The following is a 115,343-nucleotide window of genomic DNA, read 5'->3' as shown; positions in this document are numbered from 1 at the left end:
CCCAGGTCACCGGGCCACCGTCGGCCAGGTCCAGGACGTCACCGAGCAGTTGCAGCAGCTCGTCCTCGTTGTTCGGTATCCGGCGCGAGAGCACCTTGGTTCCGTCCGTGTCGATCACAGTGCAGTGGTGTTCGGCCTTTCCCGCGTCCGTCCCCGCCCACAGTTCGGGCACCGGAGCCTCCTTCGTCGTTCTCCTGTGCTGTCCCAGCAGACGACCTCGCTGTCACGTCCATACGAGCGATTCGGTTTCGCGCATCCCAATCAGCAGTCGAGTCGTCGCGGGATGCCGGGCGGCCAATCCTTCCAAGCCACGAACGCGGCACCCGCATGACAGCCACACCCGGCATCCCTGGGTGTCCCGATCTTACGAATGACCGCGATCAACCCACGAAGAAAGGTATGGACACGCATGTCAGCAACATTGGATGGAAAGGTCGCTCTCGTCGCAGGGGCGACGCGGGGAGCCGGCAGGGCGATCGCGGTGGAACTCGGCGCTGCCGGGGCAACCGTCTACGTAACCGGCCGTAGCACACGGGTGCAGCGCTCGGAGTACAACCGCCCCGAGACCATCGAGGACACCGCTGATCTCGTGACCGAGGCGGGAGGGCACGGCGTCGCGGTCCCGACCGACCACTTGGTTTCCTCCCAGGTCCGAAGCCTGGTCGATCGCATTGCATCCGAACAGGGCCGGCTCGACATCCTGGTCAACGACATCTGGGGCGGCGAACTCCTCTTCGAATGGGACGCCCCCGTGTGGGAGCACGATCTCGACAAGGGACTGCGGCTGCTCCGGCTCGCGGTGGAGACGCACGCAATCACCAGCCACCACGCTCTTCCCCTCCTCCTGCGGAATGACGGCGGACTGGTGGTCGAGATGACCGACGGCACCGCCGAGTACAACCGGGACACCTACCGGGTCTCGTTCTTCTACGATCTCGCCAAGGCCGCGGTGCTTCGCATGGCCTTCGCGCTGGGCCACGAACTCGGACCACGTGGCGGCACAGCGGTGGCACTGACGCCCGGGTGGATGCGTTCGGAGATCATGCTCGACCACTTCGGTGTGACCGAGGAATCGTGGCATGACGCGCTGGAGCGTGAGCCGCACTTCTGCATCTCGGAGACCCCGTTCTACGTGGGGCGAGCCGTCGCTGCCCTGGCCGCCGATCCCCGGGTGAGCCGTTGGAACGGGCAGTCGTTGTCCGGCGGTCAGCTCGCCCAGGTTTACGGCTTCACCGACGTCGACGGCAGCCGGCCAGATGCCTGGCGGTACATCGTCGAGGTTCAGGACGCGGGCAAGCCCGCCGACGCCACTGGATACCGCTGAATGGAATCGACGCGGAGGAGGTGGGCTGGATGATCCGTGCATACAAGTTCCTCATGCGGCCCACCGCCCGGCAGGAACAAGCGCTCGGTGAGATGCTCCGCGATCACGGTTCCCTCTATAACGGGGCATTGCAGGAACGCCGCGACGCCTACCGGCATGTCTCGAAGACGACGGTCCGGTACGGGCAGCAGTCCGTGCAGCTCAAGGAGATCCGGGCATGCGACCCGGAGCGTCAGGGCCGCTGGTCGTTCTCCTCGCAGCAGGCCACCCTGCGCCGGCTGGACAAGGCGTTCGCCGCGTTCTTCCGGCGCATCAAGGCCGGGGACAAGCCGGGCTGTCCGCGCTTTAGGGGGATCGGCCGCTTCGACACGGTGGACTTCCCCAAGGACGGTGACGGCTGCCGGTGGGACTCCACCGCGCATGACCCGGTCACCCGCGTCCGCTTTCAGGGCATCGGGCACGTCAGGGTGCACCGGCATCGGACGGTGGTCGGCAAGGTCAAGACCGTCTCCGTCAAGCGCGAGGGCCGTAAGTGGTTCGTCGTGGTGACCGCCGAGCAGCCCGCGCCGGAGCAACCGCCCGCGACCGGCAGCGTGGTCGGCATCGACCTGGGCATCGCCAACTTCCTCGCCGACTCGGGCGGCGGATTCGTGGCCAACCCGCGTCACGGCCGGAAGGCTGCCGCGAAGCTCGAAGAAGCTCAGCGAGCGCTCAGCCGGTGCAAGCGCGGCTCCGAGCGCCGCCGCAAGACCGTGGCGAAGGTCGCTACCCTGCACCGCAAGGTGCGCCGCCAACGGCTCGACCACGCACACAAGACCGCGCTCGACCTCGTACGCGAACACGACTTCATCGCGCACGAAGACCTCAAGATCCGCAACATGAGCCGGGCACCCGCCCCCGACCCCGACCAGCCCGGCCGCTTCCTGCCCAACGGAGCCGCGGCCAAGGCCGGACTGAACCGCTCGATATCGGATGCCGGATGGGGGTGTTCCTCGCGATCCTGAATGCAAAGGCTGAGAGCGCCGGGTGGGAAGTGATGGCCGTGGATCCCCGCAACACCTCCCGGCGGTGCCCCGAATGTGGGCATACCGCCAAGGAGAATCGGCCCACCCAGGAGAAGTTCCACTGCGTCGCCTGTGGCCACACCGCGCACGCGGACACAGTCGGAGCACTCAACGTTCTACGGGCCGGGCTGGTCCGTCGCGAAGCCCAACCGGCATAGCGAGAAGCCACCCCCCTTCAGGGGGTGGAGGAGTCAGTACGCCCGACATGGGCAGCAGCTAAAGGGTGAAAGTCCCGACGAGAAGAGGTGAGACTAACTCGCTAGCCGAACGGCAAGGGCGTCATCGCGAGGTGGGGTCCGAAGGAAGCCGGAGGCAAAACCGGGTGCCGATGTACAAGAACCGCATTTGAGGCTAGGCGTCTTGGGCAAGGTGGCTGACTGCATCGAAGCCCGTTCTCACCAAGAAAGACGCAGAGTATATGCGGCGGCGATCCGGGGAAAGTTGCTGTTCTTATTCGGGGAGGTCTGCCCGGGTGTCACCTGTAACGGTGTGTCGGCCGCGATTGTGACGACCGATGCCAGCAATGGCACTGGTTTGCCGGACAGAAGTCAGCAGAGGTCATAGTACCGAGACGGGAAGGCAGTAGGCCGACAAGGACTCGGGAAGGGCCGAACGTTTAGCGGATTGGAAGAAGGGTGTCTGCTCGCGCAGGTCACGATGACCGCCGTAAATCTTCCCCGGCAGACCCTGGGGTGACGGGGTCGGTGCATACGACCGCCCAGCCCAAGGGGCGCAGTGACCAGCCGGCGCTACACGCGGACAACAATCACCGCGAGGTCTCCCTCTGGGAGACGGTGTTCTCGAAGGAGAACCTTCTCGCGGCGCTCAGGCGCGTCGAAGCAAACCGGGGTGCCCCCGGCGTTGATGGGATGACGACGGATGAACTCCGGCCATGGATCGCCCAGAACTGGCCCAAGGTATGGGCTGAGCTCGATGCGGGGACATATAAGCCCGCTCCTGTCCGTCGGGTGACCATCCCTAAGCCGAATGGTGGGGAGCGGATGCTAGGTGTCCCACGGGTGCTGGATCGCTTGATCCAGCAGGCAATTGCGCAGGCCCTCGTGCCCGTCTTCGATCCCCACTTCTCTGGGGCGTCGTTCGGGTTCCGACCAGGGCGTTCGGCCCACCAAGCCGTAAGGGTTGGTCGCCGGGCCGTCCAGGACAGAAACCGTTGGGCCGTGGACCTGGACCTCGACAAGTTCTTCGACCGAATGAATCACGATGCGCTTATGGCGCGGGTGGCTCGCCGGGTGAGGGACAGAAAGGTCCTGAAGTTGATTCGGCGGTACCTGGAAGCCGGGATTATGAGCGACGGCGTGATGGTGAGGAACGAGGAAGGGACCCCGCAGGGTTCCCCTTTGTCCCCGTTGCTGTCGAACATCATGCTGGACGACCTTGACCGCGAACTCTTCAAACGCGGACACCGGTTCGTGAGGTACGCGGACGATGTGATGATTTTCGTCCGGTCCGAGCGAGCGGCGCAGCGGACCCTCGCCTCGGTCACGGCCTTCATTGAGAAGACCTTGAAACTGAGGGTGAATCGTGAGAAGTCGAAGGCGTGCCCCATCTGGTGGACGTCACTCCTGGGATTCGGGTACTACCTCGCCAAAGGGCAGGTGAAGATCCGGGTGGACCGGAAGGCCGTGAGACGGCTAAAGTCCACCGTTCGGCGAGTCACCTCCCGGACGTGGGGCGTATCGATGGCCCACAGGATGGACAAACTCAACCGTTTCTCGGTCGGCTGGGTGGCCTACTTCAGTCTCTCCGACAGCCTTCGGGTTTTCGAGGAGATTGATCACTGGACCCGCCGCAGGCTACGGCAGGCCCAGTGGGTGCAGTGGAAGACCAGTCAGCGCAAGAACTCCATGCTCCAGAAGCTCGGTTACGAATTTGGAGACCAGGAGCAAGGCGTTGCAGTGCAACGCAAGCGATACTGGCGGGCCTCCCACCTGAAACCACTGGAAATCGCTATGAATAAAGCCTATTGGGATGCGCAGGGCTACAAGTCGTTCAAGGGCTCGTGGTCCCGCCTGAAGCTCGCCTGAGATCAGCTGGACGAACCGCCGGATGCGGGCCCGCATGTCCGGTGGTGTGGGGGGCGGGCCGGGCAAACCGGCCCGCCTACCCGATCGACAGCTGTGCAGCCGTACTCATGACATCGTCGACGCCCTTGCCCGCGCCGACATCCCGCTTTGGGCCGACAGGGGAATACCGGAGTGCAGGCGGCACGGTCCGCGTTCCCTCCCGCGGGCGTTGGGGCAGCCTGTCAGCCGGACAGCAGATCCACAACAGCTCCCACGTGAAGGTCCGCGCGTGTGGAGAACAGGCCAGGGCCACTCTCAGGACCTGGTGCTTCGCGCGAAGCTGCGATACAGCACCACCCACATCACCGACCTGGTCATAGCCGTCCTCACCCTCCACCTCATACCGGCAACATGGGTGGGCAGAGGCTCACGGACGCATGATCGGTTGTACACAACGTGGCGAGACAGCCGCCGCAGAAGACGCCACGCTGACACCGAGGGCCAACGGCAGCAATAGCGTCAGCCAACTCGTAATCTGCTGCTCCAGCCGTTGCCGGGTTTCCTCAAGAGCATCCCGCAGAATGATCAATGGAGTGATGGGGTCCCGCTCGGTGTCAGGTTCATCAGGTCGCGGGGGTACTGGAATGGCGCGGGGCGAAGAGGTGGAAAGGCAGCGACGACCTGTGGGACGTGACCGAGTCGCTCCTGCCGAAAATCGAGCGCCCTACGCGCCACCCAGATCGCATACGTCTGAACGATCGGCGGAGTTGCAGGAGATTCTGTCCGTGCCGCACACGGCGATTGTCTGGGAGTATCTGCCACAGGAGTGGGGCTCCCGCTCGGGGATAACCTGCTGATGACGTCCACCTTCACCAAAGAGCAGCCCGGAATCTGCCCAGAGTGCTACGCCGCCCGCACTGGATGGCACCGTTCTCGGGCTTCACCCCACCCTTTGGCCTCACCGCGCCCGCCGGCACCCCTTGATCCCCCGGGCGCGGCTGCCCCCTCACCGACCCGAGCGGCCGCACCGTCGTCGTCACCGTCCACCAGGAGTAGCCCCATGACCACCGAGCAGGAAGCCCGCGACGCCATCCACCACGCCTTCGGCGAGACGGCACACGTCGACATCGAGACCTTTCCGGCCGGGAACCTCTCCATCACCATCACCAAGGGAAAGCACGCCGCAACCATCGACGGGCATCCTGAAAGCGGCTGGGGCTGGACCGTCGACCCGGGCGAGGATGACGGCTTCAGCGGTCACGAGAACGTTGCGACCACCCTCGACGAGGCGCTCGTCAACGTGCGTGCCGCACTGATCTGATCTGAACGAAGGGCTCGAGCAGCAAGATCTGAAGGCCAACTGGCCCCGCCTCAAAGAAATGGCCGGGCTAGAGGCTCAGTACGATGGCGGCGCCGATGCCACCGAGACACAGAGCGAAACCTGCTTCGCGCCAGCCGCCCTTTCCCCAGCGGAAGGGGTGGTCCAGGGCGAGCCGACCGGGGCCGGTGGCGGCAATGCCAAGTGCAACGACCGCGATGCACACGTTGTACTCCACGCCGCCTTGGTAATCCCACAAACCGTGTGATGCGGTAACGGTCACCATGGCATTGATCATCACACCGATCAGGGCAGCCGCTGCCAGTGGCGTGAACAGTCCCAGAGCCAGGCCGATGCCTCCCAGAAACTCGGAGCCACCGCCGATGACGGCGTAGACGTTTCCGGGGTGATATCCCAGCGCGGCGAACCCCTTGCCCGTGGCGGTGAGGCCGTCGCCACCGAATAGGCCGAAGAGCTTCTGGGAGCCGTGCCCTGCCATCAGCAGGCCGAACGTGATCCTGATAAGCAGCAGACCGCAGTCGCCGGCGGACACTGCCGACCGCGCCGGAACGTGGGTCGCAGGTTCGGGGGAGGCGCGCAGCCGCTCAGCGATGTAGTTCACCGGGAACTCTCCTCTGCCCCGATACCGCGGGGCGGTGCCGACGGACCACCACGGAAGCAGCAGGGCGGGTTGTCCAGTCACCATGACGCCTGAGGCATGCCATGCGTGGAAGACCGCGACGCTGCCGGGACACAGCCAGAACTGGAAGACAGCGGGATCATCGCCGCGTTCGCGCGTCATTCCGGTCAGGCCGGCGGTCGTTCTCGATATGAGTATGTGACATCGGCTTTTTCCATGATGACCCCTTTCCCTCTTCCGCGCCGACCCTGCGTTTGGGAGGGAGGAGGCATGCTTTGCCTACGGCGTGCTGTACTGCCGGCCGGGCCGGTGCCACTGTGCCGGACGCCAGGAGTGGCGCCGTCCCGGCAGGCTCTGCATCACGGGCGCTGCCGACAGAACACGCACCGTGGAGTCCGCATCGGCTTGCGCGGTCCTCCTGCGGGACGCCCACCGACAGTCCTGACCCGCATACGCCCGCAGGGCCGTTTGACCTCATGGAGTGACACATGTCGAGCAATAAATCGAACACCTGATCTAATGTGGTGATGGAGTCCATCACTTTCCCCCACGAACTGGTGCAAGCTCAGCGCGACTGGAACTCCACGTACCAAGCGCTCGCTGCGCCCTGCCTGCGCAACCGCACTGTGCTGCGCCGTCGACTGCTGCACCTGTCCGCCCGGATCCAGTGGCATCCCTTCTGGGCCTCCGATTCTGGCCGGAGCACCGCGGCCAGGGTGGAACTCCGTCGCCAGGCCCGTACGGACAGTCGAACAGCGGCGCGAGCGGGATGAACGGCACACCGACCCCCCTAGGCCAATCCAGATCCTGGCCGTGGTCCGGGGATCGTGCGGCTCGGACGGCGCCCCCTCGATCCCCCCGCACACCGGTAAACAAGGCGAAGTCGGTCCCGACTCGGCTTGTGCCGACTCGCGGTGCGCGAGCGCGGTCGTGGTGAGCACGAGGAACGCGCGGCGGTTGGGTGGAGCCACCGTTTCCTCCGTTTCCTCCGTGAAGGCAGCGCGACTACCGCTGCGGTCGCCGTCATGAGGTGCGTCGAACGTCGAACGCAGGCATCCACCGGGGCAGACTGGCGTGATCGGCCTCGCCCTGCTCGAAATGGTGGAAACTCTCCAAGGTCGCCTGATCATTACTGTTCCCGACGAGGTGACCGCCCGGGTCCGCACGGTCCGAGACTTGCAGGACGCGGTGAGCACTCCGGTGGCCGCCGCGCCCCTGGACATCTCGACCGGCAAGGACAACTCCTCATGACCGAACGCATCGTCAGTTCCCGCTCCCGCGGATTCCTCTTCCTCGACTCACACCCTGCCGGCTGCACCCGGCTCGTCCAGGACATGTGGCAGGCCGTCCCCGAACCGGCAGAGGAGGGTCGTCCGGACGCGGACGAGGCGCCCGTCGCGCTCGTGATCGGCTCGTCCGCCGGGTACGGGCTGGCCGCCACCATCGCAGGACTCGCCAGGGCCGGTATCCGGGGCGTCGGCGTGTCCTTCGAGAAGGCGCCCGGCCGCCGAACCGGAACGGCCGGCTGGTACCGGACTGCCGCAACGGCCGAGCTGGCCGCGAAGCACAGGCGGGACTTCGTGTTCCTCAACGGCGACGCCTTCTCCGACACCCTGAAGGACCAGGTCGCCGACCTCCTCGACGAGCAGTTCGGCGGGAAGCTCGACTACCTCGTCTACTCCGTCGCGGCCCCCCGCCGCACCGACCCCGACACCGGCGTCACGTACGCGTCCGTGCTCAAGCCGGTCGGTGAGGCGTACCGCACCAAGACCCTCGTCTTCGACGGCGACAGGGCACCCGAGGTCACGACAGTCGAGACCGGGCCGGCGGAGGGCGACGACATTGAGCAGACCGTCGCTGTCATGGGTGGCACGGACTGGGCCCGTTGGATCGACCACCTCGCCGGGCGCGACCTGTTGGCACAGGGGTTCGCCACTGTCGCCCTGTCCTACATCGGGTCGCCGCTGACCGCCTCGATCTACCGACAGGGCACCATTGGTGCGGCCAAGGCCCACCTGGAACAGACCGCCCGGGACCTGAACGACCGGCTCGTCAAGGACGTCGACGGCCGAGCCCTGACCTCAGTCAACGGGGCTGCCGTTACGCAGTCGAGCACGGCGATTCCCGGCATCGCGCTCTATGTCGGGCTGCTGCGCGGCGTCCTCGAAGACGCCATGGTCCCGCCGATTGCCCAGCTCACCCAGCTCTGGGACCAGCTCACCGGCACCGCGTCCCTCGACGTCGACGACGAGGACCGCATCCGCCTCGACACCTGGGAGCTGACCCCCGCCGTCCAGGAGGCCGTCGCCGAGCGCTGGAAGACCGCCACCACCGAGAACATCCCGGCCCTCGCCGCCCTCGACTGGTTCGCCGTCCAGGTGCAGCAGCTCTACGGCTTCGCCGTTCCCGGCATCGACTACGCCGCTCCTGTCGAGACCGACGTCCCTTGGCCCCAGCCCACCACCTGACACCCAGGGAGTAACGCCATGCACCCGCGATGGTGAGTCGTTTGCGGCGGGAGCGGGGGAGCGGCCCACGGAGGTTGAAGGAGACCAGTTCATCGCCCGTGCGGGGCGACCTGGCGCTGGTCGGGACGCAGAAATGAGCGCTCTCCAAGTCACCTGCGTACGACCATGGTTGGGCGTCTCGGCTGTCCCGCCCGCAGCGCCGGAGAGTTGCCCCTGCTCCTGCCCGGTGCCGATACTGGGCGGCCGAGGAGATCACACTGGTTGCGTCATCAGACTGCGCCAGGCTGCCGAAGCTGGACGGAACCGGTGGGCAGCGATGGGGGCCTGCGAAACTGCACCCCGACGAGCGATGCAGCAGACGGCATCCTGGTGGTCTAACCGTCCTGCCGCAACGACACCTGGAAGATCCCCGGCGGCGGGCTGGGCGCGGGAGAGGAGCCGCTGCACACAGCCCGGCGCGAGGTCAAGGACGAGCTGGGCATCGACCTCGCGCCGGACCGACTGCTGGTCGTCGTCTGAGTACCGGAGCAGGCCGATGACCGCCCGCCGCTGGTCAACCACCTCTTCGACGGTGGTCTGATGTCCCAGGACGAGGACGAGAACCGACTCCACCTGGGGCGGGACGAGCTCGCCGAATGGAGGCCGGCGACCCTCGCCGAGTGGGACACCCTGCTCGCCCCGCACATGGCCCGCCGCCTGCACGCCTGCTCCCGCGCCCTGGCCGAGGGCAGCACCGTCTACCTGAAGCACGGCTTCGACCCCACCCGTCCCGAGAACTGACACCGTCGCCCCCCTTCCGGTCGGTGCGGGCGCTGACCGGAAGGAACTCGCTGACCGTGTACTGCTGTGGGAGACGTTTCGCTCCTCCCACCGGCAGGGGCGAGGTACTTGCACGCTGTGGGCCCACTCGGCGACCGGTCCGCCGCCTCCGTACGAACGCGTGGGAATGACGATGCGGCGCAGCTCCAGGGTCTAGGGAACGGCCCCCAACGCGAGATAGCGGGCATGCCCTCGAGATGGTGGTTGCTCCGGTGGAACCCGAAGTGTCAGATCTTGGATTCTGGCTGGAGTTCTCCGGAAAACGGCTGTGATGATGAGGCCCGGCTTGGAGGTGACCGACGCATCGAAGGCAAGTCGTACCAGGGCGTCAGCTCCCACGTCCGGGTGCCGTCCGAGGGCGTCGGCTCAAGCGATGGAAGCGGCGGCGGCAACAGCACGCATGCCGAAATCAACTGTTCCGACGTCCAGCCCATCGCCGTCATGAAGGCCTGCTGACTGCTGCGATACCTCCGGTGCAGCATCCATCGGATCACCGGCATGGTGAAGACCATCGTTGTCCCTCCCCGCACCTCACCCTGATGTGGGAAGGACTCACCCTCGGCCCTTGGGGGGAGCTGGCAGGTGTGTCGAAACGCTCGCCTGACTGCACTAACCCGGCGCGCGCAGCGAACCTCCTATGGCAAAGCTATTGGCCATACGCGCTCCCGCCGTCCCCTCGGCGAAAGACTAAAGAAGGTTTTCCCTGTGCGTTTGTACCGGATAGCACTCTGGGTCACGATTCCTATGGCAGTTCCTCTCATGGCGGCACCGGTCGGGGTGACGACGGCCGGTGCCGTCGGAAGGACGATGCCGGGAGGCCCTCTTTCGGTGTGGCGGGCCGAAGCAGTCCCGGAGCCGGCTATCGAATCCGGGCGGCCGTTCCCAGCCCTCGGAGCGACTGCAGTGGCATTTCCCCATTCCGCGCCTCGGCCCGCCATCGTGTCGCGGACCCAATGGCGGGCCGACGAGACCCAGCGCGACCCCCATGCCCACTACGCGGAAGGGGTGGCGGCGGTTTTCATCCATCACACCGACACCCCCAACGACTACGCCTGCGCGGACGTCCCGCGTACCCTGCGCAATCTGTATACGGGCCAGACCCGTGACCAGCGATGGGGAGACCTCGGCTACAACTTCCTCGTCGACAAATGCGGCACCATTTACGAAGGCCGTGCCGGCGGTGCCGACCGCCCCGTCATCGGCTCCCACACCATCGGGTTCAACCAGGGCACTGCGGGGATCGCGGCGATTGGCACCTTCGGAAGAGGGACGCCAGTGCCCGCAGCCATGGAACATGCGATCGCGGCCCTCGCCGCCTGGAAACTCAGCTTGCGCGGCATTGACCCCACCAGCAAGGTGCGGCTCACGTCCACGAATGACAAGAGCCGCTACACGAAAGGCACTTCGGCCGAATTCGATGCCATTTCCGGCCACCGCGACGGCTATGCCACGGACTGCCCGGGGGAGGCGCTTTTCGCTCGACTCCCTGCGATCCGTGCCATGGCTGCCGGCCTCCAGGGCAGGCCTCCACGAGCATCCTCTGGCGCCGAACTCCCCACGGCCTTGCAGAGCCTCCACCGCGGCAGCCAGTGACGGTTCATCAGAACCCGGTACACATGAAATGTGCAGACCGCAGGCTTCGTAGGCACCTAACGGCAGACTGTCCGGTGCGGTCATCGTGCTGTTCTCCTTCAAGAGCTTGGTCGTTCTCGAAGGATCAGCCGGTGGCCGTCTTACGTTCGGGCTTCTCACTCAACTACGGGATCAAACCACCGATTTAAGTGGAAACCTGTACACCACTTCCCTGGACGTAACCGCGGGAGGTGGCCGAGCGGGTGGCGAGTGCGGTGCCTGTCAATTCCGGTGAGACACGTCAGGCTGCGGGTTCTTCCTGATGCTCCTCCTTGGCGGGTTGGTTGATCCAGGCCGCCTTCGGGAGGCGGGGTGGCGTCGGTCTTCGGCGGAACCGGTGCGGGTTGGTGGCGTAGGCGTCGGCCAGGACGTCGGCCCGCCGGGCTCGGATCATCACTGCGGTGCCGTCGTGGACGGATGCGGGGGTGTGCAGTCCGATGCCGGAGTGCCGGTGGACGTTGTTGTAGTAGGTGAAAAACCGCTGGCAGAAGGCGCGGGCGTCGGCCAGTGAGCCGAACCGGTCGGGGAAGGCGGGGCAGTACTTCAAGGTCTTGAAGTTTGCTTCCGAGTACGGATTGTCGTTGGACACGCGTGGCCGCGAGTGCGAGCGGACGATGTTCAGGTCAACGAGCAGCTGGGCGACTGGCTTGGAGGTCATCGAGGTACCCCGGTCGGCGTGGACCACGTCCGGGACGACGCCGCCGTTGGCGCGGAAGGCGTCTTCGATGAACTCCTTGGCCAGTGCGGCGGATTCGCGCGGCACCACGAGCCAGTGGACCGCTTTGCGGGAGTAGATGTCGAGCATCACGAACAGGTCGTAGTACATCCCGCGGTCCGGGCCCTTGAGCTTGGTGGCATCCCAGGTCCACACCTGGCTCGGGCCGTTGGCCACCAGCTCGGGCCTGGCCCGGGGCGGGTGGGTGGCCTGCGCGCGGCGCTCGCGGACCTCACCGTGCTCGCGCAGCAGCCGGTACATCGTGGAGATCGAGCACAGGTAGGTTCCCTCGTCCAGCAGGGTGGCCCAGATCTGCGCCGGCGACTTGTCCACGAACCGCTGCGAGCGCAGCACACTCAGCACCCGTGCCTGTTCCAGCTCGGACAGGGCCGCCGGGTGCGCTGCCGGCGCCCGGCGCGGCCCGGCCACGCGGGGCTTGGGGTGGCGCTGCCGGTAGACGGTGGCCCGCGAGCGGCCGGTCAGCTCGCAGGCCGGCTTGATCCCGACGACCGGCTCCAGGGCGGCGAACGCCTCGGTGATCACTTCGTCCGCTTGGGCTCGGAGTCCTCGCTCCCGGAGAGCAGTTCCAAGAGCTCGTGTGCTTTTCCCAGGATGGCCAGCGCCCTCTGGGACTTGGCCAGCTCGGCGGCCAGCTTCTCGTTCTCTGCCCGCAGCCGCTCGGCCTCCTTCTCGGCTGCGCTCTTGCCCGTCGGTCCGGACGGCTTGGCGGTCAGCGCATCCAGCGCGCCGGCGTCCCGGGCGGTCCGCCAGTCGATGATGTGCGAGTGGTACAGCCCCTCCCGGCGCAGCAGCGCGCCCTTCGCGCCCGGTTCGGTCAGCCGCTCGTACTCCTCCACGATCCGAAGCTTGTACTCCGGGGTGAAGGACCGCCGCTTCGGCCCGCCCGCGCGAGGACCGCGCTTCTTCTTGCCCACGACCTCATCATCGGCCACACCGGCCTCAAGGTCGGCACTGCTCAGCGTCACGTTCGAAAGATCCTGTTCTCGCCCTGCTAACAACAGAAGACTCGATTGTCCTCATGTCTCACGAGAGTCTGACAGGGAGGGGTGGCGCGACCGTGTCAAGTGATGGGTGGGCCCCCGCGCCAGCGGCTTCTACAGGGCACATGGCACTGACTGCGGCGCTATCTCGGCTCCGCTGCCGCCTTTTGCACAGTGGTCGAGGCTGAGCGCACGGACGAGGACTTTGGTGTTGATCGCGATGGTCGAGCGACCGGAGACTGCAGCGAGGTGGGGTGCCTTCACTCGCTTCACAGTGGCGAGTGGCGACGTGCAAGGGAGCATGTACGCGGTCTGCGTGTCCGCCCCCGTACTCGTCGAATGCGACAGCGGCCATGCCTGCCTTGGCTCGGCCGCGAAGCCTCGGCAGCACCCAGGCGTGCGGATCCGCTTCCTTGAGGTGGTACAGCGACGGTTGATGTGTTGCCACGTCAGCACTGTGTCGGAGCGTCCTGATCTTCGAAGGCCGAGTCCCCCGCCGCAGGACGGGGGCTCGCTTTCTCAGGTCACTCGTCGTCGGTGATGAGCGGGTCTTTCAGGCCGGACTTCCCAGGAATGTTCTTCCGGGTGTCGTCCAATGCTTCCTTGGCCCGGCCCTTGGCTTGGTCGGCTTTTCCTTCGGCTACCTTGGCGCGGTCGCCGGTCATCTTGCCCATTGTTTCCTTGGCTTTGCCCTTGATCTTGTCCTTGCCGCTACCGCCAGTCACTGCGTGCTCCTCGCGTGGATGTGCCTTTGCTCTGTCAAGCTAGGTCACGGCTGAACGAGTCGCACGGCGGTGGGGGACCGGCGTCCGCGGTTACGCACGAGTGCCCCGCGCTTTTCTTAACGGCTCCTGGCCCGGACTCGACCGCCCATGGATGCAGCAATGGCTCCAGCCCGGAAGCTGAGGCCGTTCGCGGCTCTCGGCTACGACCAGGTCGCCGCACCCCGTCTCGCCACTGCATCTCGAGCCGATCCGTCCCTGGCGACCACTCACGGTGACGACGAACGCCGCTCAAGGTGTGACCACGAAACGCGCGGCGCGGGCCGGGGCTGCCGCACTCGGCCAGGCGGAAGGCAGTGATGCGCTGCCTGCTGCCGTCCGTTTCCGTGCGCCCGAAGCGCCTGATCCAAGGCTGTCCGGTAACCCCTGGTGGGTCAGCGCGCGGCGTCGGACGCGGTGCATCGCAAGTCGCAGTGGCGTCCTCATCCTGGGCGTATTCGGGCGTTCGACAGCGCGGCGAGGTGCCGTACCTGTCGTCGTGCGCCCGCCGGGGATCACGGAACCTCAGTCCGGGGGCCACCGGTGCGCTGGGCTGCCTTGCCACTCCACCCACCGAGGATCGTCAAGCACTTCTTCCGGGTCGGACAGGCCGGCGCCCTCAAGGAACGCGACCAGATCGCGATCGGAGTGGGCCAGCCCGAGGACCTCTTCCCTACCGGTTCGATGCACACTTACTATCCGCCCGCCCGTGGGGGACGGCGTATGCACGGTGATCAACGCCGCGGTCATGCAACCAGAATGCCGCTGTTCTCCCCGCGCCGCAGGTCGGCATGGTCGAAGTACCACGCGTGCTCCTTGATCAAGTCGATCAAGAGACGCTGCACGCGGGTGCTGATCGGGGCTTTTCGGCGGTTGAGCTTCCACCCACGGCCACCGCGCGCGTGCGGTCCGCTCCACCGCATCCTCGGCGGAAGGACCCGTCGGCCCTGCTGAAAAGAGTGGGCGATCAGGACGCCGAACCCGTCGAAGAGCACCAGGCGCGCATGAATGGGCAGAGGGCGGCATGTGCTCGTGGCATTCGTCGACCGTGCGGGCCGCCTTGCGCGGTGCAGGCGGGGCGGTATGTGGCGCCGACCGAAGGGGTCGACACCCACGAGGCGAGGCGGCGCATGGACGATGTGGTGTACACGTTCTGCTGTGCCGCGGGCGCACGGGACATCGATGGTGCACTGGCGGTGTGCCGGTTGCCGGGGGCCCACCCTCGGGACGACTCCTTGCGCCCAGCTTCGTGAACCTGCCGCCGGGCACCATCACAGGCATCCCGAGATTGCGTACACCATCGGGGCGGTGCACCCGGTCAGCGGTGGGTGTTTGCCGGGACTGCGAGCCAATGCGGAGGAGCACGGCCATGAGCGATCATTCGCTTCTCGGGCCGACGACGAAGAGCGGGACGCGGAGAAGACGAGCCCGGGGTTCGCGCGGCGCGCCGCCTGCACCGATGCGGTGCATGGCGTGCAGCGTGAGCCTCCTCGCAGGCATAGGGAGCTTGGGAGGAGGACGGGCAGAACCGGCAGTCGGGGGCGTAACGCCACGGCTGAGGATCCGTCCCTTCCGACAGACGAATCTCCACCGGCTCCGTCAGCCATCGGGCTCCAGGGTTTGTCGAGACATTCACGGCTGAAGGCAACCGGAGATCGACGAACAGACCACCCTGTCCGGCCGCTCAGCGGCTCCGCACGGCCTCCGACTGTGTACGGGGCCGCGGCGTGTGAAACGTCGGCAGGTGACGTGAAAACCATGGTGGAGGCTTGCCGCTGAATGTCCTTCACAACGCCGGTCATGGTCCTTTCACACAGGGAGCGTCCTTTATGCTGCACGCTCCTGAGCGTGGGGGAGTCCCTGGAACTGGTTGGACTCCCTCCAGCTGGGCTACCGGATGTCCGCGACCCGGGCTCCGTCGACGTCGGCCCCGAAGCCGATCTGCATGCTGACCGGCGTTCCCCCGACAGCGGCAGGCCGTCAGGCGGAATGGACGGGCGTCGGAAGGGCGCAGGACTCATAGCTGAGGCGATGTGGGGCCGTGGCACAGGACGGAATGGGAGAGCGCGTGACGACACCGCGGATCGACTACCAGGCGCTGTTCGCCGCCACGCCCAGCCCTTATCTGGTGCTCGGTCCCGACCTGGTGATCATTGACGTCAACCGGGCGTATCTGACAGCGACCGGCCGCACTCGCGAGGAACTGGTCGGGGAGTACCTCTTCGACGCCTTCCCTGACAACCCTGCAGATCCGAACGCCGACGGGGTGCGGAATCTGAACGCATCCCTGCGCTCCCGGGAGTCGGACACGATGGTTCCCGCTATGACGATCGCGTATGAGTGGCGAGGTGACTTCGAGAACTCAGACCTCAATGAGTTGCATGCCGAAGGGTTCGATCACCCGGCCGGGCAGACTGATTGGCACGCAAGACTGCAACGTCACAGCCTTGGTTGGGTCTGCGCATGGGAGGACGACCGCTTGATCGGCTTCGTCAATGTTGTCTGGGACGGCGGTGTTCATGCCTTCGTCCTGGACACGGTCGTGGCTCAGCGCAGCCGCTCGCAGGGGATTGGCGCTGCGCTGGTTGCAACGGCCGCTGAAGGAGCTCGTGCCGCCAAATGCGAGTGGCTGCATGTTGACTTCGAAGAACACTTGCGATCGTTCTACTTCGATGTCTGCGGTTTCAAGGGGACAGCAGCAGGGCTGATCGCCCTCTGATTCTTGCGTCTCCCGGCCCATGCCGGTGCGTAACCTACAGGTCCCGGCACCCTCAGGGCCCCTCGTCCTGCGGTTCGATCGGCAGACATACCTGAAAGCGAGTGTCGCCCGGCTGCGAGGAGACCCGGATGTCCCCATGATGCTTGTTGACCACGATGCGGTAGGAGATGTCCAGCCCCAGTCCAGTGCCCTCACCGACCGGTTTGGTGGTGAAGAACGGTTCGAAGATCCGGGGCCTGATGTCCGACGGAATCCCTGCGCCGGTGTCGGCCACCTCCACGAGCAGGTTGGCGTCCTCCCGCCACGTCCGAATCGTCAGTGTGCCCCCTGTAGGCATGGCGTCAACGGCGTTGATGACCAGGTTGGTCCATACCTGGTTGAGCTCGGCTCCGAAGGCCGAAATCGGCGGTAGCTCATGGTCGTAGTCCTTGACCACCAGAACGTTGGACGGGATCTTCGCCCGAAGCATGGTCAGCGTGGCATCGAGCAACGTGTGCACATCCACGGTCTGTTGCGGCGCCCGGTCCAACTGCGCGTACTGCTTTGCCGCGCCGACCAGGCCCGAGATGCGGGTCACGGCGTCATCGATCTCGCCCATCAGAAGTTCCGCATCGATGGTGTACGCCAGCCACCGCACCGTGGAGCCCAGATTGTCCTCGCCGATGGTGTCGGCAACCGAGGTCAGCCACGGCACGCCGATGTCCGCGGCGACCAGAGTCGGTGCCAGATCCCACGCCTCCGTGACCCCATGCTCCTCGAGCCAGTCGCCGACGGCGTCCTCCGCATCCGCAGCAGCCAGCGCGGGCAGACCGGAAGCCGCAGCTGCTTGTTGAACCGCATCGTCCTGCAGCTCCACGAGACGATGCAGCTCGGTTCCGTCCAGCCGGCCGTCAGCGATCATGGCGAGCTTGTGGCGCATACCGGCCACTCGCTCCCGCAGAGCCGCGGTGGCCCGTACAGCGGCCGCCGCAGGATTGTTCAGCTCATGCGTAAGACCTGCCGACAGCGACGCCAGGGCCAGCAGCCGCTCGCGCTCATTGACGATGGCATTGGCCGCACGCGTACCGAAGAACAAGCCCTCCAGCAGGTGGAGTGCCATCGGGAACCACGTGCGGACCGCGTACGCGAAATCGGCGGCGGGCAACACGAAGAACTCGGTGTCAGTGACCGCCCGCAGGGTGTGGGGGTACCGCTGCTCGATGCGGTCCCCGATGTACGAGCGAGTCGCCCCGCTGTACACACCGCGCTGATCGGTGCGGGTGACCTCCACATCGTCACCGTGGAGTACCCGGCTGAGCGCAATCACCCCGCCGAGCAGCACGAAGAAGCACGTGGCCGACTCGCCCTCCTTGTACACGACGCTTCCGGCAGGCCGTCGCTCTGCGCGGCCGCGTTCTGCCAGCCAGCCGAGCTGCTCCTCGCTGAGCTCCTCGAACAGGAACAGGGTCCGCAACTGCTCAGGTGACAGATGTGCTGACGTGGTCACTGCGCCTCCAGATAGCGGTGCACCAGCGCTACGGCCATGGCTCCCTCGCCGACGGCCGACGCGACACGTTTGACCGAGGAGGAACGTACATCTCCCGCAGCGAAGACGCCGGGCACGCTCGACTCCAGGTGGTACGGATCTCTCGGCAACCGCCACCCGGGTGGACGCTTTCCTTCTGTCACCAAGTCGGGGCCGGTCACCACGAATCCGCGCTCATCGCGGGTGACCACCCCCGACAACCACTCCGTATGCGGCTCGGCCCCGATGAAGATGAACAGCCACGACGCGTCAATGGTGCGCACGGCACCGGACCGGCTCTCGCGGAGGGTCAGCTGCTGCAGGTGCCCTTCGCCCGCACCGCCGAGCACCTCGGTCCACGGGTGGATCTCGATGTTGGCGATGCCGTTGATCTGGTCGACCAGATAGCTGGACATCGAACGAGTCAGATCACCCTGGCGGATGAGGACGTGAACACGCCGTGCGTAGCGTGAGAAATACACCGCTGCCTGACCCGCGGAGTTGGCACCGCCGACGATGTATACATCCTCCCCGGAGCAGCTGGGTGCCTCGGTGACGGCAGACCCGTAGAAGACGCCCGCCCCCGTGAATTCCTGCAGGCCGGAGGCGGCCAGGCGCCGATAGGACACCCCGGTGGCCAGGACGATGGTGTGCGCGGCAATGGAGTTCTCCGGCCCCAGATGCAGTACCCGGCCGGATCCTGCCACCTCCAGTGCGACAGCCCGCTGCGCGCTGAGAATCTCCGCCCCGAATTTCAGCGCCTGGCGGCGCGCTCGCTCGGTCAGCTGGGAACCGGAGACGCCGTCGGGAAAGCCGAGGTAGTTCTCGATACGGCTGCTCTGCCCGGCCTGCCCGCCGGTCGCCTGCTGTTCCACCAGGACCGTACGCAGTCCCTCCGAGGCCCCGTAGACGGCAGCTCCCAGACCGGCAGGCCCCCCACCGACCACCACCAGGTCGTAGAAATCCGAGGCCGGGACGGTGCTGAGTCCGACGTGCGTGGCGAGCTCTCGCTCGGTGGGAGAGACCAGAGGTTTTCCGTCCGCGGTGATGACCAGCGGTACGTCGGCCGCGGACAGCCCTGCGGCTGCCAGTAGGCGCTCCCCCTCCGGCTCGTCGGACAGCAGCCAGCGATAGGGCACGAGGTTACGGGTGAGGAAGTCGCGGACGGCGAAGGAGGGTGCGGACCAACGGTGCCCGACCACGCGCGTCTCCGTGTCTCCCGGATCCGGTGTGGCGTGCCAGAGGTCCAGCAGTGTGTCGATCACTGGATAGAGGTGCTGTTCCGGCGGGCTCCAGGGCTTGAGGAGGTAGTGGTCGAGGTCCACGACGTTGATGGCGTCGATGGCCGCTTCCGTGTCCGAGTAGGCGGTCAGCAGCACGCGACGGGCGAGCGGAAAGAGATCCATGGCTTCCTCAAGGAACTCGATGCCGTTCATCTGGGGCATGCGGTAGTCGGCGAGCATGAGCGCGAGCTGATCGCCACGGAGCTTGAGCTCACGCAGTGCTTCGAGGGCATCGCGGCCGGAGAGCGCGCGCACGATGCGGTAGCGATCGCCGTACTGTCGCCGGATGTCGCGGGCGACCGCCCGGGAGACTGCCGGGTCGTCGTCGACAGTCAGGATCGTCGGGTTCGCCATGGCTCCATCATTCCCGCAAAGACCGGGAAATGACGGCCGTCCGTCGGTGTGGTGTCCGTGGCATCCGTGGCCCGCGGAGGGCCGTCGCGGCGCCTGGCAGGCCGGGATCGGCGGCAGCGGTTCGCGCAGGGCCCACTCGGCGGCGGTGGTGTCGGAGTGGCAGGGGCTGCGGTGACAGCGGGGAACGGGGAACGTCGGGCACGGCGGACTCGGCGAGGACCGCGGTCCTCGGGAGTTGCGCCGGCACGAGCGGGGGTCTCGATGCCGTCTGGACTTCAGCTGCGTGTGTGGTGGCGCAGCCGGGCGGCTTTCGTGGTCAGGTAGCGCTGTTCCGGGGTGCTGGTGGTACGCGCCGCTGCGGCGCGGTAGTGGACGAGTGCGGCAGCGGGGCCGTCGACCATCGCAAGTGCGACTGCCCGGTTGAGGATGACCACGGGACTGCCCGCTACGTGTTCGAGGAGTCCGTACAGGCCGAGGATGCGCCGTCCTGACTTCCAGGCGTGTCAGGATTCCCGCAGGAGTGGAGCCGGGATGTCGGATCCGTGCATCGGCTGTGCGGTCCAGATGCACTTGCCAGTCGCGGTGTAGCGAGTGCCCCACCGCTGGGAGAGCGCGGCGACAAGCTGCAGTCCCCGGCCGCCTTCGTCCGTCTCGGACGCGTGGCGGACCCTGGGCATGGTCAGACTGCCGTCGGAGACCTCGCAGACCAGCTCGGCGCCGCGTAGCAGCCGCAGTTGCAGCGGGCCCCTTCCGTGTCGTACGACGTTTCCGACCAGCTCGCTGGCGAGCAGTTCCGTGGTCGTCGCCATGTCGTCCAGCCCCCACGTGGACAGCTGCTCCCGGACGTGCCTGCGGGCCAGGCCCGCTGCCCGGGGGTCCTCCGGGAGTGGCCAGGAGGCCATCTGGTCGGAGCTGAGCGCGTGCACACGGGCGACCAGGAGGGCTGCGTCGTCGCTGGTGTGCTGTCCGGCGGGGAGCAGGCCGGCGATGAGGGTTTCGCAGAGCCGGTCCAGGTCTTCGCTGTCCCTGGTGCGCAGGAGGTTCGCCAGCTCGGTCATGCCCTGATCGATCTCGCGCTCGGACGATTCGACCAGGCCGTCTGTGTACAGCACGAGGAGGCTTCCCGGGGGCATCGTCAGCTCCACCGTCTCGAACGGGGGCTCTGCCGCGCCCAGGGGCGGATCCGGGACTGGATGCGGGTAGTGCACGGTGCCGTCGGGGTGGAGCACTGCCGGTGGTGGGTGGCCGGCGCGGGTGAGGGAGCACGTTCCGGTGGTGGAGTCGTACAGGGCATACAGGCAGGTGGCGTACGAGTTCTTCCCGAGGCCGCTGACGATGTCGTTGAGGTGGCTCATGATCTCGTCGGGTGGCAGTTCGAAACCGGCCAGGGTGTGGACGGCCGTGCGCAGCCGTCCCATCGTGACGGCCTCGGAGAGGCCGTGGCCCACCACGTCGCCGACGACGAGCGCGACCCGTCCGGCGGGGAGTGGGATGACGTCGTACCAGTCGCCGCCGACGTCCATGCCCTGTCCGGCGGGCAGGTAGCGGGCGGCGGTGGTGCACGCCGGCAGGTCGGGCAGCCTCTGGGGGAGCAGAGCGCGCTGCAGCTCCTGGGACCGGGTGTGCTCGGCGTCGTACAGCCGCGCGCGTTCCAGGGCCTGCGCGACGAGGGCGCTGATGGCGGTCAGCAAGGTGCGCTCTTCGTCTGCCAGTCGGCGCGGCTGGTCGAACGCGATCACGCAGACACCGAAGGTGTGCCCGGAGGCGGTCAGCGGCAGAAACGCCCAGGCCTGCTTGTCGATGTCGTGCGGGTTGTGGGCCAAATCGGGATATCGCGCCGCGTACTCCTGGGCCGAGGAGACGAACAGCGGCCTCTGAGTGGAGATCGCGTCCCAGACGGGGTCTGTGGCGATGCGCGAACGGCCGTCGACGCGTTCGAGGAAGGTGCGGGGGTAGCCGACGGCTCCTACGTTGTGGACCCGGTCGCCCTCGATGGCGTGCACGAGCAGCCCGGTGGCGCGGAACGGCGGCAGCGCCCGCTGGGCTACCGCGTCGACCACGTCCCGTGAGGTCGTCGCCTTGGCGAGTGCCGCGGTCAGCTCCGTGATCCGAGAGGCACGCTCGGTGGCGGCCGTCTCCTGCCGCAGGAAGTTGCCGCTCGGCTCCTCCCGGGCGGGGCGAGCGGGTGGCGGGGCCTGGATCATCCGCTCCTTTGCCCAGGTGGCCACCGCTGTGAGGAATTCCCACTGTTTCCTCGTGGGCTCTCCTGACGCACCTGTCACGACGGTGAGGGCGCCGACGGGGCGCTCCCTGCCGAACACCGGTACGGCCGCCAGGCCCGTCCCGGGCCAGCCGTCGGTCGACGTGGGCGGGGTGGTGCCCGAGAGGTCGTGGAGCGTCCATACACCGGTACCTTGGCGCACCGCGCGGGCCGGAGCCGCGGTGTCCTCCTGGTCGATGATCTCCCACGGCCGGACGAGGCCCGGAGGTAGTCCGGCCACTGACACCAGACGTAGTGCCGACATCGGACCACACAGGTGAACCGTCCCGCCCAGGCCGTCCAGCTCGGCGACGGCGTGCTGAAGGGCGAGCCGCAGCACCTCGCCTTCTGTGACGCCCCTTTCCACACTGTTAAGCAGGGCCAACCGATCATTCATTGCTTAACTGTATATTTCAGTCACTAGGTAGGCCTGAAGTCGAGGCCGTCAAGCCCACCCGGCGCCGCAAGGCAACGGCGAAGGATGAGGCCGAACGCGCGTCACCCTCTCCCCGTCCGGCCCGAGCCATCTGATGCCGGGCCGGCCCGCTTCCTGAGGAGGCCCGCCGTCGGCCCAGGCCTCGGCGTGGCTGCTCGCCCAGCTCGGCGCCACCCCGCCGACAGGCGACCTCGCCGCCCCCCTACGGGCTGTACTCGGCGAAGGCTGTGGCCGGCGCAGTGCTGACGGAACGCGGCGCCCGCCTGGTTGCCGACCCGCTGCGCACCACCGTGCCGGGTGCCGTCTCACTCGACCGCTCCACGAACCTTGCCGGCCTGGAACGCCAGAGGACCGCGTGCGACGGCGGTGAACCGCTCTACCGTGCACTGGGCTTCGTCTGTCCCTGCTCCATGTCCTGCCGTTCGTCGGCGCGGGATACAGCACCGCCCAGCCCGGCGGGGAGGCGGCCTGGAGCGACCACGGCGGGTCCGGGCGCTGCGCCTCCGTCCTGCTGGAGGCTGTTGCTGCGGCCGTTCGACACTCCGCGCGGGCGGCCGGGGCACTAGGCTCGTCGGACGGACCCAACGCTGCTCGGACAGGCATGGGACAACCCCGAATGGTGGCCTGCCCGTTGAAGCGCAGCGCCTTCCGGATGCGCTCTGTTCGGATCCTTGGTCGCCGGTAGCCCTCATGAGAAACCCTGGGGGAAGAACCCGCGAAGGCCGTCGCCCGGAGAGCCGTCTCGGAGTCACCGAATGCCGCAGCGGAGGATGCGACGCTTGTTGCCACACGTCCGGCACGCTTTCGGCGGTCCACATGAAGCCGCTGCTCTGCCAGGAGTTGACCATTCGTCATGGGGTCGTGACGCCCTGCGGTGTATATCCGCCTCACCCGCTTCTTGGCCCGACTGTCGACCAGCGAGGAACCCACGGCGCCTCGACCGGTCCCAGGCGTCTCCCCGCAAAGCGCCACGGGAGTGGTCCGGTGTTCGGTCTTACGCCCGGTTCCGCACCTGTTCAGCTCCTGGCGCATGCACCGGCACCGCCCCCAGCACCAGTACCGCGAGGTCGTCTTCGACCGGCCCCGTGTCGAAGTCGTGCACCGCCTGCCGCACGCGTTCCGCGACGGCTGTGGCGCCCAGCCCCACGCACTGCCGCAGCACCTCGGAGAGTCCGTCGTCATCGTCCAACTGCCGGCTTCCGCTGCGGCGTTCGGTCACGCCATCGGTCACGCAGAGCAGAGTCTCACTCGGTGCGAGGTCGAAGGAGTTGGCGTGGAACTTCGCCCCCTCGTCGATCCCGAGCAGCATCTGCGGGTCCGACATCGGCGCCACCGAACCGTCGGTGGACAGTCGCAGAGGCAGCGGGTGCCCGGCGCAGGCGATCTTGCAGTGCGCGCCGCCTGCCACGGGGTCGGGCTCCAGCTCCCCGTAGAGCAGGCTCAGGAACTGGGGCCGGGCCTGCTCGCCGCCCAGCGCCGCGGCCTCGGCGCTCTCCTCCGCCATCGCGCAGTTCAGCCTGTCGAGTACCGACTCGACGCCGTGGCCCTCGCGTGCCAGCATCCGTACCAGGTGCCGTGCCAGGCCGGTGACGGACATCGCCTCCGGGTCGTGGCCGCACACGTCGCCGAGCAGGAAGCCCCAGCGGTGGCCTCCCAGCGGGAACAGGTCGTAGAAGTCGCCGCCGACGGTCTGGCCGTGACCGCGAGGCTCGTAAACGATCGCCGTGTCCATGCCTGGGATGCTGGCGAGGGAAGCGGGCAGTTGCCTGCGCTGGAGCGCTCGGCTGATCGTCGTCTGCTCGGTGTACTGGCGGGCCGTGGCCACCGCCTGGGCGACACGCCGTGCCAAGTCTTCCGCGAGCCGGACGACTCCGTCGGTCATCTGCAGCAGTCCCGCCCGGCCGAGCAGCAGCACGCCATGGCAGTGACCGCCCGTGACGAGGGGGAAGGCGATTGCGGAGCCGCCCGTGTTGGCGCTCTCCGGCCAGGGCCAGGGGATACCCGTCGTGGCGAGCCTGACGGGCGGCGGGTCCTTCTCCAGCACGCGGCGTAGCGCGTCGATGCACCGTTCGTCCGCATGCCAGACGCGGGAGAGCCGCAGACCGCCGTTCTCGGTGCTGAGCCACACGCCGCACCAGTCGGCGACCCTGGGCACGATCAGCTGCCCGGCGAGGGCGGCGACCATGTCCTGGTCGAGCTGGCCGGCGAGGAGCTCGCTTGCCTCGGCAAGGAACGAAGGTCCTCCGCGGTCGACCCACTCGGCGGTGTCGTCGCGACGGCCGTGCGGCGGGGCGGTCGCGAGGCTGTCCGTGGTGCGCGGTTCACCCTCGGTGGCGCCGCTGTCAGGACTGTCGACCGGCTCGGGTTCCTCGGCCGTGGCCTCCAACCGGAACCACACTGTCTTTTCAGTGCGCCGGTACGTCACGCCCCACGACTCTGCCCGCGCGCGGACGAGCTGGAGGCCACGGCCGTACCACGCGCGCAGGGCGTCCTTGCTGCCGGGCACGGTGCGGGAAGGGTGGCGGTCCGCCACCTCGATGACGACGTCGACAGGTCCGTCCGCGTCGAGGGGGCCGTTCACGTTGAGGACGGACGCGGTGCGTGAGCCGTGCCCTGCCTCGAGACGGCAGACGACCTCGATCGTGGTACCGGCGTGCATGACGGCGTTGGTGACCAGTTCGCTGACCAGGAGCATGGCGTCGTCGACGAGCCGGTCGGTGATCTTCGGTGAGTCAGGAACCGCAGGATCGGTCCATTCGCCGAGCGCCGCGCGCACAAAGGTGCGCGCGGCGGATGCCGTGCAGTCGTCGGCAGGCAGAGTCGTCCGCGAGACGAACTCGCGGTGGGAGGACAACGGCGCTCCGGGCGACTCCTTGGAGTTTCCGACGATTGACCGAATCATGTAACGTATTTTACGACAAAGCGCCCATATGACCCGAGCCTGAGCGTGAGCTGCCATGGCACTCGACCCGCCCTCCGATGGCGTTTCCCCCGCCCCTCATACCCCGGAATCCTCCGATTCCCCGGAACGCGTGGCCCGGCCGGACTCCACCCCGGACGGGCAGTGGGTGCGCACGGCTGAACTGCGTCCACTTCTCGCAGCGTTGAATTCGTTGTGCGATGGCGACTTCACCGTACGTGTGCAGGGTGCAGACGAAGGTGTCCTGGCCGAGATGGCAGGGGTGTTCAACCAGGTCAGCGCGCGGAATGCGCATCTGGCGGAGGAACTCCAGCGGGTGCGCCGCGAGGTCGTGCGGCAGGGCAGACTGGACGAGCGGATTGCGGCGAGCCCCGGGCAAGGGGCATGGGCGACGAGCGTGGACGCGGCGAACCAGCTCGTGGAGGCGCTGGTGGCCCCGGTAGCGAAAGCGACACGGGTGCTGGACGCGGTTGCCGCCGGTGATCTGACGCAGAGGGTGGATATGCACGACGGCAACCGCCAACTCCGCGGTGACCTACGGCGTCTGGGACTCGTGGTGAACCGCATGGTCGACCAGCTGTCCCTGTTCACGGGTGAGGTCACGCGTGTCGCACGGGAGGTCGGGACAGAAGGGCGGCTCGGCGGACGGGCCAAGATGCAGGGCCTGTCGGGCGACTGGCGTTACGTCACCGAGGCCGTCAACACCATGGCAGCGCGGTTGACGGCGCAGGTGCGCGACATCGCCGTGGTGACCACGGCGGTGGCGCGCGGCGACTTGACCCAGCAGGTGACGGTCGAGGCGACCGGCGAGCTGTTGGAGCTGAAGCTCACCGTGAACACCATGGTGGACCAGCTTCGGGCGTTCGCGGACGAGGTGACACGGGTCGCCCGCGAGGTCGGCACCGAAGGGCAGTTGGGCGGACGTGCTCAGGTGCCTGGGGTCTCCGGGGTGTGGAAGGACCTCACGGACAACGTCAACCTCATGGCATCGAACCTCACCTCGCAGGTCCGCAACATTGCCCAGGTGACCACCGCCGTCGCCAACGGCGATCTCAGCCAGAAGATCACCGTGGACGCACAGGGCGAAATTCTCCAGCTCAAAAGCACCGTGAACACGATGGTCGACCAACTGTTGGCGTTCGCGGATGAGGTGACGCGAGTCGCCCGCGAGGTCGGCACCGAGGGGCGCCTGGGCGGGCGGGCGCAGGTCCGCGGGGTCTCCGGGGTGTGGAAGGACCTCACCGACAACGTCAACTTCATGGCGGACAACCTGACTTCCCAGGTCCGCAACATCGCCCAGGTCGCCACTGCCGTCGCGCAGGGTGACCTCGGCAAGACGATCACGGTGGAGGCAAAGGGCGAGATCCTGGAGCTGAAGTCGACGATCAACACGATGGTCGACCAGCTCTCGGCGTTCGCGGATGAGGTGACGCGAGTCGCACGCGAGGTCGGGACCGAGGGGAACCTGGGCGGGCAGGCGCAGGTCCGAGGCGTTTCCGGGGTGTGGAAGGACCTCACCGACAACGTCAACTTCATGGCGTTGAACCTCACCTCGCAGGTTCGCAACATCGCCCAGGTGACCACGGCCGTCGCCAACGGCGACCTGTCGAAGAAGATCGACGTGGACGCGCGCGGCGAGATCCTGGAGCTGAAGGACACCGTCAACACGATGGTCCAGCAACTGCGGGCCTTCGCGGATGAGGTGACGCGAGTCGCACGCGAGGTCGGCACCGAGGGGAACCTGGGCGGACGGGCGCAGGTCCGAGGCGTTTCCGGGGTGTGGAAGGACCTCACCGACAACGTCAACTTCATGGCGGACAACCTGACCTCCCAGGTCCGCAACATCGCCCAGGTCGCCACCGCTGTCGCGCAGGGCGACCTGTCGAAGAAGATCGACGTGGACGCGCGCGGCGAGATCCTGGAGCTGAAGACCACCATCAACACGATGGTCGACACGCTCTCCTCGTTCTCCTCCGAGGTGACACGGGTCGCCCGCGAGGTCGGCAGCGAGGGACAGCTGGGTGGCCAGGCCCGCGTCGAGGGCGTCTACGGAACGTGGAAGCGGCTCACCACCAGCGTCAATGAACTCGCCTCGAACCTCACCAGCCAGGTCCGCGCGATCGCCGAGGTCGCCAGCGCCGTTACCCAGGGCGACATGTCCCGTGCCATCTCGGTCGAGGCACAGGGCGAGGTCGCCGAGCTGAAGAACAACGTCAACCTCATGGTGGCCAACCTCCGCGAGACCACCCGCGCCAAGGACTGGCTGGAATCCAACCTCACTCGCATCGCGGGTCTCATGCAGGGCCACCGAGATCTCGTCGAGGTCGCCGACCTGATCCTGCGCGAGCTGACGCCGTTGGTGAACGCACAGTTCGGAGCGTTCTTCCTGACCGAGGCCGCGGCCAAGCCGGGGGAGGGGCTTCAGTTCATCGCCGGCTACGGCACCGATGCGGCCAGGGGGAGCGGCCCGTTGCCCGAGTCCGGGACGCCTGGCCGCGGGCTGATCACCCAGGCCGCTCTGGAGAAGAAGCGCATCCTCATCGCCGATGTCCCACCGGACTACATCACCATCAACTCCGGGCTCGGCGCCGCACTTCCGGCCAGCGTCGTCATCCTGCCGATCCTCTTCGAGGACCAGGTGCTCGGAGTGATCGAGCTGGCCTCGTTCAGCAAGTTCAGTGACGTACACCTGGCCTTCATCGACCAGTTCGTCACCACCATCGGCGTCTCCATCAATACCATCATCGCCAACTCCCGCACCGAGTCCCTGCTCTCGGAGTCCCAGCGCCTCACCAGCGAGCTGCGCAAGAGGTCGGACGAGCTCCAGCGGTCCAATGCGGCGCTGGAGGAGAAGGCAGCCCTGCTCGCCACGTCCTCGCAGTACAAGTCCGAGTTTCTGGCGAACATGTCGCACGAGCTGCGCACCCCGCTCAACTCGCTGCTGATCCTGGCCGGCCTGCTTGCCGACAACCCGGATGGCACGCTGTCCGAGCAGGAGGTGCAATTCGCGGCCACCATCCACCGCTCGGGCTCGGATCTGCTGCAGCTGATCAACGACATCCTCGACCTGTCGAAGATCGAGGCGGGCCGGATGGACGTCCGCCCGAGGACATTGCCCCTGGTCAAGCTGCTGGATTACGTGCAGGCCACGTTCCGCCCGCTGACCCTCGACCGCGGGCTCGCCTTCGACGTCACGGTCGGCGAGAACGTGCCGAGCGAGCTGGTCTCGGACGAGCAGCGCCTCCAGCAGATCCTGCGTAATCTGCTGTCCAACGCCGTGAAGTTCACCTCCTCCGGCGGCGTGGAGCTGCGCGTCGAGTGCGTGCCGGGAACGAAGTTCGAGGACCGGTCGCTGCGGAACGCCGAGACCGTCATCGCGTTCTCGGTCAAGGACACCGGCACCGGCATACCGCCCGAAAAATTGTCGGTCATCTTCGATGCGTTCCAGCAGACCGACGGCACCACCAGTCGCAAGTACGGAGGGACCGGGCTCGGGTTGTCCATCAGCCGCGAGATCGCCGGGCTGCTCGGCGGCCGGATCGTCGCCGAGAGCGAACTGGGCGTCGGATCCTGCTTCACTCTCTACGTTCCGTCGCGCCACCCCGGCGTCTTCCCGGAGCCCGACGCGGTGGCTGTGCCGGCCGCCCCCGCTGCGCTCCCTGGACAGGCCGAACCGTCGCCGGACGCTGCCGACTACGCACCGAGCGGCGTCTTCGGGAACGCGGACAGCCTGATCGGCAGGGGAACCCCGGGGGCCGCCGACGGCCGAGACGACACCTGGCCGGAGACGACACGGCTCAGAGAGTGGCTGGGCGGGCGCCCCGGCCGCGTGCTGGCAGGGCGCCGCATCCTGATCGTCGACGACGACATCCGGAACGTCTTCGCGCTCACGCATATGCTGGGCCGCGTCGGCATCACCGTGAAGTACGCCGAGAACGGCCGCGAAGGCATCGAGGTCCTCGACCGGTCTCCTGACGTGTCGCTGGTCCTGATGGACATCATGATGCCCGAAATGGACGGATGCGAGACGATCCGGACTATCCGGCGCACGCCCCGTCTCGCCGGGCTGCCCATCATCGCGCTCACGGCCAAGGCCATGCCGGGCGACCGCGAGAAGGCGATCGAAAGCGGCGCCTCCGACTACGTCCCCAAGCCCGTGGACGTGGACCGCCTGCTGACGGTCATCTGTGACCTGCTCGACCCGCAAGGCGCCCCTCCGGCACCGGAGGCAGGAACCGGTGAAGCGTCACATCCAGCAGGGGAAGACGGCACAGACCCTCCGAGGCCGAGGACATGACCATTAACACTCCGGAGAAGGCCAGCATCCTGATCGTCGACGACATGGAGGAGAACCTGGTCGCGCTGGAGGCTGTACTCGGCTCGCTCGACCAGCAGCTGGTACGCGCCCACTCCGGAGAGGAGGCCCTCAAGGCGATGCTGCGCCAGGAGTTCGCGGTCGTGCTGCTCGATGTCCTGATGCCCGGCATGGACGGCTTCGAGACCGCCGCCAACATCAAGCGTCTGGACCAGACCAAGGACGTGCCCATCATCTTGCTGACCGGGGCCGAGACCGACACGGACTACCTCTACCGGGGATACGCGATTGGCGCCGCCGACTTCCTGACCAAACCCTTCGACCCCTGGCTGCTCCGCACCAAGGTCAACGTCTTCCTGGATCTGTACCGCAAGAACCGTCAGCTCGCCGCACAGGCCGAGCAACTGCGTCGTCTGCTGGTCGGGGCGCCGACTCCCGCCGCACCGGTAGGCCCGGCGGGATCGGTAGAACCCATGGGGGGTGCCCGGGACAGGCTGTCGCGGGCACGGGGCGCAGGTGCGGGTGCCAGTGCCAGTGCGGGCAGTGGCCAGCAGCTGGCGGAGATCACCGAGCGGCTCGCCCAGATCGAGCTGCAACTACGGGACGCCGAAGGCGCCGAGGCAGTCGGCCTCGCCGACCGCATCGCCGACCTCGAGCGTACCGTCCGCAGCCTGCGCGCGGGCCGGGACGCCTACTAGGTCGGCACCCGAGGTTAGGTGCGTGCCGGCCCAGGTGGCCAGGAGGCGATGTATGAGGACCAGGGCCTGGTAGAGGGTCAGGCCCAGGGAGGGGCATCCGGCCAGGTCCGCTGTTCGGTCAGGAGTGGACGGGCGGTCGCGGGGGTGACGTGGCGGTGCCGGACTGTGGTGATCGGCCTTCGAAGCAGGTGAGTCTGAGGACGGTCTTCGGCTCGCGATAGTCGTGTTCGAAATGCCGGCGCAGCTTGCGAGCCGGGCCAGATCAGGGCGGTGGGTGGCTGGGCGCTTCCTGGGGGCTGGGACGCCGTGGGGCACCAGTTCTTGCCTGGGGCTTGGACGCACCGCTTCCGGGCTTCGCCCAACGTATGTACCGGCGGGAGCGCGGGTGACGCTTGTTCAGGGGGTCGGGGTGGTGGGGGTGCTGGGTGGTGAGGGTGGCGGGGGCGCTGAGTGACGGTTGTTCAGGGTGCTGATGGGGGGTGGTGGGTTGGGGTGGGGTGCTGCCGAGAGGGTGAGGGGGTGGGTGCATGTCGCCCGGAAGGGCTAATCGCGCGCCAGAGAGGCTTACTGTTCCGTTATTTGATGATTCGTCAGATAATCATGGAGTGTGTGGGGGTGGGGTGCGTACACTCGGTCGGCCCTGTGGTGTCACGCCGTGGATCTGTCCCGATATGACAGGTAATGAGGCGGTCAGTACGTTCGTCTCAGGTCGGCTGCCCAGCCGGCGTCTCTGAGACAGGAAGAAGTGACATGACCACGCGTACAGTCGCTGTAACCGCTGCCGTAGTAGGCGCAGCGGTTCTGGCTACTACCGGCATTACGTATGCCTCGGCTACCGGGTCCGCCCCGGCAGTTCAGCAGGCTGCTCCGCTGGCTGACGGCGGAAACGGAAACGGGAACGGAAACGGGAACGGGAACGGGAACAGGAACGAGAACGGGAACAGGAACGAGAACGGGAACGGGAACGGTTACGGGAACGGGAACGGGAACGGGAGCGGGAGCGGGAAGGGGAACGAGGGCAAGGGGAACGAGGGCGGCTACGGCGGCGGCGGCTACGGCGGCTACGGCGGCGGCAACGAGCGTGGTGGTTTCCGCCACAAGGAGGAGGGCCGGATCTTCATCAACGAGCGGTCGTACTCGGCTCGTGGTGAGGATGGCTGCATCACGGTGGTGAGCGGTCTGGGCTCGCGGAGCTTCAACGTCCGTAACGACAGCCGCCGGACTGTTGAGTTCTTCCGTGGGGCGACCTGCGACAACGGTTCCCCGGTTGCGACGGTCGGTCCCTGGAGCACCAGCAACGGTGTCTTCACCCGGCACCACATCCGTGGCGGCGTGTTCGTCAAAAACGGTGTCGTGGGCAGCTTCCGGGTCGTCCGGGACCACTTCGACAAGGAGTGGTGAGGGACCACCTCCACAGGTGGTAGAGCAGGGTCTGCATGACATGGAAACCCCGGCCCGTCGGAATCGGGCCGGGGTTTCCGGCATGGGGGCACACGGCTGGGGGAGCCTGTCCGGGGTGGGCGTGTGCGGCGCACACCCGGTTTCCTGTACATCGGCCTGGCCATACTAAGGGGTGCCCCGTGGTCCCCAGGGGGCGCACGGTGACGGCGGCGGCACCCTTGCTGCGTTGTCGGAACGCTCGAAGGTGCCCGGTGTGGGGATGCCCTTGCGCTTTGTGATGCACCGCGCCTGGCACGGCGGGCTGATCCGCCGGGGATGGCGGGGCGGTCCTTGAGGGTTCGCTGCTGCCTGGTCTGGTGCGGTTGGCGGGCTCGGACGGCTGAAGCCGCGCGAGCCGGGATCCGGGGGATTGCCGGTGGGATGCCCGCTGTGTGGGCTGCTTGTTCGGGTGGGGCCCGGTCCGGCCGCGAGAAAGCGTGGCCTTGAGCGACCTTTGCCGGCCGCCGCAACTGCGCCTGTCATCCGGTCTCGCCGTCCACCCAGAGACCGTCCATCCCGTCCGGGAAGCGCGTCATCTTCGTCACCCTCGAAGGACTGGTCGACTGCCCTTCTTCGAGGGCTCCCACGAGTCCTGCGCGCACACATCGTTCGACATCGGACTGCTGCTCGTACGCGGCACCGTCGCAGCCCGAGGCCCTCGCCGGACCGTCGTCGGGCAGATGGTGTGGACCTCGAAGCGCTCGCGGCGGCCCATCACGACCACGCCCCCAGGTCGTCCTCGACCGCGCACCCGCACCCGCACCTGCCCAGCCGGCCAACGTACCGGCGTGGGGGCTGGCTGACGAACAGGACCGCCGGTGCCAAGTTGCACCTGTACGCCGACCTTCGGTCCGCCGGCACCCGCTCCGCCGACCTCACCCGACTCGGCCGTACCAGCGCTCCAGCTCCCGGAAGCTTGTGGGGTAACGGAAGTCTGCCGGCAGCCCTGCGTCGCGCCGCCCGTCGCCCCACGTGCTCACCGTGCCGGCCGTGTCGGCGAACGCCGAGGAGTTCGGGAGGGCGATGCGGAGGCGCAAGTGCTGATAGGGGTCGCGGAAGCGGACGAACGACCACGGCGGTCGGCCGAGCCGCTCGAGCAGGTCCGGCATGTGCTGAGAGAGCATGGTGTCCTGGCGCCGGAGGTCCCCGTACAGGGTAGCCAGGAGCACCGACGAGACCGCCGGGGCCTGCATCTGTTGCCGAGAGAGGATCTGGGCCGGGGGCAGGGGTGGCCAGGCCCGCGGCCGGACGGCCTTGAGCGGCACAACGACCACGCGCGCGCGGCCGTCACACCAGCCGACGCTTCCGGCGCGGCGGCCGCGGTGAGCTCCGCCGGGCCCGCGCGGTCGAGGTGCTCGCGCAGCAGCGCCCGGTGGCCGGCCTCATCGAGGCTGAGGACCAGGCGCCGGTCAGCCTCAACGAGGCGTACCCGCTGCGGCAGGCGGCGCCTTCGTCAAGAGCCGAACTCGGCGTCCTACGCCGCCTATTGGCGGGCGCGGCCGGGTAGCTCGGACGCTTGCAGCCTCCAGAGGGCCGGGGCGAGCATCGTGCGCCAGTACCGCAGGCGCGGCAGGAACGGCATCTTCGCCGTGGCGCCCGAGTCGAACACGGTGACCTGCGCACACTGGGCGAGGGGCAGCTCGGCGAGGAAACGCACCAGCAGCGGCGTGCGGTTGCGCAGATTCAGCGCATGCATCCGCGCGGCCTCGGCGCAGTGGCGACGCTCGGGAACGGCCAGGTACATGTGGCGCCCCTCGCAGGCCACCGCCAGGTCCTCGACGGTCAGCAAGTCGTCGCCGGGGGAGCGGTGCTCCTGCAGGTTGATCACAGTGGGCAGCACCCGCGGAGTACGAGTGGCGTGGGCGCTCTCGGGCAGCAACGGCGGAAAGGAGAGCTTCGCGGCCACGGCGTGGCCGGCGGCGGCCGGCAGGTCGGAACAGGTCGGCGGCCAGAGTGTCACGGTCCCCCCGGGGGCCAGCACGCCGAGGAAAAGGCCCGTGGAGACACTGGCTCCGCGGGACACACTCACGACTCCAGCCGGAACCGCCTACGCTGCAGGTCCTCGAGGCTGCAGGCGTGCACTCGTACGCCGACCTCCAGATGCGGCGGCAGCCGGGGATAATTGGGCTCCAGTTTCGGGGCGGAGACCAGCGCCTCGTCCAGAACTACCTCATCGCGGCCGTTGAGCACGGCCGCTTGTTGACGCCGGCGCAGTGTGGTCACACCGATGAAAGGACTCGATGAGAGTGTCCAGCACGCCCCAGACGAGTAACACCATCAGCAACCCCGTGGTCCCCGGGTTCCACCCCGATCCGAGCATTTGCCGGGTGGGCGCGGACTACTACCTCGCGTGCTCCAGCTTCGAGTACTTCCCCGGCGTGCCCATATTCCACAGCCGGGACCCGGTCCACTGAACGCAGATCGGCAACGCCTTGGAACGGCCTGACCAACTGCGTCCATCGCCTGACGCCGCCTCCTCCAGCGGGATCTACGCGCCCACACTGCGCCATCACGACGGCCGTTTCTGGCTGATCACTACAAACGTGCACGACGGCGGCAACCTGCTGTTCACCGCCACCGATCCGGCCGGCCCCTGGTCCGACCCGATCCGGGTGCCCGGGGTACCGGGCATCGACCCCGATCTCGCCTGGGACGACGACGGCAACTGCTGGTGCACCTATGCCGGAGTCGGACAGATTCGCATCGATCCGCACACCGGGGAATCGTTCGGTCCACCGCCGGCTCTGGTCCGGCACCGACGATGCCAAAGCCCCGGAAGCGCCGCATCTGTACCGGATCGACGACTACTGGTACCTGCTCATCGCCGAAGGCGGCACCGAGCGGGGCCATGGTGTTTCGATCGCTCGTGACCGCACACCCACCGGCCCGTTCGAGCCGTGCCCGGCCAACCCGATTCTGACGCACCGCGGGACCGATTACCCCATTCAGAACACCGGTCACGCGGATCTGGTGCAGGCACCCGACGGTTCGTGGTGGATGGTGCTGCTCGGAGCGCGACCGCGCGGTGGCACCCCAGGCTGGCACGTACTCGGCCGCGAGACGTTTCCGGCGGCGGTGAGCTGGGTCGACGGCTGGCCGGTCGTCGGCGACCTTTCGCCCGTGATGCCCGCGCCCCCGTGGCCGCTTCAGCCGGGCGCCGTCGCGCCGGTCCGGGACGACTTCGACCTCAGTGAGCTGGCCGCATGCTGGGTCTCGCCGCGCGAGCGCCCTGCGGAGAACTGCACCACGAAGGAACGGGCCGGCTGGCTCACGCTGCACGCCCGTGGGAGCTCGCTCGACGATCTCGATGTGACGTTCGTCGGCCGGCGCCAACAGCACCTGTCCTGCCGGGTACGCGCCCTGGTCGACCCGGCGGAGGGACGCGGTGGCCTGGCCGTCCGCCTCGACGAGCAGCACCACTACGATATCGACGCGGCGTTCGGCGAGGTACGGGTGCTCGCCCGCATCGGCCCCCTGCACACAGTGGTCGCGTCTCAGCAGGCACCCGCCGGGCCCCTGGTCCTCAGAATCGAGGTGACCGTTACGCAGGCCGTAGGCGACGCACGTACCGGCCCGGACACCCTCTCCATCAGCATCGAGGAACCGGACGGCACGTTCGTCGAGCTCACGACGCTCGATGGACGGTACCTGTCCACGGAGGTCGCCGGCGGTTTCACCGGCCGGGTCATCGGAATGTACGCCTCAGCCGGTACCGTCCACTTCGACTGGTTCGACTATGAGCCGCTCGATGGCTGAATGACGGTCGTGGATCGGTGTGGATGGCGGACCCACGGGCGTCGAACGGCACTGAAGCCAACCGTGACCCTGGGCGTGAGAGCCGGGCTGCTGACCGCTGTGGTGAGGTCGGAGAGACGGACGACCAGGGCCGCGAGCCGCTGTTTGATCTTTCGTGTGGCGGAAGGTTGTTGGCCGATCTCGGATGCGCAGCCGGCTGAGGCGGTTTCACGGTCGGTACGAGTCCGGCCGTTGCCGCCGGTCAGGCTGATGGCCAGGAGGGTGCTGCGCGCGTCGGTGATCACATGGTGCTTCGGCCCCGGGGCTGAAGTGGCGGAACCGACCGGCATGGTGGACCTGGCGGACCGGCCCGGACAGCATCCGGATCATCGTCCGGCGCGGGCGCCCTCACCTCGGTGCCCAGCTGTCCTTGTTCGATCTGGACGAGGGCATGCGGCACCAGGTCTTCCTCACCGACACCCCTCACGGCGAAGGCTGCCTGCAGCATCTGGAGGCCTGCCACCGGGCACATGCCCGCGTCGAGGACCGCACCCGCTGCGGCAAGGCCACCGGTTTCGTCCGCTTCCCCTCCCGCCGTTTCGCGCTCAACACCGCCTGCCCGGGGCTTTCCTTGACCGCGGTCGATCTGGTCGCCTGAGCCCAGACCCTTTTGCCGGCCGACGAGTTGGCCTCCGCCGAGCCGAAGGAGCTCCGCTACCGTCTGCTGCACGCAGCCGCCCGCATCACGCGTGGAGGCCGCCGCCTCCACCTTCGGATCGCCGCCGGCCGGCCCTGGCGACATGAGCTGGCACACTCTTGCGCCCGCCTCGCAGCCCTCTCGAGGCCAGCCACCCGACCAACGGCAACTGCCCCTGCCCACCCACGACCCGAGGAACCCGGAGAACCCGACCTGAGCGCCGGGCCCCCAGCCATGCGCACCCCGCCGACAGCCACGGCCCTCCACCGTCAACCCAGCTCATCCGACCCGACTGAAATGGGGAGGCTCGGGGATGTCCCGTCATCCACGGCGGGCGCACGGCGTCAGCTACGGCACCTCGCCGCGTTGTCGGAGCGCCCGAATACGTCCAGTATCAGGAAGCTCCTCCGCCTTGCGATGCGCCGCATCTGACGCCGCGCGCAGCTCCCTTGGGGATGACGGGACAGCCCTGAGAGCCTGTCGGGTGACCTCTGATCGGGCGGTCACGCCCTGGCACGCACGCTTCCCGCGTTGCCGAAATATCCTGGTAGCTCCTTCCCCAAGCTCTCAGCTTTGTTCGAGCAGGGGAGACCCCATCCGAGGACATCCCGCCGCCTTGGAATCGCACGCACCAGACCGCGTCCGCTATCCGATCGAAGGTCACCCGACAGGCTCTTAGCCGATGAGGGTCTCCTTCGGGCGGACTACACAGAACTCGTTCCCCTCAGGATCGGCCAGCACGGTCCACGACTCGTTGCCGCTCTGCCCGACGTCCGCCCTGCGGGCGCCGAGTGCGAGGATGCGCTCGATCTCGGCCTCCCGCTCGTCCGCGGGAGAAGTCAGATCGAGGTGCAGGCGGTTTTTGACGACCTTACGGTCCGTCACTGGCATGAAGCAGATACCCACCGGCGCGGTTTCGTCCGGTCCTATCACGACCTCCCGCTCCCGCTCGGACAGGATTCTCCAGCCCAGCACCTCGGCCCAGAATTGAGCCAGGGTGGGCAGGTCGTGGGCGTCGATGACGATGTGATGCAGCGAGACAGGCATGTCGGCCAGTGTGCCCAATGGTCGCCCGGACAAGTCCTCGCACGGTGATCGGGCGTCCCGCTGGGGGGTGGTGTCATTCGTGGACCGAACGTCCTCCTCTTAAGGGACGTTCATCGCTATAGCGGAATCATGAGTGGTGGCAATGCCCTTTCCAGTGGCCTTTCCATGGCTGAGCTGGGAGCCAGGATCCGAGCCGAGCGGCGGGCTCGAGGCATGGCCGCGGAGCGTCTCGTCGCGCTGAGCGGGGTGAGCCGGAGCATGGTTTCCGAGGCGGAGCGCAGTACCAAGAGCCGAGCGTGCTGGTCCTCGATCGGCTGGCGACCGCGCTGGGCACCTCGATCGCCCGGCTTCTGGACGAACCCGTGCGCCCTGGTGTCGTTGTCCTGCCCATCGCCAGACAGCACGCGGTACGGATCCGTTCGGGTGGGGACGGCGGATCCTGTCCCCCGTCCTGCCGGGCGGCGAGTTTGAATTCGACATCCTGACAGCGGGATAGGGTTCGGCTGAGAAGAATCCGCTCGGTCCACACAACCTGCACCAGGGCCGGACGCGATGGCCGCCCGAGGAGGAGCTGGATGCTGCAGGCACTGGGATTGGGCCCGGCCGAAGAGGCCATCTACACGGCACTGCTGGCTCGCCCGACAGCCTCTGCGCAGGACCTCGCCCGGCACACCGGACTCGAGAAGGCCGAGACCACCCGCATCCTGCTTGACCTGGCGACACGTGGCCTGGTGGCGGTCGCCACCGAGGCCGGGAGCGGGGCACCTGACTCGGCTGACTGCGGGGCCGGCCGCCAGCCCGCCCGCTACCGGCTCACACCACCCTCGGTGGCCCTGGCCCCGCTCCTCGTCGAGCAGCGCAACGCGTTGCACCGGGCCGAGACCGCGTTCTCGATGCTGACAGAGCAGTACCGCAGTACCGCTGCACACTCTGCAGGCAGCGTCGTGGAGGTGGTCGTCGGCGTGGAGCAGGTCGCACACCGGTTCCACCAACTGCAGCGCGGCGCCCAGCGGGAGTTGCTCGTCTTCCTCGTCGGCGCGCCCATCGCGGTGCCGCGCGAGGAAGCCGACATGTCGGAGAATTCCGCGCTGGACCGCGGAGTCGATTTCCGGGTCGTGGCTGCCAAGGACTATCTCGATGGTCACGAGGTAGCGCGGGACGTGAGGGCGGCCATGATGGCGGGTCTCGAGCTCCGCCTGGTCGACTCGTTGCCGCTGAAGATGGTCGTGTCGGACCGGGAGCGTGCCATGGTGCCACTGGACATGGCGGACTCCGGGGGCGAGCCGAGCGCCATCGTGGTGCACCGCAGCGGCCTGTTGACGGCCCTGGTCCATCTCTTCGAGAAGGAATGGGCCCAGGCCCGGCCGCTGTACAACACCACCACGGGTGTGCGTGCGGAGGCGACAGCCGATCAGCAGCCAACCGAGGGGGAACTGGAGGTCCTCGCCCTGCTGCTGGCAGGGATCTCCGACCGGCGGGCGGCCTCCCAACTCGGCCTCTCCATACGCACCGTGGAGCGACGGACACGCCGTCTGATGGACCTAGCCGGGGCGGATTCGCGCCTGCAACTCGGATGGCACGCCGCACGTGCGGGCTGGCTCTGACCTCTTCCTTCTCGGCGCGAGGGCCGAGGAGTCTCCGTCTGTTGGTGGTCACCGTGCGAGGGTGGCCGCCAACTCCTGGCGGGTTCTTGCTTCACCGCTGGCGTGGCCGTGATCCGGGCTGGAGGTGTCTACCGGCGCGGCGGCGCGCGCACCCACGCCGACAGGTACCTGACCGAATCCCCATCGGGTCTCGGCTGCTCGGGGATGAGGAACGACGTTGCGATCGCGACGGCCACGATGACGAAACCGGCGATCTATCCGGCGGAGCTCTTCTGGTCGGCGGCGCGGCCGCAGTCTCGACCGTATACAGCACCGAGAAGCTGAATCCGGCGCCGAGGCTGAATGAACACGCGTGCAGACCGGGCCGGAAGCCCGGGTTGTCGTGGGGGACAGGACGATGGCGAGCCCGCCGGTGAAGCTGCTTCCCATGGCGGCCCGTTGCTGACGACGTCGGCGGCCGGTCAGCGGTGACCTCGACGGTGTGCAGGGCGTGGGCGAGCCAGCCACCTCCGACCGGGATCGATCTGCCTCGGCGACCTCAGTCCGGCCGAGGAGCTGCTCGCCGAGGACTTGCCGTGGCTGCAGTGGCTCCCGGAGTGCGGAGCCTTTGTTCCGGGAACTGCTTGCCGACCTGGTGGCCGGAGCCTTTGCCCGCAACCTCGGCCCACGGCCGATGTGTGGTCCGATCCGCAGCTCGCTCATGAGCTGCCGGTTCCAATCCTCGACGGTGGATCGGAGCCCGCCCGGATCCTGGGGAATGGGCGTGGCGGGAGGAGCTCGAGGGAGGATGGAGCCTGCGGCTGGTCTGGAGTGCGGGGAATGTGCCCGTGCGCCCCCCTTCGGCGAGATCATCCGGGCGAGCGTCGGCCCCGCGGGGCATACCCCCACCTGCCAGGCCCGAAGTCCCACCGAACTGACGAACCAAGAGATGTGACCGCGTGGCGGAAAACCGACACGCGGGAAACCCGTCACGCGCGGCATCCCTACGCAATCCGTATGTCTGCCAGGCTGCAGCCGCAACATGGCATGTTCACGGCTTCAAGTAGGGAGACTCATGCGCCCCATCATGCGTATGGCCTTGGGCACGGCGACCGCCGCCGTCCTGGCCGTCACTGCGGTCACGCCATCCGGGGCGGCGGATGCGCCGCCTGACGGTGCCTCGGGGAAGAAGCCCATCATCGGTAGTGGGACCACGGCATCGGGCGGCAAGCAGGTGACGGTCACGCTCGTCACCGGCGACAAGGTGCTGGTGACCACGGACAGGTCGGGCCACAGCTCGGCGGCCGTGCTGCCCCGCGAGGACGGCACTCAGCCGCTGGTCCAGACGTATCAGACGGGCAAGGACCTTTACGTCTACCCGGAGGACGCCTCTCAGGCGATCGCCGAGGGCAAGGTCGACGAGCAGCTGTTCAACGTGACTGGGCTCATCCGCCAGGGATACGACGACACACACACCGACACGCTGCCGCTTATCGCCACCTACCGGAACAGTGTGAACGTCGCCGAAAGCGCGCCGGCGGCCCCTCGCGGGTCCGAGCGGGGCCTGAGTCTCCCCGCGGTGGACGGCGTCGCGCTCAAGGCAGGCAAGGACACCGCCGCCGCCTTCTGGCAGGACGTCACCAACACCCGCTCGCGTTCTGGCTCCACGCTGAAGAAGCTGTGGCTGGACGGCAAGGTCGAGGCCACGCTGGACCAGTCCACCAAGCAGGTGCACGCGCCGGAGGCCTGGGCCGAAGGCTACGACGGCAAGGGCACCAAGGTCGCCGTGCTGGACACGGGCGTGGACGCCGAGCACCCGGACCTGGTGAGCCGGGTCGCCGCGTCCAAGAACTTCACGGACTCCAACAGCACCAACGACCGGGTGGGTCACGGCACCCACACCGCCTCCACGGTCGGCGGTTCCGGAGCGGCCAGCGACGGCCGCAAGAAGGGCGTCGCCCCCGGGACCTCCCTACTCGTCGGCAAGGTCCTCAACGACAGCGGCTCCGGCGCAAGCTCCTGGATCATCGCGGGTATGCAGTGGGCCGTCGACCAGCAAGCCGATGTCGTCTCCATGAGCCTGGGCAACCCCGCGATCGGCGACTGCACCGACCCGCTGGCCGAGGCCACGAAGCAGCTCTCGCAGAACACGCACACCCTGTTCGTCGTCGCTGCCGGCAACGCCGGCTCGGGCATCGAGACCGTCTCCTCGCCCGGCTGCGTGCCCGGCGTGCTGACCGTCGGCGCTGTCGACCGTGACGACACCACCGCGTGGTTCTCCAGCCGCGGTCCGGTGGCCGTCACCCACACCCTCAAGCCTGAGATCGCCGCCCCCGGCGTCGATATCTCGGCGGCCAACGCTGGCGGCCGTGGCGTCTACGCCTACCAGACGATGTCGGGCACCTCCATGGCGACCCCGCACGTCGCGGGCGCGGCGGCCATCGTCCGCCAGGCCCACCCGGACTGGACCGCGCAGCAGATCAAGGCCGCACTGGTCTCCTCCGCCCGCACCGGCGGCCAGGTCGCCGGCGCTGACCAGACCGGGGCCGGCGTCCTCGACGTGTCCGCGGCGGTGCACCAGAAGGTGCTCTCCGCGCCCGCCGTCCAGGGCGGCAGTTACAACTGGCCGCAGGACACCTCGGACCGCACCACCGTGCAGGTGCCCTTCACCAACACCAGCGCCGCTGACCTCGCTCTGAGTCTCAAGGTCAGCGGTGTGCGCGGCAACGACGGCAGCGACGTCAACTCCGGCGTCATCAAGCTGGAGCAGGGCAAGGTGACCGTTCCCGCGGGGGCTACCGTCCAGGTGCCGGTGCGGATCGACCCCACCGCCCGCCTCAAAGCCGGCCAGTACGGCGCTGTCACCGGCCGGATCCTGGCCACCGGCGGCGATGCGCACGTCTCCGTGCCCGTCACGCTCTACGTCCAGCCGGAGACGGTCACCCTCCGGGTCAAGGTCGTCGACCGTAATGGCAAGCCCGCGACCGGCCCCTCCTCCCTGGACCTGGTCAGCCTCGACACCGACAAGGGCGAGCGCCGCAGCAACCAGGGTGCGACCGCCCAGACGTACAGCGTGCGCCCGGGCGACTATGCCCTCAGCAGCTTCGTGGCGAGCTACGACGCGAACAACAAGCCCGAATCGATCAGCTACCTCGGGAACCCGCAGCTGCGGATCACCCATGACACCACTGTCGTCCTCGACGCCCGCAAGGCCCACCAGCTGAGCCTGCACACCGACCGCCCCTCGACGGTCAACAACACCACGTTCAGCTACGCCCGCACGTGGGACGACACCTGGCAGATATCCGGATCGCTCTTGTCCGGCAACACCGTCCAGAAGTTCTACGCAGACGTCGACGGACGTGCCGAGAACGGCACCTTCGAGTTCCGGCCCACCTGGCGCGCGACCGGCGCCGAGGACGGCTCGCCCTACGTCTACAACCTGTCGTTCCCGACCCAGGGTCCGCTGCAGTCCGACCAGGTCTACAAGCCCGAGGACTCCAAGCTGGCCCAGGTCACCGAAACGTGGAACGCCATGGGCAAGGAGGCCGACTACATCGACGCGATGTTCATCCGCCCCTCCGGGAGCAGCGGCAACTACGTCCCCGTGAGCCCGTTCGGCATGGTCCACGTGCCCGCTACCCGCACCGCCTACTACACGACCGGCGACGACGCCTGGTACCACGGCGCGATGACCAGCTTCCCGTTTGCCGCGTTCATGAACGACCAAGAGCGCACCTACCGGGCCGGAGAGCGGCGTGCCGAGGAGTGGTACGGCGGCCCCCTGCGGCCGGCCGCGCCGCGCGACGCCGACGGCAAGCTGATGCTGACCGCCGAGCGGCAGGGCGACCTGATCGGCTTCCAGAACGCGCTCTGGCTCGACGGCTCCGGCGACCACTGGTCCTACGGCGGGTCGTTCGGCGACCTCGGCAACCTGGTGCTGAAGCGCAACGGCGAGCAGATCGCCACCAGCGCCTACCCGTACGACGCGTTCAAGGTTCCGGCTGAGGACTCCGCGTACGAGCTCACCCAGAACCTGTCCAAGATCCCGACTTCGGACCGGAACTGGCTGCGCTCCACCGATGTCACCACCACCTGGAGCTTCCGCTCCCACCTGGAGCCGGACGTCTACTCGCGCGGCCTGCCGATCCTCTTCCCGGCGTACGACGTGCCGGTGGACGGCCTGAACACCCTGCCCGCGCAGAGCGGCATCAAGGTCGGCCTGTCGGCCGAGGGCCACGCCGGGTACACCCCGGGCGCGATCACGGCGGCCAAGCTGTCCTACTCCTACGACGGCGGCGCCACCTGGACCCAGGCGCCGACCGAGCAGCAGGACGGCAAGTGGACCGCCGTCCTCGACCACACCGGCGCCTCCGGCAAGCAGGTCACGATGAAGGCCACCCTCACCGACGCCAACGGCAACGCGGTCACCCAGACCATCACCCGCGCCTACGACGTTCGGTAACCACCAAGCCCGGCCGGGCGGTCTCCCGCAACGGGCGGCCCGCCCGGCCGGGCACCTGCTGTTCCCACCCGTGATCATCAGGGCACGGCCGGTCCAGATGCAGACCGCCGGAGCCCCGACAAGCCGACAGCTTGCCGGGCTCCCGCGGCCGTCTTCAGGGGACTCCGAGCACACAAGGCGTACGACACCGGACGGGGCCGGGCTCCCGGGTGGTGGGGGTCAGTGCCGGAGCTCAGCCGCTCGGCGTAGCGTTCCAGCCCGTGGCGAGGGCCGCGTCCCTTCTCGCCGGCAATCCGGAAGCCGGCCAGGAGCAAGGAGCGCGCGCCCCTCCAGGCTGCCCGAATCGGGACCGTACCTGCTGTTGGGGCCGGGCAGCATCGCCCGGCGAGCGGAAGCCGGCCCACCCGCACCGCTCCGAGGCCGTGATCCGCGTCGCGATGATCGACCTCATGAGCCGACGGCTCACCCGCGAATCCACCCCGTCAGCCGCACCGGCGTCGTGACGGCGGCACTGGCCCGTGGCCTGATCCCCGAACCGTTGCCCGGCCCACGTCGCCGACCGCACGACCGAATTCGGCGAAGGCGCGCAGCCCGTCCGACCGGCCCGAGTTTCCGGACCTCACAGCGCAGCGAGGTGCCCGTGCCGGACGTACGGGCGGCGCACGGCCGCCGCATCAACACTGTGCGCGGTGCGACGACTTGGTGCTGGTCACCGTTCACACATGAAAGAGCCCCTGATCAGGGCCTACGCCGTGCGCTGACGGCAGACCTCTTCCGACCACCCCTGGCGCAAGGCACGCCCTCGCGCCAGGGGTGCACCCCCCTTGTACTGGCAATCAAATACCTCGCCGGGACGCCGTATTGCCGAAAGCAGTAACGTCCTTCCGCGCGCGGCGTCCGATACCGCGTGATACTCGAACGCGCGATGCTCAACGAGGTCCTGGAGCACGGGAGATGGTCGGCTCAGCATGATCGGGCCGAGTTCAGAACGGACATGGAAACCGGATCAGTTCAGTCCCCGGGCGCCTGCTGCGTGACGACGATCTCACGCTTGAGGATCTTGCCCGTTGCGCCCTTGGGCAGTGCGTCGGCGAAGGTGACGATCCGCGGGTATTTGTAGGCAGCCACTCGCTGTTTGACGTAGTCGCGCACATGGTCGGCCGTGGTCTGCGTACCAGGCCGGAGGGTCACTACGGCGGCCACCTCCTCCCCGTGGATCTCGTGCGGCACGCCGACGACGGCCGCTTCGGCTACTGCCGGGTGTTCGTAGAGCACCTCCTCGATCTCGCGCGGGTAGACGTTGTAGCCGCCGCGGATGATGAGGTCCTTCTTTCGGTCGACGATGAAGTAGTAGCCGTCCTCGTCGACACGGGCGAGATCACCGCTGTGGAACCACCCGTCCCGGATGGCTTCCGCAGTCGCATCCGGGCGGCCCCAGTAGCCCTTCATCACGTTCTCGCCGCGGATTGCGATCTCACCGACTTCGCCCGGGCTCATCGTGGTGCCGTCGTCCGCAACGAGTTTGAGTTCGACTCCGCGGATGGGGACGCCGATTGAACCGGCCTTGCGTGGTCGGTCCGGGGGGTTGAACGCGGCGACCGGTGACGTCTCCGAGAGTCCGTATCCCTCCAGAACGGTGACGCCGAATTCCCGCTCGAAGGTGTGCAGCACCTCGACCGGCAGGGAAGCTCCACCGGAGACGGCCAGATGCAGCCTCGAGAGGTCGTAGCTGTCGGGGATCCCGGCGTGGAGCAGGGCAGTGAACATCGTGGGGACGCCCAGGAAGACGGTGACCCCGTCCCGGTGCATGATCTCCAGCGCCTTGGCCGGCTCGAACCGCGGCAGCATGGTCAGGGTGGCGGCCGCAGCGACGGCGGCGTTGAGGGCGCAGGTCTGGCCGAAGGCGTGGAACAGCGGCAGGCCCCCGAACAGTACGTCGCTCGGCCCGATGTGGAGGAGCGTCTCGGCAGCGGAGGCCGCGTTGGTCATCAGGTTGCGGTGAGTCAGCTCGGCGCCCTTCGGGGTTCCCGTCGTGCCCGAGGTATAGAGGATCACGGCAGTGTCGTTCTCCGCCCGGTCGACTGCCTCGGGCATCGGTTCGGTTGCCCGTACCAGAGTGTCGAAGGTCATTGGGTTCGTGACCAGGCAGTCGACGCCGACCTCTGCTGCGGCCTTCGCGACCGCGTCCGCGCACAGCGGGAACGCCAACACGATCCGGGAGCCGGAATCCCGGAGGGTGAAGGCTATTTCACGCGCTTTCAACAGCGGATTCATCGGCACTACCACGGCGCCTGCGCGGAGGATGCCGTAATACGCGATCGGGAAGTAGGTGACGTTGGGCATGACCAACGCGACGCGATCGCCCGCCCGGACGCCCTTGGCTTGCAACAGTGAGGCGACCCGGGCGCTGGTATCGTTCAGTTCGGCATATGTCAGGATGATTTCGTCCTGGCGGATGGCGACCCGGTTGCCCTCGGCCCAGGCGGATTCCGCCAGCATGGTGGCGAGGTTGTCCATGCGGTTTCCCCTTTGATCTGAGCTGGTGGCGGTCACTGGTGGCGGAAAGAGCCGCCGAAGGATGCGGAGTTGTGTGTCGTGATCATGTCGCGGGGGGTGATACCGCCGCGGCCGGGACCGCAGTGACTGCTGTGCATGTCTCCCCAGAAGTCCGGTGGCAGTTCCCGCCCCTGCTGCAGGGTCAGCCACAGCCGCAGCATGTGACGCTTCTGCTCGGGTTCGTCGAAGTCCTCGTATTCCGTACGGGAATGCAGAACCGCGTGGTTGTTGAGCAGCAGCAGGTCGCCGACCTCGAAGCCGACGTCAAGTCGGAGCTCTGGGGAAACCGACAATTCGTCGATGAGGTCGAACAGCTCCATATCCGTCCGCTCCAGACGGGACACGTCAGGAAAGCGCTGAGCGGACTCGAGGTAACAGCGGTTGTAGCGCATGCTGAGCTTGCCCCCGGACCAGGACGCCAGCGGAACCGTGTAGTACGGGCGCTCACCAGGGGTGTGTTCCTCCCGGCGGTCGAGGAAATGGGTTCGGTACAGGCCTTCGACCAGATCCGGCCGCCGCGCCAGGAGCGCGTTGTGGACCGCCGCGGAGCTGACCACGGAGATACGTCCACCGGAGCGGGCTGCCCGCAGGTACAACAGTCCGAGGACATCGGATCCGTCGGTGTGGAACGGCAGCATCTCCCTGGTCTGGTAGCCGCGCGTTGCGGGGGCGGCGATGCTGTGACCGGTGTCCCGGACGTGGCCGAGCATGTGGCCCGCCGCGTTCTGCGACACCGGGACACCCAGGTGCTGACACAGTCCCCAGAAAATGGGCTCTCCTGTCGGATCCGTGGGTCGCTGACCAGGGCTGATACGCAGAACACGCCGTACCCGGGGTACGTTTCGACTGCTTAAGGAACGAAACGGAAGAACCTGGATACGGCGTGCGAAGTCCAAGGATATGGACTCGGCTGCTCGATGTCGAAAAGACGGTGATCGAGCAGGTCGAGGCCGAAGAGGAAGGCTCCGGCGAGGATGCCGACGGCAGTGTGGTGATCGTTGTCCATGCCCGTCCGGTCAAGGGGCGGCGGCAGAGGTGCGGGATCTGTGGGCGCAGGGCGGCGAAGTACGACGCCGGTGAGGGGCGGCGTCGCTGGCGGGCCCTGGACATCGGCGTGCTCACGGCTTTCATCGAGGCCGACGCGCCCCGGGTGTCGTGTCCGGTGCACGGGGTGACGGTGGCTGGGGTGCCCTGGGCCCGGCACGGCGCCGGTCACACCCTGGCTTTCGACGCGCAGGTCGCCTGGCTGGCGACCTGCTGTTCCAAGACGGCCGTCACGCAGCTGATGCGGATTGGGTGGCGCACGGTCGGCTCCATCGTTGCCCGGGTCTGGGCGGATGCCGAGGCGCAGACCGACCGGCTGGCCGGGCTCCGTCGGATCGGGATCGACGAGATCAGTTACAAGAAGCGCCACAGGTACCTCACCGTCGTCGTCGACCACGATTCCGGGCGTCTGCTGTGGGCCGAACCCGGCCGGGACAAGGCCACCTTGAACAAGTTCTTCGACCTGCTGGGACCCGAACGCTCCGCGAAGATCACGCACGTTTCGGCCGATGCGGCGGACTGGGTCGCCGGCCCGGTCTCCGCGCACTGCCCGAACGCGGTGCGGGTGATGGACCCCTTCCACACGGTGAAGTGGGCCACCGACGCGCTGGACGTCGTACGCCGCGAGGTCTGGAACACCGAACGCAAGGGCAAGGGCCGGACCACCAAGGGGTCGAAGTCGCTGAAGAAGGCCCGCTTCGCGCTCTGGAAAAACCCTGAAGACCTCACCGTCCACCAACGGGCCCAGCTGGAGTTCATCGCCAGGGCCCACCCCGTCCTCCACCGCGCCTACCTGCTGAAGGAAGGACTCCGCCTCGCCCTGAAAGCCGGCCCCCACACTCCCGAAGCCCTGTGGGACTGGGTGCTCTGGGCCCGCCGCTGCCGACTCGACGCCTTCGTCGACCTGCAGAGGTCCATCGTCAAACACTGGGACGCCATCACAGCCGCCGCCGAGCACGGCCTGTCCAACGGCCTCGTCGAGAGCATGAACACCAAAATCCGCCTCATCACCCGCATCGCCTTCGGCTTCAAGAACCCCCAAGCCCTCACCGCCCTCGCCATGCTCAGCCTCGGCGGCCACCGCCCCCACCTACCAGGCCGTCAACTCCCAAGCCGATAACCCACGGATCCGACAGGAGAGCCAGAAAATGGTGCTTGCCCCCGCCTGGCTGTAACGCTCGACCGGAATGCGTTTGACGAGCACGAAGCCGCGTCCGTTCTCCAGCTCGTCGGCGATGCGCTCCAGCTCCCCGGCCAAGGTCGGCAGCGGAAAGTCGCCGGCGCTCACCTTCAACAGCGGAACGCCTCGCTCACGCACCGCGCGCAAGGCGGCCTCGAGCTCGCCGATCTGTGTCGGTGAGAGCCGCAGGACCCCCTCGTCGGAGCCCGCCAGGTCCGGGCCTTTCCACGCGGCCGGCCCGGTGTACGACCTGCGCAGCACGCTGATCACGTTCGTCATGGTGACCTCCCCGGGGTCGCAGGGGCGTTTCAAAGTCCCGATGATCAGGTGAGTCTGCAGGTCATGGTGCTGCAGGGTGTCGAGGGTGACCCGTCACGGAAGCAACGAAACTCCGGTTGAACGGGGTGACCTTCCCAAGTCGCCCTGCTTCGCCGGAGTTTCGATGTGTCGTCAGTCTGCCACCGTCTGTCTGGTCAAGCCGCCCACCCTGGCGGGTGTCGCAGTGCTTCCGCTGGTGGAGCGGTTGCGGTTGCTGCCTGATCCCCGGCGCCGGCGCGGTGTGCGTCACCCGTTCGTGGCGGTGCTGCTGGTCGCTGCCTCGGCGGTGGTGGCAGGCGCCCGGTCGTACGCGGCGATCGGGCAGTGGTCCACCAGCGCCCCGCAGCACACGCTGGCCCGGTTGGGCGCCCGGACCGTAGGCGCGCTGGGCGTGCGCGTTCCGCCGAGCGCTGCCACGATCCGACGGGTCCTCGGCCGTGTCTGCCCGGGCGGCCTGGCCGACCTGACCGGCGCCGATCCCGCAGGCGCACAGTCGGTGGCCGTGGACGGCAAGGCCGCCCGCGGGTCGCGTCACGACCAGAGCCCGGCCGCCCATCTCCTGGCCGCGATGACCGACCAGGGGCGGACCGTCACCCAGCTGCGGGTGCCCGACAAGACCAACGAGATCACCTGCTTCGCCGCCCTGCTGGAGCCCTACGACCTGACCGGGGTCACCGTCACGGCCGATGCTCTGCACACCCAGCGCGCCCACGCGCGCTTCCTGGTCGAGGAGAAGAACGCGCACTACCTGCTGGTGGTCAAGGCCAACCAGCCCGGTCTGCACCGACAGGTGCGGTCACTGCCGTGGAAGGACGTCACCGCACGCCGCTACGACCGCGAGAGGGGCCACGGACGCAAGGAGACCCGCGTCACCAGGGTCCTCACGGTCACCGACCTCGGACTCGACTTCCCCCACGCCGTCCAGGCCGTGCGGATCCTGCGCCACCGCACCGACCTCAAGACCGGCGCGTGCACCCGCCAGACCGTCTACGCGATCACCGACCTGACCTCGCATCAAGCCTCGCCCCAACGCCTGGGCCAACTCGCCAGGTCGCAGTGGACCATCGAGAACCGGCTGCACTTCGTCCGCGACACCACCTTCCGCGAGGACGCCTCGAAGGTTCGGACCGGCCACGGGCCCGACAACATGGCGAGCCTGCGGAACTTGGCGATCAACACGCTCCGCGACGCCGGGCACAGCAACATCGCCGCCGGTCTCCGCCACGCTTCCTACGAACCGTTCACCCGCCCACTCGACCTCTTGGGCATCGCCTGACCGGCGCACTCACAAGATCAAGAGACTTTGCAGCGCCCCTGCCCGGGGTCGTGCCTCCGCCCAGCCGGAGTCGCATTCGGCTCTTCGCCGGCCCGGAACCCGAAACCGTGCGAACGACCCCTCTCCTTTCGTTGTGGAAGAACCCCGCGGTTCGGGTGCAGGCATTCCACCTGAGGCCATTGATCCGCATTGGGATTCCGTATCCCTTTCCAGGGCTGGTGAACAGTTGGACTGTTTGCCATGGTGTTCTCCGTCGGATTTCCGATCGGCCGGGACGCCGAATCCAGACGCTGAGCTCCATGCAGTGGTGCAACGCTAGGTCACGACTTGAGTCATCGCTTGACTTGAAGTGACATGTGACTTATCACTTGGGGACAGAGCCTGGAGTGCGCCCATGAAGCCCCTTGTCCGTAATGCAGCGCTGAGCAGCTACGTCGAGCTCAGCCAGTCGCTCGGCATCGACCCGCGGGCCCTGATGAAACGCGTGGGCCTGGACCCCGTCGGCCTCACGGTCCAGGACAGATGGATCTCCGGCGTGGCTGTGACCCAGCTGCTCGAACTCTCGGCGGCGGCCTCACAGCGTGAGGACTTCGGTCTGCTCCTCGCCGAGCGCCGTCGCTTCTCCAACCTCGGCCCCCTCAGCTTGGTCATACGCGAGGAGCCCGACGCCCGCAGCGCGATCGAGCTTCTCGTCCGCCATGAGCACATGTACAACGAGATGCTGCACGGCCGGCTCTCCGACGCGAGTGGCCTGGCCACCCTCAAGGTGAGCCTGGAGCTCGGTGAGGCCATGGCGGCCCGCCAGGCCATAGAGCTGACCGTGGGCGCTTTCCACCAAATTCTTCGCAGTTTCCTCGGTAACCGGTGGCAGCCTGTGTCCGTATGTTTCACGCACAGCGCCCCGCTGGACACCGGAACCCACCGACGCATCTTCGGACCCGCAGTGGAATTCGACCGGGAATTCAATGGGATCGTCTTCTACGCCAGCGATCTCAACGCCCCCAACCCGATGTCCGACCCGCAGCTCCGGACGTACGCGCGGCAGTATTTCGAGTCGCTCGCGGTGTCGAGGGACACGACCGTGGCGGACCGGGTGCGCGAGTTGATCGAAGTCCTGCTCCCCACCGGTCGCTGTTCGATCGAGCAGGTCGCATGCAGCCTCGGCGTCGACCGGCGGACCGTCCATCGGCACCTATCGGCCTCTGGTGAGACGTTCTCCTCCCTCCTCAACGCGACGCGTGCCCAGCTCGCCGAGCAACTCGTGGCGAACCCGCGCCGCTCGTTGACGGAGATCTCCGGGCTGCTGGGATTCTCCGCACCAAGCGCTTTCTCGCGCTGGTTCAGCGAGCGGTTCGGTTGCAGCCCCAGGCAGTGGCGCGTCCGGAGGGCCAGGCAGCAGCCGACCGTGGAGGGATGACCAGCGGCGATCACTTGCTGCCGGGGACCGTGATCACGTACCTCGCCACGGCCTGATCCTCCGAGCTGGGGGTGACACCAGCCGAGGAGGGACGGTCCCCAAGTGATAAGTCTGATGTCACCTGTGGCTAAGCATCCGGCGTAACCGGCAATTAACGTTGCATTACCGCAAGGGAGACCGCCGGCCCGCACGAGGACAGCAGAGACCCTGCCTGAAGCCGTATCTCCCACCGGGACCCATCGATCGTATCCGGGCTGCCCAGCGAGTCCGGGGACCCCGTCTGCAATCTCACTCCGCTTCTCGCCGATCCCCTCAGGCCACGCAGCGCAGGCAGCGATGTGTGCAGCGAGTGAAGACCCATCATCAAAGGAGATGGACTGTGCACTTCTTCGACGACTCCCTGTATCCGGAGAACCAGGAGAAGCTGGTCATTCAGGCCGCGCCCTACGGGCCGGAGTGGCTGCCCGGTGACGCCGACGACCTCCCGCTCAGCATGGACGAGCACGTGCAGGCCGCGATCGACTGCTACAACGCCGGCGCTACGGTGCTGCACATTCACGTGCGCGAGCTGGACGGCCACGGCTCGAAGCGCATCTCCATGTTCAACGAGCTGATGGCCCGGCTGCGCGAGGCGGTGCCGGACATGGTCCTGCAGATCGGCGGGTCGATCTCCTTCGCTCCTGAGGACGAAGGCGCCGACGCCAAGTGGCTCAGCTACGACACCCGCCACATGCTGGCCGAGATCACCCCCAAGCCGGACCAGGTGACGATCGCCATCAACACCAACCAGATGAACATCGTCGAGCTCTTCGACGACGAGGACATCGAGGGCACTTCGATCGCCAAGCCGGCGTACTACAAGGCCTACCGGGACATGGTGGTCGAGGCCGGGCCGGACTTCTACCTCGAGCACCTCAAGCGGCTCCGCACCAACGACATCCAGCCGCACTTCCAACTCGCCAACATCGCACAGCTGGAGACGGTGGAGCGGCTGATCCGAAAGGGCATCTACAGCGGCCCACTCGTGCTCAACTACGTGGCCATCGGGGGCGGGTTCGCCGGCCGTCACCCGGCCGACCTGATCGAGTTCATCCGCCGCGTCCCGGACGGCGCTGTGCTCACCATCGAGGCCTCCATGCGCGCGGTCGCCCCGATGAACGCGATCGGTATCGCCCTGGGCGCGCACGTGCGGGTGGGTAACGAGGACAACCTGTGGCGTCGCAAGGGCGACCGGATGTCCTCCGTGGAGCAGGTCGAGCAGATGGTCCAGATCGCGAACGCGCTCGGTCGTGAGATCGCCACGGGCCAGGAGGCCAAAAAGATCTACAAGATCCGCGAATGGTACTCGGACGCCGACGAGACCCTGTGCCAGCTCGGCATGGTGCCCAACCGCCGTCCCGGCCGGCGCGGCTTCATGCTCCGCGACGCCAAGAGCTGACCCGATCCCACGAGGGGCGGTCGCGGGGCCGACACGGCATCCATACCAGCCGATCGAGGTCGGCCAGCGACCGCCCCCCCCACACACACACGAGCAAACGGAGCACGTCATGGCACACGCCATTCGCTTCCACGAAACCGGTGGCCCCGACGTCATGCGGTGGGAAGAGGTCACCGTCGGCCACCCGGGCCCGGGCGAGGTACGGATACGGCACATCGCCGTCGGACTCAACTTCGCCGACACCTATTTCCGCACCGGTCTGTATCCGGCTCCGCTGCCTGCGGGGCTCGGTGTGGAGGCCTCAGGTGTGATCGAGGCCGTCGGCGAGGGCGTCACCCATGTCGCAGAAGGCGATCGGGTGACCTACACCGGCAGCCCGTTGGGGGCCTACAGCACGGAGCGGGTCATGCCCGCGGACTCGCTGATCAAGCTGCCGGAGGAGATCAGCTGCGAGACCGCCGCGGCGATGACCATGCGGGGCCTGACCTCGGCCTATCTGCTGCGCCGGATCCACCCGCTGAAGTCCGGCGATACCGTATTGCTCCACGCGGCGGCGGGCGGCGTGGGCCTGATCTTCTCCCAGTGGGCCAAGCAGCTCGGCATCACCGTGATCGGCACGGTCTCCAGCGAGGAGAAGGCCGAGATCGCCCGCACTCACGGCTGCGATCACATCATCTACTACCGGCGCGAAGACGTGGCCGAGCGGGTGCGCGAGCTGACCGACGGCAAGGGTGTCCCCGTGGTTTTCGACAGCATCGGCAAGGACACCGTCGCCGGCTCCATGGCCTCGCTGCAGCGTCGCGGCTTGCTGGTGTGCTTCGGCACGGCATCCGGAGTGCCGCCGCTCGACGCCATGCAACTGGCCATTCACGGCTCGCTGTTCGTGACCCGGCCCGCGCTGGCCGACTACATCGCCGAACCCGTCGAGCGGGACGCCCTGTCGGGTGAGCTGTTCGGTCACGTCGCGTCCGGACGTATCAAGATCGAGATCAACCAGCGCTACGAACTTCAGGACGCGATACAGGCACACCGTGATCTCGAAGCAGGGCGGACCACGGGATCTTCCGTCTTCATTCTCTGAGCACACCGCGCCCCACATGTCACGTCAGAGGAGTGAGCACCATGGACCAGACCATCCACCCGAGGGGAAACACGCCCGTCCTCGTGCGCCCGGGCGTTCCCCGGGCTTCCATCCCTCTTCTTCGGAGGGAATCCCCGCCTTCAGGCGGGGAGGGAATCCGATCCTGAACCCTGCGGCGCGGAGCGCCGCAGTTTCGCTCCGGAATGCCTCGCCCGCGGAGCCGCGCTCAGTCGGGCCGCTTCTGGTTCTCGATGTAGTCCTTGACCACGTGGAGGGGTGCGCCGGCGCATGATCCCGCGAAGTAGGAGCCGGACCAGAAGCGGCCGTGCATGATGGCCTGGTTGACGTGGCCGGTGAACTCCTCTCTTCGTAGCGTGTCAGCATCTCGTCGTTGAAGACGGTCCGCCGGTATCTGGTGACGAACATCAATTGCGTGTGGAGGTGGTGGATGACGTGACGGCCGCGCCGTACGTCGGGGTTTGGTTCCCGACGTGGTGACATGAACCAATGTTACGGTTAAGGTCGATTCGAGTCGGAGGGGTGGGCTGAATGATCCGTGCGTACAAGTTTCTCCTGCGGCCCACCGCCCGGCAGGAACAAGCGCTCGGTGAGATGCTGCGCGATCACTGCGCGCTCTACAACGGCGCGTTGCAAGAGCGTCGTGACGCCTACCGGCACGCCTCGAAGACGACGGTCCGATACGGGCAGCAGTCCGTGCAGCTCAAGGAGATCCGGGCATGCGACCCGGAGCGTCAGGGCCGCTGGTCGTTCTCCTCGCAGCAGGCCACCCTGCGCCGGCTGGACAAGGCGTTCGCCGCGTTCTTCCGGCGCATCAAGGCCGGGGACAAGCCGGGCTATCCGCGCTTTAGGGGGATCGGCCGCTTCGACACGGTGGACTTCCCCAAGGACGGTGACGGCTGCCGGTGGGACTCCACCGCGCATGACCCGGTCACCCGCGTCCGCTTTCAGGGCATCGGGCACGTCAAGGTGCACCGGCACCGGCCGGTGGTCGGCCATGTCAAGACGGTCTCGGTCAAGCGTGAGGGCAAGCGCTGGTATGTGATCCTGACGGCCGAGCGGCCCCGGCCCGAGCCGCTGCCCGCGACCGGCAGCGTGGTCGGCATCGACCTGGGCATTGCCAACTTCCTCGCCGACTCGAACGGCGAGTTCGTGCCCAACCCGCGTCACGGGCGAAAGGCCGCAGCGAAGCTCGAAGCAGCTCAGCAGGCACTGAGCAGGTGCAAGCGCGGAAGCAAGCGCCGCCGCAAGGCGGTAGAGGCTGTGGCACGTCTGCACCGCAAGGTGCGGTGCCAGCGCCTCGACCACGCCCACAAGACCGCCCTCGGCCTCGTGCGGGAACACGACCTCATCGCGCACGAAGACCTCAAGATCCGCAACATGAGCAAGGCCCCCGAACCGAAGCCCGACCCCGACCGGCCGGGCAGCTTCCTGCCCAACGGGGCAGCGGCCAAGGCCGGGCTGAACCGCTCGATATCGGATGCCGGCTGGGGGGTGTTCCTCGCGATCCTGAATGCCAAGGCTGAGAGCGCCGGGCGGGAAGTGATCGCCGTGGACCCCCGCAACACCTCCCGGCGATGCCCCGAATGCGGGCACACCGCCAAGGAGAACCGGCCCACACAGGAGAAGTTCCACTGCGTCGCCTGTGGCCACAGCGCGCACGCGGACACCGTCGGTGCTCTCAACGTTCTACGGGCCGGGCTGGTCCGTCGCGAAGCCCAACCGGCATAGCGAGAAGCCACCCCGTTCACGGGGTGGAGGAGTCACCAAGGTTGAGCCGCTGACTTGCACCATCGGCGCCGAACTGTCCGGTGTGAACCTCGGCGACGCCGCTCGTGACGACGACCTGTTCGCCGAGATCAAGCAGCTGCTGCTGCAGTACAAGGTCCTGTTCCTGCGGGACCAGGACATCACCCGCGCCGAGCACGTCGCCTTCGCCTCGCGCTTCGGTCGGCTCGATGACCACCCGGTGCTCGGCAGCGACCCGGAACACCCTGGGCTGGTCCGCATCTACAAGGACCTCGACAGCAAGCCCGAGCACTACGAGAACGCACTCCACTGCGACGGCACCTGGCGCGAGTGCCCGCCCATGGGGGCCGTGCTGCGCTGCGTTGAGACGCCCGAGGTGGGCGGGGACACGATCTGGGTCAACATGGCCGAGGCGTACCGCAGGCTGCCCGAGCACATCAAGACGCAGATCGCGGGTCTGGGCGCACGGCACAGCATCGAGGCGAGCTTCGGTGCCGTCATGCCGATGGAGCAGCGGCACCAGCTGAAGGCACAGTACCCGGACGCGGAGCACCCGGTGGTGCGTACCCACCCGGAGACCGGCGAGCAGATCCTCTTCGTCAACTCCTTCACCACACACTTCGTGAACTATCACACGCCCGAGAACGTGCGCTTCGGCCAGGACCACGCGCCCGGCGCCGCCAACCTCCTGAACTACCTGATCAGCCAGGCGGCCGTCCCCGAGTACCAGGTGCGTTGGCGCTGGCAGAAGAACAGCTTCGCCATCTGGGACAACCGCTCCACACAGCACTACGCCGTCCAGGACTACTGGCCTGGCCTCCGCAAGATGGAGCGCGCCGGAATCGTCGGCGACAGAACTTTCTGAGCTCCCACCAGAGACGAGAAAGGTGACGCCGATGGGACTGCACACTGCCGGCACGGCCGTGCCGGGGACCTCCCCCGCCTTACCGGCTGTATCCCGCAGGTATGCCTGGCTGGTGTTTGCGCTGAGTTTCGGGCTTCTGATGTCTGACTACATGTCGCGGCAGGTCCTCAATGCGGTCTTTCCGCTGCTGAAGGCGGAGTGGCTGCTGTCGGATGCCCAGTTGGGTTCTCTCAGCGGCATCGTGGCTCTGATGGTCGGTTTGCTCACCTTCCCGCTGTCACTGCTGGCGGACCGCTGGGGTCGCGTGAGGAGCCTGGTGATCGCCGCGATCGTGTGGAGCCTGGCGACTTTGGGCTGCGCGGTGTCGGCGAGCTACGGCCAGATGTTCCTGGGGCGGTTCATGGTCGGTGTCGGTGAGGCGGCCTACGGGAGCGTCGGTATCGCGGTGGTCCTCAGCGTCTTCCCCATCAGCCTGCGGGCCACGCTCTCCGGAGCGTTCATCGGGGGAGGCGCCTTCGGATCCGTGCTGGGGGTGTCGATCGGCGGCGTCGTCGCCCAGCAACTGGGCTGGCGGTGGGCGTTCGGCATCATGGGGATCTTCGGGCTGGCACTGGCCGCGATCTACGGCATCGTGGTCACGGAGAAGAGGCTGGGTTCAGCCGCCGGCGAGCGTACAAACACCTCCGGTGAACGCGCGGCCGTCCGGACCTTGCTGCCGCGGCTGTTCTCGTCGGTCTCCGTGGTCTGCGCCTACATCGGCAGCGGACTGCAGATGTTCATTGCGATGGCCCTGCTGGCTTGGATGCCCAGTTTCCTCAACCGCTACTACTCCATGGCCCCCGCGAGGGCAGGGGTGGCCGCCGGGTTGTTCGCGCTGATTACCGGCATTGGCATGGTTGGCGGCGGGATCGTCGCGGACCGTCTCAGTCGTAGGGCCGCGGCTCGGAAGTGGACCGTCGCGATCGCCTGCAGCCTCGGATCGCTCGCGCTGCTCATGACCGGATTCCAGTTGCCGATCGGCCCACTGCAACTCGTGCTGATCGGCGCTGGGACCCTGCTGTCCAATGCCACAGCCGGACCCGCAGCCGCCATGGTGGCGAATCTGACCCCTGCGGCCATCGCGGCGACGGCCATGGCCACGCTCACCCTGGCCAACAGCCTGCTCGGGATTGCCACGGGACCCGCGGTGACGGGCATGCTCGCGGACCGCATGGGCCTGCTCGACGCACTGAGGGCGGTCCCGCTCATCGCGATCGCGGCCGGCGCAGCCTTCGCCATCGGCAAGCTCTCCTACGAGAAGGATCTGCGCCGCATGGGCCTGCTGCCCGACGCGTCACTCAAGAACCTGGAGCTGCAGTCGTGAGTCTCATTGCACCGCCGACAGTCGTGATCGTCCCCGGACTGCGCGATCACGTGCCGGACCACTGGCAGACCATCCTCGCCAACAAGATCGCCGACACCCGTACCGTTCCGCCGTTGGAACGCGACCGGCTCAGCTGCGACGCCCAGGTCGCCGCCCTGGACGAGATCCTGTCGGACATCTCCGGGCCGGTCGTACTGGTTGCCCACAGCGCCGGGGTGATGACCACCGTGCACTGGGCGCAACGACACCGGCGCCCCGTCAAGGGCGCGCTGCTGGCGGCGCCACTGGACTTCGACACCCCGCTGCCGGAGGGCTACCTCACCCTGGAAGACCTGCGCGAAAACGGCTGGACGCCGACCCCGCGGACACCTCTGCCCTTCCCCGGCATCGTCGCGGCGAGCACGAACGACCCCCTGGCCGGTTTCGAACGCGTCACCGACCTCGCCCGAGCATGGGGGAGTCGCCTCGAGAATCTTGGTCCAGTCGGACACCTCAACCCCGCCTCAGGCTATGGCGAATGGCCTCAGGCGGAGGAGATCATCCGCGAGCTCAGCCAAACCTCGACCTCCATGTCCATCTGACGCACGACGGTGCCCTTCACGCTCCCTCCTGCCCGCCCTCGGGCAGGAGGGAGCCGTGCACCCACCGAGCGCGCGTCGTCAGATACGTGTCAGCAGTCTGTAGGCGCTTCCACCCCCGCCGGCTGGTCTCTGCACTGATCCCCACCCGCATGACACCCCCTTGGATGCGCTGATGAACACCGACACCGACCTGTTGTGGTCCCCGAGAGGCTCGACAGCCGAAAGCTCCAACGTCGCCGCCTTCATGCGCTGGTTGAGTACGACGCGGGGACTGCCCTTCGCCGGCTGCACGGAACTGTGGCGGTGGAGCACCACCGACGTGCCCGCCTTCTGGTCGGCGGTGTGGGAGTTCTACGGCCTCGACGCCGTCAGCAGCTACGACGAGGTCCTGGCCGACCTGTCGATGCCAGGAGCGTCCTGGTTCCCAGGAGCACGGCTGAACTTCGCCGGGCAATGCTTCGCCCATGCCACCGACGAACGCCCGGTCCTGATCACCGTGGCCGAGGGCGGCGCTCCTGCGCAGACGTCGTGGCAGCAGCTCAGGAGCCAGGCCGGGACTGTCGCTGCGTCCCTTCGCGACATGGGTGTGGGACCCGGTGACCGCGTTGCCGGCTACCTGCCCAATACGGCACACGCGGTGATCGCGTTGCTGGCCGGCGCCACCGTCGGAGCGGTGTGGACGCTGTGCTCGCCGGACTTCGGCACGCCCAGCGTGCTCGCGCGGCTGCAGCAGGCGCAGCCGTCGGTTCTCGTCGCCGCCGACGGCTACTGCTACGGAGGAAAGGAGTTCGACCGACGTCCGGAGCTCGCTGAGATCATGGACGGGCTTCCCACAGTCCGGCACCTGATCGCGGTCGACTACCTCTACGCGTCCTCAACCACATCGGCGTGGTCGCAGCGGACGGAAGTGGCGCAGCACACGTGGTCGGTACTGCTGCGGAACCAGGCGGAGCTCAGCTTCGCCGACGTCGCCTCCGACCACCCCCTGTGAATCTTGTGGTCATCGGGCACGACGGGCGTACCCAAGGGCATCGTGCAGGGCCACGGCGGCATCGTCGTCGAACTGCTCAAGGCCCTCGGCCTCGGTGCCGACCTCCGGACCGAAGACCGCCTTCAGCACCAGGAACCCCAGCCCGTCCACCGAGGTGAGCAGGCCCTCGCCCCAGTCCCAGCGGTGTTGACGCCCAGAGCGACGAACTGCCGCTGGCCCGTCAAACTTCGTGCTTATCGGCGTGTTCGATGCCTGTTGTGGGTGTGGGTTTGTGGATGGTTGTGATTGAGGGCAGGCGCGCCTGGTCGCGGTGTCTCGTTCTGCCGACGTGACCTGCGTTGGCGTGCCTGCTTGGTTTGCCGGTTACCCGTTGCGTCCCGTTTCCGAAACCCGGTGGGGGCCGGACGAAGGCGTGGTGGGGCTGTGTGGCTGGGTGTGTTCGGGGGTGTTGGGGTGGCTGAGTGTGGGTGGGGTTGGCCGGCGGGTGAGGTGTTTGTGTGGCTTGCCCTGGGTGCCTGGGTGCCTGGGTGCCCGGAGGCCTGGGGGTTGGGGGTTGATGTTGGTCTGTGCGGGTTAGTAAAACGACAATATGCGTGCCGGTGTCGGGGTGTGTGGGGTGGACGTGTCAGTGTTCATGGACTTCCCTCCAGTGTGGAGAGTGTCATGAAGCTGCTTCCCAGGATTTTCAGACAGTCGAAGGACCCGGCTGACGCGGTCGTGTCGCGACGGCTTGAGGAAAGTATTGAATGTGCCGGCTACTGGGCGAGGAGGATGCCGTGGGAAGCGGCCCGTCTGGTGCGGAAGGTTCGTTTTTATACTTTGGCTGCGGCGGTGCTGAGTCTTGTCACGGGGCTTTTGGCGTGGCCGGTTATCGGTGGGTCGTCGCAGTTGACGGCGCAGGTCTTCATTTCTGTGTTGGCGGGGATTGCTGCGTTGGTGGTTGTTGTGCCTCATGCCACGGGTCTGAGTGATCGTGGTGATGAGTCGATCAGGCTGTGCGGTACGTACGGTGCGGTGTACCGGGAACTTCTGGAGGCGAGGGGCCGACTTGCTGCCGGATCTTTGGAGGATCCTGCTCATGTGGCCGAGATCATCCGCCAGTTCGAGCATATTCAAGAACGCAGGGATGCGTTGGCGCTTCCGGCGGGGGACGGGTATCTGGAGGGTGGGTCTGGTGTGGGGGCGGTCAGGGGTGGTGGGCGGTGGGGACGTACCGGCCTGGGTGGACTGCGGGAGATTACAGGGCCGTTGCTGCCGTCGACGCGGGGGGGCCCGCAGGACGGCCGGACTGTGGCTGTTGATGACGAGGCCGTTCTTGCGGCGCTGGTCTGTGTGTTGAGGAGCGGGTGCGAGCCGCGGCGTGTGTCGTCGTATGCCAGAGTTTCGTCAGCTGTGGTGCACCGCTTGTTCCGGGTCTGGCCGCGGGCCGGGGGCTGGGGGGCGCCTTCGCCGGGCGGTGCGGGACGGATCCGCCGACTGGGGTTTGCTGGTTCGTTGACGAGTCGTCCCCGGCTCGGCCCGGGTGCGCGTCGCGGGGGCGGTGAACTTGCGGGTCCGGGCCTGGCTGTCGGTGACAGGCCAGGTTCTGGGGTGCAGCTTGTGCGCGATGCTGCCGGTATGCCTGTGGTTCTAGGTACCTCAACGGGCGCCACCCGCGACGCCGGGTCCTGAAAACCGGCCGGGCTCCCGCCGGGTGAAGTTCCCCGAGAGCCGGTCACACCAGTCCTTTGACCTGCGGCTTCGAGTTGGCGGCGGCTTACTCTGGTGCGCACCCGATGACGATGCTCGGCACCCTCGCGCGCACCACGGTGCGCCGCACTCGATGTTCCGCACCGCACCGGTGCGCACACCGCCCGACCGGACCTTGACCAGGTTCGGCCGGACGCGCGTCGTTCCTAGACCAGGTTCGCTACCGGGGTGCGCATCGAGTGCCTGACCCACGCCGACGGCCTCCAGCTGGCGCAGGACACCAGCCACGACCTCGCCACGGTCCTCCTCGGTGAGGACCCGCGCGACGAAGCCGATGACCGCGCGGGCGATGCCTCCCGCCGCGCCCGGCCCGGCCTGCGCCCAGCGGCGCAGGGTGGCCGCGAGGACCCGCCCGACGGCCTCCAGGGCGAAGGAGTCGTCGCACGGATCCGGGTCGAGACCGCACAGCGCGGTGACCGGGACGACGATCCGCGCGGCGACGTCCACGAGCAGCGCAGGCATCCGCGGATCGGCGCCGGCGAACCCGGCAGCCGCTCCGGTGTCACCGGCCTCCACGGCCCGGAGGTAGTTGAAGGCACTGACCGCCGCGTCCGGCATCATCGGGGCGAGCGGCACGGCGGGGTTCTGGAACATGGACGGCTCCTCACGTACGGGCCGCCACGCTGATCGCGGCGGCCTCAAGAGCGAGTCCTGGAGCGCGAGGCTGTGGACAGAGTCCGCGCACCGACGGTGAACGTCCGCCCTCGGCGCCGCGCCGCGTCGTCCCTAGACCGGGTTCACTACGTGCGACATACCGCCCATACCGGTAGGGAGAAATCTCCGTCCCGGCACGCTGAGCGACGGCCGGGGAGAAGCCGCTGCCGCCCTGGGAGGGCAGCTGCGAGACTGCGGAGATGACCACGCAGCGGCTGCCGGTTCCCGTCCCGGATATGCGAGCCCATCTCTTCGTCGGCAGTTACGCCGACATGCACGACCTCGTTGAGGACCTGGTCGTTCCCACCGGCGTACCCGAGGCCGCGGCGACGGTCCTGCGCACGGCCCGCGAGCTGCTGCGCCAGTCGTACTACTGCTACGAGTTCTCCACCGTGGCGGTCATGCACTCCCTGATCGCGGTGGAGATCGTGCTGCGCGACCGGATCCCGGGCGCGGGCACCAAGCCGCTGTTCCAGCTCATCAGACAGGGCGCCGACGCGGGGACCCTGACGGCCCGGCAGGCGGAGTACCTCGACTACGGCCGGCAGATCCGCAACGGCATGGCACACGGCAAGACCCCGCACGCGGTGATGCCGCCGGCCATGGCGGTGCCGACGGTGACCACCTCGTTCGCGATCGTCACCGAGCTGTGTCTCGCGCATGGGCAGCAGAACCAGCCCAGGCCAGCTGAGTTCGGTAGTTGCCGATCTTGACGTGTCCGTCGAGCGTGGAGTCAGATGCGGTGTCGAGTTCGTGACGAGAAGCGGTACCGCCGCATAGGGGTTTGGTGTGTTCATAGCGAAAGAGGTTGCTTTCGATCCTGAGGAAATGCTGGACCTCTACGATTCGGTCGGCTGGGAGGGCTACACCAGCGACGTCGACAAACTCTGTCGCGGCCTACTGAACTCGCATCTCGTCATCACAGCACGGGACGGTTCAGGAACGCTTCTCGGACTGGCCCGGACCATCTCTGACGACGAGCACATCTGTTACGTCCAGGACGTCGTGGTCAACCCTAAGTACCACAGGCAGGGCGTCGGCCGGGCCTTGGTCGAGCATCTCCTGCGGCGCTACTCGCACTGCCGCTTCTTCCTCCTGTCCACGGACCACGCATCGTCCCCGGAGGGCAAGCGCAACCACGCCTTCTACCGGAGTCTGGGCTTCTTGTCCTACGAGGAAAAGGAGATGGCGGGCTTCGGACTGCCCAGGAACCGCCCAGACTTGCGTGACATGGCGCCATAACGAGATCCGTACGTGGCCTGTCCCGTCCGCAGTCTTCCTGGGGCGACCTCTGCCAATACCCCGCTTTCGACGGCCAGCCGCCCTGACGGGCGGCTGGCCGTCCCGCGTTCGGGACCCGGTAGTGCCGTCATTTTTCATCGACATCCGCGAGTCAGGTGATCACCAACTTCCTTCGGAACCGGTCGACAAACGCTCTTCCTGGAGATCAACGAAGCCAGTAGGGGCCTGCTCTGACAGCGGGGAGTCAGCAGGCCAGCGAGTCACCTGCTCCCCTCCAGGCCACCTCGAGCGTTCAGCCGGGCCAAGTCGAGCGCTACAAGGCCAACTACTACGCCCAACTCATACGACTGGTTGCACGTACCGCGCTCAGGATCGTCAGGTGGAACGGATCAACTTCACCGTCCTGCCGGCCGCCGCAACCGGCACCGTCACCGCCGGCCATGGAATCTTCCCCAACACCCTCGTCGACCCCGTCGGCACGATCGGCCACGCAGCCCTGGAAGCCCTCCGGCCCGCCCACCGACGCCAACGAGTGAAGGCCCGCACCCGCAAGAACCCCACCAGCAAGTACAGACCGAACGTCGGACAGTACCCCCCAGAAGGCCCAGAACTACACCGTCCGCACCACCGTCGCGTTCTTCGAACACGGCCTCAATAGCCGCTCACGGCGCTAACGCAACGGTGTTGTCGTCGACGAACTCACGACGAGCGGCTTCCTCTTGGCGCATCGCCAGATGCTGCGCCCGCTCGTGTCCCTCGGCGAAGGCGTCCACGGCCCGCTCGACGGCGCTCCGGGGCAGGCCGGGGCGCAATCGCTGGGCGGCGGAGAGGTGGGCCCGGACCAGGGTCCGCAGTCCGATGCCGGCCTCCGCGGCCCGCTCCCCGAGCGAACCCAGGGCTTCGCGCTCCTCCCGGGTGAGGCTGCGGCGGGTCGCGCACACACCCGCCAGGATCTCGGCGTACCCCTCCAGTTACTCCTCGGCCGGCTCCCTCTCCGTTACGGTCCCTCCCCGATTCCTGACGCGTCGCTGACGAGTTCTTGACGCGCGGGGACCAAGACTGGCACGCCGTCCGTCAGGGTTCGCGCCCGGCATCAAGATGACGTCAAAGACTGCCGGGCAGCGGCAATGCCTAGGGCCGTGGTCCTGCTTCAGGATGGCCCCACCGGAGGCAGGGGCGTGGGCCTGATGCTGGAAGACGGAAACCGCGACGGGACAGGGTGAGCGATGGGGCGGCCACGATGATCACATAGGCCGTCGCCGAGACGGGTAACCGGCCAAGGTGCAACGCCGCTTCCGTGTCGACGCGTCGAACGTCGACGGCGTGGAACCTGAGGGATCAGCTTCTGAACGGCGCCGTCAGGCGCTGCCCGCCGCGGGGGAGCGGACAAAAGAGGTTCCGGTGCCGACAAACGGGGGAAGTTGACGGCACCGGACCCACATCCACCAGGGTACAAGGAGCGGAACCGAGTAAGCGCCGGAAGTAACCAGCACCCGTACACGATGCTGCACAACCGGCTCGTCGCGCAGGCCAGGCGTGCCGGGGACCTCGACGAGGTCGGGATCGAGGCTTTGGGCTCCGGCGAGCCGAGTCTCACCGGCACCAGCCGCATCCGCACCGAGCGCACCTGCATGCTCCAGGACGTAGTCGCTGGCGGTGACCAGGTGCTGCCCCGGCTCTCGCGGCGCGACGGACCCGCGACACCTGCGCACACGTCCCACCGGACGGCATGCGTCGCGGTCCGACGGTGCAGCCGCGCCCGCGCACCGCCAGAACTAACGCAGGAAGAGGGGAACCAGCATGGCCAAGTCTGTGCACGCGGGGATCGGAGAGCACCCGATCCACTGCCTGATGTGCGACAACGACACGTTCCGCAAGCGGGAGGTCAAGCTGAACAGCACGGGGATGGAGCTCTTCGACCTGGCCTGGGCGAACGAGTCGGCGACCGGCCTGATCTGCCAGTCGTGCGGCTACGTCCACCTGTTCGTCAACCGTGACCTCCGGTTCAACCGGGCCCGTGGGTGATGTGGACGGACAACGGAATGACCTCAAGGGCACGAACGCGCTCGCTCGTGTTCCGCCAGGTGAGGAGCCCCCTGGTGAGACCCGTACTACTTCCGAAACTCAGTCACCAAGTCTCACCTGGTGGTTCACGCTGCGGCTTCGTACTCGTTGATCAGTCCACCGAGAACGGGTACCCGGCGGGTCCGCCCCGCCCGGACCGGGAACGGGATCACGTTCGGGTCATCGTCGGGGGCGCGCAGGCTCAGTCCGGCGCCTTGATGGCTGCGCCCGCCGTTGTAGTGAGCGACGTAGTGGTCAAGGACCGTGCGCAGGTGGCGCTCGCCGCCGATGAGCATCCGGTCGGTGCACTCGGCGCGGACGGTGCGCACGAACCGCTCGGCGATCGCGTTCATCCGCGGCGCTTGGGGAGCCGTGAGCAGCACGTCGATCCCGCTCGCGGCGAGTACGGCGTCGAAGGCCTCGGTGAACTTGGTGTCACGGTCCCGGATCAGACGACGGAACCGGTGCCGGGTCTGCTCGAGATCGGCAGTGAAGTCCCGGGCCAGTTGCGTGGCCCAGGCGCTGGTCGGGTACCGGGTCACGCCCAGCAGGTGGACCCGGCGGGTGCGGTGCTCGATGACGAACGCCACGTACAGCCGAGTCAGGAAGAGCGCGCAGTCCACGTGGAAGACGTCCATCCCTCTTCTTCGGAGGGAATCCCCGCCTTCAGGCGGGGAGGGAATCCGATCCTGAACCCTGCGGCGCGGAGCGCCGCGGTTTCGCTCCGGAGTGCTTCGCCCGCGGAGCCGCGCTCAGTCGGGCCGCTTCTGGTTCTCGATGTAGTCCTTGACCACGTGGAGGGGTGCGCTGGCGCATGACCCCGCGAAGTAGGAGCCGGACCAGAAGCGGCCGTGCATGATGGCCTGGTTGACGTGGCCGGTGAACTCCTCTCTTCGTAGCGTGTCAGTATCTCGTCGTTGAAGACGGTCCGCCGGTATCTGGTGACGAACACCAAATGCGCGTGCAGGTGGTGGGCGACGTGACGGCCGCGCCGTACGCCGGGGTTTGATTCCCAACGTGGTGACATGAACCAATGTTACGGTTAAGGTCGATTCGAGTCGGAGGGGGTGGGCTGAATGATCTGTGCGTACACGTTCCTCCTGCGACCCACCGCCCGGCAGGACCAGGCCCTTCGCGAGATGCTGCGCGATCACTGCTCGCTCTACAACGGCGCGTTGCAAGAGCGCCGCGACGCCTACCGGCACGCCTCGAAGACGACGGTCCGATACGGGCAGCAGTCCGCGCAGCTCAAGGAGATCCGGGCATGCGACCCGGAGCGTCAGGGCCGCTGGTCGTTCTCCAGCCAGCAGGCGACGCTGCGGCGTCTGGACAAGGCGTTCGCGGCGTTCTTCCGCCGTATCAAGGCCAAAGACAAGCCCGGATACCCGCGCTTTCGTGGACTTGGCCGGTTCGACACGGTGGAGTTCCCCAGGGACGGAGACGGCTGCCGCTGGGATGCCACCCCGCACGACCCGGTCACGCGGGTGCGCATCCAGGGTGTCGGGCACGTCAAGGTGCACCAGCACCGGCCGGTGGTCGGCCATGTCAAGACCGTCTCGGTCAAGCGTGAGGGCAAGCGCTGGTATGTGATCCTGACGGCCGAGCGGCCCCGGCCCGAGCCGCTGCCCGCGACCGGCAGCGTGGTCGGCATCGACCTGGGCATTGCCAACTTCCTCGCCGACTCGAACGGCGAGTTCGTGCCCAACCCGCGTCACGGGCGAAAGGCCGCAGCGAAGCTCGAAGCAGCTCAGCAGGCACTGAGCAGGTGCAAGCGCGGAAGCAAGCGCCGCCGCAAGGCGGTAGAGGCCGTGGCACGTCTGCACCGCAAGGTGCGGTGCCAGCGCCTCGACCACGCCCACAAGACCGCCCTCGGCCTCGTGCGGGAACACGACCTCATCGCGCACGAAGACCTCAAGATCCGCAACATGAGCCGGGCACCCGCCCCCAAGCCCGACCCCGACCAGCCGGGCAGCTTCCTGCCCAACGGGGCAGCGGCCAAGGCCGGGCTGAACCGCTCGATCGCCGATGCCGGCTGGGGGGTGTTCCTCGCGATCCTGAAGGCCAAGGCAGAATGCGCCGGGCGGGAAGTGATCGCCGTGGACCCCCGCAACACCTCCCGGCGATGCCCCGAATGCGGGCACACCGCCAAGGAGAACCGGCCCACACAGGAGAAGTTCCACTGCGTCTCGTGCGGCCACAGCGCGCACGCGGACACCGTCGGTGCTCTCAACGTTCTACGGGCCGGGCTGGTCCGTCGCGAAGCCCAACCGGCATAGCGAGAAGCCACCCCGTTCACGGGGTGGAGGAGTCACCGCCAGGATCGACTCGGCGTGGGCCTGAAGAAACGTGCGCCACCGGTCGTCGCGTGCGGTCGGCGGCGGGATCCGGCGGCCGCGCAGGATTCTTCGGATCGTGCCCGCTCCGAGGCGATGCCCCAGGCGGCGCAGCTCGCCCTGGATCCGGACCCCGCCCCAGGTCCGGTTCTCGGTGGCGAGGCGGACGATCAGCTGTACGAGTTCGTCGTCGAGCGGTGGACGTCCCGGTGACCGGGGCTGGGTCCACTTCTTGACGACCATGCTGCGGTGCCACCGCAGCAGCGTGATTGGGGTGACGATCCCAGGGTCATTGCATGATCGAGATCTGTCTGGGTTCGTCACGTGAGACCGAGGGCTCGTAGGGGCCGGTGGTAGTCGCGGCCGGTGTGGCGGAGGGCGGCGGCGATGTTGGTCTGGCCGTCCTGGCGGAAGACGCTGATGGCGAGGTTGCGCAGGGAGGCCATGGCGCGGGGCAGGGTGCCGGTGCGGACCTTGGAGTCGTCCTCGCGGAACGTGCGGTCCCGCACGTGGTGCAGGAGGTTCTCGATACCCCAGTGGCCTCTGATCCAGGTGGCGAGCTCGGTGCAGGTGGCGTCGAAGACGCTCAGGCTGGTGATCAGGTAGACGCGCTCGATGGTCAGCTTCCTGGTGCTCAAGTCGCGTCGCCACCGTACGACTTGGATCGCCTGGCGGGCGCCGGGGTAGTCGAGGTGGCTGAACGCGGCGACCTTGAGCCGGCGGATCTCGTCGCGGTGGTGGGCGTGGTCGCGAGCGCGGTGCCCGAGCGGGATGTCCCGCCAGGGCAGGTTCCTGACCTGGGCGTACAGGCCCGGATGGTTCTTCTTCACGACGGCCACGTAGTGCGCGCCGCGACTGGTCAGATAGGCCCCGTGGTCGTGCTGGGTGTGCAGGGCGTCGGCGGTCACCACCGTGTTCTCCAGCTCGAGACCGTCCAGCAACGGCGCGAAGGAGGGGATCTCGTTGCTCTTGGAAGCGACCTGCCGCTGGGCCAGGACCACGCCGTGGTGGTCCATCGCCGCCAGCAGCTGGATCGCCGCGGCCACCCGGGTTCGCGATCCGCGGACCACCTTGCCGTCGACCGCGATCACCCGTCGCACCGGCCGTTTCTCCGCCTCCGGCTCGACCGGGGGCGGCGTTCTGGCCTGCAGATACGCGCTGATCGCCGCGTCCAGCGCGTCACCGTCCACACGCTGCAGCAGGCGGCGCACGGTTGCGGCGTGCGGCACCGGCCGCAGACCGGTAAGTGGATCGGCAGCGAAGCCGAGGACGCCCAGCACATGTTGCGGGGCATCCGTGATCCACTCGCTGATCGCGATGAGCGAGCGAGCGCCGGTCAGCACCGCCGAGACGGCTGCGCACAGCAACGCGAGGGCCGGATATCGCAGTCCTCGCGCATCGCGGGGATCGGTAACCAGGATCAGGAATCGCCGCAGGTCAGCGACATCGCTTGAGGTGAGGGGATCAGTCGGGGAGCCCAGTTGCTCCAGTGCGGAAGGGATGGGCGATGATGTTCGGGCAGGCACGGTCTCGCTCGGTTCTCATGGGTCTCGACAACCACATGATCACCAGCACCGTGCCTGCTCTGCTCTCCCGGGCCCCTTGCCCCACAACGGACATGACGCCACGTCACTCACGAGACCGGCGAACCGGACCAATCCCAATCACGCAATGCCCCTGGTGACGATCCGGTGCAGCCGCAATGCTCTCGGTAGCATCCTGGACAACGCCGCCAACACAGCCCGGTCGGTCCATCCGAGCCGCGGCTTCGGGTTGGCACGCCGCAAGACCGCGACCTCTTGGCGCTGCTCGCCTGCTGGCCTTCCGGACGAGACTCGCCCTCGTCGGCGCCCTGCTGCCCCCGGTTCCGGCACCGACGGACCGAGTCGAAAGTACGTGCAATGTTCGATGAAAGTACGGGAGAAGTTGCTGTCGCCGTGGATTCGGGTGGGGCTCAGGTACGCGCGGACGCCATCGGCGTCTGCGCGAGGGGCTACAGCAGGTTCTCCTCGGCCCACACGTAGCCGAAGTGCCGGCGCCATGTGCACCAGCGCCCGGGGCAGCACCGCCTGGCGCTCCTTGCGCTGCAGCGTGGGCTTCCGGTTGTCAGCCGCGGCCGCGCATCCAGCCCGGCACAGGCAACAACGGGCGAACGACGGCCCGTTCCTCGTCCGACATGTCGGTCGGGTACTGGTGCTCACGCATCGGGCGGTCGGCGGCGTTCCCGAACTGGTGAGCCAGACAGTCACACTCCCGGGTGGCCGAGTTGGACTGCTCGGGCATCGACACGGAAGACTGCGGCATCAGGGCCTCCTGCTGCTCGGTGATTAGACACCAACGAGCTGTTCAGGAGGCCCTGCTCGTATGCGCCGAGCACCCCGCGACCACCCAATCGAGACTCCCGTTCGATCAACAAACCCCAAGATCAATACGAAAACAGCCACTTACACCGAACGATTGGCTCTGTCCCGTAATCGGTGGTAACGAAGGGTGACGGCCGTCGTTGTTCTGGTGTGAGTGATGTCAACGAGCTTGTGAGTGTGGTGTTTTCGGGGCTGGCAGCCCTCGTTATCGAGGGTGTACAGGACGAGGGTGAGGTCATCCGGGTGTCTGCGCGGTCCCGGGACGATCCGGTGCCGTGCCCGGCATGCGGGGCGCCGACGGCCAAGGTGCACGGCCTGCACGGCCGGACGCTCGTGGACGTGCCGGTGGACGGGCGGCGGGTCGTGGTGTCGGTGCGGGTTCGGCGTCTGGTCTGCCCGGTGCTGGGATGTCCGCGGCAGACCTTCCGTGAACAGGTGCCAGGCCTGGTGGAGCGCTACCAGCGCCGTACCCCACGCCTGGCCCGCCAACTCGGCTTCGTAGTCAAGGAGTTAGCTGGCCGGGCGGGTGCCCGCCTGTCCCGTTCCTGGGGCTGCGGCATCTCTCGTTCGACGGCTCTGCGCCTGCTCACGCGCCTGCGGACACCACCGCCACGTGTGCCGCGGGTGATCGGCGTCGACGACTTCGCCCTCAAGCGCCGGCACCGCTACGCCACCGTGATCATCGACGCCGAGACCGGCGAGCGGATCGACGTCCTGCCCGACCGCACCGCCCCGACCCTGGTCACCTGGCTGCGCGAGCATCCCGGGGTCGAGTACGTGTGCCGGGACGGCTCCGCCACCTACGCTGAGGCCATCCGCCAGGCTCTGCCCGAAGCGGTGCAGGTCAGCGACCGGTGGCACCTCTGGTCCAACCTGTGCGGCAAGGTCCTGGCCGAAGTCCGCTCCCACGCGGCCTGCCGGGCAACCGCCGTGAACCCCGCCCGGCCCGGAGGCGTACGCGAACAGACCACCCGCGAGCGGTGGCAGCGCGTCCACGACTTGCTCGGCCAAGGCGTCGGCCTGCTCGAATGCGCCCGCCGCCTCGATGTCGCCCTGAACACCGTCAAGCGGTACTCCCGCATGAAGGAGCCCACCGGGGACCGCCGCGCACCCCGCTACAAGCCCACGCTCGTCGACCCCTACCGCGACCACCTGCGCACCCGCCGCGCCGCGGACCCGGCCGTCCCCGTCCTCCAGCTCTTCCGGGAGATCAAGGAGTTGGGCTACACCGGCAGCCTCAACCTGCTCTACCGCTACATCACCCAGGGCCGCGCCGAGGGCGATAAGCCGGTCACCACCCCGCAGCGCTTCGCCCGTCTCCTGCTCACACGCCCGGAGAACCTGCGTGACAAGGACACCGCGCTACTGCGAGAACTCACCGGAACCTGCCCCGAAATGACCGAACTCGCCTCCCTCGCCGGCAAGTTCGCCCAGCTACTGGCCCCGGCGGAGGGCAACGACGCCAAACTCACCAACTGGATCACTACGGTTCGCACCGCTGACCTGCCCCACCTGCACTCCTTCGCGAACGGCCTCGAGCTCGACCGCGCCGCCGTCGACGCCGGCCTCACCCTCCCGTACCACAACGGCCGCACCGAGGGCGTCAACACACGAACCAAACGGATCATGAGGCAGATGCATGGCCGAGCCGGGTTCCCCCTGCTCCGCCACCGCATCCTCCTCCAGTGACCACTACACAGCGCTACCACCGATTACGGGACAGAGCCGAACGATTTACAGTCCCATCTCGTCCAGAGCGGGCCGCACGGCGGGGGTGAGCAGGGCGGTCAGCTGGGAGATGTCGTCGAGGGCTTCGAGGCCGAGGACTGCGCTCTCGATGGCGGCCTGGCGGCCCGGGGAGAACACGGAGTGAGTCAGGCTGCGGTATTTGTCGACGATCTCTGCGTTGGTCAGGAGGCGATCGCCGGTGCCGCGGGGGTGCCGGACGACCGCTTCGCACACCCCACCGTCTTTCAGGGTCAGACGCAACCGTGTAGTGAGCCTTTCATCGACCGGGAGTCGGTCGTACGCCTGTTCGTGGCGTGTTTCCGTGCGGTCGATCAGGTTCCACACGTCGTCACGGTTGATCCGCTCCTCGGCGAACTGGTCGATGAGCACGTCCCCGTCGATGAGCGCCACCGCCACCGTGTAGGCCACGTTCATCTGGGCGCCAATCGGCTCGAGCGGCCGGACCGCCCGCCATCCTCCGTGTCCATAGGCGGCTTCAGGCAGGTCGATCTCGATCCGTTCGACCTGGTCGGCCGTCAGCTTGTGCTCCGACCGCAGGTGAAGGGCAGCGTCGATGGCGGCGTGCAGCAGGCCCATGGCGGCGTACGCCTTCACCGCGATGCGCTCGGTCTCCCAGACCACGCCCAGGCCCGCGGTGATCTGTCCGGCGTCGGGCCTGTGCCCCTCTCCGAAGGTGGACAGGAAGCCGCCGTACTCCCGCTCGAAGACCCGCTTGATACCGACGTAGCCCGACGCCGCGAGCGCGGCCGCGGTCAGGCCGTTGCGCGCGGCGAAGCCGTGCTGCATCCGCTTGACCATCGACTCGAACTGCGCCGACATCAGGCCGCACGACTGGGTGGCGGCCATCCCGAGGGCGTCCTCGAATCCGGCGGCGTTCAGCCCATAGAGCGTCCCAGCAGACACCGCGGCGCTGTGGGTACCAAAGACCACACCTGAATGCCAGCCGCGGGAGATCATCTCCAGGCCCCCCAGGGCCATGCCCACCCGTGGCCCCGTCTCATAGCCGAGGATCGCGCCGAGCAGGAAGCGGGACCCTGACACTTCGCCGACGTGCGGGACCGCCGCGAGCATGGCCGGCACGACCAGCGCATTGCTGTGCAACGGGGCGAGCGGGTGGTAGTCGTCGAGTTCGAAGCCCTGGATGAAGCTGGAGTTGAGCATCGCCGCCGACGGCGCGCTGGTCGTGCGGGCTCCCCAACCGATCAGCATGGCGCTTCCGGCGTTGTCCAGCGCGGTGACCCCCTCGACGCCCTTGCGGGAGACAGGGAGCCTGGCTCCGACCAGGGCACAGGCGATACCGTCGAGCAGCAGGTGCTTGGCACGCTCGCGCACGGAAGGCGGCACCTCGCCCAGCGAGGTGCCGGCAAGCCAGGTGGTCAGCCGGCCGGTGGGACCCGTGGGGTCCGTGGGGTCGCCGCCGGCGTTGTCGGCCACCCGATCGGGCTTGGGTCCGGAGACACTCATGAGCTTTCTGCACTCCTGCCGTTTCCAGTATGGTCGTGAGTTCGTTGTCGCTGACGGCCGCTCATGGTGCCGCAGTGGAAGGCCCTCGAATCGTCAGCCCTGCGCCCCTGTCGCCTGATTCACTGAGATGCCCGAGTGGATCGCGAGGAATAGTCAAGACCTGTGGATCGGGGTGCCTGTCACGAATGCCACAGACCCCGTAGTTTCGGTCTGTGTGGGGCGTCATCCCTTGACGTTAGGAAGGCGCGGCCTCCGGGGGGATGACGCCCCGCCCGACTCACCAGGTCTTGCCGGCCTGCTCCCGGACCGTGCGGTTGATCCGGTTGAAGAAGTTGGTCATCGCGATCTCCAGGGTGATCGCGCCCAGCTGCTCCTCGCTGAAGTGGTCGGCGGCGGCGTCCCAGATCTCGTCGGTCACGCCCGCCGCGCCGTCCTGGAGCCGGGTGGCGGCCTCGGCCAGGGTGAAGGCCGCCCGCTCCTCATCGGTGTAGAAGGGCGTCTCGCGCCACGCGACCACGTTGTGCAGCCGCTCCTCTGTCTCAGCGGCCTTCTTCGCCGACTGGATCGTGGCGAAGACGCACGGGCTGCAGCCGTTGATCTGGCTGACACGCAGATGGACCAGCGACAGCAGGTGCTTGTCTACGCCCCCGGCGTGAATCGCCTTGTAGAGGTGCTGGATTGCTGTGATCACGTCGGGATTGGCCGGGCTCTTCACATGTGCTTCCATCGGTCTTAGGGCTCGCAGAGAATCAACATGCTGGTTTGATCTCTGATGGGGGTCGGCTGCCGTACTTGCCGAGGTGGGCGGCCACGTCTGCCGGGGTGCGGAACCTGGCGGTTGAAGGCGGGATCGCGTGGTCGCGCTCGGCCAGGAGGGGCCGTACTTCCTGGACTGCCCGCGTGAGGGTGCTCCCGGTGACGCCGAAGAGCTGGGCGAGCAGGTCGTGGGTACCAATCTTGCGAAGGCTGAGCACGGTGGCCAGGATGCGGTCTTCGTCGGAGAGCTTGTCCTTGGCGCCCGCACCGCGTGCTCGTTGGCGCTCACCGCCCCGGCGTTCGCGGCGAGTCTGCTCTCGTCGTCGTGCCAGTGCTGGGATCAACGCGCTGACCAGAACGTCCAGTTGTGGATCGGTCATGCCGGTCAGCTCCGGGTCACGGAGCGAGCCGGCGGCAACGTCATTCGGGAGCTCGGGCGACCGCGCTTCGGTCTCCATGCCCGCGCCCTGGCGTGGGGGCGGGCAGGCATCGCCATGGAGCGTGTAGTTCCAGTCGCCGTGGAAGCGGTGCCGGCTCATCGCCAGCGCGTCGACCTGGGCATCGCTGACCTTCACGCCGGTGTCGTAGCTGTCGGTGTCGAGGCGGGCCTCGACCGTCAGTCCGGTGCGGGTGGTGGTCGCCGCGATCGTCTCCACGATGACGTCATGGCTGCTCAGGGGCCTGCCGCGCCAGTTCATGGAGATGTGGGAGAACAGCCGGTGCTCGATCCGATTCCACTGTGCGTCCAGAAGCCTGGAGGTTGATCGTGTTAGGTGATTGATCGTCAGTCGTAAGCTCGTCGTCGCTTGCCGGTGCGAGTCCGGTCCGGGTAGCTGCCAGGAGGCCCGGTAGCAGGCTGGCGGCATCAGGGGGAAACGCCTGGTGTCGAAGCCCAGCGTCGAAAGCCCTGTGAGGGGAAGCAAACGGACGGTCCGTAGCATCAAGCGAAGCCTGCCGCGTCGTGAAGATCCCCGTGAGAGCGGGGGAAAGGGAGAGTCGAGCCCGGAGTGTCGGGGCGAAGGCCATGGAAGCGGTGAAGACCCTGGAAGGCAGCCGCGAAGAACTCCCCGGCGTAAGGGGCGCGGAACGTTCGGATAGTGACGGCGGGAACTGGAGAGGCCCTCTCCGCCCCGGTGACGTGCGGCTTGATGTCACCGGAAGCACCGTCTTCTATAACCGGTGACCCCGGGAAGTGAGGACGAGGCGGATGGGTGTCGGAGGCGGCCGTAGTACTGCTTGACCCGGACGGACAACATAACCGCCGGGGAGGGAAGGGCCGCTACTTCGTTGACGCGTGATGCTGAGTGGAGGGGCTCGATGAGTGCCGACGTGGCTAGTCCCATCGCCGGAGGACGTTCTCCCCTGGATCCGGTCCGTGCCTTGCAGCATGCGCTCTACCGGGCGGCCAAGGCCGATCCCGGACGACGGTTTCACGCGCTCATGGACAAGGTCTGGCGCACAGACGTCCTTGCGCGCGCGTGGGTGACGGTGCGCCAGAACGAGGGCGCGCCGGGGATCGACCAGGTCACCTTGCCCGATGTCGAGGAGTACGGGGTCGATCGGCTCCTCGGTGAGCTGGCCATGGAACTGCGGGAGGGCCGTTACCGGCCTCTCCCGGCGCGCCGGGTGTTCATTCCCAAGCCCGGCCAGCCGGGGGAGTCGAGGCCGCTTTCGATTCCCGCTGTCCGTGATCGGATCGTGCAGGCCGCGCTGAAGATTGTGCTGGAGCCGGTGTTCGAGGCGGATTTCCTTCCGTGCTCGTTCGGGTTCCGGCCCAGGCGGGGCGCGCATGATGCCCTCCAGGTGCTGATCGATGAGTCCTGGAGGGGCTGCGGGTGGCTGGTGGAGACGGATATCGCCAACTGTTTCGAGGCGATTCCGCACATCGAGTTGATCAAAGCGGTGGAGGAGAGGGTGTGTGACCAGTCCGTGCTTACGCTCCTGCGGGTGATCCTGCGCGCCGGGGTGTCGGAGAACGGGGTGGTGCGCAAAGCGGACAGGGGGGCTGCCCAGGGTGGGGTGGTTTCTCCGTTGCTCTGCAACGTCTATCTGCATCGGATCGATCGGGCCTGGGACGTGCGTAAGCACGGTGAGCTGGTCCGGTACGCCGACGATGCGGTGGTGATGTGTCGTTCCCGTGGGCAGGCCCGGGCCGCTCTTGAGCGGTTGACGGCTCTGCTGGCCGGCCTCGGCTTGGAGCCGAAGGCGGCCAAGACCCGGATTGTGCACCTGGCGGTGGGTGGGGAAGGCGTGGACTTCCTCGGTTTCCACCACCGGTTGGTGCTCGCGCCGGGACGGGGCGGCAGGGCGCCGTTTCCCTTCCTTGCCCGCTGGCCTGCGGACAAGGCCATGCGGCATGCCCGGGATCGGATTCGGGAGATCACCGACCGGTCCCGGCTGTTGCTGCCCGTTGAGGTGGTGGTGGCGGAGTTGAACCGGTTCCTGACCGGCTGGGCCGGGTACTTCAGGTTCGGCAACTCCGCCGATCGCTTCGCGGTGATCAGGGAGTTCACGCGGATGCGGATGGTGCTGTTCGTTGCGAAGAAGCACAAACGCTCCCGTGGCTTCGGGCGGTGGGTGGTGTCCTACGCCTCCCCGGACCATCTGGGCCTGGTCGGTCTTGCCGGGAACGTCGTCGCCCCCAGACCCTTTCGGGACTGGCGGGGGAAGCCGAATGCCGCCGGTGAACAGCGTCGGTGAGCCGGGTGCGGGAGAACCGCATGCCCGGATCGAGGTGGCGGGGGCTGGAAACGGAGCGAGGAAGCAGGTCACGGCCACTGGGGTGGCACAGCCGACCGGGAAACCGGCGGAAGAAAGGCCCCAGGTCCTACCGCCCGCTGAAGCAACCGCGCCAGTCCCCGACCCTACTCGATGTGCCCGGCGGTAGGTGACAGACTGTGATGTCCATGCCGGTCTCGGCGGCCAGGGCAGCGAGTTCACTCTTCCAGGCGCGGGTGCGGTAGCCGTTGGAACCGCCCGCGTCGGCGGTAATCAGCAGCCGTGTGGCGTGCGGGTAGTCGTGTCGGCCGCGGGCCTGCCACCAGCGGCGGATGGATTCCACCGCGAACGCGGCGGTGTCGTGGTCGGTGCCGACGCTGACCCAGCCGGTGTTCGCCGCGATGTCGTAGATCCCGTACGGGATCGCCTTGCCGGGCCCCTCCCGGTCCAGGAAGTCATGCGTCTTGACCTTGACCGGCTCGCCCCCCGGTTGCCACTCCCGCCCGGCGTTCTTGTACTGGCCGACCAGTTCCTTCTTCTTGCTGTCCACGCTGATCACCGGATCTCCGGAGCTGATGTGGTCCTTGGCCCGGTCGTTGATGTAGCGGAACTGGGCGTCCCGGTCCGGGTGCTGCTTGCCCTCGACGGTCTTGGAGTTGGCCTGCAGACTGAAGCCCGCCTCCCGCAGCAGGTCACCGACCGTGTCGGCACTGACCTTGTGTCCCTGAAGCGTCAGCTCGCCGGCCAGGTTCCGGGTCGACTTGGTCGTCCACCGCAGCGGCGACATCGGGTCCCCGCGCATGTCCGGCTCGACCAGGGCGAGAAGTGCGGGACGCAGTCCCGCGTCCAGGTCGGCGGCCTTCTTCCGTCCGCCGCCGGGCCGGCGGACCCGCCCCAGGGGCCCTTCGCCAGCCTCCAGCTCATAGACGCCCTTGCGGACCGTCGCCTCGCTGACCCCGGCTGCCCGGGCGACGGCCCGGATCCCGCCGTGTCCCAGGAGCCGGGCCTCGGCTCCCATCAGCAGACGCTGTTGCCGCTCGTCCAGATGCGGGAACAACACCCCGAACTTCGCACTCAGTTGATCTCGAATCTCCTGCGTTATGCCCATACCACATCAACGAGCCGCATCGCCGGAAGCAACACGTTGATTCTCTGCGAGCCCTTACGACGTGGTCGGCGATTGAGTGTCCTGGCCAGGGCCGTGACGTGATGGCGGCCGCGCGAGTTCTTCGAGTGTGACCAAGAAGTGGGCCCGCGCGGCCTTGTCCCATCCTGCTTTCTCCGGCCTGTCCGGTGCACATCTCGGCGGTTTGACCGAGGAGTTGTACGAATCCTGGACCGCGCGCCAGGAGTCCGCGCTGTACGAGCGGCGCGGTGGTGTCCGACGCCGTCAGGCCGGTGCCGGGCCGAAGCCGGAACTGGACTTCTGCGACCGCGTCATGCTCACCGTGGTTCACCTGCGCACCGGCCTGACGCACGCCGCGCTCGCCGAGATGTACGCCGTGGGCCGCTCCACGGTCTCCGACGCGATCGGGCAGATCCGGCCCCTGCTGGCCACCCGCGGCTTCTCCGTCCCCGAACGCCCCGGTCTGCGGTTGCGCACCCTGGCCGACGTCTTCGCCTACGCCGAGGCCGAGAACATCGACCTGCGCCTGGACGGCACCGAGGTCCAGGTCAGACGCCCCCGCCCGGGCAAGCCGGGCCGCAAGCAGTTCGTGTCGGGCAAGAAGAAGCAGAACACCTGCAAGACCACCACGATCTGCGACGGTTCCGGGCGGATGCTGTGGTCCGGGGCCGACAGGCCCGGCCGGATGCACGACCAGACCGCGATGCGCACCGAAGGCATCGCCGAGCAGCTCAGACTCCACCCCGAGGTCCACGTCGAAGCAGACAGCGGCTACCAGGGCCTGGCCAAGGAATTCCCCGGCCAGGTCACCGTCCCGCCGCCCAAGCCGGACAAGGACGCCCCGCAGGGCGAGCAACTCGCGCACCGCGAATACCGGCGCCGCCAGTCCTCCCGCCGGATCTGCGTCGAGCACGTCATCGGCGAGACGAAGAAGTGGAGGCCCCTCCAGCGTTACACCGGCCGCCGCGAGACCTACCCCGAGACCCACGCCGCGATCGCCTCCCTGGTTTCTGACCGGACCGCCCTGCGGCCTACCCGGCACCGGACGAGCACCGAACTCGTCCTCGTCCGCGACACCGTCTGCTGATCACCCACCAGCCGAGCCGCCAGGCCAGCACGCCCCGACCTCAATCGCCGACCACGTCGTTAGGGCTCGCAGAGAATCAACATGCTGGTTTGATCTCTGATGGGGGTCGGCTGCCGTACTTGCCGAGGTGGGCGGCCACGTCTGCCGGGGTGCGGAACCTGGCGGTTGAAGGCGGGATCGCGTGGTCGCGCTCGGCCAGGAGGGGCCGTACTTCCTGGACTGCCCGCGTGAGGGTGCTCCCGGTGACGCCGAAGAGCTGGGCGAGCAGGTCGTGGGTACCAATCTTGCGAAGGCTGAGCACGGTGGCCAGGATGCGGTCTTCGTCGGAGAGCTTGTCCTTGGCGCCCGCACCGCGTGCTCGTTGGCGCTCACCGCCCCGGCGTTCGCGGCGAGTCTGCTCTCGTCGTCGTGCCAGTGCTGGGATCAACGCGCTGACCAGAACGTCCAGTTGTGGATCGGTCATGCCGGTCAGCTCCGGGTCACGGAGCGAGCCGGCGGCAACGTCATTCGGGAGCTCGGGCGACCGCGCTTCGGTCTCCATGCCCGCGCCCTGGCGTGGGGGCGGGCAGGCATCGCCATGGAGCGTGTAGTTCCAGTCGCCGTGGAAGCGGTGCCGGCTCATCGCCAGCGCGTCGACCTGGGCATCGCTGACCTTCACGCCGGTGTCGTAGCTGTCGGTGTCGAGGCGGGCCTCGACCGTCAGTCCGGTGCGGGTGGTGGTCGCCGCGATCGTCTCCACGATGACGTCATGGCTGCTCAGGGGCCTGCCGCGCCAGTTCATGGAGATGTGGGAGAACAGCCGGTGCTCGATCCGATTCCACTTCGATGTGCCCGGCGGTAGGTGACAGACTGTGATGTCCATGCCGGTCTCGGCGGCCAGGGCAGCGAGTTCACTCTTCCAGGCGCGGGTGCGGTAGCCGTTGGAACCGCCCGCGTCGGCGGTAATCAGCAGCCGTGTGGCGTGCGGGTAATCGTGTCGGCCGCGGGCCTGCCACCAGCGGCGGATGGATTCCACCGCGAACGCGGCGGTGTCGTGGTCGGTGCCGACGCTGACCCAGCCGGTGTTCGCCGCGATGTCGTAGATCCCGTACGGGATCGCCTTGCCGGGCCCCTCCCGGTCCAGGAAGTCATGCGTCTTTACCTTGACCGGCTCGCCCCCCGGTTGCCACTCCCGCCCGGCGTTCTTGTACTGGCCGACCAGTTCCTTCTTCTTGCTGTCCACGCTGATCACCGGATCTCCGGAGCTGATGTGGTCCTTGGCCCGGTCGTTGATGTAGCGGAACTGGGCGTCCCGGTCCGGGTGCTGCTTGCCCTCGACGGTCTTGGAGTTGGCCTGCAGACTGAAGCCCGCCTCCCGCAGCAGGTCACCGACCGTGTCGGCACTGACCTTGTGTCCCTGAAGCGTCAGCTCGCCGGCCAGGTTCCGGGTCGACTTGGTCGTCCACCGCAGCGGCGACATCGGGTCCCCGCGCATGTCCGGCTCGACCAGGGCGAGAAGTGCGGGACGCAGTCCCGCGTCCAGGTCGGCGGCCTTCTTCCGTCCGCCGCCGGGCCGGCGGACCCGCCCCAGGGGCCCTTCGCCAGCCTCCAGCTCATAGACGCCCTTGCGGACCGTCGCCTCGCTGACCCCGGCTGCCCGGGCGACGGCCCGGATCCCGCCGTGTCCCAGGAGCCGGGCCTCGGCTCCCATCAGCAGACGCTGTTGCCGCTCGTCCAGATGCGGGAACAACACCCCGAACTTCGCACTCAGTTGATCTCGAATCTCCTGCGTTATGCCCATACCACATCAACGAGCCGCATCGCCGGAAGCAACACGTTGATTCTCTGCGAGCCCTTACTCCTTCATCGGTGGTTCATCGGTTACCTGCGCCCTTTCGGGCCCGTCACCACCCATGACGGAGCAGAGCCGAGGAAGGTAACAACATGTCCGACACCAGCCCGACGGACCCGATAGCCGAGAGGTTCGAGGCCCAGCGCGACCGGCTGCGCGCGGTCGCCCACCGCATGCTCGGGTCGCACGCCGACGCCGAGGACGTGGTCCAGGAGGCATGGCTGCGGCTCTCCCGCCAGGACACGGCGACCATCCACAACCTCGCCGGCTGGCTGACCACGGTGGTCGGCCGGATCAGCCTCGATGTCCTGCGATCGCGCCAGGCCCGCCCGGAGGCGTCCTACGACGACGGCCTATCCGAGCTCGTGGTGAGGCTCGACGACAACCCTGCTCCCGAGGACGACGCGGTGCTCGCCGACTCGGTCGGGCTTGCGCTCCTCGTTGTTCTGGAGTCGCTCGGGCCGAGCGAGCGGCTGGCGTTCGTGCTACACGACCTGTTCGCGGTGCCGTTCGACGAGATCGGCCAGATCCTCGGCAAGTCCACCGCCGCCACCAAGATGCTCGCCAGCCGCGCCCGCAGGAAGGTGCAGACGATTGAGCGACCGACCGGCGTCGGACGGGAGCAGCACGATGTGGTCCAGGTCTTCCTGGCAGCGGCTCGTCGCGGCGACTTCGCGGAGTTGCTGCGGGTACTCGACCCCGAGGTGAAACTGACCGTCGACACCCCGTCCGGCGTGGTCGTCACCCTCGGCGCCACCCAAGTCGCAGCCGGCGCGCAACTGTCCGCCAGCGCAGCCACGCAGGGGCGGACGGTACTCGTCAACGGCCTCCCGGGGATCATTTCCTGGCGCGAGGACGGCACCCCGCTCTCGGTCCTCGCGTTCACCGTCGTCGACGGCCGGATCACCGACATCACGGTCGTGATCGACCCGGCCAAGCTCGCGCTGATGGACCTGCCGGATCCTGCGTGAGTCCCTGGGGGCGCGGGTTTCGAGCTCTCCGATGATGTTGGCCCAGATTCCGATTGCCTGGCTCGGCATCTTTGCCTGCGCGTCCTTCATGGCGGTAAGGATCTCGGCATGCTTGTGCTGGAAAGCGAGCGACCATGACGCCGCCGCCAGCACGGTCGAGAGCTCCGTGAGGACGCGCTCGGGTGCGGGATGGTGTTGCAGTAGTTCGGCTGCGCAGTCCGCGCTGGCAGCGGTGTAGGCGTGAGCCTGGCCGTCCTCGTTGATGAACAGTACCTGCACCACGCCTTCCCGGTAGGCGTCCGGCCACCGTTCCGGGTGGTTCGCACACGCGCGGATACCTTCCACACGGACGTTGTTCGTCTCGTTCGCCGCTCGTTGTCCGACGGCAACACCCGGACGATGCTGCTCAGATTGCTCGAGCCCGGGGACGTTGGCTGCCTCCAGCCGAGCTTTAAGATCGCCCCCGTAGAAGACAGTGTCGCTCTGAAGATCAGACACCAGCTGTCGTCGGTCAGTGGATCTGGGCAGGAGTCGATTTCTTGACCTACGGTTTCGCAGGTTGACTCGTTGGGTTTGGGGTGGTGTCGTTCAGCCAATCTGTGCCCAGGGATGGGAGCTCAGTCCGTTGACGTGGGCTTTTCTGGTTGGCATGGCGGGCTGCGCAGGTTGGTTGGCCGTTGCGCAGATTCACCGGTCCCCGGTAATGCGGCAACCTGCTGGGTCGGGCGGTCGAGGAATGGTGCCACTCTCGGCCGGGCGGTCGCGGCGAGGAGACGCCCGGCGATTTGAACCGCGGCAGTTGTCCCCTCGAAGCCGATGCCACTGCCAGGCGCTTGCCTGCCGGTCATCTGCGGATGGGCGTGGTGAGTGGAACTCGCTATCGGGCTGTGGACCCGAGCCGTGGTGGGTTTCTTGGGGTCTCACCACGGCCGGTCGGCGGTGCGGCTGGCGAAGGTCGCCCGCCTGCCGGTCGTGGGTGCCGTGGCTCCCGGGAGGGCGGTGACACGGCGCCGTTCCGAGAGCTTCAGGGAGCTGGCGCCATACAGGGTCGGCCTGGGCGCTGCGGACTCATTCTCGGTGCCGGGTGGGGTGCCTGGGCGGTGACGCGCGAGCGGGCGGCGTGTTCGTCACCTGGTTGGCCCGCTGCCTGCTCGTCTGCTGGTGTCTGGTCGGTCATGGGGCGTGGTGAGTGGTGTCCGGTGCAGCACCGGAGCTCTGCCGGTCTTTGACCTCACCATCGACTCTGCTGCGCAATTCCGTGCGGGGGTGAGGGTGGGCGCGCGATGATCGTTCGTGTGGTCGTTGTCCTGTCGTGCGGCCGTGGGGGTGGTGTGGATGTCGATGCGGCCGAAGGGGCTGCCGGAAGTCCCGGAGCAGACCGTGCTGGTGGCGCGGGCGGCGTTCCCGCGGGGGAGCCTGGCGATGCGGGTGCGAGACCGGCTCGCGGAGGTCTTCGCGGACGAGCCGTTCGCGTCGGCGTTCGGGGTGCGTGGGGCTCCGGGTCTGTCTCCGGGGGTGTTGTGCCTGGTCACGGTGTTGCAGTTCGCGGAGGATCTGACCGATCGGCAGGCCGCGGCGATGGCGGTGCGGGCGATCGACTGGAAGTACGCGCTCGGGGCGGAGCTGACGGACACCGGCTTCGATGCCAGCGTGCTGAGCAGGTTCCGTTCCCGGCTGGTCGGCAACGGCATGGAACGGGTGATCTTCGATCGTCTCCTTGAGTACTGCCAGGAGGAGGGGCTGGTCGCGGCCGGGGGCAAGCAGCGGACCGATTCCACCCATGTGATCAGTGCGGTGCGGGACTTGAATCGCCTCGAGCTGGCCGGGGAGAGTGTGCGGGCGGCGTTGGAGGCCCTGGCTGTCGCGGCGCCGTCGTGGCTGGCCGGGCAGGTCGATGTCGCCGAGTTCGCTCACCGGTATGGGCCGCGGGTGGACGGTTGGCGCATGCCCGCCTCGCAGACGAAACGTGACCGGCTCGCGCAGGTCTTCGGCCAGGACGCGCTGGCGTTGTGCCGGGCGGCCTGGTCACCCGGCACACCCCCATGGATCCGTGAGATCGAGTCCGTACAGATCCTGCGGCAGATCCTCGTCCAGACCTACTGCCTGAGCACCGACACCAGGGGACGGGAGGTGATCAAGAAGCGGGCCGCCGACGACGAGGGTGTCCCGCCCGGTCATCGCCGCCTCGCCTCCCCCTACGACGCGAACGCACGCTGGGCGGCCAAGGGCGAGGATCTGTTCTGGATGGGCTACAAGGTCCACCTCACCGAGACCTGCGACACTCCCACCGAAGCCGAAGCCGAAGCCGAAGCCGGTGTTCGGGCGGCACCGAATCTGATCACGGACGTGTGCACCACCGATGCCACCGTGCCCGATGTGAAAGCGACCGCCCCGGTCCAACAACGCCTGGCCGAGCACGGCATCAGGCCCGCCGAGCACTACCTCGACTCCGGCTATCCATCCGCCGACCTCATCGCCGCCGCGCTGAAACAGGGCACCCATATGGTCACCCCGGTCCTGCTGGACCACTCCGCCCAGGCCAAGGCCGCTACCGGCTTCGACAAGAGCGCCTTCACCATCAACTGGAAGGCCCGCCAGGTCCGCTGCCCCGCCGGCAAGACCAGCGCGCACTGGAACCCCGTGAAACAGCACGGAACGGACGCGATCGTCATCACCTTCGGCGTCCGCACCTGCCGCCCCTGCCCCTTCCGGGACCAGTGCACCAGCTCCGCGAAAGGCCGCCGCATGCTCACCCTGCGCCCCAGAGAGCCAGAAGAAGCCCTCGCCCAGGCCCGCGCCGAGCAGAAAACGGAGAGCTGGAAGACCAAGTACGCCCTGCGAGCGGGCGTGGAAGGCACTATCAATCAAGCCCTCGACATCACCGGCATACGCCAGGCCCGCTACCGCGGGCTGCCGAAAGTCCGCCTCCAACACGCCTTCTCCGCCACCGCGCTCAACGTGATCAGACTCGACGCCTACTGGACCGGACACGACCAGCATCACACCCGCAGCAGCCGCCTCGAACGCCTCGCCTACCGACTCGCAGCCTGACCCAGGAATTGCGCAGCAGAGTCACCATCGAGCGGATGGTCCGCTACTCGCCATGACCGCTCGCGTTCCGGGCGTTGGCTGATGGGTGACCTATGGGTCGTCAGGCCCTGGTCACGCCTTGTGGTTTTCCCTACAGTCGCCCCTACACTCTGCCCTGCAGTGATCGCTGACGAGGTGACCGGTTGCTCTGCAGGTCAGCGCCCAGTTCGTGGCTTGCCCGCCGCTCCGACACCCCGTTTACCGGCTTGTGTATCGCCGGTGAAGGGGGCCATTGGGTCGCGGCGGCGCGGGCTGCGGGCAGTCGCACTGTCCGCAGCGGTGTCGGCCAGGGATGGGGGAGCGATGGGTAGCGGGTGCAGTGGCCGTACAACTCGACGGCCCGGGCGCGGGGTCTGGTGCTTTTGGCGCTGGGGGTGGTGAAGGTCGCGACGGCGAAGCAGTTGCGGCAGTTGGTGCTGCCGGGCACAGCCGACCTGTAGACGGTACGCAATGCGTGCAAGGACCTGCGCCACGCCGGGCTCATGGAGTCGGTCGGCCGCACGTCCAGTCCGGGGGGCGAACGGGCGGCCGGTACGGGAGATGGGCGGCACCGCGAGGGACGCGGCGAAGGCCGGCGCCCCGTATGCCCTGGCGGTGACGGACACGATCGACGCATTCCGCCAGTCGCCACCGCTGCCGACGAAGCCCGTCGCCCGCCGCACCGCACCCGAGCGGGTGCTCCCGGTTCGGCCGCAGGGGCTGGGTCATTTGCGGGGCTGGGAGACCGAAGTCGCCCTTCCGGTCGCGGGCACGTTCACGACACCGGCCAGGGGGAGCCTGCGCGCGGATGCGGTCCTGACCGCGCCGGAGGACCTGGTGCCGGTGTTGTTCGTGGAGGTCGACAACCACACTACGGCGACTGTTCTTGAGTTAGCTCGTCGTCGACGACTGTTCTTGAGTTGGCTCAAGGAGAGTTCACGACCCGTTCGACCCGTCCGATCGGTCAGCGGACGGGATCTCTGCATTTCCGGCCGATGCAATCAGTCAGCGGCGGACAGCCTGTGCCACCAGTGACCGCATCCGCCGAAGCAGGAGCGCTCGCGGCGCCGTGCGTCGGCGATCGTGAGCACCGCGATCAGCAGCCTGAACGCCTTGCGGCGTTCGTCGAGAGGGGTGAGACAGGCGATCTTCCCCAGTTGCTGGTCGATCCGGCCGCGTGTGATCAGCACTGCGGGCGTATGCGTCGGGCGCAGCCCGGCACGGCGGATGCTCTCCGGTGCGTCCTCGGCGACGGCGCGCGCCTGGACGCAGTGATGGCGCAGGAACAGCAGCACCTCGGACTGCTCTTCCGGGCCGAGGCCGTCGAACCACTCAATGCCCTCTGACATCGGGCGCAGCCCCTGGGCAAGTTCGTTGAGCAGGACATCGCGTTCGTTCATGACTGCCTCCCGTGGGACAGGCGGCGCTCGGCCGCGGTGATCAGGATGCCGAGGAGGACCGCGAGTTCGGCCGCACCCTCGGCGTCGTCGGCCCAGCGAGTGGCCTGCAGCGGGTGCATCTGGTCGAGGGAGACGCCTTCGCGGGCCAGGACGAAGGCCAGCGCCAGCAGGGCCGCGCGGGCGTTGCCGTCCTCGAAGGGGTGGAAGAACAGGACGTCGAGGTAGGTCCGGGCGGCACGCGAGGGGAGGGGCAGGTCCGGGCGGGTGCTCCCGGCGCCAACGGCGAGACCTCCACGCCACTCACAGCCGGGGCCCGGCCGCCCGCCCGACAACGCCGACAACCAGGACCACAAGTCGGTAGTTGCCCCCAAGGCGCTCCTCTCACCGCATCCGGTCAATGACAGCCCCAGCAGGCTGGACCAAGACCTTCACCGACCCCCGCCTCTGCGCGGCCGGCCCGTCCGCGCGGCGGCCCGGCCGGCTCCGCGGGCCCAGCGTGGCTGGGTGCGGCCCCGGCCGGGGCTGAGTTGGACTTCTGTCTCAGAGTCGGACCGGGCCGCCCGCACGATCCGATGGTCGCTCTTCGTCGTCTCCGTGCGGCAGGAGTTCGGCGATGATCTCGGTGCCGAGTGCGTACGCCGGCACGCCCGCGGTGATGAGCGCGGTCTCGGCGACGCCGATGAGGTCGGCGATGCCAGCTCCGGCGTGGAGTGCGCCCTGGGCGTGGATCCGGGCGGGGTGTGCCCGGCCAAGGGACAGCAGCTGCCCGAAGTGGACGAGCTGCTGCACCCGCGCTCCCAGCGGATTGTCGGTCAGCACGATGTGGCGCAGTGCCGCGATCGCCTCTTCGGTCGGCAGTCGGCCGAACTCCTGGGCCAGGCGCAGCCTTTCCTGCACCGCGCCGGGAACGGTTCCGAGGGTGGAGCGGTAACGGTCGCGTATGGCCTCCGTACGGGAGGCGAGGGTGTCGTCCGTCATGACCTGGCCCGCGCGATCGCGGCGCGCACGGCCTCCTGGGCGCCCGGGGGGAAGTCCACGGCCCCGCCGATCGCCGCGGCGGCGATCTCGGCTTCGGCGCTCTCCTCGATCGCCACCACGAGGTGGGCGGTGGCCGCCGAATCCGGGCCGAACACCAAGAGGCCGTGGTTGGCCAGCAGGACCGCGGCCGTCGTCGGGCACCGTTCCAGCACGTCGGCGATACCGCGCACCGACACGTCCGATCCGCGAGGTCCCCAGGGGACCACGGGGACGTCCTCAGCCTGTCCGAAGCGCAGCATCGGCTCGGTGCGGCAGGGCAGCGGCCGGTGGGCCACGGCGAAGGCGGTCGCGGACGGCGAGTGGGTGTGGATGATCGCGCCCACGTGGGGGCGGGCCTTGTACACGGCGCTGTGCATGGCGATGATCTCGGCGCTGACGGACTGCAGCTCGCCTTCCAGGACCTGCCCGTCGAAACCGACGGTCGCCAGTTGTTCGGGCCGCAGGCCGCGGACGAACCCCGGCGTCAGCAGAAGGCGCTCACCGTCAAGCCTGGCGCTCAGGTTGGCGTGCCCGGAGTGGGACATCACCCCGGCTGCGAAGAGCTTCTCCGCGGCTACCACCAGCTGGTCGGCCCGCTCTTTCCGTACGTACGTGTCGCTCATAGCGGTATCTCCAAGTTTGCTGCCAGCGGCCGCTCGTTCGCCGCTGTCCACGTGCCGACGACTCTTCAACTTGAACTAAGGTTTAAGTCAAATGCCGGGATCGACGAGGAGCAGGAGGAGCGGAACGTGCGCATGCCGATCGGCCGACTCGCCGAGATCACCGGAGTGCCCGCTTCGGCCATCCGGTACTGGGAGCGCCACGCCCTGCTGCCCGCGCCCGAGCGTGAGAGCGGCCAGCGGCGCTATCCGCCGGAGGCCGCCGAGCGGATCACGGTACTGCGCAAGTGCCAGCAGGCCGGGCTGACCCTGGTCGAGATCAGCGAGTTCCAGCTGGAGCAGCCACGCAGAAAGGCGATGATCCGCGCCAAGATCACCGAGATTGAGCAGCGCTTGGTCGATCTCGACCACGCCCATCAGCTCCTGACCCATGCCCTCAAATGCAGCGAAGAGGACATCGTCAGATGCCCGAAGTTCCGAGAGCAGATGGCGGCGTGGCAGACGCCGGATCCGGCGCCGTGAACTGTTTGAGGGGGACTGGCTGGTTGCGAAGTACAGGTTTCGTGGCAACGCCAGTCGAGCCCAGACGCCGCCTCGTGGCGCAACCGCCAGGCGCCGACCCCTGTCAGTAGCTGTATCTCAACCGATCATGGAACGTGCGGGTCGAACAGGTTTCCCGCCGGGGTGATCTTCCCGTCAAATCGCCCCGCAGTTCGACCACACCCGCCGCCCACCGGATCCACCATCGCGCCCGCGCCGAAGCCGCACGCCGTGCTGTCCTCGCTCGCGCCGAAGCGCAACAGTGCCCGCCTGTACGGCAGCAAGAGCACACCCCGCAGGCGGCACCACAGCAACCGCTGAGCTCGCGGTCCGCTACGAGGCCACTGTCTTCGTAGCGGCCATCAACGAGTGGCTGTGACCAGCACCGTCAGGAAAGGCGGACGGAGGGCCAGTGGAGTTGCGGCTGCGTCGGCAGGTGGCCAAGGACGCCGAACGGCGCGGCTAATCGGCTAACGCTCGTAGCGGGCGTGCCCTATGTGCCACACGTAGGAGGCTGCGACGGCTTCCATGGCGCGAGCGTGATCCGCGAGTGCGCTCTTGCTGTTGACGGCGAGTTCGGTGATTCGAAGGCGTGCGGTGGAGGCTTGGTCTTCACACATGCGGGAGGCCAGGCGGAACGCCCCTTCGAGGTCGCACTCGCGCTGTCGGATCAGCAGTGTTGGCAGGCTCAGAGGGGCCGGGCCACCGCGATGTGTCTCCTTCGCGTACGAGGCAAGGTCGTTGATCCACCCGGCAAGGTCGGCAATGGCCTTCTCCAGTTCACGAACCGCTGCCGAGGCTCGCTGGTCCTCGGTAAGTTCGTACCTGAGCGCGACTTCCGCGGTCGCCATCACGGTCCGGACGAAGACTGTGTGTGGGCGCATCGCGCAATAGTCGCTCAGGGTGACCTGGTCGGGCCTGTCGAGGTGATGGGCCTCCCAGAGGATGCCGAAGAGGTTGTCCCGCAGGTGCGCGGTGAGCCGTACGTACTGCGTGGGCGTGGCCCGTTCCCGGAACCGGCCGAGGAGGTCCTGTAGCGCGGCGGTGTAGACGCTGGCCTCGCCTGGCGGCTCGTCGTGACCGGCGAGGAGGTGGACACATTGACTGATGCGGCGGACCAGGCGGGCGGTGTCACGGGCCCCTTCGGCCTCGCCGTGTGCGTCGTCGAACGCGGTGAGCCACAGGAAGAGATCAGCGCAGAGGAAAACGCCGTCCCGGTCGGCCGTTGGCAGTACGCGAGCTACCCCCTGGGCTGTGATGTTGCAGAGGGTCTTTTGCTCGCTCGGTGAGCGGACAAGGGGGAAGTTGTGGAGCCAGTGGGCGGTCTGCCGCTCGATGGCTTCGGCATGCGGGCTGGTTGCGAAGGGGCCGGGAAAAGAACCTTGGAGGTCTGGCATCGGCAGGGGGTCAATGGGCCAGGGGGCCGAAGCACGGGGGGAGTCGTTCATACCGCGGTCTCCGCGACCGCGTGCCTTCTGGGCTCGGCGATCATGTCGAGGGACGAGGGATGCACGGTGATCTCCGGCACCGGCCGGACGGTTGCGCCAGGTACCGGCCTCAGCCGCCAGCGTGACGCGATGAGCGCCGTAATGACGACGGCTTCCATCAGGGAGAACTGGTCGCCGATGCACATCCGCTTGCCGACCCCGAACGGGATGAAAGCTCCCCTGGGTGGCTGAGGGCGCTCGGGCAGCCAGCGATCGGGGTCGAAACGCAGCGGGTCGGGGTATAGGTCCGGATCTCTGTGCATCGCGTACGGACTCCACATCACATCTGTTCCCGCAGGCAGGTTGAACTGCCCGAGCTGCACCGGTGAGATGGTCCGCCGGGTCAGGATCCAGGCGGGGTTGTGCAGGCGCAGGGTCTCGTCGATGAGCCTGCGGGTGAAGGCGAGCTGCGGTATGTGTTCGGCGGTGAGTTCGTCTCCGGCGAGCACGGTGTCGACCTCTTCGTGGAGCCTGCGCTCCAGCTCCGGGTTGCGGGCGATCTCGTGGAACAGCCATGCGAGGGTGACCGCGGTGGTCTCGGAGCCGGCGGCGAGCAGGGCAGTGATCTCCGCCGTGATCTCTTCGTCGCTCAGGTTTCCGCCCGTCCCGTCCTGGACGGTCATGAGGAGCGCGACGAGGTCGTCGTACGCGTCAGGATTCGCCCGGTGGTCGGCAAGTATGTCCGCGATGGCCTTGCGCAGGACGGCGTTGGCGGCCCGGGCTCTGCGGTTGCCGCGGGTTGGTAGTCGCTCCAGTGTGGGGCTGGGCACCATGGCGTGCATGAGGGCAGCCTTGAAGACCGTGTCGACGCTGTCGAGGATTATCTGCGCCGGCTCGCGCTCCGGGTTCGAGGAGAATAGTGCCGCCATGACGACCCCCTGGGCCATGAGCTGCATCTCGTTGCACACATGGAGGATTTCCTGGTCGCGCCAGGCCGAGACGGAGGGTTCCGCCGTGGCGCGCATGCTCTCGATGTAGCCCTTGACGTGTTCACGATGCAGGGCGGGTTGCATCAGGCGGCGCCGCTTCAGGTGTGGTTTGCCTTCTGCGACCGGCAGGGGGTCTCCGCCGAAGATCTTGAGTTTGTCGAAGAGCAGTCCTTTGTTGAAGTGGTCGGACTTGCGGGTGAGCATCTCCTGGAGCAGCTCAAACGAGTTGATCACCGTGATTGTCTTCTTCGGGCCGATGACGAGTCGCACGATGGGCCCGTAGGTGCGCAGGCGTTGGACGTAGGCCAGGCGGTCCCTGAGCAGCGGCAAGGCGTGCCCGATGAGCGGTACCCGCCCGGGGGCGATCGGCGCAATACGTAGGTCGGCAGTCATGTGCCTGTCTTCTTCCCTCGCTTGTGGTTTGTGTGGTCCCTGGGCGTGATGGTGCTCCGCTCAGCTGCTACGGGTGCGCAGCATCTCCCGCGCAGCGAGCACCTCCGCTTCGATTACTGCGGTGGGCGCATACAGGGTTTTGTCGTGCCACAGGGCGGGGTGCTGGTGGCTGGGGTGCGAGGCAGCGCGCAGGTATGTCTCGGCGAGGTCCAGGGCCCGGGTGTGTTGCGGCTGCGGTGCGGGGGTGGCGGCGCTCAGCAGGATTTTGACGGCGTATGCGGTCTCTTCGACGGTGCTGCCCCACACGCCCCAGGAGCCGTCGGCGCGCTGAGTGTCAGTGGTCCACGCGGCGGCCCTCTGGACGGCCCTGGACGCGTGGTGGCCGCCGTACTGCGCGAGCGCGGTGACGCACCGCTCGGTGGCGTAGTAGGGGGAGGCATGCCATTTGTCGGTCCAGTGTCCCTCGGGTTGCTGCTGGCCAATCAGCCAGTCGCACAGCTTCGCCGCTCGGGGGCCGTATGTGGCCTCTTCCGTCGGGCAGTGCCGCCGGTAGCTCACGAGGGCCCGGAGGGCGTGGGCGTTCGCGGTGACTGATCCGGTGTCCTCGCCGATGTAGCAGTCGTAGTGGCTGCCGTTGTGGAACAGGTCCAGCGGTTCCGGGTCGTGTGGCAGGCCGACGAGCGAGGCAACCAGCACGGACATGGCGGTGTCGTCGGCATCGGTCATGAGGCCGGGCGCACCGCGCACGCCTTGAAGATCGTAGATCTCCTCGGCCCACTCGCGGACAGTGGGAAGAGCGGCAGCGGGCAGGTCGGCGCGCGCCAGCGCGGCGGCGGTCCATAGCCGTTCGACCACGCGGAGGGGTGCGGCCTCGGGGAAGAGACCGCCGTAGCGCTGCGCCACTGCTGTGAGGTCGGCGACGGCCTGAGCGACAGTGGCAGGTGACCGCGTTGCCCGTGCCGCGGTGGCGGCCGGCGAGCTGCCCAGCAGGCCTTCGACGTCAGGGACGAGAGCCGACGGTATGTAGCTGCTTATGCCTTCAAACGTGTGGTGAAACTTGACGGGTAGGCTGCCCTGCGACTCGTACCGTCTGGCCACATAAGCAGGTGCCGACTCGTGGAAGCCGCCCGGAACCGGCAGCCGGAAGCTACCGATACCCGGCATGTCCTCGCCGGTGGTCAGGGAGCCCAACTTCTCGTTGATCTCGGCTACCAGGCTGGGTACGAGTATTTCTGCTGCAGCCGTGTCCGGCCACGGGCATACCGGTGGCAGCGCGCGCAGTACGTCGAGGCCCCTGTTCACCGCGGCCGTGAGCCGGCCGGTGACCTCTGCGGACGCAGTTCTTCTTCGCAGGACCGCGAGCGCGGCCTCAACCGCGCTGAGTGTCGGCAGGAGCCGGTAGGGCAGCGGCCCCTCCCCCCAACTGCCGTCAGGCGCCTGCTGTTCCAGCAGGTACGTGATCCGCCGTGGCTCCGCGGGCAGCCACGGCGCCGCCGACAGGACGCGGGCCGTCTCGTACAGGGAGGGACCGACGCTTCCCCAACTGTCCTGGTCGGCCCTGGCCACCAGACTGGTGGCTCGTTCGGCGTAGGACGTGCCGATGGGCGTGCTGATGCTCATGGGGCGACTTCCTTCTCGGGGTTCTGATGACGGTGTGCGGCGACGCACTATGTCTGCCTGGCCGTTGCGTCCAGGGCGAGCCGGCGCAGGGAGGCTGTGACACTTCCCGAAAACGGAGCGTTGTCCAGGGCGACGAGGGCGGCCGCCCGTCGCGTGGTGATCATTTCCTCCACGGTCTGCCGGGCGCCGGTGGAGTTCAGGATCGTGCGGACCGCGGCGGCGTGCTCCTCGTTGAGGTCGCTTCGGCCGACGAACTCGCGCAGCGTTTTCAGTTCGGCCGTGGAGGCTCGCTGGACCGCGAGCGCCATCAGAACGGTGGCCTTGCCCTCGCGCAGGTCATCCAGTACTGGTTTACCTGTCTTGGCGGGATCACCGAAGACCCCGAGCAGGTCGTCCCGCAGCTGAAACGCTTCTCCTAGCGGTATGCCGAAGGCGGTGCAGGCATCGAGTACGGGTGGGGTCGCTCCGGCCACTGCCGCCCCTATGTGCAGGGGCCGCTCTATGGTGTATTTAGCCGTCTTGTATCGAATAACGTGTAATGCCGTATCCATGTCGTCGGCAAGGCGGCCGGTGGTCTGCAAGTCCAGGAGCTGGCCGTACATGACCTCGCTCCGCATTTCGGCCACCAGGGGCAGCACCTGTGCCAGTCGCTCCGGGCTGAGGTCCGCTGTGCGCAGGAGCTCATCGGACCACACCAGGGCCAGGTCTCCGAGGAGGACGGCCGCGCCCAGACCGTGTGCCTGGGCCCTGCTGCCCGGACCGCCGCCGTCGGTATAGGCGGTGGCCAGTGCACGGTGGGCGGACGGCTGGCCGCGGCGGATGTCGCTGTCATCCATCACGTCGTCGTGTACCAGGGCGAACACCTGGAAAAGTTCGAGGCTGGCGGCAGCGCGAACCGCAGCAGTCATGTCGCCTGTTTCTCCGGCGGCTTGCCATCCGTACAGGCACAGCAGGGACCGCAGTCGTTTTCCGCCGGTCAGGAGTCTGCGCAGCGCGGTGGTCAGGTAGAGCAGCTCGGCTCCTGGCGCGGCACGTTCCTTGGTGTCCAGGAACTCGGTCAGAACCGCTCCCACCTTCTGTCGCAGGGAAGAGAGGTCGGGCAGTTCCGTGGGAAATGTTTGTGTCACCGGCGGTTGATTCTCCTTCGTTCGAGACCCGTTGTCGCGGTTCCGTTCTTGCAGAGGACGGAGCATCGGCACGCGTCTTCTCGCCATGGCTGTTGCGGTGGTGCCGGCCGGCGTCCCGGTCGGCACCACCGCGACGCGATGATCGACGGCAGGTGATACGGCTTCTACGCCTCAGTCCTGACTGACGTCGGGGCCAATGGCTTGTCCCGCTCTGGGCGGGAGGGGCTCCGGCTCCAGGGGGTGGCCCCGTCGGCGTCGGGCGTCAGCGGGGTGAACCGGGCCGGGAGCGCGGTGAGCGTCCGGTAGACAGCCCCAGGGCGGTAGGTCAGCTTGTCGGCGGGAACGTCCAGTTCGATGTCCGGCAGGTAGGTCAGCAGCCTCTCGATGGCGGCGGTGGCTATCAGCATGGCGACGTCACGGGCGGGACACGCATGGGGCCCTGCAGCGAAGGCCAGGTGCGCCTTGTTCCCAGAGCGATAGCCGTCCGCCGGCATACCCGAGTGGGGGCAGGTGTTGGCGGCGGCGTACGACACCATGACGGGCGAGCCTGCGGGGATGCGAGCGCCGTGGAAGGTCACGTCCTTCTTGGGGAAGTGGACGCTGTAGTTGGCCAGCGGCGCGTCGTGCCACAGCGCGTCATCGATGGCGTGCTGGATGGGCAGGCTCCCGGTGGTCAGGGTGCCGAAATAGCGGTCGTCGCTGAGCATACGGACGAGCGTGTTGGCGATGAGGTTGCCCAGTGGCTCGTTCCCGGCCCCGAGGGTGATGAGGATCTGGTGGACGGCCTCTTCCTGGCTCAGCCCATTGGGATGATCGATGAACCAGGAGGTCAAATCGTGGCCGCGCTGTGCCGCCTTGGTCCCGTAGAGGGTTTCGAGATAGGCGCCGAACGACTGCCCGCCCGCTGCCTGTGTCTCCGGATCGCTGTCCATCATCGCCCCGAGCGCCCACACAAGCCGCGGGCCCTCCTCGTCCGGCATACCGAACAGAGCATTGAAGACCATCAGGGGCAGCTGCTGCGCGTACTGGCGGACGAGGTCGACCGTCCCGGTATCAGCGAATTCCTGGAGCAGCGTGTCGGCATAGCGGAATGTCAGGACGCGCACATCATGGGGGTCCAGGAGACCGAAGCTGTCCGTGATCACACGTCGCAGATGCGCGTGTGCCTCGCCGTCGGCGAAGAACAGACTCGGCCGCCACTCCACCAGGGGCCGGATCGGGCTGTCCTGCGGCACCTGCGGCAGCCAGCCCCGGGTGTCCTTGGTCCACGTATCGGCGTCCTGGAGGAGGTCGAGGGCGGCCCGGTAGTCGGTGACCAGGCGGACCACGACACCGGGGGCCACCTCGGCTACGCCGACCGGCCCCTGCAGGCGCAGCAGCTCATAGCTGCGCTGCGGGTTCGCGGCGTGTTCGGCCCCATGCAGGGACACGGGTGCTTCGGGTGGTGTGAGCGTCACGAGGCTTCGACTCCGGCACGGGCTATGGAATGGGCGGTCAGTTGGATGAGGGCGTTGAGGCCGCTGTTCTTCTCTCGTGCGTCACAGGTGACCAGTGGGGTCTGTGGGGCGAGGTCGAGCTTCGAACGGATGAGCGCCAGGTCGTATTTGGGTGAGTCAGGGAAGACATTGACAGCGACGGCGTACGGCAAACCGCGCTCCTCGATGAGTTCCATCACTTCCCAGGAGTCTTTGAGCCGCCGGGTGTCGACCAGGACGAGGGCACCGAGCGCTCCGAACGCGATGCCTTCCCACAGAGGAAGGAAGCGGCGCTGCCCAGGAGTTCCGTACAGGTACAGAACGATCTTGTCGCCCGGCAGGGTCAGACGGCCGAAGTCGATGGCGACCGTGGTGGTGGTTTTGTCACGCAGTCCATCGTGGCCGAGGTCATCGGTAGCGACCGCCGCGTTCGTCATGACCTCGTCGGTGTGCAGTGTCGGAATCTGCGACAGCGACTTGACTACAGTCGTCTTGCCGATACCGAGCGGGCCGGCAACAAGGATCTTGATCCTTCGGTGTTCTCCCTCAGGCAGGTAGACGGGAGGCGAGCTAGGCGGCAAGGAGAGCGTGGAGTCCACTCAGAACCTCTTCCAGGACTTCTTTCGACGGTCGGCCATCGTTCGACGCGCGGAGAGCGTCCGGAATCGGGACGCTGGCTTTTAACTGACCGTCAGTGACAAGTTGTTCGGCAAGCACCAGCGTCACGCTGACCGGGAGGCCGAGATAGCCGGCTAGTTCGACGACGCTGAGAGATCCGTCGGTCACGAGCTCGACCACGCGCTGGTGCACCGCCGTGTGGTACCTGGCGAGGGGCAGACCACTGGCACGCAGAGCGGCCAGCGAATCGAGGGTGCCCGAGAGGCCGGTGCCGGGGCTGGTTCCGGTGGCTAGGTAGGCCGGAAGCAGACGTCGCCGTTCCTGGCCGCGGCTCATGACGCCCGGTCGCTGGTACGGGCGGGAACGGACATGATTTGTTCTCCGAGTTTCATTGCCTGGCGGGCCATGGTCGCCGCGACCACCCCCATGGGCATGTCCTGATCGCCCGCTGCCGCGATCAGGGTGTTGGTTCCTTCGCCGACCGGCATGACCATGTAGGTGCCCTGATCGTTGTGCGTGGTGACGGTCCTGAGTGGAGTGCTCGGAGGGGCGCCCAAAACGGCGTTGGTGGCGGCACGAGAGGCGGAGTGCAGCGCGGCAGTCATCGCACCGATGCCGTCTGCCTCGTCCTTGGTGAGGTTCTCGGAGGTGGCCTGGACCATCCCGTCGAGAGTCATAGTCAGTGCGTGCCGAACACCAGGGATTTCGGTGATGGGCTTCAGGACCCAGGCGGACGGGCCGGTCTCTTCGTGAGCTTCAGGCATGGTCACAGTGTTTACTCCGAATCGGTGACGGACCGGCCGCTGGTGAGGCCACTTTGGAAATCGCTCCAGATGGCACCGGTGTCCTCCGGGTCCAAGGGGCGGGGCGCTGCGGCGGCGTCATCATTGGTGGCTGTCGCTGAGAAACGGCGGCGGCGCTGCGGCAGTTCCGCCGCGGCGGTAGGCGCGGGCGAGTGCGCGGGTGCGGGTGCGGGCGAGTCGGCAGTGGCGGGCCGCTTGTGAGCCTGCGGCGCCACGGCGGCTTGGGGAGCCAAGACCGACGGAGGTGTGGCGTTTTCGTCGATCGAGGTCAGCAAGTTCTCGGGAACTGACACCACAGCGCGCACCCCACCATAGGGAGAGGAAGTGTCGATGGAGACGTGGAGGCCGTAGTCGGCCACGAGGCGGCCGATGGCGGCGAAGCCCATGGACGGCGGGTCACCGAGCTCGAGGAGCATCACCTCCTGCTGTTCACCCGATATCAGACCTCGGCCGCGGGTGAGCGCTTCTGAAGTCATGCCCTTGCCAGCGTCGTCGATCGTGATGCACACACTGCCGTTGCCGGTCTGGATCAAGCTGACGTCCACCATGAGGTCGTCACGGGAGTGCTCCAGCGCGTTGGCCATCAGCTCGGCGCAGACCACAGCAACAGGCTCGGCAGCGCGCCCGACAACTCCGATGTTGGAAACGCTGAGCCGAGAAACGATGTTGATGCGTTCGAAGCCGCGCAGTCGGGAGGAGGCGCCACTGACGACCTCGCTCACGTAGGTGTCCTTGCGGACATGCCCCGGCCAGCCTCCGCACACGATGGCGGATCTCTGCGTGAGGCGCAGGTTCTGCTCATTGAGGTGGTCAGACTCAAGCAGGGTCTGCGTCAGACGGGGCGGCGCGCTGAACTCGTGCTGAAGACCCACGATATTCGTCTGCAGCCGGTAGGAGAGAGCCTGGGACTCCTGAGTCGCGCCGCGCAGGGCAGCCCGAGCGGCGGCGTCGATGCGGCGCCTCTCCTTGAGGACGATTCCAGAGACAGCTTCGGGCAGTGCGTCGAGGAGCTGTCCAGCCTCGGACCCCGCGAGATTCTTGTGCAGCAGTCCGGGGACCGGGTGATGAGAGCTGATCAGGTGCAGTGCGAGAGCGGGAAGCCGCTGGGAGGCGAGGTGACGCACTTCGTCGAGAAGCTCCGCCTCGCGGGTATTGGCTTCCTGCGTGCGGGACTCTGCGGTCTCCCTCTTCTGCACCTCGGCTCGAGCGCGGCCCTCGGCAGCCTGCACGCGGGAATTGGCGGCCTGCGCCTCCGCAGACAAGTCTCGGCCCCGGCGTATGAGTTTGCGGCGCGAGCGTGCCAGGAGCAGCGCCCAGACTGCTAGGAGGAGGGACAAGACGCCGAGGGAAAGGGCGATTTTTGAGGACAAGGTCACGGAGAGTGGTCCTAGGGGTCGGTCGAGCCTTCGAAGAACGACGCTGCGGTCTACCCCCCCATAGGTGAGTGCCGTCTCCGATGAACTGGCGGACAGGAGTAACGTGTGGCTATTTGTGGACCGTTCGTGCAGGACAAAATTGGCACCGCAGACAAACGACTGCGAGGCCGAGTCGGGGCCCGAGGAATGGCTCGAGCCGAAAGCGCGTTCAGCTTACTGGAGTTGATCTCTGCACGCAGCGGTGGAGGGCCCCGCAGTTACGAGTCAGATGATCTTTGCTTGTGGGGTTCCCGCTGCTCGCACGGCGTGGACAATGGCACTCTCCGCCAGCCGGTCGTGCTCCCACAAGAACACCGCTCCAGCCGCGAAATGACCTTCGGCCTCGAGGAAGCCCGGCAGTGGACTGCCGCTGCCGCAGCCCGCTCGGCGCTCGGCGCTTGACGAGCCTGCTGCTCGAAGAAAACCCCTACGCGGCCGCTCACTTCGCCGCAGTAACCGACTGAACGTTCATGCATGCCCTGTGGCATCAGGTCCGCTCCCACCGGCCGCTCGATCTGGCGTGGCAAGAGGCGGCGGCCTGGATGTTCGGTGAAGCCGGATACCTCGGCCCATGGCCGCACACCACCCAGCTCATCGCCGATTACGCGGTTTGGGAACGAGTGCAGCAGCTCGCTCTCTTGCGGCACGCAGAGGTCTGCGTGATTTCACCTGCGGCACACTCGGCGGTCATGGCGGCTGCCATGATTCTGGACCCCGCAGATCTGCTCACCCTCGACCGCGATACCGACATCCCTCTGCGAACTGGCCTCGTGGCACTGCCGGAACCGGTCGTTCTCCTCAGCCGGGACACCGAGCTGGGCGACCTCAGCGTTCTGGGCTGGACCTTCAACACCATGTACGGCCCTGCCGGCGAGGAGTTCCCAGCAGTCGGGGTCAGCGGCATGTCCCGCCCCGCCGGCCCCACTGGGACCCCGTCGTGGGAGGAGTTCCTGGCAGAGGCGAAGGCCGGCGGTCACCCGATACCTCCGTGGTTTCCCGCGGGGACCAACGGCATGCGCGCAGATGCCTCCTCAAGGACTACGTTGGAGCACGCCGAGGCAACGGTTGCTGCCCAGGGGCGGCGCATGCTCCACAGCGCCGTCGGAGATCTGGCCGGCGTCGACCATGAATCGGCGCCTCACACCGCTCAGTGGAACGGTGAGCCGATCGAGGACCCGTATCGCGACTTCCCGGAACGGTATCTCTTCGCATTCTGGCGCCTCGCCGCACAAGGCGTCACCACAGCGACCGGCGGAACAGCCCCGCCCACGGGCGGCACCGACCGTCCAGGCTCTGATAGGGACCCCCTCGCTCCGGACCCCGGATCGATCCGCCTGATCGACTTGCGGAGGTCACCGGACCGCTCCCGCCGAACAGGAGAATCCTTCGACCCACCGCGCTACAGCCACCGATGGCCCGTGCGCATGCACAAGGTCCGTCAGTGGTACCCCAGCCTCGGCCGCCATCGGATACTCCTGTCAGGTGGGCTTCGACGGTTCCGAGGCGCAGTACCTGCCCGACCACTTCACCCCCGTCATCGCCGCCCTCGCGCGCGTCCTTGCCCTGCCCGTATCGGCCGTACCGCCAAAGCCGTAGGTTGGCGGCCCTGCTCCGCCGGTGAACTGATGGCTGGGTGACCCCGGCACAGTCGTCGTGTACGACGCAGTGAGCATGTTCGCGTGTACCCGGCTGGGCACTTCGATGAGTACTCCGACAGCGGCGGAGCCGTGCGCCGCTACGCCGGCGCGCACATGAACGAGATCAGTCCCAGTCGGACGGTGGCTGCTTGACCCTGCCGCCTGTATGCGGCAGCCGCACGTAGTCCTCGGCGCCGGAGGGAAGGACAGAAACGCAAGCTGCCGAGCAGGCATTGACCAAGAGAGGCAGGACATCGGTGGCCACCCGCAGAGAGATCCACACTTGGTGGAGCCCGCCCTGCTCGATCGGCCGATCGCAGACACTGCACCCACGGATGGCTGTGGTTCCCCAGCGCCGGGCATCAAGCTCTGTCAGGTCGAGATCAGCAACGGAGTCCTGCCAGGGCTGGAGCCGGGGGAAGGGAGGACGGAGCTTGTAGTTCCCGAACAGGGCGCGGGTGCTTACTGTGCTCCGGGCCAGCTTGGAGCATTGGGTGATCTCGTAGGGAAACCAGTGCAGCCGGTATGAGGTGTAGGGGGTGAACTCCTCCAAGCTGCTCATTGCACCGATCTCGGGCGGTATTCGGACCAGGTTGCTGCCGTAGAGCACGAAGTGCTTGACCGCCGTCAGTTTGGCGATGCTCGGTGGCAGGGTGATGACCTGCCGTCGTTCCTCGGTGCCGAGTTCGACGAGAGGACGGAACTCCTCCCGCCCGTCGTCCGCAGCCTCGTCGACCAACTCCAGCAGACGTTGCCACCCAGCGGCCGAGGTGTCCTGGCGCTCGGCGTGGAAACCGACGCGGGCTCGCGGACGGGGCTTGACCTGGTCGAAGCACACGCACACATCCCGGTAGGAACCATGTCCCCCTGGTGCCGGGTCCGATGTGTCACCCCGCCGGTTCACAAAGAGTCTCGGTTCTCCTTCATCCACCATGGGCCCAAGGTACGGATCTTCATCTGGCTGGCCCAGTGCTTACTAATGGCCAGTCGAACCCGCTCCCAACCGCCACCTCCAACTGTGGGCCGGCGACCGGGCTCATCGTCTCACCACTCCCGGAATCCGCGAACCCGCGCGTGCCCGCGCCAAGCTGAACCGGATGGCGGCGAAGATGACACGCCCTCCCAAGAAGCAGAAGGCCCGGCCCCTCGCGCAACTGCGCGCCGACTGGAAGAAGAGCGCGATCGACACCTCCGGGGTGGCCGTCGACATAATCGAGTCGCTCCTTGAGCACGCCCGCGCCGCAGCCCGAGCGATCCGGGCCGGGTCGCCGCCGTGGTCGACGTCGCCCTGGCGGCCGTCGACGTCACCGCCATCGTGTTCGTGATGAACAAGGACGCCTTCTTCCACCGCCGGCACCTGCTCGCCGAAGCCCGCCGCCACCTCGCCCTCGTCCTGCGCGGCCATCGCCGCGACCCCGACCTGGACGACCGAATCGTGAACGCCGGGCTCTCCACCCACTGCCTGGATATCAGCGAGCCGAAGACATCGCGCGGCCAGGAGCCCGGCTACCGCCTCTACACCGCCCGGTGGGCCCTGTCCGACCTCGAACCCGCCCGGCGCTCACCAACTCCCGTGCCTGACCCGGACCGGCAACCCTCGGCCGACCCCGGCGCGCCGGCCGCGCCCCCGGACCAGGAGCCGGGGGAGTGGGAGATACCGCGCGTGCCGCTGAGCTACGAGCGTGCTGTCCTCGCCGGTGCGGTGGTGTGGGAGAAGCTGCGCACTGCCACCGCGACGGCTGTGGGGGGCCGGGCGTACGACGTCGCCGCGCACCAGCAAGCGGCGAGCCCCCGAGCTGCTGCTCGCGCCACAGGACGCCGACCCCGCCCGCCCGGAGCTGGAGGACGAGGGGCGACCACTGCTATATTTCCGGAGGCCGTGCGAGAGATCGAGGAGGTGGTACCCGTGAACGCAGTATCGACATGGGTGCTCCCCTCTGGGGTCACGGTCGGGCGATAGACAGGTCGTCCGGGAGCGCCGTTCCAGTGCACTCCCGAAAGGCACGACCATGCATTTCACTTCCGAGCAGCGCCTCGACGACGGCGTCCTCGAACGCGAATTCACTCTCGGTGAGATCCCCGGCATCCTGTGGACACCTGCATCCGCATCCGCGCCGGCGCCGCTGATCCTGCTAGGCCACCCGCCCCTCGGGCTGCGCAAGATGTACCCCCGACTGGTGGCCAGGGCCCGGCACTCCGCGGCGGAGGGCTTCGCCACGGCCACCATCGAGCTCCCCGGAAGCGGCGACCGGCCCCGTTGGCCCGCCGTCGAGCAGGCCCGCGCCGATCTGCGCCGGGCGATGGAGGCCAGCGAGCCGGTCAGCGACGAGATCGTCGACGCCCTCATCCTCCCGCTGGTCGAAAAGGCGGTCCCGGAATGGCAGGCCGCCCTGGACGCCCTCCTTTTGCTGCCCGAGATCGGCGGCCCGGTCGGGTACTCGGGGGGAGTGATCTCCATTGGCATCCGGCTTGCGGTGGTCGAGCCGCGCATCGTGGCCGCCGGTTTCTTCGCCGGGAGTTTCGTGCCTCGCACCATGTTCGAGGAGGCCCGGCAGGTCACTATTCCGCTGCACGTCCTGCTGCAGTGGGACGACGAACGGAACGACCGGCAGGCGGCTCTGGACCTGTTCGACGCCTTCAGCTCCAAGGAGAAGTCCCTGCACGCCAATATGGGCGGGCACACCGGCGTCCCGCAGTTCGCGGGAGACGCCGCGGCCCAGTTCTTCACCCGACATCTGAAGTGAGGCCGGGCCGTGAGACCGGCAGCAGACGGTAGCTGATGTCTGCCGGCATTCCGCTCATCGAGGACAGGTCCTGGCTCTCCACAGCTCTCCACACTGTGGGCCCCTGCTGAACTCTCGGCAGGGGCCCGTGCTGCCTGAAGTCATGAACTGTTCGATTTCTGCGGAGCTTCGAGTGCTGCCCAAACGCGTGTACAGGTGCTGTCGGTTCTCGCGGTTCTCGTGAACAAAGCCAAGAGGGGAACGATGAGGGACAGGGGCAGCTCCTGACGTACGGCCGTCGTGCCGATCACGACGACGTCCCAGCAGCCTCCAGCCGGCGGCCTGTGGACAGCGGCCGGAGATTTCTCCCTCCGCTCCACGGGAGGGGAGGAACTAGGCGTGTGAGGCGTAATCGGGCCCCCTTGTCCAGCTGCCGACTCGGGCGGCGAACCGGGTAGCCACCCCTTGTCCGGGTCCGCCGCCCGGTCGCGGTCGCCACGTTTTTTCTTGACCACCCTCGCTGGCGGCCACCGTCAGACCGCGGTCAAGGGGTACCCCCGCACGCTGCTCCTTCGGATCAGCGCCCCGACCGGGGCAGAGAAGGAGACGCGACGATGACAACCATTCATCGACTGAGCCGGATGGCTGGCCCGCAGCGGGCAAGCCGAAGTGGGCTCCTTGGGCCCCCACTTCGGAGGGCACTTGAGGACCCCCTTTGGTGCCCGACACCCGAGGCCCGGAGAAAGTCCCTGGTCAGAGTGCTCAGCCGGCCACTGCCTCCTGCTGAGGCTCGGCCGCAGCGGGCTCCGAGGCGGCCGTCGCGGTGTAGAAGACCGACGAGCCCTGCTTGGTTCGTTGAGCCTGGCTCTTGGGGTGCACCCCACCGCCCGCGGTGCTCATGAGCCGGAGAGGACCCCGGTGCCGGCTCGGGAGGGAAGTCGGCACCGGGATCGGACGCTCAGGAGTTCCCGCGGTAGCCGTCGACGGTGATGTTCGTGACGGTCGCCCCCAACGGATCAGCGAAGTAGTCGGGGTCGGCCAGCGCGATCGTGATCGGCGTGATCCGTTGCGATCGGTACCGAAGGCCGTCCACCGCTCCGGAAGCCAGCTGCGCTCCAGTGGCCACCACGGACGTCTCGCCGAGGGTGATCCGGTACTTCGTGTCCGCCTTGAACGTGCCGGACACGGTGACCCTGGCCGCGTTCCAACCGATGTTGCCATCCTGGCCGGCCAGCCACCCGGTCACGGAGGACGCATTGCGGCCGCCGTTGATGGGCGAGAGCCGACTGGTCAGAGAACCGGCGGCGATCGAGAAGTGCCGGTCCACGCTGACGGCGGTGCCGGCCGGCCGCACGAGCGGCGCACCGTCCGTGTGCACCTTGATGACCGGCAGGTCGGCATCGGTCGGCTGAGCCGGCAGGGTGATCACCAGATCGTTGCCGTCCATCCGGTACGGCAGTTGGTCAGCCGTGCCGTCCACTGTGACGTCGAGGATCGTACTGGCCATACCGGGCAGCCTGATGTCGCCACCGCCGTTCGGCCAGCTGCTCACGCCGAGGTAGACCGCGTTGCCCTTGATCGTGCTGTCGCCCCAGGACATCCGGCCGTAGAGCGTCGGCCGGGCACCCTCGACGGCGTTGGGGTGGCGTGCATTCCAGGCGCCGATTCCGGCCATCACACCGGCCTGGAAGTCGTCGATGGCGCCGTTGCCCTGCGGTCCGACGTTCAACAGGTAGTTGCCGCCGCCCGATGTCACGGTGAACAGGGACCTGACCTGCTGGGTGGTCTTGGACGTCTTGGAGGCGTCGGAGCGATCGGCGCTCGGCCAGGTGCAGTAACCCCAGCACATCGGGAAGATCGAGTAGGCAGACTGCCACGGCGCCTGCAGCTGTCTGGTCGGCACCGAGTTGTCGCCGCCGACCTCGAAGTCGCCCTTGTTGTTCCAGACCCGGGAGTTGACCATGGTCTGTGGCTGCAGCTGGTGCACCGTCGCCGCCATCTCCGCGCTCTGTGCGGCGGTCGGCTTGCCCATGTCGAACCACAGCTCGTCGAGCTGCCCGTACTTCGTCAGCAACTCGGTCAGCTGCGACTTGATGTACGGCATCATCGAGTCGGGAATCGGGTTCAGGTTCTGATACGGCTCGGGGGTCTGCAACGTCCAGTCGATGATGGAGAAGTACAGACCGAAGCCCATGCCCTGAGCGCGGCAGGCGGTGCTCAGCTCCTTGATGGGATCACGGCCGAACGGTGTCTGAGCAACGACGTTGTAGTCGGTGGTCGCGGTGTCCCACATGGCGAAGCCGTCGTGGTGCTTCGACGTGAGCACTAAGTACTTGGCACCCGCCGCCTTGGCGGTGGCGCACCACTGGGCAGCGTCGAACTTGTCGGCGGTGAACTGGTGCGCGCTGGCCAGGTAGTCGGAGGTCGGGATGTTCATCCACGCCTTGATCTGCTCCGGGTAGCCGATGGTCTGCTGCACCCCGTTGTAGTAGCCACCGTAGGAGGAGAACATGCCCCAGTGCACGAACATGCCGAACTGGAGCTTCTCCCAGTTCGCGATGTTCGTGTCGGTGCTCAGCGGGATCGCTGCGGGGTAGGCATCGATGGGCTTGGGGGCTGGATTGGCCTGGGCCGGGCCGCCGGCGGCCAGAGCACAACCGGCCACGAGGGCGGCTGTCGCGAACGTCGCCTTCAAACTTCTGGTCAAACTGGTGACTTGGGGGTGCATCGTCGCTGTCCTCCCGCTGCTTCTGCAGCCGTGCGTGAGTGGGATCTCCTGGCATCCGACTGGACTCAAGCATCGGTTCTATTGATCTTGAGGCTGCCTAATGAAGCCTGTCAAGGGTGCTTGCAGCGAGAAAGAGCTGAAATCATCGGAGGTATGCCGTCGATGGGTCGCATTGGATGGGGCGAGCCCCAGTGTCCGGGGCCCGAGGAGGAACGAACCAGGAAACCGGCGTTGCTGTCAGAGGGCGTTCAGCGTGGGCGAATTGCTTCTTATGTCCTAGTAGGTTCCTCGCCAGGTTGGCGTGGTCTCGTCCGTTATGCGCTTGGCGAGGTTGTCGATCGAGGCGACGTGGATCATGGCTTCGGAGCTGGCGGTGAGGGTCTCGTGGTCGCGGGCGAGACGTCGGTGCATCATGATCCAACCGGATGGGTGGGCCGCGCGGCGAGGTGCTCGCCCGGGGCAAGTCCTTTTCCGCACGGCCTCCCGCCGAACCGGACATGACGGTTTCCCTGTCATCCGGCTCTCCAGTGACTACTGCGTGAGTGATTTGGCAGGACGTTCTGAATGGATTCGGTCATGGCAAGCGTCGCAAGCCACAACCGTTTTGCGACGCCGATGAAGCATGACGCGCGCCCAGTCAGAGGGCTGCCATCCGGCATGTGCCAGGTCGGCGAGCGCACGGACATGGTGCACTTGCACGTTGCCCTTGCTTCCGCAGATCTCGCACGTATCCGCCAAGAGCCTCGCGATGAGCTCCTTCTGCGGATAGTCCACTCGGACCGGCGCACGGTCGGCTAATTCTGCCGTCCGCTGCCGTTGGAGTGGAATTCCACCGAACCGCGCTACCAGTGGTTTCCTGTTCTTCCGTTCGATACGGGCCTCAAAAGCGATACGTGGCCCGTTGGGTGTTTCGAAGGTGGTCTTGTATTTCGCTGCCATCTTCGACACCGTAGAACGGTGCTTGCCAGCAAGAGTCTTGAGCATTGATGTCTCCATGACCCATTGCAGGCGGTGCAACCGGTAGACGTCACCGGCAATCAGGTAGTACTGGACGATTCCCCGATAGACGGTCCCGAAGGTGGCGACGATCGCGTGGTCGTCGCTATTCATCAGGGCCGGTTGCTTCGCAGGTTTTCCGCGAGCAAGGTAGGGGGAACATTTGGCCTTGATCACATCCAGTGGGACACGCAGCGCGATCTGCCCGTTGACCACGCGACGGCCGCGGGTGATTTTGTTGCTGTTCTGCTGAGTTGTGATCTCGTAGCCGAGGAACCGTGCCGCCTGGGTTCGGGCATGGGTGATCAGCGTCTTTTCCTCCGAGAGTTCCAGCTTGAGTTCGTCACGCAGGAATTCCGCCATACGCTGTTTAATTTCCTCGGCTTCTGCCTTCGGTCCGGTGAACCCGAGTAGGTGGTCATCTGCATAGCGGACGTAGCGCAGCCGCCTGAACCCCGGATCATCAGGATCGGCGCTTGGCAGGCTGTGCATCTGCTGGCGCAGTCTGCGAGCTTCAGCCCGATCACCGCGCCGGCGTGCCCTTGCCAGCGCATTGGCCACCGCAAGGTATTCCGGGTTACGAGCCCGGCGTTCCCCTCGGGTGTATTCCGGAATCAGAACCTTCTCGACGAACTCATCCAACTTGTGCAGGTAGATGTTGGACAGGACAGGGGAAGCAACTCCGCCTTGCGGTGCTCCGGAGAGCGTGGCTCCCCACCTCCAGTCCTCCACGTATCCGGCCGTCAGCATGTTGCGCACCAACCTGAGGAACCGGTTGTCGCGGATCTTCTCGCCAAGAATCGAGAGCAGGATCTGGTGATCCAGGCTCCCGAAACAGTCGGCGATATCCCCCTCAACAAACCAAGAGGTTCCGGTCCAAGTGTGAGCCACCTCGCGCAGAGCGGTGTGGCAGCCCTTCCGGGGCCGGAAGCCGTGGGAATGGTCGGAGAATGACGGCTCGTAATATGCTTCCAGTAGAAGGCGTACGACTTCACCGACAAGCTTGTCCGACCATGTTGGCAATCCCAATGGCCGCGTTGTCCCGTTCTTCTTGGGAATATTCACGCGTCGCACTGGACGGAATCGGTAACGCTCGTGGCGCATCGCATCAGTGATGCGTCCGATCTTCCGCTGGGACATGCCGTCCACTGTTTCCCTCGTGACTCCGGGTGTTATCGCGCCATGGTTGGCATAGATGCGCCCGTAAGCCAGCAGATACAACTGCGGGTTGAACATTTGGCGATACAGTTCATCACACAGCAGACCACGCCTGCCGCGCTCACGCAGGACACCCAGCACCGTTTCGGCGCTCTGCATTTCGCATACCTCCCGAGTCTCGGTGTCCGAATCACCTGGCCCCCTTCGCCCGATTGTGTACGGCTTTCCCGTCCTCCTTGGCCGGTCGTTACTCCGGCGACTACTACGGGGCCTCCGTCGCCATAGGACTCGCGTCCCGTAGGCGATCCCACGTTCATCTCTGTTTGTACGTACTAGCGCGACTTAGGCGTCCCACTCATCTCCTTGAATGCCCTCGTTGGGCATCGCTCCGCGTTCCGGAGGTGCACCGGACAAGTCTCGAATCCAGTGCAGAACGTGGCGCCGGTTTCAGTAGTCTTTCCGGCGGATGGGAACTTGCATCTTCTGGAGATTGGGCTTCAAACAATCCAGTCTTCGCCATATCGCGCGGGCCACCCAGCACACCGTCTCTGACAACTGAGCCCGGTCGCTGGTTTTCTGGCATGCTGTTGTCCCCTTCACCTTTCGGATCCAGGTAAGCCATCTGGCCCAGGAACCTCCTTCCAAGTTCCTCCCGGCTGAACCGGGGATACAAACAGAGCGCCTCGTGGCGCACATACTCCGCTCCACTACCCAGCGCCTTTTCACGACGTGAAAGCCGCGAACTCCGGGGTTTCTGTTGACGACTTCGACGTCGATTCCGAGCTGCGCGCCGTCCTCGATGACGGCCTTCTTGAAGCCGGTGTCTACCCAGCTCTTGGCGATGGTCGGGTACGCCTTCTTGGCCTGGTCGAGGAGGCGTATTCCCAGGGCGTTTTCGGAGAGGCCCGCGGCGGTGACGGTCACGACGAGGATCAGGCCGATCGTGTTGGTGAGGATGCCCTGCTTCCGGCCCACAATCTTCTTCGCGGCGTCCGTTCCCTGGCTGGTCACAGGAACATTGGTGGAGGTCTTCACGCTCTGGGTGTCAATGACGGAGCCTGTGGGTTCGGGCTTGCGTCCCTCCTTCACGCGGGCCAGTGCCGTCAGATCGTAATTGAGCTGGGTGAAGATTCCCTCGTCGCGCCAGGCCGCGTAGTAGGCGTAGACGGTGCCGTGGTTCGGGTCGGCGGAACCCTTCGCGAGTACCAACATGCCGCCTGATCAGGGCAGATGATTAATCGGCATCCGCAGAGTCGGGGTCATGTCGTATCTGTCTTGGGTTGTTGTCCTTGCCCTCGCCCTCGTTGTGGCGATTGGGATCATCTGCGGCTTGATCACAGGCATTTTGAGCTGGGCAGGCGGGGCGAACATGGCGAACTCGGTACTGCGGGGAGGAGCGTCGCTGGGTGGGGTGCTCGTCATCGGTATCGCGCTGCTGACGGCGCTCAACTCTCTGAAATAGGGCTTGTCCGCTTCTCGACATCATCGGATGGACAGTGGACGAGATCGACACCTGCGTCGCCCTGCCCACGGAGCTCGGGCAGTTCGGCGCAGGGGAGGCGGGCGATGTGCGACTTGCGCATCGGCGACTGCCGCCGCTGGAACTGGTGCGGCGACACCCCATGACCGGGGCGTCGGCGGTGGGCGTGGGAGCCGCTGAGCTGTCCGGCGGCCGGGCGGGCTGCCTCGGTGCGGGCATTCTCGCCTGGGAGGCGGCCGGATCCGAGCCGCGGCCCGCCCCGCCGTGCATACAGATGCAGCGGAACGCGGGCCCGCGATGTTCATTTATGAGCGCAAGAAGCATTTTGCAAACATCTATTGACATGCGGATGGCACGCCCGTCACAGTCATCCCGCCAGTGATCCCGACCACGTCGAATCTGGAGTCCTTCATGTCTGAAGTCCCCGCAGTCTCGCGGCGATCGGTTCTCGGAGGGGCGGTGGCCACGGGCGCGATCGCCATCGGCTTGGGAGCCGCCGGGTCCGCCCCCGCGCTCGCCGCGCCGGGCGCTTCCGGGGCGGTCACGGCCTCCGAGCCGCGCCGTATTGCCGGCCAGACATCCATGATCAACGTGCCGTACGAGGTGCACCGGACCGTCCGGGTCGCCGTCATCGGCCTCGGTAACCGCGGCAACGGCATGACCAATGGCTGGTCCGCCGTTCCCGGCTGTCAGGTGACCGCTATATGCGACATCCGCGCAGACCGCGCCAAGCGCGTCGCGGACGACCTGGTCAAGGCAGGCAAGCCGCGCCCCGCCGAGTTCGGCGGCTCCGCCGACTCGTACGCCGAGATGCTCAAGCGGGATGACATCGACCTCGTCTACATCGCCACGCCCTGGGAGTTCCACTACCAGCAGGGCAAGGCCGCGCTGCTGGCCGGCAAGCACGTCATCGTCGAACTTCCCATCGCCACCCAGCTCGACGAGCTGTGGGACCTGGTCGACACCTGCGAGCGGACCCGACGGCACCTAATGCTCGCCGAGAACTGCTCGTACGGCCGCAACGAGCTGGCCACGCTCAAGATGGCACACGAAGGCGTGTTCGGTGACGTCACGAACGGTCACGGCGGCTACCTGCACGACCTGCGCGCCCTGCTGTTCTCCGACACGTACTACACGGATTCCTGGCGCCGCCTGTGGCACACCCGCAGCGTCGCGTCCTTCTACCCGATGCACGGTCTCGCCCCGATCGCCGCGGCGATGGACATCAACCGCGGCGACCGGATGACCACGCTGCGCGCCACCGCGACCGCCCCGAAGGGCCTGGCCGACTACCGCGAGCGCTTCGTCCCCAAGGGCCACCCCTCGTGGGAGGAGACCTACATCAACGGCGACCTCGTCACCTGCATGATCGAGACCGCCAACGGCCGGACGATCCGCGCCGAGCACAATGTGAGCGAGCCCCGCCCGTACAGCCGTATCAACAGCCTTGCCGGCAGCCGCGGCCTCTTCGAGGACTACGCCGGCACTTCCTCCACGGGCGCCCGGGTCTACTTCGAGCCCGACCACAGCGATGACTCCTGGCGGGACTTCGAGTCGTACCGCAAGGAGTTCGACCACTGGCTCTGGAAGAAGATCGGCGACGACGCCGCGAACAACGGCGGCCACGGCGGCATGGACTACGTCCTGCAGTGGCGCACCGTGCAGCTGATGCGGGCCGGTCTCGTGCCCGACATCGACGTGTACGACTCGGCGGCCTGGTGCGCGCCGGTGCCGCTGAGCGTCATGTCCCTGGAGAAGGAGGGCAAGCCGGTAGCGATCCCGGACTTCACCCGGGGCGCGTGGGTGAACCTCCGTCTCGGCCTCGACTCGCGCATGATCGAGATGCCGCCCGCGTGACTCCGGTCCACGTCCAGCCCTGCCCCCTGAACCCTGGCCGAGCACTGCCCGAACCGTAAGAGAAGGAGCGAGCATTCATGTCCATACATGTGACCGCAGCCCGAAGAGCCGCGGCGGCCCTGGCGGTGGCGGCGGTGGCGTTCACCTCCGCCCCCGCGAGCGCCGCGTCGCAGGACGCGGCCGCGTCCGAGGCGCGCACCCAGGTGACGATCGCCCCTGTCGACCTGAACGGCCCTGCCATCTCGGAGGTGAAGGTCACCGTCACCAACGCGGGACCCGAGCGCCTGCGCCGGCTCAAGGTCACCTTCAACGGCCCCGTCGGCTGGGCCGTGCAGCCCGCGGTGCGCAGCGTCGACGGTTCGTACCAGCCGGGTGCCGCGGCCACGGCGGAGTTCCGGATCCAGGTGCCCGAACAGCGCGCGGGCTTCACCATGCGCACGTTCACGGCCAGCGCCACCTACGAGGGAGGCGACGGCCAGGGCACCGCCACGGGCACGCGGGTCGAGCGCTCCGGCCCCGTGCTGGACCGCCTCTCCGACGCGTACAACAACGTGGCCATCACCGATGAGAACGACACCAAGGCCGGTGACTACGACGGCGACGGCAACAGTTTCTCCGCACAGAAGCTCGCCGCGGTCGGGCTGACGCCCGGAGCGTCCGTCACTGCCCTCGGCGCCCAGCTGACTTGGCCTGCCGCGGCCTCCGGTACGAAGAACAACGTGTCGAGCACCGGACAGGGCGTGAAGGTCGTCGGCAAGGGCAGCAAGCTGGTCTTCCTCGGTTCCGGCGTCGGCAGCGGGGCCACCGGCACGGCGACGGTGATCTACGCCGACGGGTCGAGCACCACCGGGTCGATCGGCTTCCCCAACTGGTCGTTCCAGGACGCCACAGCACACGGCGCGACGCTCGTGAAGTCGACGGACGGCCGCAATCGTCCGGATGGGTACGGCAACGCCGGCATCGCCTACCGGGTCTTCGCCCACTCCATCGCACTGGACCCGGCCAAGCAGGTCGAACTCGTGGTGCTTCCGGCCAATGCCGGCATCCACCTCTTCGACATCGCGTTGGCTCCGTAACACCCCTCGGACACCATGTGCGCCGGCCGGCGGATGACACATCCTCCGCCGGCCGGCGCGGTTGATGAAACATCCCCGTGCCGATAAGGGGCACGGCGGTGTCCGGCCTGGCGGCGGCAAAATGCCGCGAGCGGCGCCAGGCACCCATCGTCATGACGCCGACGACCACCGCGCCCGCGCCCGCGGCCGGCACGGCTCTGGAGTGCGCCAGCGTGCTCTCGAAGTCGCCCAGCTCCAGCGTCAGATATTGCGGGAAACCGAAGTTGTAGGTGCAGGCCAACTTCGCCTTGTTCTCCCGGGCGTAGGCCCGCCGGGCGCCGTCGATCCAGGCGCTGGCCTCTGTCAGCCCGAGAGCGTCAGCGGCGCATATTGAGTTGCGATCAATCGGCGGCCCGGGTGAGGTCTTTGATCCAGATCATCGAGGCGGGGAGTGCTCAATCAACGGCGGATCCGATGATCAAGGAGACGCCTGATGAGCGAGACCATCGTTGAGACCGAGGCCGTGGAGGAGCCGGTCGTCGATGCCGGTCGGTACAGCACGGTGTGTGTTGTTGCTGGTCAGGGCTGTGGTAACAGGGGTTGGTGCCGAAGGTTGAGGCCAGGGCTGTCGGTGACGGCGTTCTGAACGACTACGCGGGCCTCGGAGCTCTCGTAGAAGAACGTGACGGAGATGCCGACGCGCTGGCAGATGCCGCGCACGGCAGCCGTGTTTGCGCCGGAGCCGTCCGATCGCGGTGAGGACCCGGGCCAGCTTCTGCTGGGTCTGGCGGCGATGGCGGCGATGGTGGTCTTGGGTGTTCTCGGGCCGGTTCCGGCCTGGACCGCGGGTTGCGAGGTGTGGTTTGCCGACGGTCTGACCAACCGCCAGCCGTTCGGAGCGCGTTCACCATCGACGGCGGCACTCGGCCGCCGGCCAGCGCGGTCGGCCGATACGCCGTCCGTATGCCCCGTTCCGCCGACCCCCGACGACCACCTACTGGACAAACGGCACGCACTCCTGGTGTCTTCCTGGGTGGGCGGGCAAACGGCCCGGCAGCGGCCCACGGGCCTCTCCGCCGGACTCTTCTTGTCTACTGGGGGCCTCGCCCATGCTCCTCGGCGAGCGGGCACGTACACAGAGCCTTCGCAGCGACGTTGACGCTGCGAAGGCCCTGTGTACGTGCCCGTCCCCTGCCTGCCGCAGGATCGGATGCGCGTGGTCAGACGAGGGCGACGGCGAGCAGGGCGACGGCGGAGCCGGCGAAGACCACCGTGTTGCGGAGGTAGGTCTGCGCGCGCACCCATCGGGGAAAGGCGTCCTCGGCGGCCTGGAGGAACGGCGCGACCTCGACACGAGCGAGCTCCGGGTCGCCCTTGCGGCGGAACGCGGCCTCCACGGACTTCACCGCAGTGAGGTTGCTGTAGACGATTCCCGCGTTCATCAGCAGGACCAGCGAAGAAAAGACCCAGGTCAGCGGCTGAGCCAGAGCGGCGCCGACGAAGTTCAGGGCAGCGGTGCCGATCATCACTGCGGCGACGGTTGCCGGGGCCGCGGTCTCGTGGCCTCCGGCGTCGAAGCGAAGCTTGTTCTCCTCCAGCACCTCGGGGCGGACGTTCTGGCGGTGGAGCTCGGCCACTGCGGCGGCCTTGGCGGCGGGGCCGAAGCGGTGGCGGACCACCGGGATGCTGATGAACGCGATAGCGACCAGCAGCTGCATGACGGCGGCAAGCGTGTTCATGAGTCTCTCCTTCAAACTTTTACTTAGTTCAATTGCCCGACGCGATGAAGGTAGCCGACGACTTGAACAGTGTGCAAGAGCCTTCTTGAACTAAGTACAAGGCGCTGAGTACAGTGAGGGAATGCCACGTGACACCCTGACGACGGACCAGATCGTCCGCACCGCCATCGAGCTCCTGGACACCGAGGGCCTCGAGGGACTGAACATGCGCGCACTGGGCAGGCGACTCGACTCCGCCGCCACCGCCGTGTACTGGCATGTCAAGAACAAGGACAACCTCGTGCTGCTTGCCACCGACCGAGTGTGGGGGGAGCTGGAGCTGCCCGACCTGGCTACGGTTGAATGGCGCACCGCAGCCACCGCTATGGCCACCGAGCTGTTCGCGATGTTCACCCGCCACCCCTGGCTGGTGCAGGCCTTCACCGCACACCTGCTCTACGGGGAGAACAAGGCCCGCCATGACGACCACAGCCTCGCCGTTTACGAGGCCGCAGGCTTCCGCGGCGCCGAGGCCGCCCAAGCCGCCGCTGCCGTCTTCACCTACGTCCTCGGGAACGCGGCAGGCACCGCAGCGACCGCCTCACTCACCCGGAAGCTCAACGCGGACCACAGCACCGCCGAAGAGGAGTTCCACAACGCCATCACCAAGGCCCAGGAGATCGCCGCGCGTTACCCGCGCCTGCGAGCCCGCCTCGAAACCCCAGCAGCGACCGACTACGCCGCCGCTCCCGATCAGACCTTCGAGCGCGGCCTCCAAGCCCTCCTCGACGGGCTGGAGAAGCGACTCACCTCATAGTGCTCCGCGCGGGGATCCGTCCCGAGAGGATCGCCGCCGTACCCGTCTCCCGGCTGGTGGGCATCCGACAGCGGTACGCGCCCGAACTCGCGGCCTTCCGAGCGCACATCGACTCCCTGGCAACCGAACTGGGGCAGATCGCCGCTGTCGAGAACTCCGAGATCGCCCAGGCCCATCTGCAGGCGTCCTACGAGCGCTGTACCCGCGCGACACCGAGGACCAGGCCGTGGTGCGCCCGCTGACCCGCGCCCGATCGAAGTCCCGCTACGAGCGGGCCCGCCTCGCCGCCGGAGCCCTGACCACCCAGGTCCGCGCGGAACGCCGCTCGCGGCGTCTGGGCTCCCGGTCCCTGCCGCACACCGTCGCCGTGCCCGCGAGCTCGACGCCGCTACTGCGGCCGGACCGCGCGAACCGGAAGTCCGGCCCGGACCAGGAGCAGGCGACCGACGTCGCCACGGTGGATCAGACCCGGCGGGTCCTCGAAGCCGCCGCCATCACCGCGGCGGCCATCCGCGACCACTGCATCCCTGGCGACCCGCCGAACCCGGACAAGCCGATGCCGCTCGCGAACCGCACCCTCACCCCCGCCCGGGCCCTCAAATCGCCGCGCAGTTCGGCCACACCCGCCGCCCAGCGGATCCACCACCGCGCCCGCGCCGAAGCCGCACTGCCGTCATCTCCGACTCGGGCACGATTCGCTCACCGATGTTGACGGTGCTGCCGTAGCTGAAGGGACAGGTGCCACGGAGCTGCTCGGCGAGGAAGCCCACCGCGTGGGCCCAGACCACGTTGGAGCCAGAACCCGAGAACGGGAGGCACCCGCCCGCGCCAGGCAACGGCGCGATGGCGGCTGCCACCTACCGTTCCTAAACAGTGTCCAGGAGTGAGCCTTGTACCCACGTCCCGGAACTGCGCGCATCCCGAACGGTTTTGGATGCGCTGGTCCCCCGCGTTCTCGTTGTCCCTGTCCGGTGACGCGCATCGTGTGCACGCTCCGCGACGGGGCGGCGGGTTTCCTCACGCCCTCGGTCACCATGATCGGCCTGGAGGGTCCGATGCCCAGCACCATCACTCTGGTGATGCTGGGGCGGTGCCGTCCGTCGCCGGATCGGGTGCCCGAGGGCGCGTCTGCCAATGGCCACCGAGGCGGCGTCATGGCGAGTCATGCTGCGAGTCTTGCTGATCAGGGGCTTGCGCCAGTGCTGGTCGCCCCACATCGAGGTGTATGCCGGGTCGACGGCGACGATCGCGATGCCGTGTTCGGCGGCCATGGAGACGATGCGGGCCTTGAGCTTGCCGGTGGGCATACCGGAGATGAGTTGCCGGAACCGCTTCTTGCGGCCGTGCTTCTCGCGGGTCTTCTCGGCGGCGAAGTCCAGGTTTTCGATGCCGATCGCCTGCGCGCCGGTCTGCTTGGTCCAGTGCAGGAGGCGGGTGAGGGCGTGCCGGATCTGG

At 67.4% G+C, this 115,343-nt stretch carries 91 protein-coding genes and 16 pseudogenes (2 of these 107 running past the window's edge); 54 read left to right on the top strand and 53 right to left on the bottom strand.

All coding sequences use genetic code 11. The annotated features are described in order from the left end of the window. Nucleotides 1-172, bottom strand: a pseudogene (locus OG395_RS08565) (IS110 family transposase); it reaches 1,043 nt to the left of the window's first position. A 237-nt stretch (nt 173-409) separates the two neighbouring features. On the opposite strand from OG395_RS08565, the gene OG395_RS08560 reads away from it, so the two are divergent. The 5 genes and pseudogenes from OG395_RS08560 to OG395_RS08540 all read left to right on the top strand — a co-directional run bounded on the left by OG395_RS08560 (nt 410) and on the right by OG395_RS08540 (nt 5,733). Beyond that, entirely contained in the window at nt 410-1,324 is a 915-nt protein-coding gene (locus OG395_RS08560) for an SDR family oxidoreductase (protein ID WP_327242338.1), read from the top strand. 29 nt (nt 1,325-1,353) lie between these two features. Next, nucleotides 1,354-2,546 (top strand): annotated as a pseudogene (locus OG395_RS08555) (RNA-guided endonuclease InsQ/TnpB family protein). Nucleotides 2,547-3,092: 546 nt separating this feature from the next. After that, nucleotides 3,093-4,433 carry a group II intron reverse transcriptase/maturase gene (gene ltrA / locus OG395_RS08550; protein WP_327241363.1) on the top strand — a complete coding sequence of 447 codons (1,341 nt, stop codon included), beginning with the start codon at nt 3,093-3,095 and terminating at the stop codon, nt 4,431-4,433. 100 nt (nt 4,434-4,533) lie between these two features. Next, nucleotides 4,534-4,812, top strand: a pseudogene (locus OG395_RS08545) (transposase family protein); the annotation flags it as partial. Between the two features lie 660 nt (nt 4,813-5,472). Next, nucleotides 5,473-5,733: a hypothetical protein gene (locus OG395_RS08540; RefSeq protein WP_327242337.1), complete on the top strand. Its 261-nt coding sequence runs from the start codon at nt 5,473-5,475 to the stop codon at nt 5,731-5,733. A 67-nt stretch (nt 5,734-5,800) separates the two neighbouring features. On the opposite strand, the gene OG395_RS08535 is transcribed toward OG395_RS08540, so the two are convergent. Beyond that, nucleotides 5,801-6,229, bottom strand: coding sequence for a DoxX family protein (locus OG395_RS08535; protein ID WP_376344861.1), 429 nt, complete (start codon nt 6,227-6,229; stop codon nt 5,801-5,803). A gap of 668 nt (nt 6,230-6,897) precedes the next feature. On the opposite strand from OG395_RS08535, the gene OG395_RS08530 reads away from it, so the two are divergent. The 5 genes from OG395_RS08530 (at nt 6,898) to OG395_RS08515 (ending at nt 9,618) form a co-directional block, all read left to right on the top strand. Next, a complete protein-coding gene (locus OG395_RS08530; protein ID WP_327242336.1) occupies nt 6,898-7,143 on the top strand; it encodes a hypothetical protein in 246 nt (81 codons plus the stop codon). Nucleotides 7,144-7,444: 301 nt separating this feature from the next. After that, nucleotides 7,445-7,621, top strand: a complete 177-nt coding sequence (locus tag OG395_RS08525; RefSeq protein WP_327242335.1) for a hypothetical protein — start codon at nt 7,445-7,447, stop codon at nt 7,619-7,621. Then, complete coding sequence (fabV, locus tag OG395_RS08520) at nt 7,618-8,838, top strand: enoyl-[acyl-carrier-protein] reductase FabV (protein WP_327242334.1); 1,221 nt, start codon at nt 7,618-7,620, stop codon at nt 8,836-8,838. Before OG395_RS08525 ends, fabV begins: the two co-directional genes overlap by 4 nt. 405 nt (nt 8,839-9,243) lie before the next feature. Then, nucleotides 9,244-9,357 carry an NUDIX domain-containing protein gene (locus OG395_RS58210; protein WP_442818746.1) on the top strand — a complete coding sequence of 38 codons (114 nt, stop codon included), beginning with the start codon at nt 9,244-9,246 and terminating at the stop codon, nt 9,355-9,357. A gap of 60 nt (nt 9,358-9,417) precedes the next feature. Further along, complete coding sequence (locus OG395_RS08515) at nt 9,418-9,618, top strand: hypothetical protein (protein ID WP_327242333.1); 201 nt, start codon at nt 9,418-9,420, stop codon at nt 9,616-9,618. A gap of 266 nt (nt 9,619-9,884) precedes the next feature. On the opposite strand, the gene OG395_RS08510 is transcribed toward OG395_RS08515, so the two are convergent. Beyond that, complete coding sequence (locus OG395_RS08510) at nt 9,885-10,169, bottom strand: hypothetical protein (RefSeq protein ID WP_327242332.1); 285 nt, start codon at nt 10,167-10,169, stop codon at nt 9,885-9,887. Between the two features lie 391 nt (nt 10,170-10,560). Between OG395_RS08510 and OG395_RS08505 the strand changes: the two genes are divergently transcribed. Further along, nucleotides 10,561-11,250: a peptidoglycan recognition protein family protein gene (locus OG395_RS08505; RefSeq protein ID WP_327242331.1), complete on the top strand. Its 690-nt coding sequence runs from the start codon at nt 10,561-10,563 to the stop codon at nt 11,248-11,250. A 280-nt stretch (nt 11,251-11,530) separates the two neighbouring features. Here OG395_RS08505 and OG395_RS08500 read toward each other — a convergent pair. The 3 genes and pseudogenes from OG395_RS08500 to OG395_RS08490 form a co-directional block, all read right to left on the bottom strand. Further along, nucleotides 11,531-12,939: pseudogene (locus OG395_RS08500) on the bottom strand (IS3 family transposase). Nucleotides 12,940-13,297: 358 nt separating this feature from the next. Further along, nucleotides 13,298-13,441, bottom strand: a pseudogene (locus tag OG395_RS08495) (iron-containing redox enzyme family protein); the annotation flags it as partial. An 88-nt stretch (nt 13,442-13,529) separates the two neighbouring features. Continuing rightward, a complete protein-coding gene (locus OG395_RS08490; protein ID WP_327242330.1) occupies nt 13,530-13,730 on the bottom strand; it encodes a CsbD family protein in 201 nt (66 codons plus the stop codon). Between the two features lie 1,040 nt (nt 13,731-14,770). On the opposite strand from OG395_RS08490, the gene OG395_RS08480 reads away from it, so the two are divergent. The 3 genes and pseudogenes from OG395_RS08480 to OG395_RS08470 all read left to right on the top strand — a co-directional run bounded on the left by OG395_RS08480 (nt 14,771) and on the right by OG395_RS08470 (nt 16,485). Further along, a complete protein-coding gene (locus OG395_RS08480; RefSeq protein ID WP_327249281.1) occupies nt 14,771-15,019 on the top strand; it encodes a DUF5133 domain-containing protein in 249 nt (82 codons plus the stop codon). An 803-nt stretch (nt 15,020-15,822) separates the two neighbouring features. Further along, a pseudogene (locus OG395_RS08475) lies at nt 15,823-16,080 on the top strand (PAS domain-containing protein); the annotation flags it as partial. 9 nt (nt 16,081-16,089) lie between these two features. Next, on the top strand, nt 16,090-16,485 hold the full coding sequence (locus OG395_RS08470) for a GNAT family N-acetyltransferase (RefSeq protein WP_327249280.1): 396 nt from the start codon (nt 16,090-16,092) through the stop codon (nt 16,483-16,485). A 52-nt stretch (nt 16,486-16,537) separates the two neighbouring features. Here the strand turns inward: OG395_RS08470 and OG395_RS08465 are convergent, their stop codons facing one another. The 5 genes from OG395_RS08465 to OG395_RS08445 all read right to left on the bottom strand — a co-directional run bounded on the left by OG395_RS08465 (nt 16,538) and on the right by OG395_RS08445 (nt 25,224). Beyond that, nucleotides 16,538-17,971 carry an ATP-binding protein gene (locus OG395_RS08465; protein WP_327242328.1) on the bottom strand — a complete coding sequence of 478 codons (1,434 nt, stop codon included), beginning with the start codon at nt 17,969-17,971 and terminating at the stop codon, nt 16,538-16,540. After that, the gene (locus OG395_RS08460; protein WP_327242327.1) at nt 17,968-19,626 is read right to left on the bottom strand and encodes an FAD-dependent oxidoreductase; all 1,659 of its coding nucleotides are present in this window, start codon (nt 19,624-19,626) and stop codon (nt 17,968-17,970) included. The genes OG395_RS08465 and OG395_RS08460 overlap by 4 nt, the downstream gene beginning before the upstream one ends. Before the next feature lie 275 nt (nt 19,627-19,901). After that, nucleotides 19,902-20,060 carry a hypothetical protein gene (locus OG395_RS08455; protein ID WP_327242326.1) on the bottom strand — a complete coding sequence of 53 codons (159 nt, stop codon included), beginning with the start codon at nt 20,058-20,060 and terminating at the stop codon, nt 19,902-19,904. A gap of 69 nt (nt 20,061-20,129) precedes the next feature. Further along, nucleotides 20,130-22,283: an ATP-binding SpoIIE family protein phosphatase gene (locus OG395_RS08450; protein ID WP_327242325.1), complete on the bottom strand. Its 2,154-nt coding sequence runs from the start codon at nt 22,281-22,283 to the stop codon at nt 20,130-20,132. Between the two features lie 1,033 nt (nt 22,284-23,316). Continuing rightward, nucleotides 23,317-25,224, bottom strand: coding sequence for a SpoIIE family protein phosphatase (locus tag OG395_RS08445; RefSeq protein WP_327242324.1), 1,908 nt, complete (start codon nt 25,222-25,224; stop codon nt 23,317-23,319). Between the two features lie 55 nt (nt 25,225-25,279). Between OG395_RS08445 and OG395_RS08440 the strand changes: the two genes are divergently transcribed. From OG395_RS08440 to OG395_RS08425, 4 genes and pseudogenes are all read left to right on the top strand, one after another. Then, a complete protein-coding gene (locus OG395_RS08440; protein ID WP_327242323.1) occupies nt 25,280-29,539 on the top strand; it encodes a HAMP domain-containing protein in 4,260 nt (1,419 codons plus the stop codon). Further along, on the top strand, nt 29,536-30,255 hold the full coding sequence (locus OG395_RS08435; RefSeq protein WP_327242322.1) for a response regulator: 720 nt from the start codon (nt 29,536-29,538) through the stop codon (nt 30,253-30,255). The genes OG395_RS08440 and OG395_RS08435 overlap by 4 nt, the downstream gene beginning before the upstream one ends. A 750-nt stretch (nt 30,256-31,005) precedes the next feature. Further along, nucleotides 31,006-31,656, top strand: coding sequence for a hypothetical protein (locus OG395_RS08430; protein WP_327242321.1), 651 nt, complete (start codon nt 31,006-31,008; stop codon nt 31,654-31,656). 525 nt (nt 31,657-32,181) lie between these two features. Next, a pseudogene (locus OG395_RS08425) lies at nt 32,182-32,608 on the top strand (DNA polymerase III subunit alpha); the annotation flags it as partial. Here the strand turns inward: OG395_RS08425 and OG395_RS58205 are convergent. From OG395_RS58205 to OG395_RS58195, 3 genes are all read right to left on the bottom strand, one after another. Further along, entirely contained in the window at nt 32,571-32,804 is a 234-nt protein-coding gene (locus OG395_RS58205) for a lantibiotic dehydratase C-terminal domain-containing protein (protein ID WP_442818745.1), read from the bottom strand. The pseudogene OG395_RS08425 and the gene OG395_RS58205 overlap by 38 nt on opposite strands. A gap of 374 nt (nt 32,805-33,178) precedes the next feature. Further along, nucleotides 33,179-33,724 carry a lantibiotic dehydratase gene (locus OG395_RS58200; protein WP_442818531.1) on the bottom strand — a complete coding sequence of 182 codons (546 nt, stop codon included), beginning with the start codon at nt 33,722-33,724 and terminating at the stop codon, nt 33,179-33,181. After that, nucleotides 33,721-33,918 (bottom strand): lantibiotic dehydratase, encoded by a 198-nt coding sequence (locus OG395_RS58195; RefSeq protein WP_442818530.1) that lies wholly within the window; start codon nt 33,916-33,918, stop codon nt 33,721-33,723. The genes OG395_RS58200 and OG395_RS58195 overlap by 4 nt, the downstream gene beginning before the upstream one ends. Before the next feature lie 17 nt (nt 33,919-33,935). Between OG395_RS58195 and OG395_RS08415 the strand changes: the two are divergent. Both OG395_RS08415 and OG395_RS58190 read left to right on the top strand, forming a co-directional pair. Then, nucleotides 33,936-35,451 (top strand): annotated as a pseudogene (locus OG395_RS08415) (glycoside hydrolase family 43 protein). Between the two features lie 303 nt (nt 35,452-35,754). Further along, a pseudogene (locus tag OG395_RS58190) lies at nt 35,755-36,277 on the top strand (transposase); the annotation flags it as partial. 525 nt (nt 36,278-36,802) lie between these two features. Here OG395_RS58190 and OG395_RS08400 read toward each other — a convergent pair. After that, on the bottom strand, nt 36,803-37,174 hold the full coding sequence (locus OG395_RS08400; RefSeq protein WP_327242318.1) for a VOC family protein: 372 nt from the start codon (nt 37,172-37,174) through the stop codon (nt 36,803-36,805). A 575-nt stretch (nt 37,175-37,749) separates the two neighbouring features. Between OG395_RS08400 and OG395_RS08395 the strand changes: the two genes are divergently transcribed. Together OG395_RS08395 and OG395_RS08390 are read left to right on the top strand one after the other, a co-directional pair. Continuing rightward, nucleotides 37,750-38,778 carry a helix-turn-helix domain-containing protein gene (locus tag OG395_RS08395; RefSeq protein WP_327242317.1) on the top strand — a complete coding sequence of 343 codons (1,029 nt, stop codon included), beginning with the start codon at nt 37,750-37,752 and terminating at the stop codon, nt 38,776-38,778. Between the two features lie 1,054 nt (nt 38,779-39,832). Beyond that, entirely contained in the window at nt 39,833-43,222 is a 3,390-nt protein-coding gene (locus tag OG395_RS08390) for a S8 family serine peptidase (protein ID WP_327242316.1), read from the top strand. A 1,011-nt stretch (nt 43,223-44,233) separates the two neighbouring features. Here the strand turns inward: OG395_RS08390 and OG395_RS08385 are convergent. After that, a complete protein-coding gene (locus tag OG395_RS08385; protein WP_327242315.1) occupies nt 44,234-45,739 on the bottom strand; it encodes a long-chain-fatty-acid--CoA ligase in 1,506 nt (501 codons plus the stop codon). A gap of 32 nt (nt 45,740-45,771) precedes the next feature. Continuing rightward, on the bottom strand, nt 45,772-46,674 hold the full coding sequence (locus tag OG395_RS08380; protein WP_327242314.1) for a TauD/TfdA family dioxygenase: 903 nt from the start codon (nt 46,672-46,674) through the stop codon (nt 45,772-45,774). On the opposite strand from OG395_RS08380, the gene OG395_RS08375 reads away from it, so the two are divergent. Further along, complete coding sequence (locus tag OG395_RS08375) at nt 46,662-47,942, top strand: ISL3 family transposase (RefSeq protein WP_327242313.1); 1,281 nt, start codon at nt 46,662-46,664, stop codon at nt 47,940-47,942. The genes OG395_RS08380 and OG395_RS08375 overlap by 13 nt on opposite strands. Here the strand turns inward: OG395_RS08375 and OG395_RS08370 are convergent. Further along, nucleotides 47,913-48,281, bottom strand: a complete 369-nt coding sequence (locus OG395_RS08370; protein WP_327242312.1) for a hypothetical protein — start codon at nt 48,279-48,281, stop codon at nt 47,913-47,915. The two genes, OG395_RS08375 and OG395_RS08370, sit on opposite strands and share 30 nt — an antisense overlap. A 163-nt stretch (nt 48,282-48,444) precedes the next feature. Between OG395_RS08370 and OG395_RS08365 the strand changes: the two genes are divergently transcribed. The 4 genes from OG395_RS08365 to OG395_RS08350 all read left to right on the top strand — a co-directional run bounded on the left by OG395_RS08365 (nt 48,445) and on the right by OG395_RS08350 (nt 53,532). Further along, a complete protein-coding gene (locus OG395_RS08365) occupies nt 48,445-49,596 on the top strand; it encodes an ISAs1 family transposase (RefSeq protein WP_327241110.1) in 1,152 nt (383 codons plus the stop codon). Between the two features lie 394 nt (nt 49,597-49,990). Beyond that, the gene (locus OG395_RS08360; RefSeq protein ID WP_327242311.1) at nt 49,991-51,013 is read left to right on the top strand and encodes an AraC family transcriptional regulator; all 1,023 of its coding nucleotides are present in this window, start codon (nt 49,991-49,993) and stop codon (nt 51,011-51,013) included. Between the two features lie 379 nt (nt 51,014-51,392). After that, nucleotides 51,393-52,451, top strand: coding sequence for a 3-keto-5-aminohexanoate cleavage protein (locus OG395_RS08355; RefSeq protein WP_327242310.1), 1,059 nt, complete (start codon nt 51,393-51,395; stop codon nt 52,449-52,451). A gap of 109 nt (nt 52,452-52,560) precedes the next feature. Then, the gene (locus tag OG395_RS08350; protein WP_327242309.1) at nt 52,561-53,532 is read left to right on the top strand and encodes a quinone oxidoreductase family protein; all 972 of its coding nucleotides are present in this window, start codon (nt 52,561-52,563) and stop codon (nt 53,530-53,532) included. 226 nt (nt 53,533-53,758) lie between these two features. Here OG395_RS08350 and OG395_RS08345 read toward each other — a convergent pair. Continuing rightward, nucleotides 53,759-53,857: pseudogene (locus OG395_RS08345) on the bottom strand (transposase); the annotation flags it as partial. A 224-nt stretch (nt 53,858-54,081) separates the two neighbouring features. On the opposite strand from OG395_RS08345, the gene OG395_RS08340 reads away from it, so the two are divergent. From OG395_RS08340 to OG395_RS08320, 5 genes are all read left to right on the top strand, one after another. Continuing rightward, entirely contained in the window at nt 54,082-55,281 is a 1,200-nt protein-coding gene (locus tag OG395_RS08340; protein WP_327242308.1) for an RNA-guided endonuclease InsQ/TnpB family protein, read from the top strand. A 49-nt stretch (nt 55,282-55,330) separates the two neighbouring features. Next, nucleotides 55,331-56,164, top strand: a complete 834-nt coding sequence (locus OG395_RS08335; RefSeq protein WP_327249279.1) for a TauD/TfdA dioxygenase family protein — start codon at nt 55,331-55,333, stop codon at nt 56,162-56,164. Nucleotides 56,165-56,195: 31 nt separating this feature from the next. Beyond that, nucleotides 56,196-57,527, top strand: coding sequence for an MFS transporter (locus OG395_RS08330; protein WP_327249278.1), 1,332 nt, complete (start codon nt 56,196-56,198; stop codon nt 57,525-57,527). Beyond that, nucleotides 57,524-58,108, top strand: coding sequence for an RBBP9/YdeN family alpha/beta hydrolase (locus OG395_RS08325; RefSeq protein WP_327242307.1), 585 nt, complete (start codon nt 57,524-57,526; stop codon nt 58,106-58,108). The genes OG395_RS08330 and OG395_RS08325 overlap by 4 nt, the downstream gene beginning before the upstream one ends. A 172-nt stretch (nt 58,109-58,280) precedes the next feature. Beyond that, nucleotides 58,281-59,099: an AMP-binding protein gene (locus tag OG395_RS08320; protein ID WP_327242306.1), complete on the top strand. Its 819-nt coding sequence runs from the start codon at nt 58,281-58,283 to the stop codon at nt 59,097-59,099. 9 nt (nt 59,100-59,108) lie between these two features. Here OG395_RS08320 and OG395_RS08315 read toward each other — a convergent pair whose 3' ends face one another. Both OG395_RS08315 and OG395_RS08310 read right to left on the bottom strand, forming a co-directional pair. Next, complete coding sequence (locus OG395_RS08315) at nt 59,109-59,249, bottom strand: hypothetical protein (protein ID WP_327242305.1); 141 nt, start codon at nt 59,247-59,249, stop codon at nt 59,109-59,111. Between the two features lie 1,488 nt (nt 59,250-60,737). Next, nucleotides 60,738-61,442, bottom strand: coding sequence for a hypothetical protein (locus tag OG395_RS08310; RefSeq protein WP_327242304.1), 705 nt, complete (start codon nt 61,440-61,442; stop codon nt 60,738-60,740). A 260-nt stretch (nt 61,443-61,702) separates the two neighbouring features. Between OG395_RS08310 and OG395_RS08305 the strand changes: the two genes are divergently transcribed. Both OG395_RS08305 and OG395_RS08300 read left to right on the top strand, forming a co-directional pair. Beyond that, entirely contained in the window at nt 61,703-62,215 is a 513-nt protein-coding gene (locus tag OG395_RS08305) for a hypothetical protein (RefSeq protein WP_327242303.1), read from the top strand. Nucleotides 62,216-62,330: 115 nt separating this feature from the next. Then, a complete protein-coding gene (locus OG395_RS08300; protein ID WP_327242302.1) occupies nt 62,331-62,744 on the top strand; it encodes a GNAT family N-acetyltransferase in 414 nt (137 codons plus the stop codon). A gap of 686 nt (nt 62,745-63,430) precedes the next feature. Here OG395_RS08300 and OG395_RS08295 read toward each other — a convergent pair. Continuing rightward, nucleotides 63,431-63,715 (bottom strand): annotated as a pseudogene (locus OG395_RS08295) (PucR family transcriptional regulator); the annotation flags it as partial. 829 nt (nt 63,716-64,544) lie between these two features. On the opposite strand from OG395_RS08295, the gene OG395_RS08290 reads away from it, so the two are divergent. Then, nucleotides 64,545-64,769, top strand: coding sequence for a zinc ribbon domain-containing protein (locus tag OG395_RS08290; protein WP_327242301.1), 225 nt, complete (start codon nt 64,545-64,547; stop codon nt 64,767-64,769). A gap of 125 nt (nt 64,770-64,894) precedes the next feature. Here the strand turns inward: OG395_RS08290 and OG395_RS08285 are convergent, their stop codons facing one another. Together OG395_RS08285 and OG395_RS08280 are read right to left on the bottom strand one after the other, a co-directional pair. Then, entirely contained in the window at nt 64,895-65,446 is a 552-nt protein-coding gene (locus OG395_RS08285) for an integrase core domain-containing protein (protein WP_327242300.1), read from the bottom strand. Between the two features lie 114 nt (nt 65,447-65,560). Further along, nucleotides 65,561-65,835: pseudogene (locus OG395_RS08280) on the bottom strand (transposase). A gap of 49 nt (nt 65,836-65,884) precedes the next feature. On the opposite strand from OG395_RS08280, the gene OG395_RS08275 reads away from it, so the two are divergent. Beyond that, nucleotides 65,885-67,084, top strand: a complete 1,200-nt coding sequence (locus OG395_RS08275; RefSeq protein WP_327242299.1) for an RNA-guided endonuclease InsQ/TnpB family protein — start codon at nt 65,885-65,887, stop codon at nt 67,082-67,084. Here OG395_RS08275 and OG395_RS08270 read toward each other — a convergent pair. The 3 genes from OG395_RS08270 to OG395_RS08260 all read right to left on the bottom strand — a co-directional run bounded on the left by OG395_RS08270 (nt 67,043) and on the right by OG395_RS08260 (nt 69,445). Continuing rightward, nucleotides 67,043-67,384 (bottom strand): helix-turn-helix domain-containing protein, encoded by a 342-nt coding sequence (locus tag OG395_RS08270; protein ID WP_327242298.1) that lies wholly within the window; start codon nt 67,382-67,384, stop codon nt 67,043-67,045. The two genes, OG395_RS08275 and OG395_RS08270, sit on opposite strands and share 42 nt — an antisense overlap. A gap of 77 nt (nt 67,385-67,461) precedes the next feature. Beyond that, nucleotides 67,462-68,667 carry an ISAs1 family transposase gene (locus tag OG395_RS08265; protein ID WP_442818529.1) on the bottom strand — a complete coding sequence of 402 codons (1,206 nt, stop codon included), beginning with the start codon at nt 68,665-68,667 and terminating at the stop codon, nt 67,462-67,464. A 580-nt stretch (nt 68,668-69,247) separates the two neighbouring features. Then, nucleotides 69,248-69,445 (bottom strand): hypothetical protein, encoded by a 198-nt coding sequence (locus OG395_RS08260; protein ID WP_327242296.1) that lies wholly within the window; start codon nt 69,443-69,445, stop codon nt 69,248-69,250. Between the two features lie 209 nt (nt 69,446-69,654). On the opposite strand from OG395_RS08260, the gene OG395_RS08255 reads away from it, so the two are divergent. After that, entirely contained in the window at nt 69,655-71,193 is a 1,539-nt protein-coding gene (locus OG395_RS08255; protein ID WP_442818528.1) for an ISL3 family transposase, read from the top strand. 45 nt (nt 71,194-71,238) lie between these two features. Here the strand turns inward: OG395_RS08255 and OG395_RS08250 are convergent, their stop codons facing one another. From OG395_RS08250 to OG395_RS08240, 3 genes and pseudogenes are all read right to left on the bottom strand, one after another. After that, nucleotides 71,239-72,717 (bottom strand): MmgE/PrpD family protein, encoded by a 1,479-nt coding sequence (locus tag OG395_RS08250; protein WP_327242295.1) that lies wholly within the window; start codon nt 72,715-72,717, stop codon nt 71,239-71,241. A gap of 277 nt (nt 72,718-72,994) precedes the next feature. Continuing rightward, nucleotides 72,995-73,444 (bottom strand): carboxymuconolactone decarboxylase family protein, encoded by a 450-nt coding sequence (locus OG395_RS08245; RefSeq protein WP_327242294.1) that lies wholly within the window; start codon nt 73,442-73,444, stop codon nt 72,995-72,997. 22 nt (nt 73,445-73,466) lie between these two features. Next, a pseudogene (locus OG395_RS08240) lies at nt 73,467-74,261 on the bottom strand (ISAzo13-like element transposase-related protein); the annotation flags it as partial. A 541-nt stretch (nt 74,262-74,802) separates the two neighbouring features. Between OG395_RS08240 and ltrA (OG395_RS08235) the strand changes: the two are divergent. Further along, the gene (gene ltrA, locus OG395_RS08235; protein WP_327242293.1) at nt 74,803-76,173 is read left to right on the top strand and encodes a group II intron reverse transcriptase/maturase; all 1,371 of its coding nucleotides are present in this window, start codon (nt 74,803-74,805) and stop codon (nt 76,171-76,173) included. 169 nt (nt 76,174-76,342) lie between these two features. Here the strand turns inward: ltrA (OG395_RS08235) and OG395_RS08230 are convergent. Beyond that, nucleotides 76,343-77,299, bottom strand: a pseudogene (locus tag OG395_RS08230) (ISAzo13 family transposase); the annotation flags it as partial. A gap of 202 nt (nt 77,300-77,501) precedes the next feature. Between OG395_RS08230 and OG395_RS08225 the strand changes: the two are divergent. Next, nucleotides 77,502-78,404, top strand: a complete 903-nt coding sequence (locus tag OG395_RS08225; RefSeq protein ID WP_327242292.1) for a transposase family protein — start codon at nt 77,502-77,504, stop codon at nt 78,402-78,404. Between the two features lie 76 nt (nt 78,405-78,480). On the opposite strand, the gene OG395_RS08220 is transcribed toward OG395_RS08225, so the two are convergent. Beyond that, entirely contained in the window at nt 78,481-80,184 is a 1,704-nt protein-coding gene (locus OG395_RS08220) for an ISAzo13 family transposase (protein ID WP_327242291.1), read from the bottom strand. 143 nt (nt 80,185-80,327) lie between these two features. Here OG395_RS08220 and OG395_RS08215 point away from each other — a divergent pair, with 143 nt between their 5' ends. From OG395_RS08215 to OG395_RS08200, 4 genes are all read left to right on the top strand, one after another. Further along, nucleotides 80,328-81,206: a sigma-70 family RNA polymerase sigma factor gene (locus OG395_RS08215; RefSeq protein WP_327242290.1), complete on the top strand. Its 879-nt coding sequence runs from the start codon at nt 80,328-80,330 to the stop codon at nt 81,204-81,206. A gap of 1,335 nt (nt 81,207-82,541) precedes the next feature. Further along, nucleotides 82,542-84,257 (top strand): IS1182 family transposase, encoded by a 1,716-nt coding sequence (locus OG395_RS08210; protein WP_327242289.1) that lies wholly within the window; start codon nt 82,542-82,544, stop codon nt 84,255-84,257. A 353-nt stretch (nt 84,258-84,610) separates the two neighbouring features. Continuing rightward, entirely contained in the window at nt 84,611-84,736 is a 126-nt protein-coding gene (locus OG395_RS08205) for a hypothetical protein (RefSeq protein ID WP_327242288.1), read from the top strand. Between the two features lie 154 nt (nt 84,737-84,890). Then, nucleotides 84,891-85,310 carry a hypothetical protein gene (locus OG395_RS08200; protein WP_327242287.1) on the top strand — a complete coding sequence of 140 codons (420 nt, stop codon included), beginning with the start codon at nt 84,891-84,893 and terminating at the stop codon, nt 85,308-85,310. Here OG395_RS08200 and OG395_RS08195 read toward each other — a convergent pair. The 4 genes from OG395_RS08195 to OG395_RS08180 all read right to left on the bottom strand — a co-directional run bounded on the left by OG395_RS08195 (nt 85,277) and on the right by OG395_RS08180 (nt 87,315). Further along, nucleotides 85,277-85,675, bottom strand: coding sequence for a DUF5958 family protein (locus OG395_RS08195; protein WP_327242286.1), 399 nt, complete (start codon nt 85,673-85,675; stop codon nt 85,277-85,279). The genes OG395_RS08200 and OG395_RS08195 overlap by 34 nt on opposite strands. Continuing rightward, on the bottom strand, nt 85,672-86,046 hold the full coding sequence (locus OG395_RS08190) for a Fic family protein (protein WP_327242285.1): 375 nt from the start codon (nt 86,044-86,046) through the stop codon (nt 85,672-85,674). Before OG395_RS08190 ends, OG395_RS08195 begins: the two co-directional genes overlap by 4 nt. Nucleotides 86,047-86,215: 169 nt before the next feature. Continuing rightward, complete coding sequence (locus OG395_RS08185) at nt 86,216-86,653, bottom strand: carboxymuconolactone decarboxylase family protein (protein ID WP_327242284.1); 438 nt, start codon at nt 86,651-86,653, stop codon at nt 86,216-86,218. Beyond that, nucleotides 86,650-87,315: a class II aldolase/adducin family protein gene (locus OG395_RS08180; RefSeq protein WP_327242283.1), complete on the bottom strand. Its 666-nt coding sequence runs from the start codon at nt 87,313-87,315 to the stop codon at nt 86,650-86,652. Before OG395_RS08180 ends, OG395_RS08185 begins: the two co-directional genes overlap by 4 nt. A 51-nt stretch (nt 87,316-87,366) precedes the next feature. On the opposite strand from OG395_RS08180, the gene OG395_RS08175 reads away from it, so the two are divergent. Beyond that, complete coding sequence (locus OG395_RS08175; protein ID WP_327242282.1) at nt 87,367-87,834, top strand: MerR family transcriptional regulator; 468 nt, start codon at nt 87,367-87,369, stop codon at nt 87,832-87,834. Nucleotides 87,835-88,322: 488 nt separating this feature from the next. Here the strand turns inward: OG395_RS08175 and OG395_RS08170 are convergent, their stop codons facing one another. The 10 genes from OG395_RS08170 to OG395_RS08125 form a co-directional block, all read right to left on the bottom strand. Beyond that, a complete protein-coding gene (locus tag OG395_RS08170) occupies nt 88,323-89,249 on the bottom strand; it encodes a terpene synthase family protein (RefSeq protein ID WP_327242281.1) in 927 nt (308 codons plus the stop codon). Between the two features lie 47 nt (nt 89,250-89,296). After that, nucleotides 89,297-90,661, bottom strand: coding sequence for a cytochrome P450 (locus OG395_RS08165; protein WP_327242280.1), 1,365 nt, complete (start codon nt 90,659-90,661; stop codon nt 89,297-89,299). A 60-nt stretch (nt 90,662-90,721) separates the two neighbouring features. After that, entirely contained in the window at nt 90,722-92,281 is a 1,560-nt protein-coding gene (locus OG395_RS08160) for a prenyltransferase/squalene oxidase repeat-containing protein (RefSeq protein ID WP_327242279.1), read from the bottom strand. Between the two features lie 47 nt (nt 92,282-92,328). Then, a complete protein-coding gene (locus OG395_RS08155) occupies nt 92,329-93,408 on the bottom strand; it encodes a polyprenyl synthetase family protein (RefSeq protein ID WP_327242278.1) in 1,080 nt (359 codons plus the stop codon). 164 nt (nt 93,409-93,572) lie between these two features. Then, nucleotides 93,573-94,865 carry a cytochrome P450 gene (locus OG395_RS08150; protein WP_327242277.1) on the bottom strand — a complete coding sequence of 431 codons (1,293 nt, stop codon included), beginning with the start codon at nt 94,863-94,865 and terminating at the stop codon, nt 93,573-93,575. Next, nucleotides 94,862-95,482 (bottom strand): GTP-binding protein, encoded by a 621-nt coding sequence (locus OG395_RS08145; RefSeq protein WP_442818527.1) that lies wholly within the window; start codon nt 95,480-95,482, stop codon nt 94,862-94,864. The genes OG395_RS08150 and OG395_RS08145 overlap by 4 nt, the downstream gene beginning before the upstream one ends. Continuing rightward, nucleotides 95,454-95,837 (bottom strand): DUF742 domain-containing protein, encoded by a 384-nt coding sequence (locus OG395_RS08140; RefSeq protein ID WP_327242276.1) that lies wholly within the window; start codon nt 95,835-95,837, stop codon nt 95,454-95,456. Before OG395_RS08140 ends, OG395_RS08145 begins: the two co-directional genes overlap by 29 nt. Then, nucleotides 95,834-96,265: a roadblock/LC7 domain-containing protein gene (locus tag OG395_RS08135; RefSeq protein WP_327242275.1), complete on the bottom strand. Its 432-nt coding sequence runs from the start codon at nt 96,263-96,265 to the stop codon at nt 95,834-95,836. The genes OG395_RS08140 and OG395_RS08135 overlap by 4 nt, the downstream gene beginning before the upstream one ends. An 11-nt stretch (nt 96,266-96,276) precedes the next feature. Beyond that, nucleotides 96,277-97,680, bottom strand: a complete 1,404-nt coding sequence (locus OG395_RS08130; RefSeq protein WP_327242274.1) for an ATP-binding protein — start codon at nt 97,678-97,680, stop codon at nt 96,277-96,279. 1,800 nt (nt 97,681-99,480) lie between these two features. Next, nucleotides 99,481-100,194, bottom strand: coding sequence for a leucine-rich repeat domain-containing protein (locus tag OG395_RS08125; protein WP_327242273.1), 714 nt, complete (start codon nt 100,192-100,194; stop codon nt 99,481-99,483). Between the two features lie 271 nt (nt 100,195-100,465). Between OG395_RS08125 and OG395_RS08120 the strand changes: the two genes are divergently transcribed. The 3 genes from OG395_RS08120 to OG395_RS08110 are packed head-to-tail and all read left to right on the top strand — an operon-like array spanning nt 100,466 to nt 102,100. Further along, nucleotides 100,466-100,681, top strand: a complete 216-nt coding sequence (locus OG395_RS08120) for a hypothetical protein (RefSeq protein WP_327242272.1) — start codon at nt 100,466-100,468, stop codon at nt 100,679-100,681. Then, a complete protein-coding gene (locus OG395_RS08115; protein WP_327242271.1) occupies nt 100,630-101,316 on the top strand; it encodes a hypothetical protein in 687 nt (228 codons plus the stop codon). Before OG395_RS08120 ends, OG395_RS08115 begins: the two co-directional genes overlap by 52 nt. 49 nt (nt 101,317-101,365) lie before the next feature. After that, nucleotides 101,366-102,100, top strand: a complete 735-nt coding sequence (locus OG395_RS08110) for an alpha/beta hydrolase (protein WP_327242270.1) — start codon at nt 101,366-101,368, stop codon at nt 102,098-102,100. A 741-nt stretch (nt 102,101-102,841) separates the two neighbouring features. On the opposite strand, the gene OG395_RS08105 is transcribed toward OG395_RS08110, so the two are convergent. The 5 genes and pseudogenes from OG395_RS08105 to OG395_RS08085 all read right to left on the bottom strand — a co-directional run. Then, complete coding sequence (locus OG395_RS08105) at nt 102,842-102,979, bottom strand: hypothetical protein (protein WP_327242269.1); 138 nt, start codon at nt 102,977-102,979, stop codon at nt 102,842-102,844. A 58-nt stretch (nt 102,980-103,037) separates the two neighbouring features. After that, nucleotides 103,038-104,807 (bottom strand): alpha-L-fucosidase, encoded by a 1,770-nt coding sequence (locus OG395_RS08100; RefSeq protein WP_327242268.1) that lies wholly within the window; start codon nt 104,805-104,807, stop codon nt 103,038-103,040. Nucleotides 104,808-105,083: 276 nt separating this feature from the next. Further along, nucleotides 105,084-105,230 (bottom strand): annotated as a pseudogene (locus OG395_RS08095) (IS5/IS1182 family transposase); the annotation flags it as partial. A 108-nt stretch (nt 105,231-105,338) separates the two neighbouring features. Beyond that, entirely contained in the window at nt 105,339-107,120 is a 1,782-nt protein-coding gene (locus OG395_RS08090) for a reverse transcriptase/maturase family protein (protein WP_327242267.1), read from the bottom strand. A gap of 534 nt (nt 107,121-107,654) precedes the next feature. Next, nucleotides 107,655-108,143: pseudogene (locus tag OG395_RS08085) on the bottom strand (transposase); the annotation flags it as partial. Nucleotides 108,144-108,291: 148 nt separating this feature from the next. On the opposite strand from OG395_RS08085, the gene OG395_RS08080 reads away from it, so the two are divergent. From OG395_RS08080 to OG395_RS08065, 4 genes are all read left to right on the top strand, one after another. Beyond that, the gene (locus tag OG395_RS08080) at nt 108,292-108,423 is read left to right on the top strand and encodes a hypothetical protein (protein WP_327242266.1); all 132 of its coding nucleotides are present in this window, start codon (nt 108,292-108,294) and stop codon (nt 108,421-108,423) included. Between the two features lie 429 nt (nt 108,424-108,852). Next, a complete protein-coding gene (locus OG395_RS08075) occupies nt 108,853-110,298 on the top strand; it encodes a Gfo/Idh/MocA family protein (protein WP_327242265.1) in 1,446 nt (481 codons plus the stop codon). Between the two features lie 77 nt (nt 110,299-110,375). Beyond that, the gene (locus OG395_RS08070; protein ID WP_327242264.1) at nt 110,376-111,374 is read left to right on the top strand and encodes an NEW3 domain-containing protein; all 999 of its coding nucleotides are present in this window, start codon (nt 110,376-110,378) and stop codon (nt 111,372-111,374) included. A 472-nt stretch (nt 111,375-111,846) separates the two neighbouring features. Next, nucleotides 111,847-111,999, top strand: coding sequence for a hypothetical protein (locus OG395_RS08065; protein WP_327242263.1), 153 nt, complete (start codon nt 111,847-111,849; stop codon nt 111,997-111,999). A 574-nt stretch (nt 112,000-112,573) separates the two neighbouring features. Here the strand turns inward: OG395_RS08065 and OG395_RS08060 are convergent. Beyond that, the gene (locus tag OG395_RS08060; RefSeq protein WP_327242262.1) at nt 112,574-113,092 is read right to left on the bottom strand and encodes a hypothetical protein; all 519 of its coding nucleotides are present in this window, start codon (nt 113,090-113,092) and stop codon (nt 112,574-112,576) included. 121 nt (nt 113,093-113,213) lie between these two features. Here OG395_RS08060 and OG395_RS08055 point away from each other — a divergent pair, with 121 nt between their 5' ends. The 3 genes from OG395_RS08055 to OG395_RS08045 are packed head-to-tail and all read left to right on the top strand — an operon-like array spanning nt 113,214 to nt 114,600. Beyond that, nucleotides 113,214-113,888: a TetR/AcrR family transcriptional regulator gene (locus tag OG395_RS08055; RefSeq protein WP_327242261.1), complete on the top strand. Its 675-nt coding sequence runs from the start codon at nt 113,214-113,216 to the stop codon at nt 113,886-113,888. Further along, the gene (locus tag OG395_RS08050) at nt 113,888-114,130 is read left to right on the top strand and encodes a hypothetical protein (RefSeq protein ID WP_327242260.1); all 243 of its coding nucleotides are present in this window, start codon (nt 113,888-113,890) and stop codon (nt 114,128-114,130) included. The genes OG395_RS08055 and OG395_RS08050 overlap by 1 nt, the downstream gene beginning before the upstream one ends. After that, complete coding sequence (locus OG395_RS08045) at nt 114,115-114,600, top strand: hypothetical protein (protein WP_327242259.1); 486 nt, start codon at nt 114,115-114,117, stop codon at nt 114,598-114,600. Before OG395_RS08050 ends, OG395_RS08045 begins: the two co-directional genes overlap by 16 nt. A 154-nt stretch (nt 114,601-114,754) precedes the next feature. On the opposite strand, the gene OG395_RS08040 is transcribed toward OG395_RS08045, so the two are convergent. Then, nucleotides 114,755-115,343 carry the 3' portion of an IS200/IS605 family accessory protein TnpB-related protein gene (locus OG395_RS08040; RefSeq protein WP_327242258.1) on the bottom strand. The gene runs 1,052 nt beyond the window's last position, so only the last 589 of its 1,641 coding nucleotides appear in the window; its start codon lies beyond the right edge, outside the window; the stop codon is at nt 114,755-114,757.

This window comes from Streptomyces sp. NBC_01320 (genome assembly GCF_035974375.1).
In the GTDB taxonomy this organism is placed as follows: Bacteria; Actinomycetota; Actinomycetes; order Streptomycetales; family Streptomycetaceae; genus Streptomyces; species Streptomyces yanii.
The sequence above is the reverse complement of the archived record's forward strand: the minus strand, read 5'-3'. Positions and strand labels throughout refer to the sequence as shown.

What these genes read in the sequence shown, in the direction of transcription:
- OG395_RS08560 (WP_327242338.1), top strand. Translation starts at nt 410, where the DNA reads ATGTCAGCAACATTGGATGGAAAGGTCGCTCTCGTCGCAGGGGCGACG.
- OG395_RS08540 (WP_327242337.1), top strand. Translation starts at nt 5,473, where the DNA reads ATGACCACCGAGCAGGAAGCCCGCGACGCCATCCACCACGCCTTCGGC.
- OG395_RS08535 (WP_376344861.1), bottom strand. Translation starts at nt 6,229, where the DNA reads ATGGCAGGGCACGGCTCCCAGAAGCTCTTCGGCCTATTCGGTGGCGAC.
- OG395_RS08530 (WP_327242336.1), top strand. Translation starts at nt 6,898, where the DNA reads ATGGAGTCCATCACTTTCCCCCACGAACTGGTGCAAGCTCAGCGCGAC.
- fabV (WP_327242334.1), top strand. Translation starts at nt 7,618, where the DNA reads ATGACCGAACGCATCGTCAGTTCCCGCTCCCGCGGATTCCTCTTCCTC.
- OG395_RS08515 (WP_327242333.1), top strand. Translation starts at nt 9,418, where the DNA reads ATGTCCCAGGACGAGGACGAGAACCGACTCCACCTGGGGCGGGACGAG.
- OG395_RS08510 (WP_327242332.1), bottom strand. Translation starts at nt 10,169, where the DNA reads ATGGTCTTCACCATGCCGGTGATCCGATGGATGCTGCACCGGAGGTAT.
- OG395_RS08480 (WP_327249281.1), top strand. Translation starts at nt 14,771, where the DNA reads ATGAATGGGCAGAGGGCGGCATGTGCTCGTGGCATTCGTCGACCGTGC.
- OG395_RS08470 (WP_327249280.1), top strand. Translation starts at nt 16,090, where the DNA reads ATGACGATCGCGTATGAGTGGCGAGGTGACTTCGAGAACTCAGACCTC.
- OG395_RS08460 (WP_327242327.1), bottom strand. Translation starts at nt 19,626, where the DNA reads ATGGCGAACCCGACGATCCTGACTGTCGACGACGACCCGGCAGTCTCC.
- OG395_RS08450 (WP_327242325.1), bottom strand. Translation starts at nt 22,283, where the DNA reads ATGAATGATCGGTTGGCCCTGCTTAACAGTGTGGAAAGGGGCGTCACA.
- OG395_RS08445 (WP_327242324.1), bottom strand. Translation starts at nt 25,224, where the DNA reads ATGATTCGGTCAATCGTCGGAAACTCCAAGGAGTCGCCCGGAGCGCCG.
- OG395_RS08440 (WP_327242323.1), top strand. Translation starts at nt 25,280, where the DNA reads ATGGCACTCGACCCGCCCTCCGATGGCGTTTCCCCCGCCCCTCATACC.
- OG395_RS08435 (WP_327242322.1), top strand. Translation starts at nt 29,536, where the DNA reads ATGACCATTAACACTCCGGAGAAGGCCAGCATCCTGATCGTCGACGAC.
- OG395_RS08430 (WP_327242321.1), top strand. Translation starts at nt 31,006, where the DNA reads ATGACCACGCGTACAGTCGCTGTAACCGCTGCCGTAGTAGGCGCAGCG.
- OG395_RS58205 (WP_442818745.1), bottom strand. Translation starts at nt 32,804, where the DNA reads ATGCCGGACCTGCTCGAGCGGCTCGGCCGACCGCCGTGGTCGTTCGTC.
- OG395_RS08400 (WP_327242318.1), bottom strand. Translation starts at nt 37,174, where the DNA reads ATGCCTGTCTCGCTGCATCACATCGTCATCGACGCCCACGACCTGCCC.
- OG395_RS08395 (WP_327242317.1), top strand. Translation starts at nt 37,750, where the DNA reads ATGCTGCAGGCACTGGGATTGGGCCCGGCCGAAGAGGCCATCTACACG.
- OG395_RS08390 (WP_327242316.1), top strand. Translation starts at nt 39,833, where the DNA reads ATGCGCCCCATCATGCGTATGGCCTTGGGCACGGCGACCGCCGCCGTC.
- OG395_RS08385 (WP_327242315.1), bottom strand. Translation starts at nt 45,739, where the DNA reads ATGGACAACCTCGCCACCATGCTGGCGGAATCCGCCTGGGCCGAGGGC.
- OG395_RS08370 (WP_327242312.1), bottom strand. Translation starts at nt 48,281, where the DNA reads ATGACGAACGTGATCAGCGTGCTGCGCAGGTCGTACACCGGGCCGGCC.
- OG395_RS08365 (WP_327241110.1), top strand. Translation starts at nt 48,445, where the DNA reads ATGTGTCGTCAGTCTGCCACCGTCTGTCTGGTCAAGCCGCCCACCCTG.
- OG395_RS08360 (WP_327242311.1), top strand. Translation starts at nt 49,991, where the DNA reads ATGAAGCCCCTTGTCCGTAATGCAGCGCTGAGCAGCTACGTCGAGCTC.
- OG395_RS08350 (WP_327242309.1), top strand. Translation starts at nt 52,561, where the DNA reads ATGGCACACGCCATTCGCTTCCACGAAACCGGTGGCCCCGACGTCATG.
- OG395_RS08340 (WP_327242308.1), top strand. Translation starts at nt 54,082, where the DNA reads ATGATCCGTGCGTACAAGTTTCTCCTGCGGCCCACCGCCCGGCAGGAA.
- OG395_RS08330 (WP_327249278.1), top strand. Translation starts at nt 56,196, where the DNA reads ATGGGACTGCACACTGCCGGCACGGCCGTGCCGGGGACCTCCCCCGCC.
- OG395_RS08320 (WP_327242306.1), top strand. Translation starts at nt 58,281, where the DNA reads ATGAACACCGACACCGACCTGTTGTGGTCCCCGAGAGGCTCGACAGCC.
- OG395_RS08310 (WP_327242304.1), bottom strand. Translation starts at nt 61,442, where the DNA reads ATGTTCCAGAACCCCGCCGTGCCGCTCGCCCCGATGATGCCGGACGCG.
- OG395_RS08305 (WP_327242303.1), top strand. Translation starts at nt 61,703, where the DNA reads ATGACCACGCAGCGGCTGCCGGTTCCCGTCCCGGATATGCGAGCCCAT.
- OG395_RS08300 (WP_327242302.1), top strand. Translation starts at nt 62,331, where the DNA reads ATGCTGGACCTCTACGATTCGGTCGGCTGGGAGGGCTACACCAGCGAC.
- OG395_RS08290 (WP_327242301.1), top strand. Translation starts at nt 64,545, where the DNA reads ATGGCCAAGTCTGTGCACGCGGGGATCGGAGAGCACCCGATCCACTGC.
- OG395_RS08285 (WP_327242300.1), bottom strand. Translation starts at nt 65,446, where the DNA reads ATGGACGTCTTCCACGTGGACTGCGCGCTCTTCCTGACTCGGCTGTAC.
- OG395_RS08275 (WP_327242299.1), top strand. Translation starts at nt 65,885, where the DNA reads ATGATCTGTGCGTACACGTTCCTCCTGCGACCCACCGCCCGGCAGGAC.
- OG395_RS08270 (WP_327242298.1), bottom strand. Translation starts at nt 67,384, where the DNA reads ATGGTCGTCAAGAAGTGGACCCAGCCCCGGTCACCGGGACGTCCACCG.
- OG395_RS08260 (WP_327242296.1), bottom strand. Translation starts at nt 69,445, where the DNA reads ATGCCGCAGTCTTCCGTGTCGATGCCCGAGCAGTCCAACTCGGCCACC.
- OG395_RS08250 (WP_327242295.1), bottom strand. Translation starts at nt 72,717, where the DNA reads ATGAGTGTCTCCGGACCCAAGCCCGATCGGGTGGCCGACAACGCCGGC.
- OG395_RS08245 (WP_327242294.1), bottom strand. Translation starts at nt 73,444, where the DNA reads ATGGAAGCACATGTGAAGAGCCCGGCCAATCCCGACGTGATCACAGCA.
- OG395_RS08220 (WP_327242291.1), bottom strand. Translation starts at nt 80,184, where the DNA reads ATGGGCATAACGCAGGAGATTCGAGATCAACTGAGTGCGAAGTTCGGG.
- OG395_RS08215 (WP_327242290.1), top strand. Translation starts at nt 80,328, where the DNA reads ATGTCCGACACCAGCCCGACGGACCCGATAGCCGAGAGGTTCGAGGCC.
- OG395_RS08210 (WP_327242289.1), top strand. Translation starts at nt 82,542, where the DNA reads ATGTCGATGCGGCCGAAGGGGCTGCCGGAAGTCCCGGAGCAGACCGTG.
- OG395_RS08195 (WP_327242286.1), bottom strand. Translation starts at nt 85,675, where the DNA reads ATGAACGAACGCGATGTCCTGCTCAACGAACTTGCCCAGGGGCTGCGC.
- OG395_RS08185 (WP_327242284.1), bottom strand. Translation starts at nt 86,653, where the DNA reads ATGACGGACGACACCCTCGCCTCCCGTACGGAGGCCATACGCGACCGT.
- OG395_RS08180 (WP_327242283.1), bottom strand. Translation starts at nt 87,315, where the DNA reads ATGAGCGACACGTACGTACGGAAAGAGCGGGCCGACCAGCTGGTGGTA.
- OG395_RS08170 (WP_327242281.1), bottom strand. Translation starts at nt 89,249, where the DNA reads ATGCCAGACCTCCAAGGTTCTTTTCCCGGCCCCTTCGCAACCAGCCCG.
- OG395_RS08165 (WP_327242280.1), bottom strand. Translation starts at nt 90,661, where the DNA reads ATGACTGCCGACCTACGTATTGCGCCGATCGCCCCCGGGCGGGTACCG.
- OG395_RS08160 (WP_327242279.1), bottom strand. Translation starts at nt 92,281, where the DNA reads ATGAGCATCAGCACGCCCATCGGCACGTCCTACGCCGAACGAGCCACC.
- OG395_RS08140 (WP_327242276.1), bottom strand. Translation starts at nt 95,837, where the DNA reads ATGAGCCGCGGCCAGGAACGGCGACGTCTGCTTCCGGCCTACCTAGCC.
- OG395_RS08135 (WP_327242275.1), bottom strand. Translation starts at nt 96,265, where the DNA reads ATGCCTGAAGCTCACGAAGAGACCGGCCCGTCCGCCTGGGTCCTGAAG.
- OG395_RS08120 (WP_327242272.1), top strand. Translation starts at nt 100,466, where the DNA reads ATGACACGCCCTCCCAAGAAGCAGAAGGCCCGGCCCCTCGCGCAACTG.
- OG395_RS08110 (WP_327242270.1), top strand. Translation starts at nt 101,366, where the DNA reads ATGCATTTCACTTCCGAGCAGCGCCTCGACGACGGCGTCCTCGAACGC.
- OG395_RS08105 (WP_327242269.1), bottom strand. Translation starts at nt 102,979, where the DNA reads ATGAGCACCGCGGGCGGTGGGGTGCACCCCAAGAGCCAGGCTCAACGA.
- OG395_RS08100 (WP_327242268.1), bottom strand. Translation starts at nt 104,807, where the DNA reads ATGCACCCCCAAGTCACCAGTTTGACCAGAAGTTTGAAGGCGACGTTC.
- OG395_RS08090 (WP_327242267.1), bottom strand. Translation starts at nt 107,120, where the DNA reads ATGCAGAGCGCCGAAACGGTGCTGGGTGTCCTGCGTGAGCGCGGCAGG.
- OG395_RS08075 (WP_327242265.1), top strand. Translation starts at nt 108,853, where the DNA reads ATGTCTGAAGTCCCCGCAGTCTCGCGGCGATCGGTTCTCGGAGGGGCG.
- OG395_RS08070 (WP_327242264.1), top strand. Translation starts at nt 110,376, where the DNA reads ATGTCCATACATGTGACCGCAGCCCGAAGAGCCGCGGCGGCCCTGGCG.
- OG395_RS08065 (WP_327242263.1), top strand. Translation starts at nt 111,847, where the DNA reads ATGAGCGAGACCATCGTTGAGACCGAGGCCGTGGAGGAGCCGGTCGTC.
- OG395_RS08060 (WP_327242262.1), bottom strand. Translation starts at nt 113,092, where the DNA reads ATGAACACGCTTGCCGCCGTCATGCAGCTGCTGGTCGCTATCGCGTTC.
- OG395_RS08055 (WP_327242261.1), top strand. Translation starts at nt 113,214, where the DNA reads ATGCCACGTGACACCCTGACGACGGACCAGATCGTCCGCACCGCCATC.